The organism is Alteromonas infernus, assembly GCF_902705815.1.
On sequence record NZ_CACSIG010000031.1, the window covers coordinates 57,672 to 173,014 of the forward strand.

Here is a 115,343-nt window from a genome sequence, read left to right on the forward strand (position 1 = left end):
GTGGAAAAGAAAGTACGCTTTTTATCGACGGCGTTGACCACGAGTGGTGTTGGCGTGCAAGAGCGAAAGGAATGGTAATCTATCAATCGCTCAGTGCATGTATGCCTCATCGGCAGGGGGACGACAGAGTAAAAGTATGCGGCGTGACCTTTAAACAGGGCGCGCCCGTACGACTTTATTACCAATTTCGCAACGTACTTATTTTAGCTCGTCGGCGCTATGTACCGCTTTATTGGAAAGTTCGTCATGTTTGTGCAATACCACTTCGGTATATTGTAAACCGTTATTGCTTTACGCAGGGTAAAGAGCGCGGGCGTTTCATGCGTGAAGGTATTAAAGACGGTTTTCTGCATCGAACTGGCCCATTAGGCGTTAAAGGTAAGGGTAAACAGCGTTAGCTAAAAGCAACACTTTTGCAAAAAGTTGCAGACCTAACGTGAAAATTGTGCGCTATGCACTTTCACTAAATTGGTGCATTAGATATTATTTATCCCAATATTAGTGCTTTAAAACTAGGATTTAGACGGCTTTGCCCGTTTTTAATACATTAACGCTCTAAAAAGGTAATTGGAACATCGATTGCATTACTCGTACTAACAGATGCAAATATGTTTTTGCTTAAGAAATACTTCGATAATGGAGTGTCGGCTTGAGCGTGAATTTAGGATTTTAAAAAAGGATATTAACTATGAGTCAGGTTAAAAAAGCGGTAATCCCTGTTGCAGGTCTTGGGACGCGTATGCTTCCCGCAACGAAAGCTATTCCTAAGGAAATGCTGCCAGTTGTCGATAAGCCGCTAATTCAATATGTAGTTAGTGAATGTGTCGCTGCAGGACTAAAAGAAATCATTCTCGTTACTCACGCAAGTAAGAACAGCATTGAAAACCATTTCGATACGTCTTTTGAACTTGAAGCAACGCTAGAAAAGCGTGTTAAGCGTCAGCTTTTAGAAGAAGTTCAGTCAATTTGCCCGAAAGACGTAACCATTATGCATATTCGTCAAGGTGTGGCGAATGGCTTGGGTCATGCCGTGTTGTGCGCCCGTCCTCTTATTGGTGATGCGCCTTTTGCGGTGGTTCTTCCTGACGTAATTATTGACGATGTTGCCAGCGACCCTAAAAAAGATAACCTTGCAGACATGGTGGCGAAGTTTAACACAAGTCGCGTAAGTCAGGTTATGGTTGAGCAAGTACCGGATGAAGATATCTCTAAATTTGGTATCGCTGATTTAGATGGTGCCGCAATTGCGCCAGGCGATTCTGCTAAAATTCATAAAATGGTAGAAAAGCCACCTCGTGATGAAGCCCCGTCAGATCTAGCTGTAGTGGGCAGATACGTGCTTTCTGAAAAGATTTGGGATCTGCTAGAATTTACTCCTCCTGGTGCTGGTGGTGAAGTTCAGCTTACTGATGCCATTGATGCGCTAATGAAGCTTGAGCAAGTGGATGCTTACTACATGAAAGGCAAGAGCCACGACTGCGGTAGTAAACTAGGCTATATGAAGGCAAACGTAGAGTACGCACTTCGTCACCCATCTTTAGGCGATGAGTTTAAAGAATACTTAGCTACAGTACTTTAATAATATAGTAAGCTAGTTATCAGCTTAAGAAAAATGCGCCCGAGAGGCGCATTTTTTATGGGTGGGGGTACTAGCCCTGCTACTTTACCAGAACATAGCTTTCAATTTTGCTTAGCATTTTCTCACCAATGCCCCTTACTTTGTGTAAGCTGTGCGACTTCTAAAAAAGGGCCAACTTCTTCACGATATTTGATAATGGCCTTTGCTTTAGACTGTCCCACTCCGGGCAATGTAACAAGTTGCTCGACAGTAGCCGTATTTAAATCGATACGCTGCTGTTGAGGCAAATTTGCACTAATCGCATTGCTCGCATCGCTAGACTCTTGCGCGTTAACGACGGGTGTTTGGATGGCTAACGCCGATAGTACGAGTAAACCTGAAACTAACTTTCTCATCATCTTTCCTTGTATGTTGCGCTAAAACGTTTATGCCCGTTGTTGTCGGTATGTTTTAGCATCTTTCTGTTTGCGTTATGTACATAAAGGGCGCTGAATGTCATGACCGACGGCCCGCATAAATTAGCTGTGTATATTTACCGTTCTGATGACTTTGACAGAACCGGTAGTTAGGCAGCTCAGCACGCTTTAATGGGTACAATGGAAATGATAAGTGGGAATGAGAAAAGCGGTAGTCCAGTTTTAGTACAGTTTTCTAAGTGACGTTAGCCTTTTTGGGCATTTAAATGGTCATGGGTATTAAGCCATAAGTTCTAGACAAAAAAACGGGCTAGTAAGCCCGTTTTCGTCGTTATAGCGCTTAAACCGCGTAAACGCTTTGCACCTTATAGGCGGTCTAGAAGTGCCTGTGTGAATTCAGTGGTACCAGCTTCGCCACCCAAGTCGCGTGTCGTACGGTCGCCTGATTCAATAACGTCTTTAAGAGCTGCACGGATCTTCTCTGCTTTGTCACCCATGTTCAGGTATTCAAGCATTTGCGCTGCAGCTAGAACTACTGACGTTGGGTTAGCTAGGTTTTTGCCTGCAATATCGGGGGCTGAGCCATGCACTGCTTCAAAAATAGCGCAGTCTTCACCAATGTTTGCTCCAGGGGCCATACCAAGACCACCGACAAGACCAGCACATAGATCAGATAGGATGTCACCGAAAAGGTTAGTCGTTACGATAACGTCGAACTGGTGCGGGTTCATAACAAGCTGCATACAGCAGTTATCAACAATCATTTCAGCCGATTCGATATCTGGGTAACGCTCGCCAACTTCGCGGGCAACTTTAAGGAACAGGCCTGAGGTTGACTTAAGAATGTTAGCTTTATGAACCGCAGTCACTTTCTTACGGCCTTCACGACGGGCTAGTTCGTAAGCAAAAGTCACAATTTTTTCAGCGCCGTCGCGCGTGATTTTACTCATCGCTTCAGCTTCGTTACCGTCTTCTGATACCACTTGACCTAAGCCAGAGTACATACCTTGCGTGTTTTCACGAACGGTAATGATATCAATGTCTTCGTAGCGTGCTTTTGTGCCTTTAAAAGACATTACAGGGCGAAGGTTTGCGTACAGTTTGAACTGTTTGCGAAGACTAACATTGATTGAGGTAAAACCTTCACCAACAGGCGTAGTTAACGGGCCTTTAAGCGCAACTTTGTTTTTTGCGATTAGGTCTAGTGTCTCTTGAGGTAGAAGCTCGCCATGTTCTTCCAGTGCGACTAAACCAGCGTCGGCATAGTCATAGGCAAAGTCACAGCCAACCTTATCTAGAATTTTTGTGGTTGCATCGATAATGTCCGGGCCAATGCCGTCACCGCGGATGACTGTAATACGTTGCTGAGTCATGTGGAGGGATCCTCTGGTAATTCTGTTATCAAAATCGTTAGGTTTATTCAATTTTATATGACGCGTAAAGTGCCAAATTCTGCTTGCTTACTTATTATAATGGAAATTGTAGGGAAAAGAGTTAAGCACTGCAAAAGTTGCCGTATTTTATACGATAGCCGGCGCAAGTTATAGCCATTCGTAAAGATAAATTAAGGCGTTACCGTGAAAAACTAGGGTGGGGTGATGTTGTCAAAGCATATTGCGCGCTATAAAGCACGCGGGCAAAAGAGTAATTGACCATTTGCGTCTAACGCTTGCAGCACGTCATCTTGATCTATGTGTAAGATATTTAAAATGGATTTAACGCTAATATTGTGCAGCAAAGAATAGGCGTCTTGCGTAAACAAGCACGCTTTTGCTAACGCAAAACTTAATGAAACGATGGCCTGCTCTTTTTGTAGCGATTTCGGTACCTCACTACTTGCTTTACTGCATTGATGAATAACGGCGCGCCACGTTGAACTTTGATGCCAGCTTCCGGCAAGTTCAGATGCAATGGCAAGCCAAGGCGTGTCAGACTTTACTTTAAAGGCTTTATTGATAGATACAGCGCTAGCGCCACTAACGGGAAGTGTCTTAGATACTTTGAAGCCGGGTAAGGTAAACAGAGGCGCACAAACAAATGTCATGGTTAACGCTGCCGACTGGGGCGAAAATTTAGTATTCGTTGTTTGGGCAAAGTGGCTAGCAAATGCGCACGCAAGCAGGGTAAATTGCTTGCACATAGCCAGCAGCGGATATTGATTCTGCGTTAACCGCTCCATTAAAGCGAACTGTATAAGCATATCGCCAACGCGTTCGATACCGTAGGTTAATACTGCTTGTTTTATACTCTTGACCGGCAGCTGCAGTCGATTATCCTGACTGGCCGTTTGCATTAAAAACTGATTGAACGTGGGGACTTGCTCAATTTTTTCGCAGAGTTCAGGGATATCTACTTCAGATTTTTGAAGTGCATCAACTATCGATAACAGCGCGTTGGGCGGATGCTGGATTGCATAGTTAGAGGGTAAAAAAGGCGTGCCCCCTTGGTTTACCCTAGCTTGTGCTGTGTCGGTATATAACGCAATAAAGTGCTCAAAGGGCATAGACATTGCGTCGGGGGAATGTATGGATGATAGCGGTAACCATTTACCATCTTCATTCTCGCTGCTTGGCATAAATACAAAACCATGGTTTTGCTGTATATCTATCAATGCGCCAGGAGCACCATTGGCGTATATTTTTGCTCCGGGTAACGTACGCTCAAACAAAGCAATCAAAGCAGCAAGATAATGCCTGTCATTTGCGGGCAAGCGCACCGCAACCTGCGAGAATAGCGTTTGGTAACCCACTTTGTTTGGTCTATTTGCGAATATCCCAGCGAGAAGACAAAGCCGCTGTGCCATATTCAGCCTGCTATCTGCTACATAGTTTATTTGCTTATTAGCCTGAAAGGCTTTCTGTAAACGTAGGGTATCTAACCAAACAGAGAGGTTGTGATTGCGCAAAAAACGAATTACGGCAGCGGTTTGCTCTCGTGTCGTCTCTTTATCAGATAACCATAGGGTAGCAAGCAATGAAGCGAGAATATGCTGTAAATAATGATCGTTAAAGCGACACAGTTTGCCAAACAACGCTAATAACAAAAGTTGATGTGTGTCTTTGGGAAGGTCATTATCAATGTGTAAACTGGCACTAGCAATAGCAGGGTTGGCGTTAACCAGCGTCAGTACTCGCTTGGCATTTTTAAGCCAAAAATTGATGCGCTGCTCGACAGACAGTGTCTCATCGCCCTGGTGCACCAATCGCTTGAGCGTGGAAATGATGTTAGTCACTCCCAATCCTTTTAACTTTTTTGATAACTGGAGTAGGCCCCTTCACCCCATGCAATTAGCTTGTCATTTTCAAATAAGAGTGGGGTACATTCGTCCTGTGTAGTCAAACCGTCGGCTCGAACGTGCTGGGTTCTGAAAAACATGACTTGAATAGCCATTGACCCCTGTCGTTTGGCCTCGGTAATATCAGGCGAGCCAAGAAGCGCAAGCACCTCTTCTCGTGTACTGCCTAATTTTAATTTAGTAATTTGAACGCGGTTGTATTCTTCACGGTCTTTCCAGTCCATATTTTCTGGTTTATCGGGGTAAAAAGCGATAACCATAAAAACAAACACCGCGTATAACGCGACGCCAGCTAAAATTAGGCGAATGACCTTGGTATTCATGACCGTTACTTCTCGTTTCTCTGTACTCGAATGTTAGTGCTAATCACAGGCCCAAAACAAGGTGACGCGTTGCGCATGACATTCATTCGTTAAACAATACTCTGAGACAGTGTACCGCAAAATAGCTATTAAACATACGTAGTAAACGTAAGCAAATGCTTCCTCGAGTTTTTGCCTACCGGCTATTGTTTACTACATAACAGGGCTCGTATGCCGTTCCGGGAAGCTTCATTCTATGCTGTTTTACAAATGACTCTAGCAAAGTATCAACTTTCTGCATAAGTGCACTATTACCGGTGAGCTCAAAGGGGCCGTGTGCTTTAATTTGGGCGATGCCCTCTGCCTTCACATTTCCCGCCACTATGCCTGAAAACGCTTTACGTAAATTGGCGGCAAGATCGCTTTTGCTTTGGTCATGGTGAAGTTGCAAAGCGGCCATACTCTCATGTGTAGGAATAAACGGCTGTTGAAAGTCTTGCTCAACTTTTAATGACCAGTTAAAACTAAATGCATCACCCATCGCGCCTCTGAACTTCTTAACTTTTTCAAGTTGAAGCCTCATGGTTCGCGCCACTTCCTCAGGATCGTCGATAATAATTTGGTACTTCGATTGTGCTTCTGCACCTAATGTCGCGCCAACAAACGCATCAATGGCTTCGAAATATTCCTCGCTTCCCGCTGGCCCAGTTAAAATAAAAGGAAACGGCTGCTGAGCGTTGCGCTCGTTCATCAATATACCGAGCAAGTACAGCAGCTCTTCGGCTGTACCAACACCACCAGGAAAAACAACGATACCGTGACCTAAGCGAACAAAGGTTTCTAAACGCTTTTCTATATCCGGCATGATGATCAGTTCATTGACGATAGCATTGGGGGGTTCTGCGGCTATAATACTTGGTTCAGAAATACCAATGTAGCGACCTGATTTATGACGCTGTTTCGCATGGCCAATAGTTGCTCCTTTCATTGGCCCCTTCATCGCGCCAGGTCCGCATCCGGTGCAAATATTCATGTCGCGAAGGCCTAGTTGATAGCCCACTTCTTTGGTGTACTTATACTCAACTTGGTTTATCGAGTGGCCACCCCAGCATACAACGGTATTTACTCCATCATTGCCCTCTAAGGCTTTTGCATGGCGAAGCATGTCAAAAACCATATCGGTAATTTCACTCCCTTCCGCTGGTGCAGTTTGGTGAAGAAACGCATACTTGTTACCCATGTAAAGCAAATCGCGAAGTACGGCAAATAAGTGCTCGTGCACGCCGCGTACTAACGTGTCATCTACAAAAGCCACTTCAGGTGGGTTAACTAATTCAATCTTAACCCCTCGCTCTCGACGAACAAGCTTTATTTCAAAGTTTTCATAAGGCGCAAAAAGGGCTTCGAAATTATCTTCGTCAACGCCGCTGTTTAAAACCGCCAGACAGCAGTTTCTAAACATAGCAAAGAGCTCACTATTTGTAGCATCCTGAAGACGGGCGACTTCGACTTGAGATAGCTGGCTCATCCAGCCAACGGGGTTTAGCTGCACTTTCTTCATATATCTACATCCTACACGTCAGTGCTTAAATCTGTGACAACAAGGTTGCGACCACTTCGTTTAGCTTTATAAAGATACTCATCGGCGCGCTCAAAGACAGACTCTGTAGTGTCATCCTGACCAAAGCATGTAGCGCCAAAAGAGGCGGTAATTTTTACTTTTTCTTGTTTGAACTTAAATGGCATTGCGGCTAGATTGGTTCTAACTTCATTAAGCTTTTTATCTATGTCCGCCATTTCGGCATCAGGCAAAAGCATGACAAACTCTTCTCCGCCCCATCTGGCAACAAAATCATTTTCCGAGAGGCTTTGCTTTAAAAACTTACTGACGACTTGCAGTGTTTTATCCCCAGCGGCATGGCCAAACCTATCGTTTATAGATTTGAAGTGATCGATATCGACTACGGCAACCGCCAGCGAATGACCGTTAGATTTAAAACGGGTATAGGCTGTCTCAAGTCTCTCGTTATAGGCCTGTCTATTTGGAAGGCGGGTAAGTGGATCGGTTCGACTCTGCATCGCCTGTTCAGCAAGCTTCTTCTTGTAAACACTGGTTTGCTGCTGCAGGGTATCTATTCTCGATTGCATTGAGGATAGCAGGGCCATTATTGCCTCTTGCCCCTGCTCGTCGCTATCTTGTTGTTCGCTAAGTGCTGTGACGAGTTTTTCAACGCAAAACTGCGTTTGTTCTTTTAATGCCTCAAAAGACTCGCTTTCCGACATGGCCTCTTCGATATGGCTGATATGGCGTTTAAGTTGTTCATTACCCACCTGCCTTTGCTCAAATTGACTCTTACTATTTTCTATGGTGTTACTTACATCGTTACTTACTTCGCTAAGTGAGCGGTGAAGGCTTTGAATTACTTTGCCTGTCAAACTTGCTTCAGACATAGCGTCTTGCACAATCATTCGCAAAATTACGACACAACTTTTAAGTAACTGTTCTTTATCCATGCCCTCATCAAGACGCTGTTTGATATCGGTCAGCTGATGGTCGTCAGGTTTTTTCTGCGCGTAAGACGTGATTAAGTGGTTAAGTTCAACCAATATTGAACGATAGTGAGGATTTTCATCTTGCGGTGCGTGGGCTTTTGTATCGTCCTTACCGCTATGGCTATTTTCACCTGAGTCAATTGGCGATAGTCCAACCATTTCTTTGTTTAGCGCAATACGGTGTAGCGCTATGGCTTTGGCATAGAGTTTATAGATACTGAATATATCGCCAATAGGCTGATTCAGTTTGATCAGCTCTTGCGTGGTCAAGCCTTTTAATTCACTGTCTTCAAATACAATTTTTTGCAGTTGTTTCATGGCATCTTCAAGAGATGAAACCGTATCAACACTGTATTTGCGCAGGGTGATTTCCTGATGCTGGAGCGACTTGTTTAGCTTTTCAATACTAACAGTAGCAAGGCTAAAGTTAGGGGTGCCAGAAAGATGCCCTCGCAACACCTTTAGCTCGGTATCTATTTTGTCCGAGAAGCCTTCATAAAACGCAGAGAGCTTTACAATAAACTGACAAAGAAGCGTGTTGTTTTGCTTTAGGGTTTGTAATTGTTTTGCTTCCATAATCTCGACTTTATTCTAACTCGCCGCTAACGCAGCGATTTAGCTGACTAAAATATGCTTACTTTCACCATTTATATTACTGACGCGCTTGACGGTGATTGGCATAAGGCGCTTCATAATTTGAACGAAAAGGGTTGATGTCTAATCCACCTCTTCGTGTATATCGTGCGCATACTGTTAGTTTGTCCGGCTTACAATGAAACATAATGTCGTTATAAATTCGCTCTACACACTGTTCGTGAAACTCATTGTGCTGTCTAAAACTAATCAGATACTTTAAAAGCCCTTCGTGTTCAATGGCTTTTCCTTCGTATTTAATTTGAATACTAGCCCAATCTGGCTGACTTGTGATTAAACAATTCGACTTAAGTAAGTGAGAGACCAGTGTTTCTTTTACTTTTTTTATCGTCTTTGCTGGTAAAAAGGTATTGTGTAGTGGGCGAGTATGTCTCGATATCTACATCAAGTTCGTCTAATAGCGTGCCTTCAAATTCTTTAAATTGCAGTTCGGTAAATTGTTTTGGCAAAATTAGATCGACGTTTACTGGCTCACCAGCACATGCAGATAAATCTTTCTGAAGTACTTTTTGAACGTCCTCTGCAGAGCGGAATTTAGTTTGATTGAAACTATTCAAATACAGCTTGAAGGATTTCGACTCGATTAAGTTTTCTGAAGTAATAGGGACGTGGCATTCTAGAATAGCCACGTTGGGCTTACCTTTTAGGTTTAACCAAGAAAGTTCATAACCTGTCCAAGTATCGATACCGCTAAAAGGCAGTTCAGCACCCGTCAGATTTAATGTATCACGACTTAAGCTACGTGGAACGCCTTGCAGCAAACTGGGGTTGTATTCAAATTCGTAGTCAACCTGTTTGCCGAGAGAGAGATCGTCAGGCGCAGTGATAACAATTTTGTTAGGTGAGTTGTCAGTCGACATAAGAACCTTTTATATAGCGACTAGGATGCGAAAGACTATATGCGCTATTCCCGAAGCTCGTTCGATAAATCGCGTTCCATTCGCCCTAGTATTGACTTAACGGTGTAGTTGTATAGTGTACCCCAAAAATACGTAGGTAACGTCATAATGGCTCTAACAATTTCAGCACAATTAGATAAATTTGTATCATCTTATGTCGAACACGCTAAAGGCGAGGGCCTTAAAATTGCGTTTGATAGCGAATGGCCATCACCCTGCTATGAAGAAACCGCAAAGGATGGTGAGTTAGTTGAGTGGGCACCTAAACGACAAAGCCCGCCATTGTCGTTCAATAACGTGGAAGACGCCTTATCGTTGAAACTACATGCTGATTATTGCTGTTACTTTACAACCTACTACAGTGATAATTTAAAAGCCAAAGCGCCCCAAGGCGATTGTGAGTTGCTACAGGTATTTAACCGTGAAGACTTTGAACGACTTCAACAAAACTTGATTGGCCATTTGTTAATGAAGCAGCGATTAAATCAAGCGCCTACGCTTTTCTTTGGGCTTACCGATGAGGAAGATTTTATTCTAACCGTCATTAATGAAACGGGTGAAGTCGCCCTCGAGCAAGTAGGCCAAGCACCAACACAGATCCTCGCCAACTCCCTGGCTGAGTTTATAGAGCAACTTTCACCATTAAACGCATAGCTTTTCTCGTGTAGGCGATAGGCTATTGCCCGGTTGTGATTTGCTTAAGCGCCCGTTTTAGCTCTGCTACTTCATTCTCTAGCGCTTCCACACGCGCAGACAGCACGCTGTGATCCTTTCTCTCGGTTTGTGGCAAAGGTTGAGTTTCGCTGGAAGTCTCAAGGGTTGGTTTATGGGCGTTAAAGCGCTTTATGGCTTCTATCGCGTCAGTCACAGACACTTTAAACGGCGCCTTTGAACGCAAAATGCCTACTGAAGGCGTTTTACCCTCTTTGTACATTTGAACGCACAAAAGGTGTAGCTGCTGTAAATTTGAATTACTCATAAGTAAGTGGTGCTTAACGTTTTATCATCTTGTCAGTGTAGCTTGTTCGTATAGTCAATTTCACTAATAAGTTACTGTTTTCACTATTTAAACGATAGTTTTCTTTTTTCATAATCTTAAAATTCCATACTTTTCAATGTGTTAAGTTTTGGCCTCATTCTTGTTTGCTATGTCTTTAAATAAGCGTGAATGCCAGTGGGCATTTATTGCTGATTTCGAGGTAGTAAACGCGATTCAGTGTAAGTTCACAAAGCGAGCGTAATATCTTGAAGATAAAAGAGGTTGATGACCGTAGAAGTACGTCAAAGGACAGCAGGCTCTTAACACTTAAAATAAAAAACATCACACATAAAAAATAAGGAATTCCCATGAAAATTGTTCTTCTTTCTGTAGCTTTAGCATCGTCAGTGCTTTTGTCGGGTTGCGTTGTATCTGTTGGTGGCGGATCTGACAGTCACTATGGCGCTGACTGGGAAGATAGAGAATTCAACAACCGTAAACATATTGCTAACCTCGAAACAGGCACAAGCTATGAAAGTGTACTTAGAAAAATGGGCGTTGCAGATTTCAATGAGCTGTTTGAAAGGCAAGATGGAACTTATCGCGTGCTGTATTACCGTACGCAAAAAACCATGGGAGATGGAATTACCACAAAAGATGAGTGTACGCCGCTTGTGTTTAGAAATGGTGAGCTAGTAGGGTGGGGAGACAGTGCTTATAGCTTAATGCACTAAGCGCTTAGTCTAATTTAACGTTACTGAATCAAGGTATCAGAATTAGCGTGCAATAATAAATGTTAATAAAAAGTTAACATTGGAGGGGTTTTCACGTAGGCTAAAGTTTGTACAGCTTGAGTGGCCGGTCGAGTTTTCTACTAAACAGGATCGCTTTTGTCACTTTTACTGTATTGGTTATGATCAACCTAAACAACTTTGCGTTCGAGGAGCCCCTATGAGTACCGAAGCAATAAACAGCGCGTTCGCGCCCCTTAATGATGCGGTTAAGGCTATATACCTCTGTGTAGACGATCTCAAAGTTGCCGCCTCTATTCTTTATAATGCCTATGTCGATGATCCGCTATTTATTGATATTTTTCAGGCGGAGAAAGATGGCTATGAAAGTCGCCTACGCTCGGCTATTCGTGAAGAGTTAAATGCCTTTTGGGTGGCAGAACAACCTATGATAGGGCTTTTTGATGAGGACAGGTTAATCGCAGTGGCTTGTTTGACTGCACCAGATGCTGCGTTTGGCGCAGGTCGATATTGGCACTGGCGACTGCGAATGTTATTAACAGCGGGTCTATTCGGCACTAAACAGATGCTCGAAAAAGAGGAAAAAGTAAGAGCACTGGTTCCGGCAGATAACTTTCACATGCTAAGTTTCATTGCCGTTCACCCTGACTATCAACATCACGGTCTCGGGCATATATTGTTAGGCGCCATAGATAGCGTGATTGAAGATGACGAGAAAAGTGAGGGGGTCTCAGTGTTTGTTACTATTGAAAAGCACCGTTCATTTTTTAACGACGACAATTATAAGGTTGTAGGTCAGTTGAGCTTATCGCACGTTAAAGGCAACGTGATGTATAGAGCGAAGTGAACGCTATTTAACCAATATTAACGCGCTACCGATCAATTACCCGCCTTCTTCTTTTTCTTTACGCACAATTTACTACGGCGTTTGTACGATATGTCCTACAAATGCTGTGCGTAATCTTACCTAAATCATGCAAGATGAAATTAGACTAAAGTATAAAGTTATTGATTACATTGGCTTTTTCTGAATTTAGTCAAAAGTCGTACAAAAAACTTCCTGAAATTATTGTAATTCTACATGGCGGTAATAATTGGAAGGGATACTATTAATGCGTCACAAGGAAACACGACGAGTCACGGATTGAGCAAGGAAATCTTTCAAGGAAAGGGTTAGGACAACTTAAGGATGAGATTCTCACATGGCAGTGAGGTAAAGGAAAAGGAACGCAGTGAGGAAACTGCAACGATAGGGACATTGTAAGGAATACCAAAGGATAAAGGACATGTTGTGTGATAGGACTGTCACGACAGGATGTAACAAGGGATTAAGGATTAAGACTAGCGGTAGCTAGGGGCAAGGAGCCAATGGCAAGGAAAAGCCGAATAAGGATTTTCAGTTTGCATGGACGAGCAAACCAGGGAAGAAGAGAGGGACACGCTAAAGGATTAGCGAAGCTGTAGCAGGATGTACAGCATACAAAGGACGAGGGAAGGGAGTGCCGGCGGAGTCTGGCGAGGACAGCCTCAGGATGAGGAGCACTGTATGAAGGATGTACAGTAGTCAAGGAGCAAAGGAAAGGGACCTACGCACGGAAGGGTAGCTCGCACAGGATTGCGCGAGAGTAGATGGAAAGGGGCGTATACGGATTTTAATCGGGATGATTTTAGTCGCAAAGGATAGCGGAGAAGGATACTCAAAATTCCAGGAAAAAGGGGAGCCCATAGGTTCCCCTTTTTTTGGTGTGTTTTTTAAGTGCATTTTTGCCACCGCTAAATAGCGTTAGCGCATTGCGAGCACATCTTAAAAATGCGATCTATCACACGCGATGAGGTGGCACCTCAGTACGCAAGACGCGAATACCTACCAATTCCACTTGACCGGTGTATCTATCTTCGCCGTTGCTGGAAAATTCAAAATTAAACTTGCTGTGCCAGTCAGGCTTCCCGTATTTGAATGTGAAGCGCGTTTTTGCTCTTGCAACACTTAACAGCTGCAAATTGTTAGAATTACAATACTGTTTAAGATAAACGTTGGTTCGCTCAGAGATCCCTCGTATACGCCAAAATTGATAGCCAGTGAAACCAATGATTAGCCAAATAACAAGCTCAAGTAACGTCATTTTACTTTCTCGCCTGTTCGAAGAGTTGTTTAAACGCGCTTTTTAACAGCGCTGGGTTAGCCTCTGAGTGCAGTAAAGTCAGCACTTGTCGGCGAAGCTTAGGAATCTGTACTAAATCAGAAAAGAAACCAGCAAACAAGGCGCCTTTGTGTCCTTCCTTCTCATCAACTTTTGCTGCTTGTTCAAAAAACTTCGTGAGTAGTAATGGCTCCATTTGCTCGAAGTGACGTGCTGCTATCACACTGAGAATATCGAGTCGTTGTGATGTGTCTTTACTTAAAAGGTCAAGCAATTTGCTATTAATATCTGTGTTAAACACGCTTTGTGACGTGCTGCGCAAAGCCGAGAGATTAATACTGTCTTGCCTGTCTATCTCGGCCATGAACGCGGATAAAAGTTCGTCGGGCAAGGCTACGCTTTCACACATTTCCATCAGCGTATTTAAAAAGACGTCCGCGTAGAGTGAGTAATTATGTTCAATAGCCTTAATGAGCGCTGCTTTCTTTGGGTGTAGGTTCAGGCTATGAACAAAGTCAGCCACACTTTGCATGGTAATTTGCTGCCAGTCCACGAGCTGTGGCGCCTGAATATAAGCTTCAACTTTTTGTGCATCTTCATTTAGCGGCTGATTGAGCCTACATTTTACTAGCGCGTTAAACTGAGCAAGCTGAGATTGATTGGGAACAAATGAGTAGGGATTATCGGGCAAAGACTGTGCTTTCTCAGTATCTTCTGCGATGGATTGCCCTAATGCATCTACAATAATTTCTAAAAAGTGGTTTCTTGCTGCTGCCACTACAAGCCCTTGCTCGTCAAGAGGAAGCTTTACAAACCAAATATAGTGTTGTGATGATGCGTTTTTATTCCAAAAAACGATGCCAAACCACCCGTGTTTTTGGCGAGGGTAGGGCGCATAGGCACTAGCGTTTTCTATTTCAAGAAACGTTTGGTTATCGATTGGTACAAGGCGCCGCCCAAGGTCAAAGACCTGATACTCAGTGCCGGCATGTAATAAAAACTCACTGATTGAATTGATACTGTTAGCGCTCATAACTCGTTCCAAAATACTGCTTTTTTTAGGGGCTGCTGATTTACTTGGGCTTTAGGTGCTACAAGCCCTCGTGTTTTTATATGCTAGGTGGAGAAACACTAAAAGGTACCGCCAACAGTCCTAACAACCAAAGTTAAATGGTATCACAGCCAAAGAATTTCAACGACACGTGCTAACGACTTATGTTGCTGCACAGGCCCTGATATACTGCGCGCATTTATGATTAAGTATTGAGATTGTTGGGAAAGAAAGTGAGCAAATCACAAAATATGCCTCATAGCATGCATTGGAGCGCGCGTAGCAGCGTGCTTAGCGAGGCGCTGGATAATCTTGAGGTAATAATGCAGGAAGAGGGCATTTGGCCTGACGCCAAACCAACCCGAAAGGCGTTAGATAGCGCGCTACAAAGTACTGTGCCTTTCGCCGTCGATAGCTTACCGTTTGAGAGTTGGCTGGCATTTATCTTTATTCCCAAAATGCGAATCATCATTGCCCAAAAGCAAACATTGCCAGCTATGCAAATTACCCCAGCGGCCCAAGTCTACTTAAATGGTATTGGGCATCGCACTATCGCTCAATTACAGACAATTGATGATATTGCCAGTGAGAAGGGCGTATGAACCAAACAAGCAACACTATAGCCTGTGAACATCGTGAAGATGTGTTGAAGAAGCAAGTAGAACATCAGCCCTTGCACTTACCCGTGCTATATCAAGATGAGCATATTATCGCGATAGACAAGCCGCCGGGACTGCTAGTCCATAGAAGCCCTATCGATAAGCACGAAACCGTGTTTGCTGTTCAGACGTTAAGGGATCAAATTGGCCAGCATGTTTTTCCAGCACACCGTTTAGATAGGCCGACTTCCGGCGTTCTGGTATTTAGCTTTAGCGCTGACACTGCCGCTAAACTAGGCAAACAGATGATGGACAAGCAGGTGGTAAAGCAATACCACGCTATTGTTCGAGGTTTTGTTCATCACACTGGTTATATTGATTACGCGCTTAAATATCGCTATGACAAAATAGCGGATAAACACAAAAGGCCCCAACAGCCGCCGCAGCCTGCTTCTACTATGTATGAGTCTTTAGCTAAGTTCGATGTTCCCGAACCTGTGGGTAGATACCAAAGTGCACGGTATTCGCTAGTGAGACTTTCACCCAGTACGGGACGCAAGCATCAGCTAAGAAGGCATATGGTACATATTCGTCACCCTATCATTGGCGATACGACTCACGGCGATGGCAAACAAAACAAATTCGCTAAAAGCCACTTTAATTTTACTCATTTGGCCTTAAGTTGTACTCAGATGGGATTTTCTCACCCTGTTACTCGAAAATGGATAACGATTAATGGTGAGATGCATAGCGAAATGCGACAATTTGCAGATAGGCTAGCATCGTTCAAGGTTTAACTTAGTGAGCAAGTGCAATTGCTTGTCACTGATTCTCGCCACCTAGATACAGGGGCGAACACTATTTAAGAGGTAAAAATGGCAACTTTAAAAATTATTGCGGGTACAGTATACGGTAATGCCCAACATGTCGCTGAACAGGTTGAAGAGAATTTAGCCGAACAGGGTGTAGACTGCGCGTTAGAAAGCGACCCTTCTGTTGCTGATTTTACCGATGCCGACGCGCTACTCATTATTACCTCTACCACGGGGCAAGGTGACGTGCCGCCAAACCTTGAGTTTGTCTTCTCGGACTTAAAAGATGAATCACCTATGCTGACGGGCAAGCCATTTGCCGTTGCGGCACTTGGTGATAGTAGTTACGGGGAAAGCTTCTGTGGTGCAGGTAAACAGTTTCAAGAGTTGCTCAGTGAGCTACAGGGTAACGCCGTGGCGAACATGCTAGAAGTCGACGCCATTGAAACTCTAGAGCCTGAAAAAGACGTGGTTGACTGGGTGAACACGATAAAAGATAAGCTGTTAGCATAATTGTCAACTTTCGGTAAATGCACGCATTTAAAGCATCAGTACTTGCTTATTTTAAGTGTTAAAGCCAAGCGTTTAAGTTCGAAGGTAACGTCCTAACTTTTGCTTAAGCTATTTAACCCGTGAAAGATAAGCAAGCGAGGGTGGCGTTGTAAGTTAGTACAAACAAAAAAGAGGCGCATTAGCGCCTCTTTTTAGTATTTGCTTTTTAAAACGCTGCGGTGAGCGTTTTACTCAACGCCGCGAAGTAGAGCGTTAATACCTACTTTGGCGCGGGTTTTCGCATCAACTTTTTTCACGATGATTGCAGCGTATAGGCTGTATTTACCATCTGCGCTAGGTAGGTTGCCCGCAACGACTACAGAACCCGCTGGTACACGGCCGTAGTGAATTTCACCGGTTTCACGGTCATAGATACGCGTGCTCTGACCGATGTAAACGCCCATTGAGATAACTGAGCCTTCTTCAACGATAACACCTTCTACAATTTCAGAGCGCGCACCGATGAAACAGTTGTCTTCAATAATGGTTGGGTTTGCTTGAAGTGGCTCTAATACGCCACCAATGCCTACGCCACCAGAAAGGTGAACGTTTTTACCAATCTGGGCACATGAGCCTACTGTTGCCCACGTATCCACCATAGTACCTTCATCAACAAATGCACCAATGTTTACGTAAGAAGGCATAACAACTGCGTTTTTCCCTACAAACGTACCGGTACGCACTGCAGCGGGTGGAACAATACGTGCACCGTCAGCAGCAAACTGCTCAGCGGTGTAGTTAGTGTACTTAAGCGGAACTTTATCGTAGAACTTGCTTTCTGCACCTTCAATTACATCGTTGTTGTGAAGGCGGAAGAAAAGTAGCACCGCTTTTTTGAGCCACTGGTGTACTACCCATTCGCCAGCAATTTTTTCTGCAACACGGCCTTTGCCGCTGTTTAGTAGGTCGATAGCCTGAGCTACCGCATCTCTTACTTCATCAGGTGCTGATGATGGGCTAATGCTGTCGCGATTTTCGAAGGCGTCTTCAATAATGGCTTTCAATTCATTCATGGTATTGTGATATCTTCAAGTTGGTCGAGTTTAAACAGGATCCGCTTTTTAAGGTTTACCTGTTGTTCTTGGGTTAATGCGGTGCCAGCGTCATTGCTGACGATAAAAATATCTTCGGCTCGCTCGCCGATCGTGGCAATTTTGGCGAGTTTAAGTGTCATATTAGTATCAACGAATGCGTGTCCAATTTTAGCCAAAATACCCGGTGCGTCTAGGGCTTCTAACTCAATAAGTGTCGCTTCATCGTTGATATTGAAAAAACGGACCTTGGTAGGTACGTCTAACTGTTTCATTTGACGAGGTAATTTCCTTTTGTTCTCATGTGAACGCCCTGGTTTTTCTAACTGCTCAGAAATGGCTTTTTCAATAGACGCTATTCGGGATTCAGAGCTCAAACGGCTACCGTCGTTTTCAAGGATTAACATGCTGTCAAACACATAGCCGTCGCGCGTCACGGTTACGTGAGCATCGTGAATGGAGCAGTTGCGACTATCTAATACCGAGGCTACTTGGGCAAACAAGGCTTTTCTATCTTTGCCATACACAAAAACTTCGGTGCCTCCTTTCGAACTGTTATCGTTAGCTTTAACTAACAATCCGTTGTGATCAGGCGTAAGCCACTCGTCTTGTGCTTTGATAATTTCATCCGTATGCCAGGCAATTTGTGTAGGCTTAAATCGAACAAAGTAATCATCATCAAGGCGTGCCCACAATGCATCTATGGCTGTGGCGTCGATTGCCCGCTCTTGTAATATCTGCCGTGCTTGATGTTTATGTGTAGAGACCCGTTCATTTAGTGTGACCTGACATTGAAGCCCATTATCTAATGCTTTTTGCGTCATCAAATAAAGCTCGCGCAGTAGCGATGCTTTCCAATCATTCCACAAGTTGTCGTTCGTTGCTCGGATGTCAGCAAGCGTTAAGGTATAAAGCAAGTTTAGGTGATTGTGACTTCTTACCGCACTTGCAAACTCGCTAATGACGTCGGGGTCATAAATATCGCGGCGTTGAGCCACTACCGACATAAGTAGGTGATTCTCAACCAGCCAAGCAATCAGTTCCGCATCTTTACTTGGCACGTCGTGCAGCTGGCAAAATTTAGCAACATCTTGTGCGCCTAACGTGGAATGATCGCCGTTTCTACCTTTGGCAATGTCGTGAAAAATAGCCGCAATATAAAGCACTTCAGGCTTATCTAGATGTCTACAAATTCTGCCGCAGCGCGGGAAGTCCTTGTTTTCTTTTGAGAAGAAATAATTGACGTGCTTAACCAGTCGATGTGTGTGTTCGTCTACGGTGTAGGCGTGGAACAAGTCGAACTGCATCATACCTACAATAGCATCCCACTCGGGAAGGTAGGCTTGCAGAATACCGTATTGATGCATTATGTCCCAAGCAAAGTTAAAAAACTCGGGTTGCTTCATTAAGCGCATGAACTTTTCACGACACAGCGGGCGCTCTGCATAGTATTCGGCTTCAAAGGCGCGATGGGCGTTGCGCAACTGACGAATACAAATAGTGCTGAGGCCTTGTACTTCTGGTGTATTTGAAACAAGGTGTAAGAAATCTAAAATTGCCTCGGGCGATGAGAATACCGTCTCGTGACGGGGCGAAATCATATTATCAAGAAGCTCAAAGTCTTCATTGATAATGACGCATTGCTGAACGCTTTGGTTCAGCATGTCGTACTTGAAGCGCTGAAGCAGCATTTGATTAAGTTCAGAAACCCGTGCCACAGTGCGGAAAAAGTCTCGCATCATTTTTTCTACTGACGACTTTCCTTCTTCGCCATACCCCATCATTTTGGCTACGTCGGGTTGGTAATCAAATAATAGACGGTTTTCGCTTCTGCCAGCCACTAAATGAAGCGCACAGCGCATTTTCCAAAGGTGCATGCGACAGGCAATAAGCTCGCTGTGCTCTTGCTCTGTGAAGTAGCCGTGACCCACCAAGTTCCAGCCGTCGTATTCTTTAAAGTGTTTCTTCGCTACCCAACCAATAGATTGGATATCGCGCAAGCAACCAGGGTTTTCTTTGATATTGGGCTCTAGGTTATAAGCGGTACCGTTAAACTTTGCGTGGCGTCTCTTCTGCTCATCGTATTTCGCTGAGAAAAAAGATTTACTTGACCAAGAATTACGGCCATTGACTTCGTCCCACAATTTATCAAAGGTGGTTTCGCTGCCGCAAAGTAGTCGGCTTTCCACGAGGTTAGTGGCTATACTAATATCGTCTTTCGCCAGCTTCACCGTTTCTTTGATGGTGCGCACAGATTGCCCAACGTCTAACTTTATATCCCACAAAAGCGTAATAAACTGGCCAATTTTTTCTTGTACGTCAGGCTTTAGCTTCTTTCTACTGACAATAAGTAAATCGATATCTGAGTGAGGCTGTAAGTGGCCGCGGCCGTATCCGCCTACGGCGCACAGCGAAAGCTCATCTACGGTATCTAAACCATAGAGTTGCCAAAGATGACAAAGCAATGCATCGACAAATTGCGCGCGACCGGTAACAAGTTGATTAACCGGTGTGGCATCAAAAGATTCTGTGATCCAAGCATAACTTGCTTCCACGCATGACTTGATAGCGGGAATTTCATCAACAGAGTTGATGGTGTCGATATTCTTTATCAGTGATTGCAGCGTCAAAATACACCTTCGAAATAGACTTCTTTTTAGACGCTACGAACAATAGCATGAATTGATAGTAGTTCGCAGTATCAAATTAATGCATAAGTTAGGTTGGATTGTGAATATTTATGGTTTTTTGTTATAGGTGTGTAGCATGACAAAGCGTAAGAGAAACGCGCCAGCTAAACTCGAATTTATGCCAAATAGGACAAAGGCGGCGAGAGTAAAATAAGAGGGTAGCCATTAGGGCTACCGCTCATATTCTTTATTGATAAAGAGGTGAACCATTAATCGTGAGATATGGTGCGCGCTAACGTCTCTTCGTCGCGAAGGGTTAGAATTTCAACGCCGTTCTCAGTTACCAATAGTGTATGCTCCCATTGGGCGCTTAAGCTTCTGTCTTTGGTAACAACGGTCCACTGATCAGGCAATACCTTAGAGTAGCGCTTACCGGCATTGACCATAGGCTCGATAGTGAAGCACATGCCTGGTTCCAGCACGTCGCCCGTACCAGGTTTACCGTAGTGAACAATTTGCGGCTCTTCGTGGAAACTTGCGCCGATCCCGTGCCCACAGTATTCACGCACAATTGAATAGTTATGCGCTTCAGCGTGAGTTTGACAAATATGGCCGATATCGCCCAAACGCATACCCGGCTTTACTTGTTCAATTGCTTTATACAAGCATTCTTGGGTTACGCGAATAAGACGTTCAGCAAGAATTGAAGGTTTGCCAACCACAAACATCTTAGACGTGTCACCGTGATACCCATCTTTAATAACCGTCACATCAATATTAATAATGTCGCCGTCTTTCAGTTTCTTGTCAGAAGGAATACCGTGACATATACAGTGATTAACGGATGTGCAAATAGACTTAGGAAACGGAGGGTGACCATAGTTAAGGGGGGCAGGGGTCGCCTGCTGCTCATTAACAATATAGTCATGACAAATGGTATTGAGCTCATCTGTTGTTACGCCCTTTTTAACGTAAGGCGTAATCATCGTTAGCACGTCGGCTGCCAATTTACCGGCCACGCGCATCTTTTCGATTTCTTCAGGGGTTTTGATTATTGCTGTCACAGCGCCTCTCAAATCGGTTTAAGCTAAGTTTTACAAAAAGGTTTTTACTGGAAAAAGTATAACATCGATCAGGCCGCTCTGAGTAACAATATGAAATATAGATGTTTTATTTGGTTGGTTCGGCAGATGTGAGGTTTTTTCATAAGCGTGGTGTACTTTGAAATATAACGGCGAAACTTGAGCGTGAGGCGTGATTGTGATATAAAGCGCGCGCCCTGACGGAAAGCTCATTTTGCCCTGTGCATTAAGCACCGTTTTAGAGGGTAAATTTATTTTATTAAAACACACATATACCGACACTTCGTATCGGGGTGTTCAGCTCAATTTAGATTGGTCTGAATCGATACAAGGGGTATATGGAGGCCTAACCCCAAGAGGAAAATAAAATGGCTAATGTTTCTATGCGTGACATGCTGAAAGCAGGTGTGCATTTCGGTCACCAAACTCGTTACTGGAACCCAAAGATGAAGCCTTTCATCTTCGGCGCACGTAATAAAGTTCATATCATCAACCTTGAAAAAACGGTTCCACTTTTCAACAACGCACTTAACTACCTTTCAGGTGTGGCGTCTAAGAAAGGTAAAATCCTTTTCGTTGGTACTAAGCGCGCCGCTGGCGAAGCAGTTAAAGATGCTGCTCTTAAATGCGACCAGTACTACGTAAACAAGCGTTGGTTAGGTGGTATGCTGACTAACTGGAAAACAGTTCGTCAGTCAATCAAGCGTCTTAAAGATCTAGAGCAACAAGCTCAAGACGGTACGTTTGAGAAGCTAACTAAGAAAGAAGCACTTATGCTTCAGCGCGAAATGGACAAGCTTGAAAACAGCCTTGGCGGTATCAAAGACATGGGCGGTCTTCCAGACGCGATCTTTGTTATCGACGCAGATCACGAGCACATTGCTGTAACAGAAGCTCGTAACCTAGGTATTCCTGTTGTTGGTGTTGTTGATACAAACTCTAACCCAGACGGTGTTGATTACATCATCCCTGGTAACGACGATGCTATCCGCGCTATCCAACTTTACTTGGATGCTGCTGCAAACGCTATCAACTCAGGTCGCGAAAGCAACCTTGAAGTACAAGCTGAGCAAGACGACTTCGTAGAAGCGGCAGAGTAATTCTGATTGCTTACTGTCATATCTAGATAATATGGCGGTACTACAATACGAAACGTATTGAGAGGGGCGGCATCGCCCCTTTTACCTAACGAATTTTATATTTAATGCTGAGGAATTGAAAAATGGCAGTGACTGCAGCACTAGTTAAAGAACTGCGCGAACGTACTGGCGCAGGTATGCTGGATTGTAAAAAAGCCCTGGTTGAAACGGATGGTGACATTGAGTTAGCCATTGAAAATATGCGTAAATCAGGTCAAGCGAAAGCGGCTAAAAAAGCTGGTCGTATCGCAGCTGAAGGTGTAATCCTTACTAAAGTTGAAGGTGGTCGTGCGACCATGCTTGAACTAAACTGTGAAACTGACTTCGTAGCACGTGACGAAGGTTTCCTTAAGTTCGGTAACGAGCTTCTAGAAGTAGCAGCAGCGAACAACATCAACGACATCGACGCGCTTAACGATGCGGAACTTAACGGTTCTAAAGTAAGCGAAGTTCGTGACGCGCTTGTTGCTAAAATCGGTGAGAACATCTCTCCTCGTCGCGTTATCAACGTTGAAGGCGACACCCTTGGCGCATACGTACACGGCGGCCGTATCGGTGTTATCTCTATCCTAACTGGCGGTGACGAAGAGCTAGCAAAAGACGTGGCAATGCACGTTGCAGCTGCAAGCCCGCAGTTTGTTAAGCCTGAAAATGTTCCGGCTGAAGTTGTAGAGAAAGAGAAAGAAATCCAAATCGAAATCGCTATTCAGTCTGGCAAGCCAGCTGAGATTGCTGAGAAAATGGTTGCAGGCCGCATGAAGAAGTTCACTGGTGAAGTGAGCTTGACTGGTCAGCCTTTCGTTAAAGATCCTTCAATCTCTGTTGCTGAGCTTCTTAAGAACAACAGCGCAGACGTAATCAACTTCGTACGTTTCGAAGTAGGTGAAGGTATCGAGAAGAAGACTGAAGACTTCGCTGCTGAAGTAGCTGCTCAAATGGAAGCTGCTAAGAAATAATTGAGTGTTTATCTTTTGCATTACGCAATAGTTAGATAAACTACAAAGCACCTCTTTTGAGGTGCTTTTTTATAGCTGTACGTCTTGAGTGTTGCCATTGCAATGCGTAAGTGTGAAGCTAGGCGAGATAAGCGTGCGCCTGCCTGACAACGAAAGCGCTTTGTCCTATGTTTTTTAACTCAATAATGTATTGAAAGACATAGGACAAAACGGGTTTACGAGGACATTTCAAACTATGAGTATCACACCAAAATCAGCATACCGACGCATTCTGTTAAAGCTTAGTGGCGAAGCCCTAATGGGTGAAGAAGGCTTTGGCATAGACCCTAAAGTGCTAGATAGAATGGCACAAGAGATTAAAGAGCTGGTTGAACTTGGTGTTCAAGTTGGTTTGGTTATCGGTGGTGGCAACTTATTTCGTGGTGAAGGCCTAGCTAAAGCGGGCATGAATCGCGTAGTGGGTGATCACATGGGGATGTTAGCCACTGTTATGAACGGCCTAGCCATGCGCGATGCGCTTCACCGCGCGTTCGTTAATGCTCGTATGATGTCTGCTATTCCGCTGAACGGCGTATGTGATGCGTACAACTGGGCAGAAGCTATCAGCCTACTTAAATCGGGTCGTGTGGTAATATTCTCTGCAGGTACGGGGAACCCTTTCTTCACCACAGATTCAGCCGCATGTCTTCGCGGTATTGAAATTGAAGCTGACGCAGTCCTAAAAGCGACCAAAGTAGACGGCGTTTACAGTGATGACCCGGTAAAAAATCCTGAAGCAACGTTATATGATGAGTTGTCGTATCAGGAAGTACTGGAAAAAGAATTAAAAGTAATGGATTTGTCAGCGTTTACCCTTGCTCGCGACCACGGTTTACCAATTCGCGTATTCAACATGAATAAGCCTGGTTGCCTAAAACGTGTTGTGATGGGTGAAAAAGAAGGCACAATTATTCGCCACGCTGACAACGATTAATTAAGAACAATAGGATACAAAACGTGATTGATGAAATTGAATTAGATGCGCAAGAGCGCATGGAAAAAAGCCTAGTTGCACTTAAAGGCCAATTCAGCAAAATTCGCACAGGCCGTGCGCATCCAAGCCTTCTAGACGGCATCATGGTTCCTTATTACGGCGTAGATACACCACTTAAGCAAGTTGCTAACGTTGTTGCTGAAGACAGCCGTACATTAGCGCTAACTGTATTTGATAAGAGCGCTATCCAAGCGGTAGAAAAAGCGATTATGCAATCTGACTTGGGTCTTAACCCAATGAGCGCAGGTGGTTCAATTCGCATTCCTTTACCACCGCTTACCGAGGAGCGTCGTAAGGACCTTATTCGCGTTGTTCGCAACGAAGCGGAAGGTGGTCGTGTTGCTATTCGCAATATTCGCCGCGACGCGAATGGCGATGTAAAAGATCTGCTTAAAGAAAAAGAAATCAGCGAAGATGAAAGCCGCGCAGCAGAAGAAAATATTCAGTCTATTACTAACGAGTTCATTAAGAAAGTTGACAGCTTGCTAGCTGACAAAGAAAAAGAACTGATGGAAGTTTAAGTAAGTATTATGATTGGAAAGCGTTTAAGCGCAGCCAAATCGTCGAAGGCCGAGGCGCCAGTAGCACCGACTACTGGCCCGAAGCACGTTGCTATCATTATGGATGGCAATGGTCGATGGGCGCAAAAGAAAGGGAAAATTCGTACCTTTGGGCATAAAGCCGGGGTAGAGTCTGTACGTGCAGTAGTGCGCTTTGCACGCCAAAATGGCATCGAGTCACTTACATTGTTTGCGTTTTCAAGCGAAAACTGGAAAAGACCAGAAGAAGAAGTCAGTGTTCTGATGGACCTGTTCAATCTTGTTCTTAATAGTGAAGCAAAACGCCTACATAAAAACGGCGTACGGTTACAGGTTATTGGAGACGTCGAGGCATTCGATGCCAAGCTTGTCGAAAAGATTCGAAAAGCTGAAGACATGACCAAAGATAACAAAGATCTTGTCTTAAATATCGCTGCAAATTACGGCGGTAGATGGGACATTGTAAATGCAGCTAAGCAACTTGCATCGCAAGTGAAAAGCGGCGAAATCGATGTGCAAGACATCACAGAAGACGCATTAAATGCGCACATTTCAACCGCTAACCTTCCAGAGTTAGACCTTCTTATTCGCACTGGCGGCGAACACCGTATAAGTAACTTCTTGCTGTGGCAATGCGCCTATGCTGAACTGTATTTTACCGACGTTTTATGGCCCGACTTCAATGAAGACGTGTTTCAATTAGCCGTAAACGATTACAATGTACGCCAGCGTCGATTTGGTCTTACTGGCGAACAGGTTGTCACAGCCGATGGTTAACACCATGCAGGCAATTATCAGGCTAGCCCTGGTAACCAAAGCCAAGGGCACACTATGCTAAAACAACGAATAATAACTGCATTAATTCTGGCGCCGCTGGCGCTCTACGCCATTCTTTTCCTTCCCATTTTCTGGTTTGAAATCGCGATTGCTGGCGTGGTCGGTATCGGCGCTTATGAATGGGCAAATATGTCTGGCGTGTGTGAGCGGCCTAAGAAGCTGCTTTATATGGCGGGCGCTTTTGGTATATGTATAGTCTTGTCTTTCATCGTCGATGCAAGCGTAATTTGGTATCAAGGGCAGCTTCACGGTTTGTATACAGGCATACTTTCTATTGCCGTATTGTGGTGGATAGCCTCGCTATTTATGGTGCTTGCTTACCCCAAATATTCTCGGTTTTGGAAAGACAGCAGAAGTGTCAGAACGGTATTTGGCGCACTTACGCTAATCCCTACGTGGGTTGCAGTGGTGGCCCTTCGTACCAGTCTTCACGACGTTGACCCATTCTACGGTGCGTCACTGATATTTTATGTTTTAGGCATTGTGTGGGCCGCCGATATTGGTGCATTCTTTGTAGGCGTAAAATTTGGCCGTCACAAATTGCGCCCGAATGTATCACCTGGGAAAAGCTTAGAAGGCCTGCTTGGTGGTATTGCTGCCTCTTTCGCCATTATCGCGTTCGCGGCGCTTCATTATCAGGTTGAGCCCTCTCGCATTTGGCTACACCTGGCTATAGGTGGAATTACGGTTGCCGTTTCTGCGCTAGGCGATTTAAATGAAAGTATGCTTAAACGCTGTGCAGGTATAAAAGACAGTGGCAAGATTCTCCCCGGTCACGGTGGCGTGTTAGATAGAATCGATAGCCTGACAGCAGCATTCCCAGTATTTGCCTTCTGCTATGTAACCTGGATGGCGTAATGCAAACAGTAACAGTGTTAGGGGCCACAGGCTCCATTGGTTGTAATACACTTGATGTTATAAACCGCCACCCAGAAAAGTATCGCGTATTTGCCATTACGGGTAATTCGCAGCTTGAATTGCTTATGCAACAGGCGCAAAAATGCGCGCCTCGTTTTGTTGTGATTGCAGATGATACGCATTATAAAGCCGCGTGTGAACTTGCTTCTCACTACGGCGTAGACGCTGAAATACTCACAGGCTCCGATGCCCTTGAAGACGTATCAAGCGCGCCTGAAGTGGATGCGGTCATGGCCGCCATTGTCGGCGCAGCCGGATTGCTGCCCACGCTGGCCGCGGTCAAAGCAGGCAAGCGCGTTCTGCTTGCTAACAAAGAAGCGTTGGTGATGTCGGGGAAACTGTTTATTGATGCGGCAAACCAAAGCGGCGCAAAAATCCTTCCCATTGATAGTGAGCACAACGCAATTTTTCAGTGCTTACCCCACGATTACGAATATGGGAATTTCACCACCGCGGGTATCCGTAAAATATTACTAACAGGCTCAGGTGGACCATTTCGAGAGCGCCCATTAGATAGCTTTTCATCAATTACTATTGATGAGGCAAGTAAGCACCCTAACTGGTCAATGGGAAGAAAGATTACTATCGACTCAGCCACCATGATGAACAAGGGGTTAGAGTTTATTGAAGCTTGCTGGCTGTTTGGGGCTGGTGCTGATGATATCGATGTGGTTATTCACCCGCAAAGTATCATTCATTCCATGGTGCAATATATTGATGGCTCGGTTATCGCGCAAATGGGTAACCCGGATATGCGAACACCGATTGCTTATGGCTTAGCGCATCCAGCGCGCATCGAAGCGGGGGTTAAGCCCCTAGACTTTTCAGATATTGCTAACTTTAGCTTTCAAACGCCTTGTTTCAAGCGCTACCCTAATTTGAAATTGGCCATTGATGCCTGCAAAGAAGGGCAGTGTGCAACAACACGGATGAATGCGGCCAACGAAGTATCAGTTGCGGCCTTTTTAGACGGTAACATTCAGTTTTGTGATATTGCAAAAGTAAATGAAGCTACGCTAAACGCCATGCCTTACGTTTCTGTTAGTTCTATTCAGCAAATACTTGAGCAAGATACTTTAGCCCGAGTTAAAGCTGACGAGATTATTCGAGGTAAATTCCAGTGCTAGCCTTTTTGTGGAGCTTAGGTGCGTTCATCGTTGCCCTAGGTATTTTGGTTGCTGTTCATGAATGGGGGCACTTTTATGTTGCCCGCAAATGTGGTGTTCAGGTAGAACGCTTTTCAATCGGTTTTGGTAAACCTATTTGGCGCAAGGTAAGTAAGTCTGGCACTGAGTATGTCATCGCTATGATTCCGTTAGGCGGATATGTGAGAATGCTAGATGGGCGTATCGACGATGTACCGCCTGAATTAGAAGATAAAGCCTTTAACAATAAACCTGTGTTGCAGCGTATGGCTGTGATTGCAGCGGGGCCTGGCGTTAATTTTATTTTTGCTTTCTTTGCCTTGTGGCTGATGTATCTCGTAGGGCTAGACACCGTAAAGCCTGTTGTAAAAAGTATTGAAACAGACAGTATTGCAGCAATCGCTGGGGTGCAGCCTGGTGATGAAATCATCAAAGTAGGTGATAGAAGCACACCAGATTGGGAAGCCGTTAACCTTGAGATTGTATCTAATATCGGGTCGGAAAATGCCAGTGTAACGGTGAAAAATTCATCAAATATCGAAAAAGAACTGACATTTACACTGAAGTCTTGGAACTTTGACCCAGATAGCGAGTCTCCTTTAAGCAGCTTAGGGTTAACCCCTTATCGACCCGATGCAACATTAACCGTTGGTTTTGTTGGTGAGGGTAGTGCCGCTCAGCAAGCAGGGTTAAAACCTGGTGACGAGCTTAAAGCATTAAATGGCACTAAGTTGACATCGTGGGAGCGTTTAGTTGACGTAATTGTAGAAAGCCCTGGTGAGCGTATTTCGCTTGATATCCAAAGGGATGGACAACCGCTTACGTTAGATGCCACGATAGCGCGCCGCGATACACCACAGGGGCAAAGTGGGTATCTAGGTGTAAGCCCAACATTTGAGCCTTGGCCAGAAGGGTATGTGTTTACCCATCAATATGGCATTATAGAGGCTATTGGGAAGGCGTTAGATAAAACATGGCGTCTTATGACACTGAGTGTCGAAATGATAGGAAAGCTTATTACTGGCGACGTGTCGGTGAAAAATTTAAGCGGCCCTATCTCAATTGCTCAAGGTGCGGGAACAAGTGCTGGGTATGGACTTGCGTACTTCTTGAGTTTTCTTGCCTTAATAAGCGTAAATTTAGGCATTATAAATTTATTACCCTTGCCCATGCTTGACGGTGGTCACCTCATGTTTTTTATCGTGGAGTGGATCACAGGCAAACCTGTGCCAGAAGCAGTGCAGGAATGGGGTTACAGAATAGGTGGCGTGCTTCTGTTTATGATCATGGGTATCGCAATTTTTAACGATATCGCTCGCATAACCTGATGAAAATCAGGAAGTACAAAACAGCTAATACAAAACGCGGCCAGGAAAAGAAAAATAGATGAAGTTAAAACAGTTAGTAGCAGCCGGAGCCATTCTTTCCAGTGCTAGCTTTGCCAATGCTGCGGCGCAAGACAGTGAATTTGTCGTTAAAGACATTCGTGTAGAAGGTTTACAACGTGTTGCACTTGGTGCAGCCCTGACCTACTTGCCCGTACAAGTTGGCGACGAGCTTAATACATTTAGGGTAACGCAGCTAATTCGCTCGTTGTACTCTTCAACTCACTTTGAAAACGTTGAAATACTTCGCGACGGTAACACCCTTGTGGTGCGTGTAGCAGAGCGTCCAACCATCAGTAACATCATTTTCGAAGGGAATGATGATATTAAAGATGAGCAGCTTCAGGAAAGCTTGGACGGTAACGGCGTTCGCATTGGTGAACCGCTTGATAAAACCGTGCTTACTTCGATTGAGAACGGGTTAAAAGACTTCTTCTACAGCATTGGTAAATACAACGCTGACGTTACGGCTATTATTACGCCTTTACCGCGTAATCGCGTAGATTTGAAGTTACTTTTTGAAGAAGGTGATGCGGCAGAAATTGAGCAAATAAACATTGTAGGTAACGACATTTTCTCAGACGAAGAGCTGATGGAAGCGTTTGAGCTACAATACGATACACCTTGGTGGGATTTCTTATCTGAAACTCGCTATCAGCAACAAACGTTGCAAGGTGATATGGAAACGCTGCGCAATCACTACCTAAATCGCGGTTACCTTCGCTTTAATGTCGACTCTACCCAAGTCTCGATGACGCCTGAAAAGTCAGGTATCTATATCGCAATGAACGTAACCGAAGGTGAACAGTACACTATCTCAGAAGTAGAGCTAGTGGGGGATGTTCTAGGGCATGAAGAATATATTGAACGGGTACTTCCGCTGACTACGGGTGAACTCTACAACCAGGCAGAAGTTACCTACACCGAAGAGTTTATTAGCAAGTATCTTGGTCGTTTTGGTTATGCTTATCCTACGGTAACCACAGTCCCTGAAATCAACGATGAAGATAAAACGGTTAAACTCACCCTGTCAGTTGACCCTGGTAAGCGTATTTACGTTAACCGTATTAAGTTTAACGGTAACGTAGTAACCGCTGATAGCGTGTTACGTCAAAACGTAAGCCAAATGGAAGGCACCTGGTTGTCTAACAACTTGCTTGAGTCATCTAAAAATCAACTGTCTCGTCTTACCTATATGGAAGAAGTCGAGTTTGAAACCGTGCGTATTCCTGGCTCTGAAGATAAGGTTGATGTTAATTACAACGTTAAAGAGCAGCCATCAGGCTCGTTCAATGCCGGTATCGGCTACGGTGACAGAACTAAGCTAAGCCTACAGGCGGGTATTCAACAGGATAACTTCTTGGGTACGGGTAAGCGCGTGGGCCTGAATTTGAGCACGGTTTCCTATCAGCGAAGTGCGCAAATTACCTATAACGACCCTTACTTTACCATTGATGGAATCAGTTTGGGTGGAAGCTTGGGTTACAGCGAGTTCGACGGTTCTGACTTTAACGTAATTCAATACAACTCGAAGCGTTGGTCAATTGGTGCGAACATAGGTTATCCAATTAACGAATTTAATCGTATTAACTTTGGTTTGACCTACAGTAACGTAGAGCTATTTAACCGTGGCTACTACGAACAAACTGAGCAGTTCTACAACCAGTTCACCAATGGTGAAGACCCAGATGCAGCGATTAAATACGACAGTTACCTAGCGAGTGTAAGCTGGAGCAGAAGTACGCTTAACCGTGGTCTTTTCCCAACAGCGGGCTCGTCGCAGCGTGCCTCGTTTAGTATTACTACGCCTAACTCTGACGTTAACTACTTTAAAACAGTATTTGACGGTAAGTGGTACTTCCCACTGTCTCGTAATCAACGTTGGTCATTCCTTGCGCGCATGCGTTTAGGTTATGGTAACGGATATGGTGATATTAACGGGAATGAACAAATTCTTCCGTTTACTGAAAACTTCACTGCAGGTGGTTCAGACTCACTTCGTGGGTTTGAGAACAACACAGTAGGCCCACGTGGTGTATTTGTCGGAAACTCAGGCAGTATCGTTGGTCCAGATGGAGAAGCGTTCCCAGGTGACCCCGCAGATGCGCAGTTGTCTTGGTCTACACGAAGCCTAGGTGGTAATGCTATGGCACTTGGCGGTATCGAGCTTATTGTTCCCACGCCATTTGTAGAAGAAGATATGGATAACTCCGTTCGCACAAGTTTGTTTGTGGATGTGGGTAACGTGTGGGATACTGAGTTCGACTACGACTATTACCGTCAGTTTGACGTAGCGGCAAGCCAGAGAGGCGAGCTGTTGGACTATTCTGACTGGAGTCTGTATCGTAGCTCGGCGGGTGTATCGGTCCAATGGATATCTCCAATGGGGCCTATGGTATTCAGCTTCTCGAAAGCGATACAGCAACGTGACGGTGACGACGCACGATTCTTCACCTTCAATATTGGTCAAACTTTCTAAGACATTAAAGCGAGCGCAATATTAGTTGCGCTCTACAATAAGATTCAAAAAAGGAGTTCCCTTTGAAACAGTTGGTTAAACATATCGTTGCAGGAGCAATGTTGGGTAGCGCTTTAGTTAGTACGTCTGTAATGGCGGAGCAGAAAGTGGCTGTAGTAGACGTTCAAGGTATTTTTCAAGCAATGCCTCAAGCGGCTGAAATTCAAAACGCTATCCAAGCTGAATTTAAAGATCAGCTTGAAGAAGTTAATCAACTTCAGCGCGACGGTCAGTTCTATGCCGAGCGTCTTCAGCGCGATGCAGCGACAATGAGCGACACAGAGAAGAAAGAACTAGAACAAAAAATCTTGTCAGTACGTGAAGAGTTGTCTAAAAAAGGTCAACCTCTTCAACAGAACATCCAACGTCGCAGCAACGAAGAGCGCAATAAACTACTTGGTCTTATCAAGCAAGCCATCGACTCTGTTGCCGCTAAGCAAGGTTACGACCTAGTACTTAATGCAGGTGCAGTTGCATTTGCAAAAGAAGAACACGACCTATCTGAGCAAGTTCTTCAGCAGGTTAGCAAAACTAACTAATCAACCGTTCTAAACCGTTGAGAAATTCATCAGGCCAACCCCCAAAAGGTGTTGGTCTGATTTGTTTTTTGCGCTTAACAGCGTATGGTTGCCGCCGTTTTAGTTTTTACGGCGAGTTTGACCAGTATGCCAGTCCAAAAATTATGTTGGCATAAAATAGTCGTAGGTCATGCTTGTACACAGGAGAAAGTTTTTGGCCAATTCACTCAATACCATCGAAATTCAAGAAATTTTGGAATTACTTCCACATAGGTATCCATTCCTACTTGTTGATCGTGTAACAGACTATGTTCTGGGTGAGTCTGTAAAGGCTTATAAAAATATTACCATTAATGAGCCTTGTTTTACGGGGCATTTCCCCGGACAACCCATATTTCCCGGCGTACTAATCTTAGAAGCCATGGCACAAGCTGCAGGTGTTTTAGGATTTAAGACCATGGGGAATAATGATAAGTTATACTTATACGCGGGAATAGATAACGCGCGCTTCAAGCGTCCGGTTGTTCCTGGAGACAAGCTCGAGTTTGATGTTGCTCTAGTTAAAGAGCGCAGAGGGATCTGGAAGTTTAAAGGTACTGCAAGTGTCGATGGCGACGTCGCGTGCTGTGCAGAGTTTATGTGTGCGATGAGAGAGATAGCGTAACGTGATCCATCCTACTGCGGTAATTTCAGAAAGTGCAACGATTGGTGACAATGTCACTATTGGTCCATTTTGCGTGGTTGACGACAATGTCACTATTGGCGATGGCTGTATTCTGAAGTCACATGTGGTGGTACGCGGCCCAACGCGTATCGGTAAAAACAATAAGTTTTATCAGTTTTCTTCAATTGGTGAAGACTGCCAAGATAAGAAATATGCGGGCGAGCCTACCGAGCTTGTTATCGGCGATGACAATGAGTTCCGTGAAGGGGTTACCGTTCACCGCGGCACGGTTCAGGACAATAGCATAACCATCATTGGCTCTCGCGGACTGTTTATGGCGAACGCGCATATTGCCCATGACTGCGTTCTTGGCGACGACATTATAATTGCCAACAACGTAGCGGTTGCAGGTCACGTCCATATTGACGATTTCGTTATTGTTGGTGGCGCTACAGGCATTCACCAGTTCTGTAAAATTGGCGCTCATGCATTTTTAGGCGCCGGTGGCATTATTCTTCGCGATGTTCCGCCTTTTGTTATGGTTAGTGGTCAAAAGAACATTCCTCAAGGTATCAACTCTGAGGGCCTCAAACGCCGGGGCTTCACAAAAGAAGAAGTACTCGAAATTAAGCGTGCCTACAAAGCGATTTATCGCGAAGGAAATACCATTGACGAAGCGGTGGAAAAACTTGCCGAGCCTGCTGACAAGTTCGATGGCGTAGCGCTAATGGTACAATTCTTAAAAGACGCTGAGCGAGGCATTATCCGCTAATTATGTCTAAACCAATTCGTATCGGCATGGTTGCCGGAGAGCCCTCTGGTGACATCCTTGCCGCCGGAATGGTTGCAGAGCTAAAACGCCAATACCCAGATGCTATAATCGAAGGTATTGGCGGTCCAAATATGATAGACGCAGGTTTCCATAGTCTTTTCGACATGGAAACCTTGTCAGTTATGGGGCTTGTTGAAGTTCTTGCGCATTTACCCGCCATTTTAAAAGTTAAAAAGCAGCTTCTTGCCCACTTCGAGCAAAACCCGCCTGATATTTTCGTGGGGGTAGATGCGCCAGATTTTAACTTAAGAGTAGAAAAAGCCCTTAAAGCACGGGGTATTAAGACCATGCACTACGTGAGCCCAACCGTGTGGGCATGGCGCGAGAAGCGAATACACAAAATTGCTAAAGCTGCCAATCGGGTATTAGGATTATTTCCGTTCGAGCAGCAGGTTTATGACAAATACAACGTGCCGTATACCTTTGTCGGGCACACCATGGCCGACGCGATTGCTTTAGAGCCCGACCAAAGCGCTGCTCGTCAGGTATTGGGCGTGGACAGCAAGGCACCTGTGTTAGCAGTACTCCCAGGCTCTCGTCGCGGCGAAGTGGACACGCTGCTTCCGGTTTTTCTTGAAACCATAGAAGCGATACATGCTAAACGAAGCGACATTCAATTTCTTATCCCCGCTGCTAACGAACATCGTCTTGCACAAATAAAAGCATTATTGCTTGAAGCCGACAACGCTGAAGCGCGTTTACCTATTCAGGTAACCCAAGGTACTTCGCGGGATGCCATGATAGCAAGCGATGTTATCTTGCTTGCATCAGGTACAGCGACGTTAGAGGCTATGTTGTGTAAGCGCCCAATGGTAGCCGCTTATTCACTTGCGCCGCTCACCTACAAAATTATGCAGCGTTTATATAAAGCGCCGTTTTTCACCTTACCCAACCTTTTGGCAAACGAAGCGATTATTCCAGAGTTACTTCAAGAAGAGGTAAATGCAGAGAATATGAGCAATCAGCTACTCAACTTTTTCGAAAGTGACAATTCAGCCCTTATTGCCCGTTTCACCGACCTCCACCATACGCTAAAATGCAACGCTGATAAAACAGCAGCTAAAGCTGTCGTGGAGGAATTGTTTGCATAAGTTAATTGCCGGCGTTGATGAAGTAGGGCGCGGACCACTGGTAGGTGATGTTGTTACTGCCGCGGTCATCCTTGACCCTCAAAATCCTATTGAAGGGCTCACTGACTCAAAAAAGCTCAGTGAAAAAAAGCGCGTCGCGCTTGCCCAAGAAATTCGTGAAAAAGCTCTGTACTGGAATATTGGTAGAGCGAGCCCCGAAGAAATCGATAAGCTTAATATACTGCACGCTACCATGCTCGCCATGATACGCGCGGTAGAAGGCCTGCCTGTAAAGCCTGACTTTGTGCGGGTAGATGGTAATCGGCTGCCGGCCTGGAATTTTGATTCTGAAGCCGTGGTGAAGGGAGATAGCCTGCACGCAGAGATTTCAGCGGCATCAATCATTGCTAAAGTAGAGCGAGACAACGATATGATTTCGCTTCACGAAGCCTTTCCGCAGTACAATTTTGCGGGGCATAAGGGTTACCCCACCAAAGCGCATTTTGAAGCCATTGCAGAGTATGGCATTTTAGATTGCTACCGTAAGAGTTTTAAGCCCGTTAAAGCGTTACTTGAAGAGAAATAACATCATGTCATCGCCATTTATTCATTTACGTGTTCACAGCGACTTTTCGATGATGGACGGCCTGAATAAGGTTAAGCCTATTCTAGGTAAGGTTGCCGCCCTTAAAATGCCAGCGGTGGCGATAACCGATCAAATGAATATGTGCGGTTTGGTTAAGTTCTATTCCGAAGCACATAATCTGGGAATAAAGCCCATCATTGGTACCGACTTTTGGGTTACCAATGAAGCGTTTGGTGATGAGCCGTTTAGGCTTACGCTTTTGGCGATGAACAATGAAGGTTATAAGAATATCACCATTCTTATTTCTAAAGCGTACCTTCGCGGACATTTAGCGCACCGGGCTGTTATCGACCAAGCATGGCTAGCCGAACACGCAGAGGGAGTAATCATACTCTCTGGCGCACAACACGGCGACGTGGGCGTGGGGTTAATGAAGAATAACGCTAAGCTTTTAGACAGTGCCTTAGCATTTTATGAGTCTTACTTCCCCGATCGATTTTACCTCGAGTTAATAAGAACCGGCAGACAGGGTGAAGAGGACTACTTGCACCATGCGGTAGAGCTCGCCGAACAGCGCGGTTTGCCCGTGGTCGCCACCAACGAGGTGTGCTTCATTGACCGTGAAGGTTTCGAGGCGCATGAAATACGCGTATGTATTCATGATGGTTACACGTTGGACGATAACCGTCGGCCCAAGCGTTATAGCGAACAGCAGTACCTGCGCACGGCAGAAGAAATGGCAGAGCTATTTAGCGATATTCCAGAAGCCATTGAAAATACGGTTGAAATAGCAAAGCGCTGTAACGTTACGGTTCGCTTAAACGAGTATTTCTTACCACAGTTTCCAACCGGCGGCATGACCACTGAAGACTTCTTGGTTAAAGTGTCTGAAGAAGGGTTGGAAGAACGTCTAGAATTTCTTTTCCCCGATGAGGAAGTTCGCAAAGCTAAACGCCCAGAGTACGATGACCGACTTCGCATTGAGCTTGAAGTAATTAACCAAATGGGGTTCCCAGGCTACTTCCTAATCGTAATGGAGTTCATTCAGTGGAGTAAGGATAACGGTATTCCGGTAGGACCAGGACGGGGCTCCGGTGCAGGTTCATTAGTGGCGTATGCGCTTAAAATTACCGACTTAGATCCGCTAGAATTCGACTTGCTATTTGAACGTTTCTTGAACCCAGAGCGTGTATCTATGCCCGACTTCGACGTCGACTTCTGTATGGATAGACGAGATGAAGTAATTGACCACGTTGCCGAGCTCTACGGGCGCCAGGCGGTATCTCAGATCATTACCTTCGGTACTATGGCGGCAAAAGCGGTAGTACGTGACGTGGGTCGAGTATTGGGTCACCCTTATGGTTTTGTAGACAGAATTTCAAAGCTCATACCGCCCGACCCTGGTATGACGCTAGAAAAAGCGTTTAAAGCTGAGCCACAGCTGCCAGAAGTTTATGAAAGCGATGAGGAAGTGAAAGACCTTATCGATATGGCGCGTATTCTTGAAGGGGTTACCCGAAACGCCGGTAAGCACGCCGGTGGTGTTGTTATCGCGCCAACCACGATTACTGATTTCTCGCCGCTGTATTGTGATGACGAAGGGAATAACCCGGTAACCCAGTTCGATAAGAACGACGTTGAAACGGCAGGCTTGGTAAAATTCGACTTCTTAGGTCTTCGTACACTGACGATCATTCAGTGGGCGATAGATATGATCAAAGAGGGCAAGAACGTTGATGTAGATATCAGCGCTATTCCTCTTGAAGATCCTAAGAGTTTCAGGACCCTTCAAAACGCCGAAACCACTGCAGTATTCCAGTTGGAATCCCGCGGTATGAAAGAGCTAATTAAACGCCTTAAGCCGGACTGCTTTGAAGATATCATCGCATTGGTGGCTCTATTCCGCCCGGGACCACTGCAGTCAGGCATGGTAGATAACTTTATCGACCGTAAGCACGGACGTGAAGAAATTTCTTACCCAGACGCTGAATATCAGCACGAATGCCTTCAAGAAATACTAGAACCTACCTACGGCATTATCTTGTATCAGGAACAGGTAATGCAGATTGCTCAGGAAATGGCAGGTTACTCACTCGGCGGCGCTGACTTACTTCGCCGTGCAATGGGTAAGAAAAAACCTGAAGAAATGGCGAAGCAGCGCGGTACCTTCGCTGAAGGTGCTAAGGGCAATAATATTGACCCTGATCTGGCCATGAAAATCTTCGACTTGGTAGAAAAATTCGCCGGTTACGGGTTTAACAAATCTCACTCGGCAGCATACGCGTTGGTGTCTTACCAAACGCTGTGGCTAAAAGTGCATTATCCGGCTGAATTTATGGCTGCGGTAATGTCGGCGGATATGGATAACACCGATAAAATCGTAACCCTTGTCGATGAATGTGAACGCATGGGTATTGAGATACTGCCGCCAGATTTAAACGCAGGCAAATACAAATTTACCGTTGATAGCGAAGGTCGCATTGTTTATGGCATTGGTGCGATTAAAGGCGTAGGCGAGGGCCCTATTGAAGCCATTATCGAAGCGCGCGAGACCCAAGGGGCGTTTAAAGATCTCTTCGACTTCTGCGCGAAGGTTGATATTAAACGTGTTAACAAACGTGTACTCGAAAAATTAGTGCTTGCTGGTGCGATGGATAATTTAGGCCCCCACCGGGCTACGCTTATGGCGACGCTTCCCGAAGCGCTTGCAGCGGCGGGGCAGCATGCCAAGGCCGAGTCGTTTGGTCAGTCAGACATGTTTGGCCTATTAACCACCGAGCCTGAAGAAGTACAGCAGGCCTTTGCCGACGTACCTGAGTGGCCTGAGAAAGTGTGGCTTGAAGGCGAGAAAGACACACTTGGCTTGTATTTAACAGGCCATCCTATCAATCAGTATGCTGACGAGCTTCGCTACTATACCGACGGTCGTCTGGTCGACTTAAAACCTACCAATAAAGACCAGCTTGCTGGTGCAGTTGGCTTGGTACTGGGCGTTCGTGTTATGACAAACAAACGAGGGCGCCGCTGGGCAATAGTGACACTGGATGATAAGAGTGCCAGAATGGACGTGCGTTTCTTTCCAGACATGTACGAACAGTTCGAAAGTTTGCTAGAAACTGACAGAATATTGCTCATAAAGGGACAGGTCAGCTTTGATGATTTCTCTGGGGGCAATACAATCACCGCCCGTGATGTAATGGACATTGTTCAGGCACGAGAGAAAAACGCGAGAGCGCTGGCGATAAATGTTGATACCCAGCGGCTTGAACCGAAAATAATGAGTCAGATGCAATCTATCCTGCAGGCATTTAACGGTGGAAGTTGTCCTGTTCAGTTAGCGGTAACCCATCCAGACGTAGAAGTAACCTTAGCGTGTGGAGCAAAGTGGTACGTTACCCCTGAAGATCAACTTTTACACGATCTCAAGCAATGTTTGGGAGACAAAGCCGTTTCAATTCTCTACCATTAAGGGTAAGAGTTCGATAGATTGGACATCTCGCGTTTGCATAGACGAGCGTAGTACGAATAGGACATGAAATGAGTATACAGTTTTTGGACTTTGAACAGCCGATAGCCGAACTAGAAGCAAAAATTGAAGAGCTTAGGTTGGTGAATCAAGGTGGCGAGTTTGACGTTGGTATTGAAGAAGAAATTAATTAATAAGCTTCGCGGTAAAAGTGCAGAGCTAACCAAAAAAATCTTCTCGGACCTTGGCGCGTGGCAAGTTTCTCAACTGGCACGTCATCCAATGCGTCCGTACACCCTTGATTACATTCCGCGTATTTTTACTGAATTCGACGAACTGGCGGGCGACCGCGCGTTTGCCGATGACAAGGCCGTTGTTGGCGGCCCAGCTATGTTAGACGACCAACCTGTAATGATTATTGGCCATCAGAAAGGTCGTGATACTAACGAAAAGATTAAGCGTAATTTTGGTATGCCTAAACCAGAAGGCTATCGCAAAGCGCTACGCCTTATGAAGATGGCTGAGCGCTTTAACATGCCTATTATTACCTTCATTGACACGCCAGGGGCATATCCTGGTGTTGGTGCTGAAGAACGTGGTCAAAGTGAAGCCATTGCGAAAAACTTGTTTGAAATGGCAGAGCTTACGGTGCCAATCGTTTGTACTGTTATTGGTGAAGGTGGCTCGGGCGGTGCACTAGCCATTGGTGTAGGCGACCGAGTAAACATGCTTCAGTATTCTACGTATTCGGTTATCTCGCCTGAAGGCTGCGCCTCTATCTTATGGAAAAGTGCTGAAAAAGCGCCATTAGCGGCTGAAGCCATGGGCGTAAGTGCGCCACAAATTAAAGAGCTTGGTCTAATTAACAGCATTGTTGAAGAGCCATTAGGCGGCGCGCATCGCGATCACAACGGTATGGCAGCTAACCTAAAAGCAGTGATCAAGCAGCAGCTTAACCAGCTTAAAGAGCTAGATAAAACTAAGTTGATGGAAGAGCGTTACGAGCGTTTAATGTCGTTCGGTTATTGTTAAGTTTTTCATAACGACAGCGCGACATTTACTGCGCGCGATAGTTGGCTAGCTTTATTCATATCAAGGGGTTGGTTACCGAAGGTAGTCAGCCCCTTGGCGTTATAAGACAATTAAAACTACAAGGCAATATCAGTACGTGTCCCGTCAAATATCATCGTTGAGCGACTACATTGTCAGTCGTATCGCTAAGGGTCTCACCGACGCCGAATTACCTCTTCAAACGCCCTTAGTGGTAGCGTATAGCGGCGGTGTTGATTCCTCGGTTCTATTGCAAGCTGTTATTGAATATCGTGAGCAATACAACGGGCCTATTCACGCGGTGCACGTGCATCATGGATTAAGTGAAAATGCTGACAGCTGGGCGCGGCACTGTGAATTGCAGTGTCGTTTAGAGGATGTCGAATTTCACCTCCATCGCGTAGAGGTAGACACCAGTGCGCGAAAAAGTATAGAAGCAGAAGCGCGCAAGGTTCGCTACAACGCGCTGTTAGCGGTGTGTAAACGCATTGGCGGTGTACTGTTGTTAGGCCAGCATGCTGAAGATCAACTTGAAACCGTTTTGCTACAGTTAAAGCGTGGTGCAGGCCCCCTGGGTTTAGCAGGCATGGGGGAAGTGCAGTATCGCGGTAACACACTCATAATGCGCCCTATGCTGTCACTGGATAAAGCTGAAATTGTCACCTTTGCTGACAATGAAATGTTGCAATGGGTGGACGATGAGTCAAATCAGCAAAATAGCTTTGACAGAAATTTCTTAAGAAACGAGATTATTCCCCACCTATTAGACCGCTGGCCGCAGTTAACCAAAACCGTTGGCCGCAGTGCAGCGCTTTGTGCTGAGCAAAGCGAATTAGTGAACGATTCGGCCCAGCGTCACTTTGAAGACTGTAAGCGCACAAATTTGCGTTTAGATGGGCAAAAACTGACATCACTGTCGCGACCGTGGCAGGCTATGGTCATTCGTGCATGGTTTAAAGCACAAGGTCAGCTTTCACCATCTAAAGCTCAAGCAGAGCAAGTATTGCTTATGTTAGAAGCCAAGCACGATGCGACCCCAGAGGTAAATTTTAAGTGGGGCAAGGTAATCCGCTTTGATGGTGACTTGTACTGGGTGGTCAACGCCGTACACGACGCCGAGCCTAGCGGAGTACTGCATGTTGATGCTGATAATGCGCTTCCTTGGTTAAACGGAAACCTTCATGTTTCGCTATTAGAAAAAGAAGAGGGCGATACGGTTACGTTTCAAACCAACGCGCGCAACTTACGCATTAAGCCAGTAAATGCGAGTGTATCAAAGCTTTTAAAAGAGTGGTTTAAAGTATGGCGTGTGCCGCGCTGGGAGCGAAATGGTGTACCGGTTATCTTTTTAAATGAGCAAGCTGTTGCGCTGATTATTAGCGGTCAGTGTATCTATCTACAGCCTAAATCTCCCCGCATTAAGCTCTCGTTTACGCAAGGCTAAGGGAGCGAATACGTACTTACTAAAGCGGCAATACATTGCCGCTCCCTACAGGTAACGCGAAAACGCGCTAGGCTGCGTGATAACTGTTTTTGCCTGAATTTTTCACGTGATAAAGCGCGTTGTCTGCTCTGTCAAACAGCGTACTTATGGTATCGCCGTCGCGATATATCGCGCCGCCTAGGCTTGTAGATACCCCTAGCTGTGATAAATACTTTGAACTATTGATGCTTGCTTGAATACGCTGCGCTGCGCAAGTAAGCTGCTGCTGCGTTTGGCAATCCAATAGGCAGCAAAACTCATCCCCACCATAACGAAACGCTTCATCTTCATCTCGCAGAACATTTGAGAGGTGCGAGGCAACGTGAATAAGGACCTTATCGCCTTCGCCATGACCGAAATTGTCATTTACGAATTTAAAATTGTCTAAATCGATAACGAGTAGAGCGAACGGTTCGTCATGCCTTTGTGCCCACCCTAGCTGCCTAGTCGTCGATTGTTCAAAGCCCGCGCGATTACCTAAGCCAGTAAGGATGTCTTTCGTTGCCATTTGCTGAACGCGCGTTAGTGACAACGCGTGCTTTACCTGTTTTCCAAATAAATCATGAAGTTGGAACAGACTTTCTCGTTGCGATAACGACAGGGGTGAACTAATGTAATAGTAGACATGGGCTTGCTCACCGTTAATTGTACTAGCGCCTTGAAGGGGCAAATCAATCAATGTAGACGAGATTTTTGCGTTACCGTACACCCAACGTGAATCGAAATCAGATAAGCTGAACCCTACAACAGGCAGTAACATATTAAGCTGCTGGAAATACACGCCACCTAACTCTTGAAGCTCAAGTGTTGAAAGTAGCTGTGTTACAAAGCCTGATAATTCACTAAAGGTAAGTGATTTACCCGTGCTCTCAGCAGGATAAAAATTGTTATGTTGTGTGCTATCGTAGACTGATGTTGAGAAATCCACAGTAGTGCCCCTATACAAAATGCGTTGGAATGCAAAGAAACAAGTGTCAAAGCCCTGACGTTTCTGTAGCGCCAACCGCATTTTTGCGTCAATTATGGCGTTCACAGCGGCAAAACTTGCCGGATCTGCATTTGTATAAGGGATTTTGCAAGTCGAATGCCAAAACATTTCTAGCGGCATTAGCCTTTAGTTTAATTAAAATTGTTCGTACTCTAGGAGGTAAAGTGGGAACTAGTTTTTTAAATATTGTCGTGCTGATGTTTATATCAGTATGCGCAGTCGCCTTATTTAAACGTGTTCACCTACCTCCTATTCTCGCTTACCTGTTTGCTGGTGTGCTAGCGGGCCCACAGCTTTTGTCGGTGTTTGCTCATCCAGAAGAAATGCACTTACTCGCCGAAGTAGGAATTGTATTTCTGCTCTTTTCTCTAGGGCTGGAGTTTTCTCTACCTAAGTTGCTTGCCATGCGCTCTTTAGTGTTTGGCGTGGGGCTGGGGCAAATGCTCTTTACAACCGCGGTTTTTACCTGCGTCCCGCTACTTCTAGGTATTCCCGTTAGTGCTTCTATTATTATAGGAGGAACATTGGCATTGAGTTCTACCGCGATTGTTATCAAACAAGCCACGGAAATGGGGATACTTAATAATCGCCGAACTCAGCTAGCAGTGAGTATTTTACTTTTTCAAGACCTGGCCGTGGTGCCATTTTTAATTGCTATCCCGCTACTTGCACAAACCGGTGAAGTCAGCATTGCATTGGCACTTGGTGAAGCACTGCTTAAAGGCGTGTTTGTTATCGCGTTTCTAATGTCAGTAGGTAAGTGGTTACTACCTTGGGTGTTTAGAGAAATAGCGAGAACAAGAACCGATGAATTGTTTGTTCTTACCACTATTCTTATTGCGTTATTAGCCGGCGGGCTAACCTATTACTTCGGGCTGTCTATGGCGCTTGGCGCATTTTTAGCGGGTATGATGCTCGGGGAAAGTCAGTATAAGTATCAGCTCGAGGCGGATATACGTCCGTTCCGAGACATATTAATGGGGCTTTTCTTTGTTACCGTGGGAATGCAGCTAGAACTGACCGTACTGTGGGATAGCTTGCTTGAGATTGTGTTTGGTGTGTTTGCACTTATGGTGGTGAAAGTCATTTTAGTTAGGGGCGCCTCATTATTAGTAAAAACCGACCCTATAGACGGTTGGTCTGCTGGCGTAAAACTTTGTCAAATAGGTGAATTCAGCTTTGTTATTGCCGCCTTGGCGACGACCCACGGGGTGTTAACTAAAGAGCAGTCTTCATTGATTGTTAGTATGGGGGTTATCAGTATGGCGCTTACGCCATGGCTCATGAATAACAGTGTGACCATAGCCAAGCGGTTAGTGAATAATGATGTCTCTTTTGATGATAAGGCTAATTTGGGTACCGCTGGCCCGTTAACGAATCACGTGGTCATCTGTGGGTTTGGCCGTGTCGGACAATCTGTGGCGCGCATGCTGAAAATGGAAGGTATTCACTTTGTTGCCATTGATATGGACCCAGTGCGGGTACACGAGAGCCGAAATGCTGGCGAGCCGGTTATTTTTGGAGATGCGAGCCAAAAAGATATTCTCACTAATGCGAATGTGGAAGGGGCGAGACTTGTACTGGTTACGTTCGATGAAGTGGATAAAGCGAAGCAAGTTATTACACAAACTCGAAGCCTCGCAAGTACGACCGATGTCATGGTGCGTACCAAGCGAGACTACCAGCTAGAAAGCCTATACAGTGCTGGCGCGAATCAAGTGGTCCCCGAGCTTCAGGAGGGAAGCTTAATGCTAGTATCGCAAGTGTTGCACTATGCGGGCGTGCCCATGTCGCGAATTTTAAAACGGGTCCGCGCTGAGAGAAAAGGGCGCTATGATCACATGCATGGCTTTTACCCGGGAGAAACCACAGAGATAACTTACGGCACGGAAGACAAATTAGAATTTATTCACGCCGTTGTGTTGTCAGAACATGCATCTTGTATTGGTAAAGCCATTAAGGATATCGACTTTTCTAGAATGCGGGTGGCTATTAAGGGGTTACGGCGCGATGGGAACGAGGTCAAAGAACCAGACCAAAATGCTATTTTGCAGGCCCACGATGTTTTGGTTATTGCAGGCAAGCCGAGAAGAGTGGAACGCGCCGAACGCAAGTTACTAGAAGGCAACTAGCGCGCTTAGGGATTAGCGCGCTGGCGGTGGAACTAGTGTAATATGGCCTACGCGACGCGGTCTTTTTCTAAATCCGCAAACTGCTTCTTTAGGTCGTAACGTTCATCGGTAACAATTTTTTCCAACACCGACACACGCTCTTTTAAGTCAGCAATTTCTTTTTTGTAGGCGTCCGTCTCTTTGCTGCTGAGCTTCTTTTTACTTTTGTCTTTTGCGCTGTCGACAATGGAAACTAATGCCCAAGCACAAATGGCTACTATTGCTATCGCGGTCATATTCACGGTGGTATCCCTCACAAATGGCTTTAAAACAGTGTAGGTGAAAATGTGGCCAGTTGCCTAGTTCACCTTGCATTTAGGTTCTTTCGCGTTTCACTAAGACACGTTTAATAAAAGAACGCTAAATACTTGTTGATAAAATTACTGCTACGCTTAAGGTAATATAACGGTTATCTATCGTTATTTTAGATAAAAAATGTAACCAATTAAGTCCTATTCGTACCAGACTTGTCAGCCCTTGATTTTCAAGGAAGGCCAACATGCCCTAGCAGTGATATAATGAGAGATTGCAAATAGGTTGCCAAGTGACAAAAGTCATTAATTATTATTGCTTTACATTATTTTTCTTGGCTAATCAAAAACGAAAGTTAATAAAATTCACTAAGTAAAATAGCAAATTTGACGAATGAGTGACGAAAATAACAACCCTTCACCTATGCCTTCTGGCCTGAATCACCAACAAAGCGGTACAAAAGACCTGTCTAAGTCAGGTAGTGATGTGGCTAATATTAAATCGGTGAGCCACATGCATGAAAGTGACGTTGGTAACGTGGCCGTAAGTGATGAGGAGTTGGAGCAGCACATTCGTTGGATGAAGCATGCTTTAGCCCTTGCCGATAGCGCTGAGGCCATTGGGGAAGTGCCAGTTGGCGCTTGTGTGGTATTAAATGGCGAACTTATCGGGGAAGGGTACAATACACCGATTAGCGACCACGACCCTTCAGCTCATGCAGAGCTGCGTGCCGTCAAACAAGCTGCTTCTAAAGTTCAAAACTATCGGCTTATCGATGCAACGTTATACGTTACGCTAGAGCCTTGCTCGATGTGTGCGGGAATGTTGGTGCATGCTCGAGTGAAGCGCGTGGTATTTGGCGCTAAGGATGCGAAAACGGGGGCGGCGGGCTCTGTTATGAATTTGCTGCAACACCCTGCGCTTAACCATCAGGTTGATATTGTCTCTGGGGTATTAGCGTCGACGTGTGCTAATAAATTGTCAGATTTTTTTCGTAAGCGCAGGGAAGAAATCAAGGCTGCCAAAAAGGCGAAAAAACTGCTTGAAGGCAAAATGCCTGATTAAAAAGATAGTGCAGTGAAAGGGCTGAATGGAAGAACCACTATCGTACAGCGCGCTCAGATCGGCCCTTTGATTAACTTGGTTTACGCGTGAGTTGAGTAAACATATCGCTGGTAACAAAAAGCTTGCGGCGTTGTAGCACTTTCTGATGGCAACGCTTTAGCATAAGACGACGTCTATTGTTATTTTTCAATTTTATTCCTTTCTTCATAAAACGGTTTTTTTTCATTTATTCTCCTTTCTCTTCTCTTTCGTTAAACATCGTAAATGTTTTAAAAATGACGTATGTCGAGAAAGCGAGTCAGCCTTTGGCTGACTCATTCTTAGGGTAGGCTATAAAGATGACATCGAAATGACAGTTTTCAAGAGATCTACCAGACGACGAGGGTTAAATTTTTCCTTGTTCGTCTAACCACACTAAGCTGTCGTAATAGCGGCGAATGTTCTCAACATATTGCAATGCTTCATCGCCTCTTGCGTAGCCATAGCGGGTAGTGCGGTAGTACTTTTTTTGCCGCAACTGCGGCAGGCGGCGTTTAACGTCAACCCAAAGATCGGGGTTACCCCCTTGTTGTTCTGTTAAAATGCGCGCATCTTCTAAATGACCCATACCGATATTATACGATGCCATCGCCATCCAGGTTCTGTCTGGTTCACTGATACGCGCAGGTATTCTATTTAATAAACTGGCGAAATAGCGCGAGCCTCCTCGAATACTTTGTTCAGGGTCGGTTCTATCGTCGACATTCCAGTCGCTGGCGGTAGCTAATGTAAGCATCATCAGCCCCCGCACCCCTGTTCTGGAAATCGCATCACTGTTCCAATGGCTTTCTTGGTAGCTCATTGCGGCTAGAAGGCGCCAATCTAAATCGCCTGCATACTTTTGAAATAAAGACTTATATTGAGTAAGGGTAGACTCTGCGGCGTAATTGAATGCTCGGCTATCTACATAATCAAACTGGCGAATATGACCAAAGTACTTATCTTCTAACACGGTAAACCATCCAGATTGGTGTACTGTGCCAAAATATTCAATTAACGCCGCTTTAACCGAGTCATCTTGTTGTAAAGGCAACGCCCATGCCATAGGCATATTTTTATTAAGCGTTCGTGCGACAGCCAAATTTGGATAACGTCTGCGCTGTAGGGCTAAGCGATTACTATCTGCAACCGTATAGGCAATATCACCGTTGGCGACCTGTTGAAGTAATTCTTCTGAGTCTGAGTCTTCAGTGGTAATTAATTGAGTCTGAACTGCTTCATCCTCTTCTTCACTTAAACGTTTAAAGAGATTAGATAAAAGGTGAGCCTGGCTGCTGCCTGCTACCGCAATAATAGGAGAGTCTAGCTCTGCCAAGTCTCTAGGTCTGGTGGCGCCAGCTTGAAACACGAGTTCCTGCTCTACACGCTGGTAGGCAGGTCCATAAGCAAAACGATGTTTTAGCGCTGGCGTAACGGCGTCTCCGGTAGCGACGATGTCTAAATTGCCTTCTTCAAGTTGTTCAAGCATGACCTCGTAGCTGTAAAAAGGGTACAAATCGAGTGTTACCCCAAGATAATCTGCGAAACCAGCCAGTAATTCGTATTCGAACCCCTGCGGCCCTTCTGCACCATTGTAAAATGTGCCCGCACCGTAAACCGTGCCTACACGAATAGATTCCCTTTCTAATAACGAAGACAGAGCAGTGGGCACGTTTGGCACCCCACAACTCATTACAGCAATAGATAATATGATTATTATTTGTAGTTTTAATCGTTTTTTATAGTCTTGTGACTGCATAGACCTTTACTTAATGTCATTAAACCGTCTAAGTTTAAAAAAAACGTTCATGTAAGCGCGTTATGAGGTTACTTACTGCGCATATTTACTCTATAATCCGCGCCGAAATACTCATCAATCCAAGAGGCAACGCGTCGCATTGGTGGTCGTTGTTTCTAACAAACCAGGTAAATCAATATGTTGGTCCTTCGAGGCGCTCCTGCACTATCAGAGTTTAACCAAACTAAACTGATTGCAAAGCTGGGTCAATCCGGCGTTAGGGTTAAAAACCTATATAGCGAATATGTTCACCTAGTAGACTCCCAAGGTGACTTGTCTAAGCAGCAAATAGAGATTCTCGAGAAGCTGCTCACTTACGGCCCCGCGAGGCAAGCACAAACACCTTCTGGAACCCTCTTCCTTATTACTCCTCGCCCCGGCACTATTTCTCCCTGGTCTTCTAAAGCCACCGACATCGCTCACAACTGTAGTCTAAAAAATATCAATCGTATAGAACGCGGTTGCGCGTTTTATATCGAGACCGACGCTACATTGAGTGATGAAGATTTTGCACTTGTTGCTAGCTTCTTACACGACAGAATGACCGAGTCAGTGTTCACCCATACTGACGATGCGGCGGTGCTGTTTGCTCACACCGAAGCCAACACCTTTACCAGTGTCGATGTGTTAGGTGAAGGCAAAGAGGCACTGGTTAATGCAAACGTGTCGTTAGGCCTTGCATTAGCCGATGATGAGATTGACTACCTATTTGATAGTTTTACCAAGTTAGGCCGAAACCCTACCGATGTAGAGCTATACATGTTTGCCCAAGCAAACTCGGAACACTGTCGCCATAAAATCTTTAACGCTAGCTGGACCATTGACGGCGAAGACCAAGAAAAATCGCTGTTTAAAATGATCAAAAACACCTACGAGTTGTTGCCTGATCACGTGTATTCAGCCTACAAAGATAACGCAGCAGTAATGGAAGGCTGGGAAGCAGGGCGCTTCTTCCCGAACCCTCAGTCGCATCAATACGAATACCATCATGAAAATATCGATATTTTAATGAAGGTAGAAACTCACAACCACCCAACGGCAATTTCACCTTTCCCTGGTGCAGCAACAGGCTCAGGCGGTGAAATTCGTGATGAAGGTGCTACAGGCCGTGGTTCAAAACCTAAAGCAGGCTTGGTTGGTTTTACTGTATCTAACTTACGTATTCCTGGTGCTGAACAGCCGTGGGAAGCAGAATATGGCAAGCCACAGCGCATTGTCAGTGCCCTTGATATTATGCTTGAAGGCCCACTGGGTGGTGCTGCGTTTAACAACGAATTTGGCCGCCCAGCGCTACTGGGTTATTTCCGTACCTACGAGCAAGAAGTCAATAGCTTTAACGGTGTTGAAGTGCGTGGTTACCACAAGCCCATCATGCTAGCGGGTGGCTTAGGCAATATTCGCCGTGATCACATCGAGAAAGGCGAAATCACCGTAGGCGCTAAGCTTATTGTGCTTGGCGGCCCTGCCATGAACATTGGTCTTGGTGGCGGTGCAGCGTCTTCAATGGCCTCTGGTCAGTCGAATGAAGATTTAGACTTTGCCTCCGTTCAGCGTGATAACCCAGAAATGGAGCGTCGCTGTCAGGAAGTGATCGATGCATGTTGGCAGCTAGGGGATAACAACCCTATTCAGTTTATCCACGATGTAGGCGCGGGTGGTCTTTCAAATGCACTGCCAGAGCTTGTAAACGACGGCGGCCGCGGCGGTAACTTTGAACTGAGAAAGGTACTCTCTGATGAGCCTGGCATGACGCCGCTAGAGCTTTGGTGTAACGAATCACAAGAGCGCTATGTTATGTCGGTTGCGCCTGAAAATATGCCTGTGTTCGAAGCGATTTGCGCCCGCGAACGCGCGCCGTTTGCGGTGGTAGGTGAAGCGACTGCCGAGCAGCACTTAAACCTGAACGATAGCCAGTTTGAAAATAAACCCATCGATATGCCGCTAGATGTGCTTTTAGGTAAGCCGCCTAAAATGCATCGTGATGTGAGCTCCAAAAAAGTAAGCTCGCCTGCACTAGATGACGCGGGTATTACATTAAGTGATGCAGCGACGCGCATTCTGTCGTTACCCACAGTGGCTGAAAAAACTTTTCTTATTACCATTGGCGATCGCTCGGTAACGGGCCTTGTAAGTCGTGACCAAATGGTAGGTCCATGGCAGGTACCGGTGGCTGACGTAGCAGTAACGGCAACGGCGTTTGATACCTATCACGGCGAAGCCATGACAATGGGCGAGCGTACACCCGTTGCATTGCTGTCGCACGGTGCGTCTGCACGCCTAGCGGTAGGTGAAGCGTTAACTAATATTGCGGCGGCAAATATTGGCGATATTAAACGTATAAAGCTTTCAGCCAACTGGATGACTGCAGCCGGTCACCCGGGTGAAGATGCGGGCCTTTATGAAGCGGTGAAAGCCGTGGGTGAAGAGCTTTGCCCTGAACTTGGTTTAACCATACCAGTGGGTAAAGACTCCATGTCGATGAAGACCGCATGGAATGAAAATGGAGAAGATAAGGCCGTAACTTCACCGCTATCTTTAGTTATTTCTGCTTTCGGTGCAGTCAAAGATATTCGCAAAACGGTAACGCCACAGCTTCGCACAGACAAAGGCGCAAGTCGCTTATTGTTGCTTGACCTAGGTGAAGGTAAAAACCGCTTGGGCGCGAGTTGTTTAGCACAAGTCTATACACAGCTTGGTGATAGCCCAGCTGATGTGGTGTCTGCTACGCGCCTTAAAGGCTTCTTCGATGCCATGCAGGCCCTTATCGAAAAGGGATTGGTGCAGGCTTACCACGACCGTTCAGACGGCGGCCTGTTTACCACAGTGGCAGAAATGGCCTTTGCGGGTAAAACTGGGGTAAGCGTTAATCTTGATGGCCTTGCAGGCAACGACATCGCTGTACTGTTCAATGAAGAATTGGGCGGCGTAATTCAAGTGCTTGAAAGCGACCTAGACGCAGTTAACGCTGTATTAGCTGAATTTGACTTAACTGAATTGACGCACGATATCGGTACGCTTAGTAGCACGGATATGATTGAGTTTAACCGCGACGGCGTTGCTGTACTTGCGGATAGCCGTGTATCCATGCGTACTACCTGGGCAAAAACTACGTTTGAAATGCAAAAGCTTCGTGATAACCCAGAGTGTGCAGAGCAAGAACACGCTGCGAAGCAGGATGCTGCAGACCCTGGTTTACATGTAGCACTGTCTTACGATGTTAACGAAGATGTAGGCGCGCCTTATATTGCCAAAGGCGTTAAGCCGAAAGTGGCGATTTTAAGAGAGCAGGGCGTTAACTCCCACCTTGAAATGGCGGCTGCATTTACCCGTGCAGGTTTTGACGCTATCGACGTGCACATGAGTGACGTGTTGGCGGGTCGTATTACTCTTGAGCAGTTTGCGGGTCTTGCGGCGTGTGGCGGTTTCTCTTACGGCGACGTATTAGGCGCAGGTGAGGGTTGGGCGAAGTCTATTTTGTTCAATAGCATGGCGCGCGATCAGTTTGAAGGCTTTTTTACCCGCAACGACACCTTTAGCTTAGGAGTATGTAACGGCTGTCAGATGCTATCGAATCTTAAATCATTGATCCCTGGCACAGAACACTGGCCGCATTTCGTGACAAACAAGTCTGCGCGATTTGAAGCCCGTGTCGCTATGGTTGAAGTGATGGAGTCTAAGTCTGTGCTGCTAGATGGCATGGCGGGCTCGCGTATGCCAATTGCGGTGTCGCACGGCGAAGGTCAGGCTGAATTTGCAAATGAAAACGCGCTATCGCAAGTAGGCGAGCAGGTGGCTATGCGTTATGTAGACAACTACGGCAAGCCAACAATGCAATACCCAGCTAACCCGAACGGTTCACCGCAAGGTATCACTGGTTTAACGTCTGTAGATGGGCGCAGCACTATTATGATGCCGCACCCTGAACGTGTATTTAGAGCCGTTGCAAACTCATGGTGCCCAGACGATTGGCAAGAAGACGGTGCGTGGATGAGAATCTTCAGGAACGCCCGTAAATTCGTTGGCTAGGTAAATTGGCTATTGAGTAAAACAGGGGGAAACCCCCTGTTTATTTGCCTTAAATATACCGATTAATAAATGTTCATACTTTAGAATGACGTCAAACCTTTGGCAAAGTGTCAAAAATCTGATTTTTGCCCTTGTCATCAAGTTGTCACTGATCTATTGTAGTGCAAGCAAGGAATGCGGCTTGGTTACAGGAGTTGAATTAGGGTTGTACTGGCTGAAGTAACATTGCTTCGCTGGTTTAAATAATAAGAGACGACCAATGAATCGTTCTTCAAAAGGGTTTGGCTTAACCGGAGTGGCTGTAGCTGTAGTGCTGATGTTCGTAACTGCTGTTTTTAGCACATCTGCGAAATCTGCCGAAGCTCCAACAACGCTAAGTGTGCTGTCTTCAGTTAAGTAGTCTGAAAGAAAAATTCTAACGCCCGTATCAAGTCACTTGATACGGGCGTTAATCATTGGGGCTATTAAAAAGCTTTTTGCGTGTTGTGTCGCATAAAAAAGCTTAAAACGAGACGAACGAAATGCACAGCCGAAGCCTGCAAAACCTGTCTCTCACTTTATCCTTTCTTATTTTTTTCTCGGTTAATCAGTTTTTGCTGAGGGTGCTTTTTCAGCAACACATAAGTAGCACCAAATCCGCCATGCATAGGTTGTGCGGTATGAAATGCAATCACTTCATCTAGCTCTCTTAGCCAGTGATTAACATAGCTTTTCTTGAGTGCTGGAAAGGGCTTGCTGTGTTCTCCCATTCCGTGTTTTATGATAAGCGCCCGTACCCCTCGTTCATGGCTCGATGTTATGGTGCTGTATATCAGGTCTCGACTTTGCTCTAAGGTTTTGCCCGACAAGGATACATTAACCTCTAAAGGGTACTTGCCAAGGCGAAGCTTTTTAAATACGCCGTCTTGAATACCAGGCTGTTGAAAATAAATAAAGTCATCTGCTGGAACAGGTTTCACACCTTCCATGCTCAACGGGTTAGCAAGCTTGTCGCGAACACTAACCTTCAGGGCGGCGCGCTTTTGTTTTTCGGCCAGCGCTTTTTCTGGGTCGTGCAGTAAAGCCTTATCGTCTGATGCGATAGGTTTAACATCCTGCATTTCTGCAAAAAATGAATCGATATCGTCGTTTTTAAATTGGCTCATTTTCATCCCCATACAGGTTACTTCATTTTATGCGTTGGTTAGCGTTGGCGTGGATACATTATCCGTAACCGTCCTTACCTAATTGCGGCATGTTTTGTTTAAGTTAATTGTACTGCGGCTAACCAACACTGGTGGTATAGGTTACTTATACGTTATTCAATGTGAGTTGATCCACATTGTTTTACTTAGCGGTGACATTAAATGTGGTCACCCATTAGGGGTATTAGGTGGGGATGGATTTTAAAAAATCACGTTTAATAGATAGCGCCTGGTTCAGATAGCGCTTCAATCGCGTCCCATTCTTGTTCGGTAAACGGGCTATCTTCTTCTGGCTGCGCATTGCCTTCAGCGTCATTTTGTTTAGGGTAGTCGAAAGTCATAATGCTCTCCTATTTCGGAAAGTATTACCTAAAGTAGACAAAATACAACCAAAGTAGTGAGGGGCAACTGATTTTTAGTAGGGGAAATGTATAGACATCTTTACTTAATTGCTAAAGAGAATATTAAAAGTGGCGTCCCCAGCTGGAATCGAACCAACATCTAAGCCTTAGGAGGGCCTTGTTTTATCCATTAAACTATGGGGACCTAATGCGTGACACCTACATTATACGTAGTTCGATAAAATACGAAACCCTTATATTAATCAATGATGTGCAGCTGCTTCGAGGGAAATCTTTTATACCTTTTAAATTCGGTGGTTGTACAGAGAAGACAGACGTTATCGGTTTATCATTTCACAAGCAAAAAAAAGCCCTGATGCAATGACATCAGGGCTTTAAGGTTTAAACTAGGCTACGTTAAATATCGGTAGGCGGTAGTTTATCAATGGCTGTCTTGAGCACGTCTGACTCCGTAGGTGAAGCCGTTCCAATATCGCTGCCACTTTCTTTAGACGTATCACCAGCAACGGTCTCAGTCCCACTTAAAGAAGTGCTATCGCCAGTTGCGTCAGCAGACGTTGGCTCGGTTGCAGGTAGAATTAAATCTTCAGGTGGAAGATCGATATCGACTACATCAACCGTAACTTCAGTGACAGGACCTCCCGAAACAATATCACCTTCTTCAGGAAGGGTGATGGTATCTTCCGGTAGTGTTCCTGAAGTAACAGGCTCAGGCGCTGTAGTTTCAGGCGTTGTTGAAACAGGGTCGCCAATATCCACAGTCGTTGCTGGTGGTCTCTGGCGGGTTCACCGTCACCACAGGCTCACCCATATCAACGGCGTTACCGTCGTTTATAGCATCGAGGGCCTGAACGACGACATTTTGACTTGCCGTGCTCGCCGAATTACCGACCTCATCTGTCACTGTCGCCACTACGGCATAGGTGCCTGCTGGTAGCGGTGTGCCAGTTAAATCCAGGCTCCAGTTGCCGCTGCCATCAATAGTAAGTTCAGGGTCAGTGCCAAAGGTATAGGACGTGCCATCAACGGTAACAGTTAGGGTAGTATTGTCACCAAGGTCAACCGTTCCATTAAAGATAAGCGTGCTGTCGCTCGTTATAAAGTCTCCAGCCACGCCAGAGTCGTTTGAAATACTATCGAACGTTACCGTCTGGCCATTATTGTTTTCATCAATACTGGTATCGATAACAATCGAACCTGTAGCTGAGTCAGAATTACCCACAGCGTCCGTAGCGGTAACCGTTGCCGTATAATTACCTTCAGCGAGTAATGCGACAATATTGTCAGCTAATGTCCAGGTACCGTTACCATTATTGGTAGCGGTGTAGTCATTCCCGTCAATAGTCACCACCACAACCGCGTTCGGGTCGTTCACTGTACCGGTAAGTTCCGGGGTGGTGTCGTTAGTAGTTAGATCGTTAATGGCTACCGTAGGTGCAGTGGTATCAATTACTAAAGTACCTGTGTCGGTATCGGTATTACCCGCCTCGTCGGTCACGCTGGCATTAATCGTAAATTCACCTTCGGCCAATTCAGCCGGTACGTCTGCGCTGTAAGTTCCGTCAGCCTGCACAATGGCGGTCACGGTTTGCGTGTTGCCCGCGCTATCAGTAATGGTAAGGGTAACGGTACTGCCCGGCGTCGCGTCAGTGGTACCGGTAAGGGTTGGCGTGGTATCGTTATCCGAACCTGGCGCATTTATAGTGATTGTCGGTGCGGTAGCGTCTATTTGGCCTGTCGTTGAGCCATCAGCGGTATTGCCAGTTGGCTCAAGCACAGTAGCGTCGACAGTAAAATCACCGTCTGCTAAGGCATTAGGAACATCTGCGCTGAACGTACCATCATCTTGAACAATCGCCGTGAGTGTTTGAGTGTTTCCTTCACTGTCTGTCACTGTAAAGGTTACCGTGCTACCAGGAATGGCAGAGGTGATACCTGTAATGGTCGGCGTTGTATCGTTGGTTAATCCAATAGGGTCTAAGGTTAGCGAAATATCTTGGGCTTGCTCTCCGGTCCCCGAGAATTCAGTTGGGGTTATGTCATCGTTATTGTTGTTATTTTGTTCAAATTGAAAGCCTACGGGGTCAACGTCTTCATTGATGCGATCTACGCGTACAAAGTTACTACCACCACCGGTACCAGCGCCGCCATCAAGACCTGCCGCTGTCGCTTCTAACGATTCCAATATATCGCCTTCTCCGGCAAGTACGTCTAAAAAGTCACCGTTCTCTTGAGAGGCGCTCTCAGTGCCTTTAACGCCGTCGAGCAGTGCTGCAAGTTCATCCACGCTTTCATCAAAAACTGCAAACTCGTCGTCGGTATTGCTGTCAGTAAAGTCTAACTGTAGAGGGAACGATACGGTCTGCCCTGCTGGCAATGTGCGAAGTTCACCGTTTACGCTAACGGTAACGGTGGCATCTGGTGAAATATTTAAAACATCGCCCTCGTTAACCGCCATACCTGACACAGCGTTAATTTGCTCGCCTGTTTCACTACGTACTAAAGAAGCTTCACCATTTACTTCCACAATGCTTACGTCGGCCATAAGTCTCTCTCAATAAAAATAGATATTTACGCTATATAAAAAGCGTAGCAGGGCTTTTCAATCTCGTTACCGGACCGTAGTACGGATAGGCTTTAGCCATTGGTATAAAGGCGTTAAAAAAACTAGGTAATTCCCCCTAATTTATTAATTTTTAGTCTAATAATGCGCAACTGGGTTTGCATAAAATTTTACAGCGTCTACTTTTTTAAAGTAAGAAACGGCACAAATGTCGTGAAGAATCTACATAGTGAGATGCATGTATGAAGTTTATTAAAACAGTGCTTTCTAAAGTTGTAATAGGAGCAGCTGTCGTTGTAATAGCTAACGGTGCTTTTGCTCAAACTAGTGGTGAGGGAAGTGCCTCAGCGAGTCTAGAGAGTTACGTTCGTAAGGTTGTTAATCAAAACCCTGAAGTGCAAGCCAGCTGGCGTCAGCTTCAAGTTGCAATGTCAGATGTTGATATCGCTCGCGGAGGCTTTAGGCCCCAGGTAGACGTATTGGCGACGAGTGCCTACACAGATAGAAATTATGGTTAGACCGAGAGTACATGGGGCACACAGCTGAAATCGCTCTAACCCAAATGCTTTATGACGGGTTTTTAACAAGTAGCGAAGTTAAGCGGTTCAAACAAGCGCAGGTGGTAAGGTACTTTGAATTACTGGGCGAGGTGGAGCAAAAATCGCTTGATATTGCGCTTGCTTACATGGACGTACAGCTGTTTAGAGAATTATTAAGACTGGCCGAAGAAAACCTTATTACTCACGTTGATGTTTTCAAACAGATTGAAGAAAGCGTTGAAGTGGGGGGTGGGCGACGGGCCGACCTAGAGCAAATCAGTGGGTGACTTTCTCTTGCTGAATCCAATGTATTAACCGAGTTGTCTAACCTTCACGACGTCACCGCACGTTTTCTTCGTTTAGTGGGAGAGAAACCTGCAGATAGATTAACGCCTGTAACGTTAAGCTCTGCTTATGTAGACGCCAGTGTGACAGATGTTAAAACGTTATTGACCAATGCCTATGGCACTAACCCGCAATTTAACGCGGCAATTTACAATATAGATGCACAACGTTATGGAGTAGACAGTGCGAAAAGTCTGTATCACTCTCAAGTTAATTTGACGGCGAGCTACGGTGCACAAACGCGAGATCAAGCGGCACTGAATAATACAATCACTGAGGCTAGCGTAGGGGTTAATTTCTCGTACAATCTGTATAACGGGGGCTCTGACCGCGCAGCAATTAGGCAAGCATTGTCTCAGGTGGATCTTGCAAAAGATTTAAGAGACAAAGCGTGTATCGATATGCGGCAAACGGTGCAAATTGCTTACAACGACATTATCAACATTACCGAGCAGCTTCCTTCACTAAACGCGCATAGGCTGTCATCAGATAGAGTGAAGTCAGCTTACATGGATCAGTTTACTATCGGTGAGCGTTCGCTATTAGATTTACTTGATTCTGAAAACGAATACTACGAGTCGAGCTTATTTAGAGGCTCAGTATACCCTTGAGAAAGCGCGGGTTAGGCTTTTGGCTGCCTCGGGCAGTTTGGCGCAAACATTAGGTATTACAAAAGAAGGCGTACCTGACGTACTTGACATGGCAGAAGAAAAAATCAGCTATGACCCCAACTATGTTTGCCCTGTCGTACGCACTAACTTTGAAGATGAGCGAAACATTCTTAAGCGGGATTCTGATGGAGATGGCATTGTAGATTTGTGGGACGACTGTGTAGACTCAACGCCAGGGGCTATGGTTGATGATTTTGGCTGTGAGGCAAAAGAACCAGAGCCGAGCGCTGCCGATTTCACTCTTGACGACGCTCAAATAATCGACTCTTTTAAGGTAAACATAGAGTTTGCATCTAACTCCACAGACGTGTTGCCAGAATACGAAAACAATTTGCAAGACGTCATTGACGCGCTAAATGCTAATCCAAATTCAGGGGTGATTATTCATGGTCACGCCTCACTTGATGGCGATGCAGCATACAATCAGCGCTTGTCAGAGCGAAGGGCCAAGGCTGTTGCGTCTCTTCTTATGACGAAAGCTGATATAGCGCCTCGTAGAATTACCGCTGTTGGCTATGGCGAAAGCCGCCCCTTGGTTAATGAAGAGTCTGAGGCTGCCAATGCGCGTAACCGTAGAATTGAGGCGGCTATTATCCAGCTTCCCTCTAACGAATAGTGATGCGGCAGACCTATATGAAGGATAAAAAGGTCGTACACGACGTATCTTATTTAGAGCAGCAGGGCGGGGTGTTGATGGATTGTTTAATGACAATCTGTCACGCACATCATTTAGATGTATCACGTGTAAGCTTACTTAGTGGGCTACCGTTAGACCACGGTGAACTATCTCCCACGGGCTTTGAACGGGCCGCTAAAAGAGCTGGGCTTGCTAGCCGGACAGTTAAGCGTGATATTGATCACATTAACACGGCTCTATTGCCCGCTGTTTTAGTGTTAAACGAAAAGCAAGCATGTGTCTTACACGGTTTATCTCTGACGCATGCAAGGGTGTCTTACCCTGAACTGGACGACGCTGTTGTTGAAGTGGCAAGGGAAGAGCTAAGCGCTAGATATACTGGCTACATTATTTTCGCTCGCCCTGAAATGCAGGCGCAAGAGACAAATGCAAACATTGATAAATCGTCGGTAGGGCACTGGTTGTGGTCGTCTATAAAGACTGCGAAAGGGCTATACCGAGACGTGCTGTTAGCGTCGGTTTTTATCAGTCTTCTTTCTATTGCGCTGCCTTTATTCGTGATGAACGTGTACGACAGGGTCGTACCTAACGCGGCGCTGGAAACCCTGTGGGCACTAGCAATTGGCGTTTTGATGGTATTAGTAGCCGACTTCCTGCTGCGCATGCTGCGTCAATATTTTGTGGAGCTAGCGGCAAGCCGTTTAGATGTAACTCTTTCTGCAAAAATCATGGAAAAAGTGCTATCGATAAACTTAGCGAATAAACCAGCTAAGAGCGGTGCGTTTATCAACAGCTTACAGTCTTTTGAAAGTATCAGGCAGTTTTTTGGCTCGGTAACGCTGGTTGCTTTAGTGGACCTACCCTTCGGACTTTTATTTGTCGTTATCATTGCAATGATCGATATCTACCTGATTATCCCAATGCTTATTGGCGCCACTCTCTTATTTCTATACGCAATGAAAGCACAGCGAGTCATGCGCTCGTTGTCTGAAGAATCGATGGAAATAAGCTCGCGTAAGAGCTCGCTTGTTACTGAAAGCGTAACGTCTTTGGAAGACATAAAAGCATTTGGTTATCAAAGTCGAAACCAGAGCGCGTGGGAAAAACAGACCATATTTCTTGCTAAAGTTAATGCGAAGCTTCGCTTAGTTTCCATGTCGGTAAATAACGCCGCACTTTGGATTCAACAGTCGGTAGGCGTGGTCATTATTTTAACTGGCGTCTATTTAATTATCGAAGGCGTAATTACGCAAGGTGGTTTGATTGCCGCTTATCTTTTATCTAGCCGCGCGATGGGGCCTGTTTCACAAGCCGCCTCGTTGTTAGCCCAGTTCCATCACGCGGAAACCGCCAAAAATGCCCTTGATGAAATTATGGCAATGCCTAGTGAATCGGGCAGTAATAAGCAGATTAAGAGCAACGTTGTACTAAAAGGCAATATAGATGCAAACCAACTCTGCTTTAAATATCCCGATGAAAATGTACTTGCACTTAAAGACATTAACCTCTCGATTAAACAAGGAGAGCATGTTGCCATTTTAGGGAAAAATGGCTGCGGTAAATCTACACTTAATAAACTCATTATGGGTTTTTACCGGCCTGAATCGGGACAGCTCTTGATGGATGGTATCGATTTACAACAATACGATCCTACGCTGTTGCGCAAGCAAATTGGTTATGTTCCCCAAGAAGTGAGCCTTTTTTATGGAACGCTTAAAGACAATATCATGCCTGAAAACTTGAACATGGATGATAGTGATTTCTGGGAAATATTAAGCCAATGTGGTTTAGCAAAATTGGTCAATAGTAGCGCGAATGGGGTAGAGCAAATAGTTGGCGAGCGAGGCTCTCTACTCTCGGGCGGACAGCGACAAGCGGTCGCTATGGCAAGGGCGCTTGTTCGCGATCCATCTATATACATTATGGACGAACCTACCTCAGCGATGGACTCGACTAACGAAGCGCAAATGAAAGAGACCATAAAAGCCGCGACCGCGGGTAAAACTCTTATTATAAATACCCATCGTACGACCTTACTTGACCTTGTAGAACGGGTGATTGTGGTTGAAAACGGAAAAGTCATTGCAGATGGTAAAAAGGAAGACGTACTTGTGCAATTTAGAAAGTCAAGTCAAACACTTAAGAGGGCACCATGATTTTAAAAAGTGGTGGTGAGAAAAAAGACTGGCTTCAACGATTAATGCGCGGGTGGCTTGCGCCACCTCCGGGGCAAGATTGGGTGTTAGAAGCCGAGTGGTCACGGATTATGCAAACGCCAGTAAAGGCAAAGGGGCTATTGTACCTCGTATCCATCGTACTTTTTCTTTTAGTGGTTTGGTCGTATTTTGCCGAAATTGACGAGGTGGCAAAAGGCGATGGGAAGGTTATACCGTCTCAACAGCTGCAGGTGCTGCAATCGTATGACGGTGGAATCGTTCAAGACATTTTAGTGACAGAGGGGCAAACCGTAAAAGCGGGGCAAGTCCTGCTTAAGGTTGACCCGACGCGATTTCTATCCAGCCTTGAAGAGAACACCACACAATTTGCTGCGCTCGCAGCAAAAGTGCAAAGACTGTCGGCGCTTACTCAAGGTAAGGCACTGAGGTTTAATAAAGAGTTGCAAGAGCAGGCCCCCAGCATTATCGAAAACGAGCGCAAGCTTTATAACTCGAATCTGGCGGAGCTTGATGAAGTAGCCGCTGGCTCAGATTCACGTATTATGCAGCGACGCCAAGATGTGGAAGAGGAACGTGCAAACCTTTCCCAATATCAAAATGTACTGTCTCTAACGAGAAAAGAGTTATACTAGTTACAAAGCCGCTGCTTGCTTCAGGTGCCGTTTCGGAAATCGAAATTCTCAGGTTAGAGCGGCAGGTGGTAGAACTTGAAGGCAATATCACGAAGTCTAAAGTGGCCATCGAGCGCGGTCTTAATGCTATCGAAGAAGAAATCATAAAAAAGGAAGAAAGCCGATTAAGATTGGTAAATCGTTGGAATCAAGAGCTTACTGATGCTACCGGCGAGATGGCTACTTTGCAGCAATCCCAAACCAGTTTAGAGGATGTGGTATCACAAGCTGATATCAGATCACCCATCAACGGCACGGTTCAGCGGTTACTTATCAATACGGTTGGCGGTGTTATAACGCCAGGTAGTGCCGTGGTTGAACTTGTACCTCAGGATGACCAACTTATCGTAGAAGCCAAAGTTTCGCCGAAAGACATCGCGTTTATTCGACAAGGCCAGCCAGCTATTCTTAAGTTCAGCGCTTACGATTTTACCATTTATGGTGGCATGTCAGCAGAAGTACAACCTATTAGTGCCGATGCTATTACTAATGATAAAGATGAAACTTACTACTTAGTAAGATTGGAAACAAAAAGGAGCATAGCAGATGAATCCCTCGACATTTTGCCGGGGATGATAGTTCAGGTTGATATATTGACGGGGAAGAAAACCGTGCTTAATTATATATTATCGCCATTGTTCAACGTGACAGCTTCTGCGCTGAGGGAGCGTTAAATGAGATATTTTATTGCCGAAAAAGGTTTACAAGGCGCGCTAACTCAGTACTCATGGACAAAATATAATACCGTTACCAGTATTGAGTGTAAGGAAAGTGACTGCATCTGGATATTAGCTACCGAAGGTGACTGGCGCCAACAACTTATCGCCGCAAAACAGAAAGTTTCTCAGGTGGTATTACTTACCTACAAGTATGATCGTTTAGAAATGCAGACAGCGCTGATGCTAGGAGCAAGAGCGTATTGCCATGCCCTTGGCGCTGAATCTTTATTAGCATCGGTTGCTCGCGTTATAGAAGCCGGGGGCATGTGGCTACCTAACGAGTTACTGTCTGTTACGACGTCAAACGTTGCTTCAAACCTCCAAACGAAGCGAATACTACCAACCCTTAAAAGCCTAACAAACAGAGAAAGGGATGTATTAAGCTCTATCCTAGATGGGCTTAGTAATAAGGAAATAGCGCGGGAACTCGGTATCACCGAGCGTACCGTCAAAGAATATGTCGGTACGCTGCTTAACAAGTTCCAAGCTAAAGACAGAATTAGTCTGCTGCTTCGCTTAGGTGAGTTTAGTCATCTAAAAGATGCTCTATAACCTCAATATGAGAAACTACCCCGTCAATACCAAGCTCGATAAATAGATCTTGGTGATCAGCACGTTTAACGCCATCAGCGTATACATCAATACCAAAGGTGTGAGCTAACGAGCAGAAGCCTCTGATAAATGCGTGATTGGCGGGATTAAAGTCGATGTCCGCCATAAAAGCAGAATCAATCTTCACATAATCTAAGCCCATCTCTTGTACGTTTAATAATTGAGAGAAAGACTCGCCAACGCGCTTAAGGCCAATCATGCAATCTTTGGCTTTTAGTGTGTTACAAAAATCTTTAAATTCATCTGGGAAACGCGTGGCGGTAGACTCACGTACTTCAAAACATAATCTGCTCCAAATTTTTCTTTAACTTCCTGTTCGAGTTTTGGAAACTCGATAATATAGTGATCCTTGATTTGCAGGCCAGCTAGTAGCAGAGCTACGAAAGCTAAGCAGTGCGACGCAATTAGGGAAAGGGTCATGGTTTTTGTTTATTTTTAGACTAAAGTATAAATGAGGTTACTAGGACGAACATTAAACTTAAGTATTGATTGTTATACGTTGTTATAGATATAACATGGCTATGCTGATAAACCAACCATGATTTTTCTCGGGAAATTATTTAATAGAGGCTATTTTTTTACTACAAAATCATTTTCTTGGATGTTCGCGATAACGCCTGTACCTGTGTTTACCACCGTTGATGAATTGCCAAAGGCACGGTCGACAATAAACGTGCCAGGGTACACAGCATACTGAAGGTACGTCCTGCCAAGGTTATCTATTACTTCTTTAGCTTGATAAAGATATAGTTCATCTTTCTCAGAAATGCCATTATCTCTCCCTAAAGAAATTGAAATTTTGTTGTTTGCCACGCTAATTACCCTACCTGTTATAGGCTGGCAAGCAGTGGATTCTTTGATATCTTCTATTGCCTCGCTGATGCTTACGTCAATGGCTTGACCATAGCGGGACTGCCAAAAGGTTGACGAAAACTCATCAACATCTTCGAATCTGTCAAACGTCCATTCTTCTTGGTTTCTATACGAGGAGGTATAAAGCAGACCCCCATTTATTCCATCATAAACCTGAAGTGACATTGAGAATGCGCGCTCTGGTGTACTATCACGCCACGGTGTAAACACAGACGGGGTATCTTTTGGGCCCATACTTAAATCGTCGATAACACCAATAATCACAAACTGAGTGTTACTTTGGGCCGATAGGGTGCGTATATTCTCTGCGGTAAACCGGCTGTCAAATTTTGCCGTATGAGGTGCAACATAAGTAATGCTAAGGTTGTTGGTTTGAGCTTTCATTGCCTCTACGAGTCGCTGAGTGAAAGCTTTGTCGAAATTAGGCATATTACCATGGGTCAAATGACCTCTATTTCTAATTCTAAAGTGTGTAGTGGCGAAGTGTTTCTCATCAAGCTGTGCATCGCACGTCTTACCTTTAGGAAAAATATCGGCTCGGACACGCACGGTAATTACCTCACCGTTAAAGGTTTCGTTAACTAGCTCAAGCTGATTAACTTCGCCGGTAGAGCGGATTGTCATTTCTTCGTTTTTAAGCAATCCATTGGTGAGTTTGGCAACACTGTGCACTGAAGCGCCGGCAAACAGCATTGCTTGTTTTAACGCTTCTTGCGTGGCCGTGCGTTTAGCTGCTTCTTTATTACCATCTAGCACAACCGCTTGCCCCGTGGCCTCATACCACGCGGCATGCGCTTGCCCAATAAGAAAAACTAATAGGCAAACTACCGCCACAGCAATATTAAAACATTTCGCCAGAGTTGTTCTGCTTATGCGTTGCACCACACACTCCTATTGTTGCTCAGCCTATTCGCCAGATTAATACCACGAACTATGCGAAAAAAGTGCCAAGTGATGTGGGTTTTCTATAATAAGTTAAAATGGGCGCACATCTTGCTTTCTTTGGGCTATATCAGCGAGTAAATGCGTGCCTGATGTAGGCAGGCGAATCGGTGAATACCGAAAAATTAGGCGTTAGGTCAAACAGGCTATCGAGCGTTGTCATAGCGTATCTAATAGAAGCTAACAAATAGTTAAGCCGTCAGTAACCTGTTATTGATGCAAATTGAGGTTTAGATTCATGTGCTTGAATAAATTGAAAAAATCGAAAGTGCTTATTCAGTCTTCCATTCTCGGTTTCGCTCTCAGTATAAGTGGCTGTGGCATTATTGATAAACATGTCGAGTGGGAGACGGTTGAGCCAGAAAGCTATCCCGTTCTGAAGGCCATTGGCTATGCGCCGATTTCATCTCAGCGAGGTGAAAGTGATAGTATGAAATTGATAATGGCAATGAAAGCGTCAAAATTAGATGCATACAGAGAACTCACAGAACAAGTATATGGTCAAAAAATTGAAGGCAGCCAATCAGTTTCCCATCTTGTTGTAGAGTCGGAATCGTTGCGAGCCTCAGTTGAAGGCGTGATAAGAGGCGCTGAAGTCGTCAAAACTTATCCGGTAGGGGAGGACACCTACGTGACAGAACTCTCTTTAGATATGCAGCAAGTTTATGATATTTATTTATCTACCGCGAAGCCAAGAAGAGTCAAAGACGTAAAATACTATTAGGAATGGGGCGATATAAAGGAGCGCAGGCTGCTTGGGTTTATAGGGCCTAAGCGCTGACGCCAGAACCTAAGGTTCCGCCTTTTGGCTTTCCCTTCTTATCATAAGTAAGCGACTCTTTCGCACGCACTTCCATCATCAAATTCCGCAGGTGTGTGAGGCGTAGCTGTCCTTGCTCCACGGCTTTTTGATTGACTTGTGTGCGGTACTTGCAATCGTCAAGTAGACGCTTTGCTTGCTCCATTAAACTTTCATCGTATTGGGACAATGAGGCAGAGCCAGCGAGAGTACGCTCGATATCACTATCAAGTGTCTGAATGGACGTGAGTAGCTGCGTTTTTTCGTCTAGTACCTTCATCAACGATTCAGCGTCACGAGAGCTTATAAGCTGAAGCTCCTTCTCAAGCAAGGCAACAAGTGTAGAGAGTTGCTCTACTTGCTTAGCTATTGCTTGGGATAATGGGCTGTTTTGTTCAGTCACTCTTACGCTCTACTATTCACTTGATTATTTTTATTTGGTACCGAAAATTTCACCTTCAAGTTTCGCTATTTTGTTAGCGAGCACTTCTGGATTCACTTTATATTCGCCACTTTGAATCGCTTTCTTTAAACGATCTACTTTGTCTTGATTAACAGGCGCTTCAGTTCCTTTTTTCTGCACTTGATTTAGCTGCTGTGCAGATTGAGTCAGCGACACTGAGTCTTGACGTGGCGCTGGAGCCGTCTGCGCGCTTTGTGCCGCAGCCTGTTGCTGAGACTGCTGCGTCTGGTTTTGTTGCGCAACCTTCCCATTATCAACGGGTGTTTTAGGTAACCCATTGTTTATATTATTAATAGCCATAATAAGTCCTCACTACTTTTTTGCCTCTGTAAAGTATATCGGCCTTTACGCTTATTTCTTTAGCCAAATTATGCACAAAAAAGTAGATATTTACTGCCTCAATTACAAGTGTATCACGACTTCTTCAGGGCTTGCGACTCTAGCGATTACTGCTTTTCTGCTGCTTGCGTTTAAAACCTTAATATTATCACCCACGACGCCGTCTTGTTGCGCAATACCGGCAGTCTTAACTTCCATGCCAGCTACCTCAGCAGTAATAGTAATTCTATCGCCTTTGCAGACAAAGCATAGCATATTCGATTGGATTGCTTGTCCGTTAGTTACTCGGCGCTTCATTCTAGCGCCAATAAGGGCTTCTAAATCGGTAAATGCGGTATGCCGCAATCGTCTAACGTCAACTTTTGCCAGTGTTAAATTAGAAGAAGTAAGAACCGTGCCAGGACTGACGGCTCCTTGGGTAACAACGATTTCTTTTGTGCGTGTAACTTGGCCGCTGGTAAACAAATACCATTCATTATTTTGACAGCTAACGCGCACCGATATATACGACTGACTTAGCGCTTCTTGCGAAGCATTATACTGAAAACCGGTGGGGCAATCTGGAATATTTATCCTATCGTCTATCTTCACAATAGCCACATCAATGCTAGTATCCTGCGCATTATCAGTAAGTTGAGAAAGCAAATATTGCTTTGCGCCTTCTTCTACGCGTACGTGATTAGTCATTGCCGCTAAGCAACTTATTGAAATCACACTAAGTACCACGCATAGAAGTAAGCGAGTAAGTGATTGGTGCATTGTAGCGTTATTTGGTTTCATAGTGACTTTTCGTGTTCAGTTTACGAGTTATTGACTATGCTTAGTAACAACAGTGTAAATCCGCATTGGATTTAATTGCAAAGCGTACAGTAAGGTCAATAGGCGCTAGTCTCAACGCAGGCTTATCAACGTTGTAATAATTGGCGATTACAAAAACAAAAATGACATTAAGTGTCATTTTTCTGTCGTTTGACCTGCGAAAATTTAGTGATATTGTCTATCTTTACTATCAGAGGCAATGATCATGCCCAGTATTATTTAGAGGTGACCTATGTCGGGGATTTTAGATTCAGTAAACCAGCGCACGCAGCTTGTTGGGCAGAATCGCTTGGAGCTGTTGCTGTTTAGACTGAACGGCCGCCAACGCTTTGGGATCAATGTTTTTAAAGTGCGGGAAGTGCTGCAATGTCCTCCGCTAACCGCTATGCCAAAACTCAATCCTCTGGTGCGGGGGGTGGCACATATTCGTGGGCAAACTATTTCAGTTATCGACTTAAGCATGGCAACGAGAGGCCGACGGATTGAGGACATTTCTAATGCCTTTATCGTTATCGCAGAATACAATCGTTCGGTGCAGGGGTTCTTAGTGGGCGCTGTGGAACGTATTATAAATACCAACTGGGACGCAATTATGCCTCCTCCACAAGGTACGGGGCGAGCAAGTTACTTAACCGCGGTTACTGAAGTTGAAAATGAATTGATTGAGATCCTTGATGTAGAAAAAATTCTCAATGAAATTTCGCCGCTTAATGCAGAAGTAAGTACTGAGGTAGCAGAAGGCTTAACCACAGAGGGCCAAGAAAATAAGATTATCTTTATTGCAGATGATTCTTCAGTGGCTCGAAATCAGGTTAGAAAAGCATTAACGTCGCTTGGTCTTGAAATTGAGCTTGCGAAAAACGGCTTAGAGGCTTTGAAACGGTTGAAAGAAATCGCTGAAGAGTATGGCGATGTAACTAACCGTGTTGGGGTTTTAGTGTCTGATATTGAGATGCCGGAAATGGATGGTTATACGCTGACGGCGGAAATAAAAAATACGCCGGAATTGCAGAAGCTTCACGTCGTGCTCCACACTTCACTTAGTGGTGTATTTAACCAAGCAATGGTACAGAAAGTCGGCGCTGATGACTTTATCGCAAAATTTCATCCTGATGAGCTTGCGACCGCAGTACAAAAATGGCTAATGACAGAGTGCGAATAACGGAGCAATATAGGATTGGCTAATAAAGACGTTTCGCCAGCAAGTTACCTGAAGTTCAGAGAATTCTTAGAAAAGCAGTGCGGTATAGTACTAGGTGATAATAAACAATATCTAGTGCGCAGCCGCTTGGCTTCTTTGCTCTTCAAATATAAATACGAGTCGGCTGACGAACTGATTGATGTCGTTGTACGAGGTTTTGACAGATCTTTACTTCAAAGCGTTATAGATGCAATGACGACCAATGAGACCCTTTGGTTTCGCGACAACTATCCTTTTGACCTTCTTGTTAAAGACCTGCTTCCTACGTTATCGGCAAAGAACCAAAAGATACGGATTTGGAGCGCAGCATGCTCTTCCGGTCAAGAGCCATACTCCATCGCCATGTCTGTACTTGAATATCAGCGTCAGCGTCCCGGCGCTTTGCGTGCGGGGGTTGAAATTGTTGCTACTGACTTGTCCTCTGAAATGTTGCAAAAGTGCGAATCGGGCATCTATGACGAGCTGTCGTTGGCTCGGGGTTTATCGCCCCAACGACGACAAGCATTTTTTCAAAACGGTTTGATGCAGATAAAGCCTGATGTTCGCCGAATGGTAAACTTCAGAAGCCTTAACCTTCTTTCAAGCTATGCCGCCCTTGGCCGCTTTGACATCGTTTTCTGCCGCAACGTGCTTATTTATTTTTCAGCAGACATCAAGCAGCGCATACTGCAACAAATTGCCGGACAACTGCAGTCTGAAGGCATACTTTTCCTTGGCGCTTCTGAGTCTATCAGCGCGGCAAGCGATACATATAATATGGTGAAGTGCCACCCTGGCCTCTACTACCAGAAAAAATGATCTCACTTATCGGCCTGATAAATAATAATTTTTTATCGATCAGGTCGACCACTATTTAAAAAACCTCCGTCAAAAACTCATTATGGCATCTGCCTTGCTAACTATTTTCGTAGACGACATTTATACGGAAACCGTCACATCTTAATTCCGTTAATTTGTCACCATGAAATGTTTATAAGTATGTCAGAGGTCATGTTATGGCTATTAACCTAGATAAACTGGTTGGCTTTCACGAGTCGGCGCTCAAGATACGCACAGAGCGTATGGAAGTTATTTCAGGGAATCTAGCAAACGCAAATACGCCAGGCTACAAAGCGAGAGACATCGACTTTAATAAAGCGATGCAGTCGGCAATGCATGAGGCATCAAGCAGCTCACCAAGCCGGGCTTCTTCAGGTCTAGTGCGGACAAATGATCGCCACTTAAGCGGCAATCCTTCGTCAGTAGCGGCAAACTTTGACATGCAGTACCGCATACCTACTCAGCCTGATACCGGAGACGGAAACACGGTAGAAGTACAAGCGGAAAGAAACCGATTTTTAGACAACGGATTGCGCTACCAAGCTAGCCTTGAGTTTTTGAATGGAAAAATTAAAGGCATGAAAAAAGCGCTTAGCTCAGGAGGCCAGTAGTCATGAGTTTATTTAACGTAATGCAAATATCGAGCACGGGGATGGAGGCAGAAAACGTACGCCTAAATACCACGGCCAGTAATATTGCCAACGCAAACTCGGTTAGCAGTAGCTATGACGAAACTTACCGAGCACGTCATCCCGTTTTCGCAACGGCACTACAAGACGCTATGCGCGACCAGTCAAAAGGCGCAGGTGTTCAAGTTAAAGGTATTGTTGAAAGTGATGCACCACTTCAAGTTGAGTACTCACCTAACAACCCTATGGCTGACGAAGATGGTTATATCTACAAGCCGAACGTGAACATTGTGGAAGAAATGGCAAATATGATGTCAGCATCAAAAGCGTATGAAACCAACGTCCAGGTAGCTGACACAACAAAACGCATTTTTCGTCGCGTACTGCAGCTAGGTCAAGGGCAGTAATTTGTCTCTTGAGTAATGTGAGGATTAATAAGTGAACACTATTAATAACACCGGCTTAAATACTGATCTGTATTGGCAGGAAGAAACCGTCAAGATAGCTGATGGAACTGAACAGCAGCTAACGCAAGAAGACTTCTTCTCAATGCTAACAGAACAGCTTGCCAACCAGGATCCCACTGCGCCCGTAGACAATGACCAAATGGTCGCGCAAATGACCTCTTTTACTATGGCTGATGGTATCTCTCAGCTCAACGAAAAGTTCGAATCATTTGCTGCTTCAATGACGTCAAATCAAGCGCTGCAGGCATCGAGCTTAATTGGTCAAAACGTACTTGTTCAAGGCAACGTTGGTTATATGGCAGCTGAAGGTGACGGCCTCTCCGGCGTTATCGTGAACGAAAAAACCGTTCAGAACATGACCATTTCAATCGAGAACCAGTTTGGCGAAGTGATCAAAACTATCGATGCAGGCACACAAAGTGCTGGCAACATTGAGTTTGAATGGGACGGCAAAGACCAGCACGGCAATCAAATGGCGCCAGGTGAATATGTTATCAGCGCTACGGGCGAGCTAAATGGTGAAGGTGTTCAATTAAACACAGCCGTTAATCGTCATGTTGGAAGTGTAAGCTTGGCAGGTAGTGGCCAAGGCGTAATTTTGAATTTGGATGGTGATGTCAGTATCAATCTTGATGACGTCATTCAAATCGGCAGTTAGCAGGAGAATCAATAATGTCTTTTAATATTGCACTGAGTGGCGTTTCAGCCGCACAAAAAGATTTGGATGTGACCGCCAACAACATCGCAAACGTAAATACAGTTGGCTTTAAAGAATCACGTGCTGAATTCGGTGACGTGTATGCCGCATCGCTTCTCTCAGGTGGTAAAACGAAAGTAGGTGACGGTGTACTAACCCAAGAAGTTGCACAGCAATTCTCACAAGGTAGCCTTCAGTTTACCAACACGTCACTCGACTTGGCGATTACGGGTAACGGTTTCTTTGCGACAGTACCAGAAATTACGTCGCGTGACTTTTCATTCACTCGTGCTGGTCAGTTTAAGCTAGATAGCGACAATTTCGTTGTAAACAGCAACGGCGACAATCTATTAGGCTTCCCCGTAAACTCTGATGGCACCAGTGCATCCGTTGCACTAAGTACAACGGAACCAGTACGTATACCAGACTCGTCAGGCTCACCTGCTCAAACTACAGAAGTTGATATTCGTATGAACTTACCTGCTGGTGATGCGGCGCTAGACCCCCAGGATTTCGATCCAGAAGATCCGCTAACCTACAATGCAGCAACCTCGGTTACGGTTTACGACTCATTGGGTGATAGCCATGTAATGACGTATTACTTCATAAAAGATGCCACCCCTGGTGTGGACAATGAGTGGTACGTCGCTACTGCCGTGGACGATACGCTTGTGGACATGACCGACTCAGCTGGCAATGATACAGACCCAACTACCGCAGTTAACAGTGTTGGTGGCAACACTGGTAATGCAGTAACCGCATCTAAGCTGATTTTCTCCCAAGGTGGTGACTTTGCTGGCATGGAAACACCTGATGGGCTTGCTACGCTAGACTTCAAAATGCAAACTGAAGCGCTAGGCGCAGGTATTCTTGCAAATGGCTCAGATCCTACGCAGCAAATCAGTATTGATTTTAATCTAGACGTTAATAATGCAACGCCGAACGAGCCAACGCAGTTCGCATCAGCGTTCGAAGTGACATCACTTGAACAAGACGGCTTGCCGGTAGGCCGACTTACCGGTATTGATATTGGCCCTGACGGACTAGTACGAGCCACGTTCTCTAACGGTACTTCTGAACCCATTGTTCGCGTTGCACTTGTTCGTTTTTCAAATGAGCAAGGCTTAACTCAAGAAAGCAGCACGCAATGGAAAGAAAGTATTCTTTCTGGTGAAGCACTAGCGGGCGAAGCAACAACCGGTACCTTCGGTGAGATTAACTCTTCGGCCCTTGAACAAGCCAACGTTAACCTGACCACTGAGCTAATCGACATGATCATCGCTCAGCGTAACTTCCAGGCAAACTCTCGAGCGCTCGAGGTTAACAACTCACTGAACCAGACTATCCTTAATATTCGATAATTAAGGTCAAGGCTTCGGCGTTGAGGCAATAAAGCGGCAATTTTCAGGCGTTTAAATTCGCCTGAGAAGCCCACAAAATGTAAAGGTCGCACAAATGCGGCCTTTTTATTTTTCTATATATTTCAATCTAATACCTTTCGTAAATTTCAATTGTGTTAAATATCCACAGATTGGCACTGCCTTTGCAAAATCTTGTTTAAGGTTTAATCAGAGTCAAAAGTTAGTCATGGATAAACTTCTCTACATTGCAGCAAGTGGCGCATCCCAAGACCTATTGGGAACGGGCATTCGCGCTAATAACCTAGCTAATGCACAAACCACGGGTTTTAGAGCTCAGTTAGAGCAGGCAAGGTCAATGCCGGCGTACGGCGAAGGCTTGCCGACCCGCGTCTTTTCTATGACTGAGAGCCCTTCGAATAATTATGAATCGGGCCCAATGATAAAAACTGACCGAGATTTAGACGTGGCGATTCAAGGCGATGGCTGGTTTGCTGTACAGGATGAAAACGGTCAGGAAGCGTATTCTAGAGACGGCAACTTTAAGCTAGGCGATGACGGAATTTTGACAGACATTCACGATCGTGTGGTGCTAGGTGACAACGGGCCGATTTTTCTGCCGGTACCTTTAGATAACCTTAACATTGCCGCCGACGGCACCTTGTCCATGAGACAGTTAGGCGCCCCCGCAAATGTCATCGAGGAGGTAGGGCGTCTTAAGTTAGTTTCTCCAAACTACGCCGACATGGAACGCGGCAATGACGGCTTGTTTAGAATGGAAGATGGCTCAATAGCGCAAGCCAATGCCAACGTAAAAGTAATGTCTGGCATGCTTGAAGGCTCTAACGTTAATGCAGTGGAAGAGATGGTAGATATGATAAGCCTTCAGCGTCATTACGAGCTTCAAGTGAAAGTGATGAAACAAGCTGAAGAGCTTGATACACGTGGCAACATGTTGCTACGCATCCTGTAAACGAATTTTAAATATCGTTGCTTTATGAGCAACGTCGGAGGTCAACATGCATCCAGCATTGTGGATAAGTAAAACCGGGCTAGACGCCGCACAGACCGATGTGGCAGTGGTGTCTAACAACCTAGCAAATGCGTCAACCGTAGGCTTTAAAAAAGACCGCGCGGTGTTTGAAGATTTGCTTTATCAGAATATCAATCAGCCAGGCGGCCGCTCTTCAGCTGATACCGAACTTCCTTCTGGGCTTATGCTTGGTTCAGGTTCAAAAGTGGTGGCTACTCAAAAAGCCCACACGCAAGGTAACTTACTAACCACTGAAAACGCGTTGGATATGTCAATTCAAGGCCGTGGTTATTTTGAAATACTGCAGCCTGACGGCACTATCGCTTATTCACGTAATGGTCAGTTTTCACTTAACGACCAAGGGCAAATTGTTACCTCAGGAGCTGGCTTTTTACTACAGCCTGAAGTGGCCGTGCCTGAAGATGCGCAGCAAATCACTATCTCTCAAGATGGTGAAATTAGCGTAAGTATTCGAGGACAAGCAGAGCCTCAGGTGTTAGGGCAATTAAATATTTCTGATTTTGTGAACCCGACGGGTCTTCAGCCTACGGGACAGAACCTTTTCGTAGAGACAGCGTCAAGCGGTGCGCCTATTCAGGGTATACCTGGACTTCAAGGGTTAGGTTATATCTCTCAAGGTACGCTAGAAACATCGAACGTAAACGTAACTGAAGAATTGGTTAATCTTATTGAAAGCCAACGCTTGTATGAGATGAACTCAAAAGTTATCTCATCGGTTGACCAAATGCTTGGTCAGGTTATTCAGCAACTTTAATGGGTAGCATCATGCGTATTCTAGGTTTATCTGCTGCACTACTTATACTTGGCGGCTGCGCCAGTACCAGCGAACCACCGGTTCAGGCCAACGACCCGTCGTTTGCCCCTGTGGTGCCAGATTACCCGCGTGAAACGGTAGTGGAAGATGGTTCTCTATTTCGTTCACGGTTGGCTAATAACCTATATTCTGACGTAACTGCCAGACGAGTAGGGGATATCATTACCGTTACCCTGAGCGAGAATACCCAGGCGAGTAAGTCAGCTGACACTAGTACAGCAAAAGATTCGAACGTTAATCTTAACCCTATTACTGGGCTCGCCGGGCAAGCAATAAATATTGGTGGGGAGTCAGTTCAACTTGGAATAAGTTCATCTCGAGATTTCTCTGGTGATGCAACGGCCAATCAAAGCAACAGCTTAAATGGTGCTATTTCTGTAACCGTTGTAGATGTGCTTCCGAATAATAATCTGGTTATCCGCGGTGAAAAGTGGCTTACCCTAAACCAAGGTGATGAATACATTCGTCTCACCGGCATTATTCGCCCTGCCGACATTAGCCCGGAAAATGAAATTGTTTCCACAAAAGTGGCCAACGCACGCATCCAATATTCGGGGACGGGCAGTTTCGCTCGCGCCCAGGAAAAAGGCTGGTTGACCAAATTCTTTGATTCAGCTTGGTGGCCTCTTTAGGTTTAAGGTAGGAGAATGAACATGCGTTTATTTACTGTAGTACTAGCCGTTTTCTCATTGCTTTTATCTTCTCAAGCAGCGGCGCAGCGCATCAAAGATTTAGCGAGTATACAGGGCGTGCGAAGCAACCAATTAGTTGGTTATGGATTAGTAGTCGGCTTACCCGGGACAGGGGAGCAGAGCCCTTTCACCGAGCAGAGTTTTAGAACCATGTTGCGTAATTTTGGTATCAGCCTAGACGCTAATACCAAGCCAAAAATTAAAAACGTAGCTGCGGTAGCAGTGCATGCGGAATTACCCGCATTCGCTAAACCAGGCCAAACTATTGATATTACTGTGTCGTCAGTAGGTGAAGCATCGAGCCTTCAAGGTGGAACTTTACTTCAGACATTTCTTCGCGGTGTTGATGGCAAAGTGTATGCGGTTGCGCAAGGTAGTTTAGTTGTTAGCGGTTTCGGCGCGCAAGGCGGCGACGGTTCACGTATTGTTGTCAATACACCAACAGTAGGGCGTATCCCAAACGGAGCAATGGTAGAACAGTCGGTACCTAGTGGTTTTGCCAACGGTGACACGTTAACACTTAACCTTCATTACCCAGATTTTTCTACCGCAAAAGCGCTGGCGGACACAATCAATGAACGCTTAGGCGCACAACCAGAAAATGGCTACATTATTGCTAAGCCCATTGATGCGGCATCGGTTCGCGTCACAGCCCCACGTGATGTAGGCCAGCGCGTAGGTTTCTTAGCAACCCTTGAAAACTTCGAATTTACACCAGCAGACGCACCAGCACGCGTAGTGATAAACAGCCGCACGGGCACTATCGTCATCGGGAGCGACGTACGGTTACTGCCAGCGGCCATTACTCATGGTGGTTTAACGGTAACCATCTCTGAAAATCAGCAGGTGTCTCAACCTAACGCATTTGCCGACGGTCAAACCGCCGTCACTACACAATCTATTGTGGATGTGGATTTAGCGGATAGCCGCATGTTTAAGTTCGAACCAGGCGTTACGCTTGACCAGCTTGTTCGCGCCGTTAACGAAGTGGGCGCCGCACCGGGCGATTTAATGGCTATTTTAGAAGCATTACGTCAAGCAGGGGCTTTACGTGGTGAGCTCGTTATCATCTAACAGCGTTAAGCGAAGCATGGCGAAATAAATACGATGGAATCACTCAGCACAAAAAGCCAGCTTGATATGGCGCGCAATGTTCACGACATGGGCAGCATTAATAAAATGCGCGAAGCCATTGCATCAGGCGATGAGACTGTATTGCAAGAAGCTGCCCAGCAGTTTGAGGCAATATTTGTGCAAATGATGTTGAAGTCTATGCGTAAAGCACAAGATGCGCTAGCTGATGAAAATAGCCCCTTTAATTCACAGCAAGTGAAGTTTTATCGCGATATGCACGACCAACAACTTGCTACAGACTTAACCTCGGGAGGGGGCTTGGGCCTTGCTGATGTCATTGTAAAACAGCTGGGGCAAACGGAAGACAGCTATACACCCGCTAGTGTAATTAGAAGCGATGGCGACATCTCTTCCTTAAACAGAAACCGCATACAAAGTGTTGCTCAAGCACAAGATGTAGCGCTTTCTTCTAGCTCGATAAAGAGTCAGTCAGCGCAAAAAGATGCCATGTTTGAAAGCCCTGAACAATTCGTTGAAAGCCTAATGCCAATTGCAGAAAAAGTTGCAGAAAAGTACGGCATGGATCCGAAAGCCATTATTTCACAAGCTGCGGTGGAAACGGGTTGGGGAAAGTTTGTTATCCATAAAGCTGATGGAAGTAGTTCACACAATTTATTTGGTATAAAGGCCAACAAAGGGTGGGGTGGTGAGCAAGCCATCGTAGATACCCTTGAGTTTAATAACGGTTTACCACAAAAGCGAAAAGCGGCGTTTAGATCTTACTCTTCGGTAGAAGAGGCTATGGAAGACTACGGGCGCTTTATTACCTCGCAGCCACGCTATAGCCGTGCTGTGGAAAATGCTTCTGATGCTGCGCGTTACACAAATGCACTTCAAGAAGCAGGCTATGCTACCGACCCTGAATACGCGAGCAAGATTATGGCAGTGTATAACAGTGACCGTCTTAGCGCATTGATGCCATAGTTTAGGGCCATAGATTAGGGCCATAGGTGAGGAGAATACAGTGAGTTCTGTTGATTTATATTCTTTAGCGACAAGCGGCGTAAACGCAAGCAGTAAGCTATTGCAAACAACGAGTAACAACATTGCCAACGTAAATACCCCTGGCTATGTTCGTGAGCGCACTGAGCTTCAAAACAGCCAAGTATTTGGTGTAGAAATTGGCAATACCGAGCGCATCATTAATGTATTTGCGCAAAACCAGCTTAGAAGAGATATTACTTCGGTCGGTGAGCTTGAGGCGTTTTCCAGTAAAACCACGGCCATTGATAATCTTCTAGCAAGCGAAGCTAACTCTATTTCACAAGGATTGAGCGAATATTTTTCTGCGTTACAAACTGCCGCTGACGATCCTACGAATCTCGCATCTCGCGAACAGGTACTTAGTAAATCTGAATCACTTTACAACCGTATGAGAACGCTGTCTGACTATATGTTAGAAAAAGAAGAGGAACTCAATTTGGAGTTCACTTCAATGGTTAACAGAGCGAATACTCTAATAGGCAACATTGGTGATTTAAACCGCAATATTGTGATTGCCAACGGCAACAATACGAGCGACCAACCCAGTGCGTTGCTAAACGAGCGAGATCAGGCCATCGACGAACTTGCCTCTATCATGGCGATTACGGTTAAAGAGAGCACTACGCAAAATGGTGCTGTAACCATTAATCTTACGTCAGGTGAGTCACTCGTTCTCGAAAACGGTGCATTCAATCTTTTTGAGTTAAGCTCTAGTGCCGATTTAACGACAAAAGAAATAAAGTTAGAAACTGACTTTGGTTCACAAACAAAGAGCAATGCATCGTTACGAATTTTGGAAAGTGACCTTGGCGGCGCATTGGGTGGATTGTTCGAATATCGCAACGAAGTGCTTGGGCCGACAATGCGTGACGTCGGTCAACTGTCGGTTGCGTTCGCTGATGCGATGAATACTCAAAATAAATTGGGTATGGATTTGGACGGTCAAATTGGCGGTAATATTTTTGATATTCCTTCGTTCAGAGGCTTAGCCTATGAAGACACGAATGGTGACTACGTAGTTACAGCACAGATAACTGAAGGAAAAGGCGCTGAGTTAACCGACGCTGATTACAAAATTGAAGTGACGGCGGTTGCTGCTGGTGTACCCAGCGAAATAGAAATCACATTTTTAAATCCTGATGGTACACCGAAAAAAGACGGTTCTGGCAATGATATTATTTTTTCAAACTTTGCCGTATCACCGGGCTTTAATGAACTACCCGGTGGCATTGAAATCGACTTTTCGGGCGGCGACCCGTATGCAGTTGGTAATGAATTTTTGATCCAGCCCACTAAAGACGTTGCGTCAAACATAAGTTTAGATACAAATCGCCCTGAAGATTTAGCCTTCGCCAATCCGGTAAGAGCCGGGGCCGATAGCACAAACTTAGGTAGCGCTAACGTTATAGACGTAACCGTTTCAAATACGGAAGTGGGAACGTCCGCTTTTGACGGCGCGGGTGGCATTCTAAATTCAGCGCCAGCTCAAATTAGTTTTACTGCAGCCGATACCTATGAAGTGTTAGACGGTAGCGGGACGGTTTTAGCTACTGTTACTGGTACAACAGATTTAACGAACCTTATTGGTCAAGCGGGAATAAGCCCTGATCCAGGGTTTGATCTAAGCTTAGATGGTGTACCGAAAGCCGGTGATAGCTTTTCAATTAGCTATAATACAGATGGTTTCAACGATAACAGCAACGCGCTTAATTTAGCTACTATTCAAAATGAAAACAAAGTACAGGTAAGTAGCGAGGCCACGAACAAGCCACGCACGTTCCAAGATGCGTATGCGTCAATGGTTGGGCGCATTGGTGAAGATGCATCAATGGCCAGTGTTTCTCTTGCATCAGCTGAAGCGATGAAAGTACAGTCGCAAAACTGGTTTGAGTCTGTTTCAGGTGTAAGCTTGGATGAAGAAGCAGCTAACTTGATAAAATACCAGCAGAGCTATGCTGCTGCAGCACGTATTTTATCTACGGCTCAAGAATTGTTTAATACCATTTTGCAGTCGGCAAGGTAGGTTAATTATGCGTATAACAACGAATCAAATTTATGATCAAAACATGCGCTCGATTATGCAAAATCAGGGTGATTTGGCGAAAACCCAAGAACAGCTAGCTTCAGGTAAGCGCATAATCACACCCAGCGATGACCCTGTTGGTGCTGCAAAGGTACTACGCTTGACCGAAGAAATTGATGAGCTTACTCAGTTTCAACGCAATAATGATTTGGTAACCGGTTCGCTTGAGCAGCAAGAGGCTGTGCTGACAAATATTACTGACTCTATTAATCGTGCGAGAACGCTTATCGTTCAGTCTGGGAATGGAATTTTAGATGATCCTGACAAGCGCGCAATTGGCGCTGAACTAGAGCAAATCAAACTTGAAGTGTTTGATCTTATGAACACTCAAGATGCAGACGGCAATTATTTGTATGCAGGCTTTCAGTCTGGAAACCAGGCGTTTGAATACAATCCAGCAGCGGGTGGGAATGCCATAACATTTGCAGGTGACCCAGGTGTGAGCTTTGTTCAGCTATCTAATAGTTCAAAGGTTCAATCAACCAGTAACGGATATGAAGTTTTTGAAAACGTGCTATCTCGATTTAAATTTTCTGTTGATGGCACTACTGGCGCTACGATAAATACAGCTGCGGTTAAGCAGCAAGGAACATTTGATACCTTTTTTGACAAAAATTACGACCCGGTTAATGCGGCGAATAACGATTACCGAATAAACTTTCTTGCTACCGGGCAAGCGGAGCTTGTCAATCAAGGCACTGGAGCAGTTGTCGATTCTGTTTCTTATACCTCAGGTCAGCCTCTTACTATTAAAGGTATGGAGTTTGATGCTACAGCAGCGCCTGGTGATAGCATCGATTTATCATTTGATGCTCCTGAGAAAAAAAGTATGGCGCAGTCAATCCACGAAATCCAAACCATTCTAATGGATTCCACTATTGATAATTCAGCGCTTCAAGAGTCGATAGCTGATGCATTAGTAGGATTAGATAACGGGCTTGAGAAGCTTTCTTTGGAGCGGGCTTCTATTGGTAGTCGATTGAACATCGCAGAAAGTACCTATGAAAGTAACTTAGATATGGAAATCGCAGCGAAAGCGCAGCGTTCGTCCATTCAGGATGTCGACTATGCTGAAGCATCTACTGAGTTTGCAAAACAGGAAACGGCATTGAGTGCTGCATTAGCTACTTTTCCTAAAGTAGCTAACTTATCGCTATTCGACTTTGTTTAGCGGTCATAATTTATCAAGTCATTAACGCCTGTCAGGTACGCCATGTATACTCTCGCTTCATTGTCGATATGGCTTGAGTAGTAGGAAATATAAAGGTTGTCGCCTTCGATTACCAAGCCTGGGTAGCTAGTGTCTCCACCGCTTGGCAGCGTTTGTAGTTCAGAAAGTGTTTTGGTCTTGCTATCAAATAGCCAAACCTTGGTAGTAAATTGATGTGAACCCCAATCTATATGTCGTCCTGCGACGATATATCGTTTTTCATTTAGAGCCACAGCGGCGGGACCACCAATATAGATACTCAAATCATGCCAGTTCCATTTGGTATAAGGCGGTTTTGATGTACCAAATTGTGCACTGAAAGTATCGGCATCTCGTCTTAAAAATACCGAGGCATTTCCGTCATCATCAAACAAGATTGTGCTTTCATTGGGGTAACCTTTACCTTGTTTGTCCAAACAAAAAGCCTCTTCCTTGTGAACATGCATTGAACGCGTTGGATCACCTTTATAGAGCGAAACTGAGTTCGCTCGTCGATTGTACGCAAAGCCATAAGCTTCTGAGTTATAGAAAGTACTGTTCCACAGCCACCAACCGCTTCTACCGTGACTATTCCCTGCAGACCAAGAATGGCCGGTGGTTGAGAAATAAGTCACCATTTTCGTGACCACTTTTCTATTATCAAGGAAGGATTTTGCATAGGTGGTAAGCATGAGACGAGAGCCATCGTATGAGAACTTCGGATCTCGTAGGTCTGCATTATTCTCTCTAATAATTATTCTGTTGCGAACTTGAAACGAAGCTTTATCAAGAGTTAATACAATAACGACTCCGTCAGTACTGACATGGTCGGTAGCTTGTCGGTAACAGCACATCAAGGTTTTACGACTTTTGTCGAACGGATTTTCAATTAAATCAGTGAAAGCGCAATGGGCTGCAGGCTTGGATATGCGCTTTATGTTGAACAGCATCAAACTATTTTTCACGCGAAATCTCCATTAAAAATCCACCAGTTATGTCGTGTCTTACTGTCACTCTACGGCAATATCTTACCGCCTATCGGCAAAAATCGTAATTTTTTCTAAAGGGATTCTAAATGATGTCGATACAGTTTCTGAGAGAGCCAGTTCATCAATTACCCCTCAGGTCTTGATGACTACTAAAACAAAAATTTCGGTTAGTCCGATTGCCAGCCGTCGCTGGATTAAAATGTAGGAGAGACAACATGTCTTTATTTGTCAATACCAACGTATCGTCACTGAATGCCCAGCGTCAGCTATTTGATGTAGGTAATTCACTAAGTACTTCATTTGAGAGACTTTCTTCTGGTTTCAGAATTAACAGCGCGTCTGATGATGCAGCAGGACTTCAGATATCAGACAGGCTAACTTCACAGATCCAAGGGTTGGACCAAGCTGTCAGAAACGCCAATGACGGCATTTCATTAGCACAAACCGCAGAAGGTGCACTTCAAGAAACGACAAACGCTCTACAAAGGATTCGTACACTTGCAGTTCAAGCGCAAAACGGTATCAATACTACTGCTGACCGAGTGGCGTTGAATGAAGAAGTTACCGCTCTTAAAGAAGAGATGTCACGTATTGGTACAGATACAGAATTCGGTGGATTAACAATACTAAGCGGTAGTTTTAGTGCGAAGTTCTTGGTCGGGGCCAATGAAGATCAGACTATTGATGTGTCGATTGCAAATACTGGTGGTTTTGGTGCTGCTGGTTTGTCAGTAGGGGGAACTGTTTTAAGTGCTGGTGCAGCATCACAACTAATGGCACAAGTGGATGCTGCAATATCTACTATAGGTGCGTCCCGCGCTGAGCTCGGTGCTATCCAAAACCGATTCCAATCTACAATACGAAACTTGGGTAATATCTCTGAAAACGTGTCTTCTGCTAGAGCTCAAATTAGAGATACCGACTTTGCCGCTGAAACTGCTAACCTGACGCGTAATCAAATAATTCAGCAGGCAAGTACTACTGTGTTATCACAGGCTAATCAGCGTCCACAGGCTGCATTACAGCTCTTAGGATAATCGTAATTAACGTGAAGTCAGGAGGTAGTGTTCTTGTTCATGTGCGTTTAAAGCTGGTCTTTTAAAGGCCAGCTTTTTCTATACCCCAGTCACTTAATTGTTATAAAGCCCACCTACACAAATATTTGTGTCTTTAATCCATAGCCCTAACACTATGAATTATAGCTGTTTTTTTATTTATTTTCTTTTTTATCTAAAAATTTGAAAAAACATCTAAAGTAAAAATCGCTCTTTGACGATAACTAATACAAAGGGGAGATAAACAATATTTTTATCCCCTACGCTTCTAAAGTTGATGTTTAAAAGCGTTAATAGCACAGTTTTCATTCAAGTTTCTGAATTTAAAAATTAATGAATACAGTGCTTTAAATAAACAAAAAGTTTTTAGAAAAATACTAAAGTAATTTCAAGTAAAGGTCGATAAAAGGTTGAGTTTGCTGATAGATGGGGGGGAGCTGCTGAACGGCGAGAATAGAGCCAGGAGGTAGTGAGAGGTTTGAGGTTCTGGAACACCAAACCCACCGACCAGCAAAGAGAAGTAACTTCTCTAATTAAGCAAATTCCATTGGTAGTGTGCCAACAGAACGTCGGACAATCCGACTTCTAAATTGAAGCAGATACCATACCAAAATTAAAAAGCACGATAAGAAAAATAACAGTGCTAATATTTAACCTAGTTAGGAGAGAGAAATGAGTTTATTTGTAAACACCAACGTATCTTCACTAAATGCACAGCGTCAGTTATTTACAACTGGTAACAACTTAAGTACTGCGTTTGAAAGGTTATCTTCTGGATTTAGGATCAACAGTGCTGCAGATGATGCCGCAGGTCTTCAAATTTCGGATAGATTGACATCTCAAGTGCAGGGCCTAGAACAGGCCCAAAGAAATGCAAATGATGGTATCTCTTTAGCACAGACCGCAGAAGGCGCACTACAAGAGAGTACCAATGCTCTACAACGGATTCGCACTCTAGCTATCCAAGCTCAGAATGGTATTAATAGTACGGCAGACAGAGTAGCCTTAAATCAGGAGGTTACAGCACTTAAAGAAGAGCTCTCGCGTATCGGTACAGACACTGAGTTTGGTGGATTAACAGTTCTAAGTGGCAGCTTTACAGCGAAATTTCTAGTGGGTGCTAATGAAAATCAAACAATAGAAGTATCTATTGCTAACACTAACGGATTTGGAGCAGCTGGCCTCTCGGTTGGTGGAGACGTTCTTAGTGCCGGAGCAGCCTCTGCTCTGATGACCCAGGTTGACGCTGCAATATCAACCATTGGCTCTACAAGAGCTGAGTTAGGTGCTGTTCAAAATAGGTTTCAGTCAACGATTAGAAACCTTGCCAACATTGCGGAAAATGTTTCCGCCGCTAGGTCTCGAATTCGCGATACTGATTTTGCTGCTGAGACTGCCGAGTTAACTCGAAATCAGATCTTACAACAAGCTACAACGACGGTGCTTTCTCAGGCGAATCAGCGTCCCCAAGCTGCACTGTCACTTCTGGGTGGCTAAGCTTATTAAAATTTAATAAATATAGAAAGGCGGCCGTTATGGCCGCCAATAAACGAAGACGCCAAGCGGTTTCGATCAAGAAGTTACGGTTGAGAGGCCAGTTCATTCTAATCTAAGTACGCTAGGCGACAAGACGAGTATTTGCTCGAACTCCTAACTAGAGCAATTTGGCCGAGGCATTACGTCTCGGTTTTTTTATTTTCCAACCGATATACCTGGGGCATTTTGCGCTAGAGCAAAAATGGTCTCGATTACTTCCATGCTATAAGTGTGCCAAGGATTGCTCAAGCTTCATCTTTTTCGTAAAAACAAAATAATTAAGCACGAATGTTTTCAAAGATGTAGTAGGTCTTTTTTATCATTTAACTTTCATATTAATAACTAATTTATTTGTAGTTTACGTTGTTATTGCATTAACTGAAGTTTTTTATTCATGAAATCAGAATGTTATGTTTAATGAGAAAAAATTTTAAAAAAAAGCTAAAGATGTAAAGCTTAGTGTCGATAACCTAGCTGAGGGGAATTTTAATTTTTATGAGGAGTTGTGAGGGAGTAGTGACCTGAGCAGCTTAGAGTCTAAGAGACGCTTTCGTTAATAACGATATCGGCTCCCAGGAGGTAATTTATGTCTTTATTTGTTAATACCAATGCATCATCATTAAACGCTCAGCGTCAGCTTTTTGACGTGAGTAATTCGTTAAGTACTTCGTTTGAACGGCTTTCATCAGGTTTCCGCATTAACAGTGCGTCCGATGATGCTGCGGGCTTACAAATTTCGAATCGATTAACGTCGCAAATTCAGGGCCTTGACCAAGCTAGTCGTAACGCAAACGATGGTATCTCAGTTGCACAAACCGCTGAAGGGGCATTACAAGAAACTACTAACGCTTTGCAACGTATCCGCTCTTTAGCAGTCCAAGCGCAGAATGGCATCAATAATACCGCAGACAGAGTAGCGTTGAATGAGGAAGTGACTGCTCTTAAGGAAGAAATGTCGCGAATAGGTTCTGATACTGAATTCGGTGGTTTAACCATCCTGAGCGGAAGTTTTAGTGCGAAGTTTTTAGTCGGGGCTAATGAAGACCAGACAATCGATATTTCTATTGCCAACACGGGGGGATTTGGCGCAGCCGGTTTGTCAGTAGGCGGAACGGTGCTCAGTGCAGGAGCAGCTTCGCAACTAATGGCACAAGTAGATGCGGCTATATCTACCATTGGATCCACTCGAGCTGAATTAGGTGCAACTCAAAATAGATTCCAAGCAACTATACGAAATCTAGGCAGCATTTCTGAAAACGTTTCTGCAGCTCGTGCTCAAATTCGTGATACAGATTTCGCAGCAGAGACTGCAAATTTAACGAGAAACCAGATTATACAGCAAGCGTCGCTTTCTGTTTTGAGTCAGGCTAATCAGAGACCTCAAGCAGCCCTTTCTTTACTTGGATAATTATTCTATATTCCAATATAGAATATAAGCCTATCGGGAGCGAACTTAAAAGTACGCTTCCGATCGTTTATTTTAGGAGGTGAAATGTGGACATCCCAAATATTCAACTTGCCCAAGGAATAGCGTCAACTTCAACTCTCGTCCAACCGGAAAAATTTCAAAATGCAGAGCGTGATGAAATAGCTGTCACAAATGCAAAACCTGCTCTCGCTGAAAGAGGGGAAGTGGTTTCATCTGGAAACAAAAGTTTAGCTGTCGGTTTCGACAATTTAACTCAAGTAATTCAAAGACAGTCCGATAAAAGAAATGATCAGTCAACTGATGAGCCATTAAAAGAAGCGATTTCAGTGATGGAATCTTTCTTGCTGGTGCAGAATAGAAACTTAACTTTTTCAGTTGATGAAAACACTGACAGGTCAGTTGTAACTGTGTTGGATGCTAATTCTGGTGATGTAATCAGGCAAATACCGTCGGAAGATGTATTAGCATTAGCCGAGCGCATTCAGGATTTGCAACAGGATATAGGTAGTAGTGTCGGTGTTTTTATAGATAATCAAGTTTAATTTGGGGTGAGTTATGTCAATAAGTTCTCTTGGGGTTGGTTCAGGTCTAGCGCTTGACGATTTGGTGCGGCAACTTATATCTGCAGAGAGACAACCTAAAGAGGCTCGTCTTAATGCAAGAGAAAAAGCTGTTGATGCTGAGATATCTGCCTTAGGTACAATAAAGTCGAAGGTGTCAGATTTTCAAGACGCTGTCGATACTCTTAGAGATGGTAGCAATCTAAACAGTCGAGAAACGACAGTCATTAACCCCTCAGAAGATGACGATGTATTGACCGCAGACGCTTCAAATTCTGCGCTGCGTGGTTCCTACGATATAACAGTCCAGCAACTTGCTTCTGGAAGCAGAATTACGACCGACCCAGGTGCTTTTTCATCTAGCACAGACCCGTTGTTATCCTCAGGTACTGGCTCCCTAACGTTTAGTGTCGGCTCGGACAACACTTTTACAGTTGAAGTCGACGACTCTACTACACTCGCTGATTTAAGAGAGTTAATCAACGACTCAGCTGAAAACTTCGGAGTAACTGCAAATATTATAGAAACTGGTACAAATGATGGCCCTCGACTAGTGATTTCGTCAGACAAAGTTGGTCAGGGGAATGATTTGGTTATAACGAATGACAATGGAAATACTGATTTAGATAGATTGTCGACAACAGGTGGTACAACAAGTATTGATACCACAAACATTCAAAGCGCTCGGAATGCTATTGCTATTGTCGACGGAATTGAAGTGCAGAGTTCAAGCAATGAGTTTACCAACACAATTCAAAACGTATCGTTTACGGTCAATGAAGTATCTCCAAAAGATAGTAGTGGTGAACAATTAGCCACACGATTGACAGTTGGGTTTGATAAGGAAGGTGTTGAAGAAGACATCAAGAACTTTATAGAAAGCTACAATTCTTTGGTAGATGAGATTGAAAAACTCTCTAGCTATGGTGCGACAGATGAGGATAATGACGGTCCTCTAGCGGGTGACTCCTTGTTGCGGGGTTTGCAGCTGGGAGTTTCAACCATTGTAGGTGAAGAAGTTCAAAATTCTGCTGTTAGTAGCTTATTTGAGCTAGGTATTGAACTAAATGAAGATGGGAGACTTGAAATTGGCTCAAAAGACTTTGGTTTAGGGACGGGTCAGTCAAGATTGGACGACGCGCTTGAAAACAATTTTGACGATATATCGACACTTTTTAATAACGAATCGAGTGGTATCGCTGTTAGGCTATACGATTTAGTTGAACAGTACTCCTCTTCAAGCGGCTTGATCAGTTTAAGAGAGCGCAGTGCGCGCGATGAGAAAGATAGCGTTGACGATGCAAAAGAGGCACTCGAATTACGAATGGCAAGCTTTGAAGAAACTGTTCGAGCCAAATACGTAAATTTAGATAGAACGATAGCTCAGCTCAATCAAACTGGTTCAGCCTTGTTCGCTGCGCTACTATAAAAGAGGTCCGTATATAATGTCATTGCGTGGAATTAAAGCCTATCAAAAAACGAGTGTAAAACAAGATGTATCGACAGCTGACCCACATAAACTAACTTTGTTATTGATACAAGGAGCTATGGATAGAATCGCCTATGCTAAGGGAGCTATTGATCGCAAAGACTTTGTTGATAAGGCTAAGTTTGTAACAAAAGCTACGTCAATCCTAATTTATCTAAGGGACACGTTGGATATGAAAGTTGGTGGAGAGGTGGCCGAAAACTTATTCGCACTTTACAATTATATTGTTGATATTATAAATGAAGGTCATTTCAACAACGATACAGCCAAACTGGATGAGGCTTATGGTTTATTGAGCCCAATTAGAGATGCATGGGTGTCTATTCCAGAATCAGCCAAGTCAGAGGCCTATGAAAAAAAGAGTGTGACAGTTTCAAATGAATGATAAGAGTATAACATCTCTTACTCATTCTCTGACGCCTACATTTTTGCGTTTGATTAACGACAAGATAAATGCAGAACTCCAGTCCCAAGATAGCAACACAGAATCTCTCTATTTTCTTATGGTTTTGAGGCATAAATTAATTATAAGAGAAATTAATAGACTAAGCGGTAAGCAGAGAAAACCTTTTGTTACTTTAGAGATGGAGAAAAACAAGCGTTTGGAATTGGATATATCTAAGTTGCACCAAGAAGCAAAAAGTCAGGTAATAAAGCTTAAGAGAGCCGACAACGCTATAAAGAGATACAAAAAATAATGCGTAAAGCCATTCAGTTATTTATTGAAAATGAACAGGTGCAGTTAGAAACGGAAGAAGCGATACTTCCTTTCATATCGAGGAGTTATACAAGAAGCCTAAAGTGTTTTCAGCGCTCAGTACCAAGTGTGTATCGCCTATTAAAAACAGAATCACTTTTACACAACTCCATCTTCGCTAACAAAGATGGTGAACTTGATATTGTAGAGACGAACTCAGGAAATGTCTTTTACGGTAAGGATGTGAATAGCACAGTTTTTCGGCATGTTCAACAATACTTAAATTCACCGCAGAAGCTTACTCTAAAAACTACAGAAGATAATTCAAAGATTTCAGATGACAAGGCACTAGTGGTATTTGGTATCGGGTTAGGTTTACACCTTTTTGAATTGATACGTTCGACAGAAGTAAAGCATGTTGTAATTTATGAGCCTAATGTTGATTTTTTGGTTTGTTCACTTTACGCAGGCGTTTGGCCGAAGATTTTCGATTTGGCTCAAAAAAAGAAGGTGTCACTTTATTTTCAAGTTCCTAATAACGGAAAGTCACTATTTAGTGATTTATGTGAGCTACACGGAACTTTTGGTATATCTTCTCTATTTATTTACTTTCATTATTACTGCCATGATTTTGACGATATAAGAGACGAGCTTCGCTCAAATAATTGGGAAATACGCCAAGATTTGAGAGAGTCACTCAATAAAAGAAGCTTTGAAAATTATATTATTAAATGGCCCCCAGTCATCACAGGTAAAAATTGGAGTTCTAAAAACTTAAATTACGGATTATTTAAAAAAAACTTTAGAAGCATTTGAAAGTTACTTCCCTGAAATAGCAAATGAGTTTTCCAACTATAAAGCTAAAAATTGGGAGCCAATGGCTAATTCTTCAGGAGAAGTTAACCTCATAAACATTAGATATAAAACTTTCCTACTTAATGATGATGTTAAGGAAGAGTGTGAAAACTTATACACGATGTTTAAGGAGAACCCCAGTAGAGACGAATTAGTTTTGAATTATAGCGGCGGCAAGCTATACCCTCATTTTCATTATCGAACAGCTGTAAGAGTACAAAATATAACAAATAGCTATGCTACAGAAAGTTCTAATTTAACTAGCCATATTAAATCACTGCTTATTTTTGGACTCGGGGCAGGATATCAACTAGAAAGCCTGATAAATAATCATGATATTGATAAGTTATTCATATATGAGCCAAATCGCGATTTTTTTTACGCTTCTTTGTTCTCTATAGACTGGGGTGCAATCTTAAAAACAGTCGATGTGAGCGAGGGGAGTTTATATCTAAATATTGGTGATGACGGTTCAAATTTAGTAAAAGATCTCCTTACTCAATTTGATAGAGTAGGCAAGCACACACTTGCAAATATGTTTTTGTTCAAAAGCTATGACAACGATATTTTAGAACCTGTCCTTAATAATTTGCGTGAAGAAATCAGACTTGTTGTTGGCTTAAGTGATAATTTTGACAATTCGAGATATATAATTTCTCATACAAAATGGGCTGTAGAAAATAATGTTAAATACTTATTAAAGAATAGCAAAAAATCACAATACCTAAATGATGTACCAGTTTTTGTCGTTGGAAATGGCCCTTCTTTGGATAACCTCCTGCCTGTACTGAAGGAAGAACACTCAAAAGCAATAGTAATCAGTTGTGGTACGGCTTTACAAGTTTTGCATAAAAATAATATCGTGCCTGACTACCATGTTGACTTGGAAATTAATAGATCGCCTTATGATTGGCTGGTAAGAATTGATGATAAAGAATATTTGAAGAAGATTAATCTTATCAGCGGTAATGGCGTTCATCCTGACGTGATTTCCATGTACAAAAACGCTTTTCTTTCTTTAAGATCAGGAGAGCCCGCTACACTTATAGTTGAATCTATTTTCAAAGAGCTCAGTTTTGTATCTTTAAAGTACTCTTACCCAACAGTTAGTAATTTTGCAATAGATTTTGCTGTAGAAATTGGCTTTAAACAAATATATTTATTTGGAGTTGATCTTGGGTTTATTGATATTAAACATCACCACTCGGTGCAATCTGGCTATTATTTAGAAGATGGGAAAGAGTTTGTTGATTACTCGAAAGCTTATAACACTTCGCTTGTGGTAGAAGGTAACCTGAGACCATTTGTAAACACTAAGTATGAATTTAAAATGTCGAGGTCTATTATCGAGTTAGCTCTTGAAAAAGCGAGTCGTGATGTAGATGTGTACAATCTAAATGACGGTGCAAAGATTAAGTTTGCTCGTCCGCTACAGCCAGAGAATATATTGATACAATCTGACAGCGAAAAAAAGAGCCAAGTTAAAGAATGGCTGGAGGAGAGTGCCCATCAAAAACTTGCTAGAAACGTATTTAGTGAACATTTTGAAAATCAAATTAAAAATAGTGATTTACTTTTGGGAATTAACCTTCTTAAAAAGCAGGCAAGTAAAACAATCAAGTCGATATCTCAGGCTGAATCACTGATTGCCGACAATAGAAAATTGATAATAGACTTTTTTAGGGACAACAAACCCGTAGTCATTTATTATCTTCACGGTTCAGTAAATTATATTAACACTGTACTTAGCAAAGCCCTAAATATATCTGATGAAAACGAATGTTTGAAACTTCTTAATGAAATACGAGATGAGTGGAACATTTTCTTAAGCGATATAAGTGAGAGCATGAAGGAAAATCCATATGAGTTAGATTTTATTACATGGAGCCCTCTAGAACGTATCCAAATCTGTTGTAAAGAACACTTTGTAGAACAACGTGTGAGAGTGAGTTGTGAAAGCGCTTGCGATTCATTTAAGCGTGCGACAAAAATTTTGACCATAGACGATATAGACTACTATAATGCCGAAAAAGTGTTGCGTATTGAAATTTACGATAAAGATAAAACGTATAATAAAAAAAATAATGAATCTTTGGTTTTTATCGTCGAGAGTAAAGAAGAGCTAAACTTCCTTCTGTCTGAAAAAACGTCTAATTTACTCATCTATCTGCCAACTTATTTTTATGGTGATAAGTGCGAATTTGATCTCTTCGTCAACAAAGAAACCTATGCATTTTTCATAGCTATAATTGCTGCTCAATGTAAGGGTGAGGCAAAAGTCATCTTGCCCAAGCTTGTTAAAAATCTTTCGCTTTCTGAATCATCAAGCCATTTAACTGAGCTAGACTTTTTGTCTCAATTTAATATTTATGAATCTCATTACTACAATGTGTTTTCTAGTAAGTGTTTTTCTAATGGCGAAATGATTACTGAACTCGATGAAAGGTTTAGGTTTTTGCCGTGCTTGAGAGAAGAAAATTTAACGCTTGCATTGTAAACGTCTTTTCAAATCGATAAGCACTAATTTAATGCCAATAAATAACGGCAAATTTTATTTAAGGAGCTTGACTTGAACTTTAAAACAACACAAGAAAATTTTTGGGCAGGTCAGTTTGGCGACGAGTATATAAAGAGGAATGATTCAGAAAGTCTGCAATTTTCGAAAGTAGCTTTATGGTCTCAAATGTTGCGTTCAGCAAATAGTGTTAATTCAGCGTTAGAGTTGGGATGTAATATAGGTCTTAACTTAGTTGCATTGAGTAAACTTAGCCCAAAAATGAAGTTAATTGGTTATGAAATAAACTCCAAGGCGGTACAACGGGCTAGGGAATACCAAGTTGCGTCAATACATGAAGGATCAATTTTAGATAAGATAAACACTGAGATGTGTGACCTTACGTTCACCGCCGGTGTATTAATTCACATAAACCCGAAGTATTTAGATAATGTTTATGAAAATCTCGTAACAAACTCAGGCCGTTATGTGTTAGTTGCTGAATATTATAGTCCTGACCCTACTGTAATTACCTATCGGGGAGAACAGGACAAGCTATTTAAGCGAGACTTTGCAGGCGACCTTATTGATCGTTACGGTATGAAACTTGTCGACTATGGTTTTCTGTATAAACGTGACAACTGGGCGCCACAAGACGACATAACGTGGTTTCTTTTAGAAAAGTAATACACTCTTCTGTGTAGTAGAGAAAATCTTAGTTTTGGCTACTCGGATGTAATACAAACTTAGCAGTTTTTTGATTTTTAGATCTTTGAATATGCAGAGAGGTCCAGCGTGAAAAATGCGATGTCATTTTGTGTCCTCAGATATAAAAACTCCGACGCCAGTGAACAGTCGCTTACTAGCTTCGTTTTCAACTTTTATACGCGCTTTTATCAACGTAGAACTTTGAAACTCTTTTTTAAATCTCTCTAACGCTGCCGTTAGGCATCTTTTAGCAAACCCCTTTCCTCTGCAACGTGGATTAAGGTTGATCGATACTTCTGCATAGTGGTAATGCACATCAAAACGAACAAATCCAACAGGGGCTGAATTTTTCAAGTAACACAAAATAAGCAGTTTTCTCTCATCATTAAGGGCATGTTGGAGCCAGTTAATATGCTCATTCCAGGTGACCGGCATCGAGTTTAATGACATGGCAATTGTGTGCGGATCGTTGCGCCACTTAAAGAGGTACTCTGCATCTTCGCGTGTTACTAAACGTGTTAACATGTGTATCTTCCATCCCAATAATGCACTATCGGATAATGTTCCATGAAAGAGGGCTGCCTCTCTTTACTGATCTACACACCTGCTTCCCAAGAATATGTTTTAGGTGTTTTACTGGCAGGCCAAGACCTGGGCGAATTGCTCGAACGTTCTCTCGGGTGAGTATATCCCCTTCCGCGACATCTTTTACAATGTAGAGGCTGCGCCTAAGTTTACGCGAGTTTATTTCTGATTCTGTGCATCCGTATGAAATTTTGCCAATAGCCACGCGTGCACGCTTTGTTTCGTTGACTAAAAGAGCAAATTCATCCGCTTCTAGGGAAAATGCTGCGTCTACACCGCCAGCATTTCTGTCTATTACAAAATGCTTCTCGATAACGGTTGCACCGAGAGCGGTTGCAGCAACTGCGGTACCAATACCTGTGGTATGGTCTGATATTCCTACCTGGCAGTTAAACAATTGCTGCAGGTGCGGGAGTGTTGCTAAGTTTGCGTTTACTGGGTCTGCAGGGTACTGGCTGGTGCATTTAAGAAGAACATACTCCTGACAATTGTTCTGCTCAAGTATCTCTACAGCCTCGGCTATCTCAGCAAGGCTTGCCATGCCGGTAGATAATATTACCGGTTTACCGGTTTTAGCGACCTTAGCAATTAATTCATGATCAGTGTTTTCAAATGATGCAATTTTGTAGCATGGAACGTCGAGCGTTTCTAAAAAGTCAACTGAGGTTGCATCGAACGGCGTGCTAAATGCAACCATACCTCTTTCTTTCGCCCTTTCAAATATCGCTTTATGCCATTCCCAAGGAGTATGTGCTTTTTCGTACAACTCATAGAGCGAGCGGCCCTGCCAAAGGCTTTGTTTGTCATCGATAAAAAACTCACCACTCTTAATGTCGATAGTCATAGTGTCGGCGGTATAGGTTTGTAGTTTAAGAGCACGAACGCCGGCGTCGGCGGCAGCGTCTACCATTTCTAAAGCCAGTGTTAAACTTTGATTATGGTTACCTGATAACTCAGCAATAATAAACGGAGGCTCATCTTTACCTATGCTAAATGGTCCAATCTTTATGGTGTTCACTTTCTTTCTCTCATGCTTGCTGTAAAGGTAAAGGCTTTAGTAATGATAAAACGTGTTTGGTCACGCAAGGAGTTCCGCAGTGTCGAGGAACTATACTACCAGCGCATTCAGACATAGCCTGTAATGTACTCGGCGATTGTAGTAAAAATACAAGAGCTCTTGCAAGGTCCGTTACAGAAACTTGATCCCAAAATCCGAGGTATCTACATACGTTTTCTTTTGATAAGCATCGCGTCGTTTCAACTTGGTTTTCTGCCACGCATACAACGAGAGCAGGGAGCATTGAGATGCAGCGTTCCCAGTGCATTGAACCACCCGCACCAACCATCAGCGACGCTTTTTGCATAAGCTTCGCTATTTGGTCGCTATCTATATGTAAGCGTATGTTGTGCTCAGTAATCTGTGTTATTTGATTAACTTTTTCTATCACGACTCTTTTCGTTTGATGGCCGCTTCCAATTACGATATCGACCTGTAATTGAACATCTTTAATCGAAGCGATAGAGTCAAGTGTTAAAGATGTCATGTTAGCGGGGTCACTGCCGCCGAAACAAACTAGCACTCGTACTGGATCACGCTTGATAAAATCAACGGTTGGTTGTTCATAAAACTCCTGTCGCAATAATGCGTACTCTGGGCCGAGCAGCATTTTACATTTAGGTGGAACTAAAGTTTCGTATCGATTAACTCTATCGGAAAAGTTGACATCCAGCAGTAAATCACAATAGTGAGGGCGGTTTGCTAAGTCATCGATAACCATCACTTTCGCGCCAGTTAACGAAAGTTTTTGTTCGAATGTTTCATCTAGTTGATAATGATCAACTATCCATAAGTCAGCGTCCACATGCTCAACATTGCTATCAATTTGTTTCACAACTTCATGGTTGAGGTTACACGGACCATAACGCTCTTGTAATAGGGTCGATTCTTGAGAGTTTACAAAAGTGATACTATGGAGAATGTCGGACGCGTCTAACATATTTTGAATGCCCTTAGCTAATGTGAGGCATCGCATAACATGACCCGTGCCTATTTCTGAGTTTGCGTCCACTCTAAAAGCAATTTTTAAGATTAGCGCTCTCCCATTTCTTTCAGTATTCTGAACATCACTTCTGCACGCTTCCAGTCCTCGAATGTATCAATATCTTGAACTAGATAGGAAGGAAGCTTTAACATTCGTGAGTATTCAGAAAATATTGGTTTGGACGTGTCTAACCACGTCGATGCTTGCGCAGCATAAAGTTGCCCCGCATCATGGTATGCATGTGGTAAATCCTGAGAGCGCTTGTTGATATCTATAGCACTATAGGGCCGAATATTACCGCTTTCGTCCTCTAATAAGGCTCTTTGTATTGGAAAGGAAAACCGATGGGCAGTAAATACGTAATCGGCTTTTGTTTGTTGCAGTAACTCAACCGATTGATCTATTAGCTGCGCTGTGACAAAAGGCGCGGTAGCATAAAGGCATAAACAGTATTTAACGTTATTTTTGAGGGCTATGTAATCACTTAGCGCAGAGCGGATAACTGGAGTGGTACCTGTCATATCATCAGCGAGGGATTTATCTCGCATAAAGGGAATTTCGGCTCCATATTCAATAGCAACGTTTGCGATTTCATGATCATCAGTAGAGACGATAACTTTATCTATTAACTTGCTGTTTATTGCAGCTTCAATTGAGTAAGCAATAATTGGTTTTCCGCAAAAGCGAGTAATATTTTTCCTTGGAATGCGTTTGCTTCCGCCTCTAGCGGGAATTATAGCGATATTCATTTTTTTGGATATTCACTTTCAAAAGACATCTCAGACATTCACACACTTGGGTATCAAAGTTATAATGCCAAAATTATTCGTCGAGTTCGTCAAGCAATGTGGATAGTTTGTCGACAATAAACTCAATTTGTGAAGATGCTAAATCTGGAAAAATGGGTAAGGTGATTGCCTGTTGGTAATATTGCTCTGTGTTAGGAAAGTCTCCAGCGTTAAATCCTAATGCCTGATAATATGGCTGAGTATGAATGGGAATGTAGTGCAAGTGTGCAAAGATTCCTGCGTTTCTAAGACGCTCAATAAGTGTCTTTTTTTGTCCCTGACTCATATCGAATATACGAACGACATAAAGATGATAGCTAGAGTAGCTTTGGTCACTGACCATTAGTGGACAAATTCGCGGGTAAGACTTGATTAGCTCATCGTACTTTTTAGCGAGAGCATTCCGCTTCTCTATAAATACTGAGAGCTTTTTGACTTGGCTAACCCCTAACGCTCCTTCAATATCGTTCATCCTGTAATTATAACCAAGACTAACTTGTTGATAATACCAAGGACCATGAGAAGGTTCCGTCATTAACTCTTTAGCATTAGTGACACCATGGCTCCTGCCCATCCGCATTGATTCTGCTAGTGCTGGATCATTCGTCATTGCCATTCCACCTTCCATAGTGGTTATTATCTTTACTGGATGAAAACTAAAAACGCAAATGTCGGAGTATTGACAATTTCCTACAAAACTACTTTTATACTTTGCCCCCACGGCATGAGATGCATCTTCAATGACTCGAAACCCATAATGCGATGCGAGAGTCGCTATACTCTCCATATCACACGATTGCCCTGCAAAATGCACGGGAATTAAGACTTTTGGTAACGTGTTTGTTTCTTTTGCCTTTCTCAACTTGTTTTCTAGCGCGGTGATACTCATGTTGCCGGTTTCAATATCAATGTCTACAAAATCAACGATAGCATTGCAGTAAAGAGCGCAGTTTGACGAGGCTACAAAGGAGTTTGGGGATGTCCAAACTCGATCCCCTTCTCCCACCGATAGTGCTAGGCAAGCCAAATGTAACGCTGACGTAGCGCTATTCACCGCGACAGCATATCTCGCTCCGCAGTATTTAGACATCGCATCTTCGAACAGAGGAACTTTGGGGCCTTGGGTAAGCCAATCAGATATTAGTGTTTCAACAACCGCTTTGATATCTTCATCATCTATATGCTGTTTGCCGTAAGGAATCATCACTTATCTTCCTGATCAAACGTCAAAATTTCATCTACCGTAAGAAAATGAGAGTTTGTGTCTGACACGTATTCAAAGCCATCAACTACTGAATTTCCCTTTTCACCGAGAGCGTTAGTTTTGAAGTCGTTACTTCTATTGAAAAATTTAATAGCTGGCGCAATCACGAAGTGGTCATCATACTCAAAAGTATGAAAAGCCATGTCGCCAGGGCACATCATTTCGTGAAGCTTTTCACCTGGTCGAATGCCCACAATTTTTATTGGCACGCCTGGTGCCATAGCTTCGGCCAAATCAGTAATTCTAATTGAAGGTATTTTAGGAACGAATATTTCTCCGCCAAGCATCCGCTCGAAATTCTTTAGAACAAAGTCTACGCCCTGTTGAAGGGTTATCCAAAAGCGGGTCATATCTGTATGCGTAACAGGAATATGGTCTGTACCCTCTGCAATGAGCTTTTTGAAAAAAGGAACAACCGAGCCACGGGAGCCTACTACATTTCCATATCTCACTACCGAAAATCGAGGTTTTCCTGAGCCCACCATATTATTTGCCGCTACAAATAGCTTGTCGGAGGCAAGTTTAGTAGCGCCGTATAGGTTTACAGGATTAGCCGCTTTGTCTGTCGACAAGGCAATGACTTTGCTTACCGAATTATCAATAGCTGCGTTAATAACATTCTCAGCACCATCAATATTAGTGCGGATACATTCAGTGGGATTATATTCAGCAGCAGGGACTTGTTTCATAGCGGCTGCATGAATAACGTAGTCAACACCCTGCATTGCTCTGGTAAGGCGGTCTTTGTCACGAACATCGCCTATGAAATAGCGCATGCATGGAGCGTTAAACTTCTGCTGCATTTCGAACTGTTTGAGTTCATCACGCGAATAAATGATTAAGCGCTTGGGGTTGTAGCGTGACAACAAGTTTTCGGTGTATTTATGACCGAATGAACCTGTACCACCTGTTATCAATATAGACTTACCGTCAAACATAGATCACCCACGATTTTTATGATTATCGTTTAAATATATCATGTGTCGGCAACAATGCCATAAACCATTAGGCCACAACGATTATTCATCAAAAATAATTACAAAATAGAGGTATTCAACTACCAGTATGTTTATTTGAAAAGTGCCAAAGGCTTAGGCTCAAAAGCGCCTCTCGTTTATAGTTTTACCTTAGAGAGTATGAACTTTTATACTTTGTGTTGATTAGAAGTTATACAGCGTTATGCTATATTTGGATGAAGTGTTAATGAGAGGGCGCAATTATGCAAATCAATAACAGCAGCTCAACATCGCTAATTGGTCAAATCCAAGAAAAGCAGGACAACTTGTTTGAGAAACTGGCTTCTGGAAAAAAGGTAAACAATGCCTTAGATGATGCGTCGGCCCAGCAAATTATCGACCGTTTAACGTCTGAAGTTGAAGGTAACCGCCAGTCATTGAACAACGTATATGACGGAATTTCAGTGGCGCAGGTTGCTGAAGGTGGATTAGGTAGCATCAATGACGACGTCAATCGCATTCGCGAACTTACGCTTCAGTCTGGAAATGGCGTATTGAGTAGTGGCGATCGCCGCGCTATCCAATCTGAAATAACACAACTGCAAGAAAATATCTCTCAAACTATCGAGCAAACCAACTTTGCAGGTAAACCATTGCTGTCAGAAAATGGTTCGCTAGATTTCCAGTCAGGCGCAAATGCAAATCAGTCAATCAGTATCAATACACAAGATATCGCATCCCAGTTGGGCGGCCTACTTTCTATTGATATTACGGCGGGTACAAGTGTGAATGAGGCGCTTGAAGCAGCAGATGCCGCAATTGAAACTATAGGGAGCGCCCGCGGTGACTTAGGCGCAACGCAAAACCGTTTTGAAAGCGCGGCACGTACTCTTACTCAAGCTAACGTTAATACCGCTGAAGCCAGAAGCCGTATTCAAGATTTGGATTTTGCACAAGCTGTCTCTCAGCAAGCATCTAACGATGTATTAGGTCAAGCCGCGCTCACCGTACAGGCGCAAGCCAATCAGCAAGAAGGGCAGGTTTTGTCTTTACTGAGCTAACCAATTTCTCGCTAATATTTGGCGATATTAATCGAAAGAAGCAGGGTAACCTGCTTTTTTTATTGGTACATTTCCCAAAACAGCGGTTGCGCTCCGATCTTTTGCCGTTACAATTTAGAAATACGCTAAACTGTAAATAATAACAAAGCGTTCTCGGGGAATTGATGAAGAACATTTTGCTGGTTAGTGACAACCAGGAACTCATTCAAAACTTGGAAACTATCGTTACCTTCATGGGAGAGTCGTGTCAATCACGCGGCTTTGCTAGTTGCGAACGGTATTTACAAGATAGTGGGGCTGACGCCGTTCTTATTGAACATGCGTCGTCACCGATTGTAAGCAATCTGGTTGAAAAGTTTCCACACATACCGTTTGTTGCGCTAGTTGAAAATAACAGCCAAGCAACGGCAGGTTGTAATTTAGTGAGTGTGATAGCAACACCGTTAACTTACCCCGTGTTAACGCAAGCAATACACCGCTGCCAAGAATATTCTCGCCGTAAGCCAAGTTTATCTCGCACTGCGGGCACCAAAACGCGATTGTTTAGAAGCCTTATCGGTAAAAGCGAGCAAATTCAAATTGTCCGCCGCTTGGTAGAGCAAGTCGCGCCTACCGATGCCACCGTACTAATACTTGGTGAATCGGGTACCGGTAAAGAGGTCGTGGCACGTAACGTTCACTTTTTATCTGAGCGAAAAGATGGCCCCTTTATTCCGGTAAACTGCGGTGCTATTCCCGGCGAGCTGCTGGAAAGCGAGCTTTTCGGCCATGAAAAGGGAGCGTTTACTGGCGCTATTAGCGCACGAAAGGGCCGCTTTGAATTAGCAGAAGGCGGCACGCTGTTTCTCGACGAGATTGGCGACATGCCGCTTCAAATGCAGGTGAAGCTGTTACGTGTGCTGCAAGAACGCACTTATGAGCGAGTAGGGGGAAACAAGCCCCTTCAATGCAACGTACGCATCATTGCTGCAACTCACCGCAACTTAGAAACCATGATCAGCGAAGATAAGTTTCGCGAAGACTTGTACTACCGTCTTAATGTCTTTCCTATCGATAGCCCAGCGCTTCGTCAGCGAAAGGACGATATACCTTTGCTGCTGCAAGAGTTAAATAGTCGTATTCAAGGCGATGGCGTAGAGGCCGTGCGCTTTACTGAGCACGCCATTGCATCTTTGATGGAGCACGATTGGGCCGGTAACGTTCGAGAGCTTTCAAACTTGGTTGAACGACTGACTATTCTTTACCCAGGTCAAATTGTGGATATCGCAGACTTACCTGAAAAGTATCAGTATGGTGATGTGCAAGCCTATGAGCCTGACTATCCTGAAGAAATATTAGAGCGCGAAGCCTTCAACGAGTTGTTTGCGGAAGCGGCGGCCCAAGAGCCTGAAGAGGATACGCAGCACCCAAGCAGTGATAGCTTAAATATGGTGTCTTCTTCCTTGCCAGAGGAAGGGGTAAACCTAAAAGAATACCTTTCTGAGCTGGAAGTAAATCTAATTCGACAAGCTCTAGACAACCAAGAATGGGTGGTTGCACGTGCCGCCGACAAGCTGGGTATGCGCAGAACCACACTTGTTGAAAAAATGCGAAAGTACGATATTCAGCGCACTGAAGAGGCGTAATGTCAGCAAATTGACGTTGCGCTTTTCATTTGAAATCAATCTTAAATAATTGATAAATAAGCCAATGATAAATTGGCACATCTTCTGCTTTATCACAGTCATAGTTAACAGCGTCTGCAATTTGACGAGGGTAATATGGCTTTTGACAGCACACCACATTCTACTGAGTATTTAGCATCGGCCTACGCACTACATGGTGCTGACACAGCAATGTCTCGTGATGACCACCGCGCCTCGTGCAACGACGATGTTGAATCATTGCGGTTGCAGGCGAGTCGCTTAGAGCATTTACTCCAAGTCATGCCAGCAGGCGTTATCGTTATTGATGGAAAAGGCATTGTTCGTCAAGCTAATGAACAGGCTAAAGCCTTGCTCGGTGAGCCTTTAGAAGAAGAAGTGTGGCGACGTATTATTACGCGCTCTTTCAAGCCTCGCGCTGATGACGGCCATGAGGTTTCATTGGTAGACGGGCGCCGCGTAAAGCTATCTATCACGCCGCTGGAAAATGAACCAGGTCAATTAATCGTTATCACTGATTTGACGGAAACACGGCAGCTACAGGCCAGAGTGAGTCATATGCAGCGCCTATCCTCTCTTGGGAAAATGGTTGCATCGCTTGCGCATCAAATTCGCACGCCTCTTTCTGCTGCCATGCTATACGCATCGAACCTTACCCGTAAGGGGTTAGGGCAAGAGGCACAGGAGCAGTTCGCTAATAAACTCACCGACAGATTAAAAGAGCTAGAGAGCCAGGTTAACGATATGCTGCTTTTTGCAAAATCGGGTGAAGAGCAGGTGGTAAGCAACATTACGTTAAGCGAGCTTCTTACTTCAGTAGAAGGCAGCGCCCAAACAATGACAGTGCAAGCACATCAAACATTAGGGTTTTCTGGTTTTGAACAAGAGGTGTCGATAACCGGCAACCTTACTGCACTTCAAGGTGCGCTATTAAACCTTATTCACAACGCCAGCCAAGTAACACCAAAAGGTGAGCTTGTGGCTGTTGACGCTTCGGTCTCTGGAAATCGTTTAAATATCGCTGTAACTGATAAAGGCCCAGGCGTACCTGAAGGCCTCAAACACAAAATATTTGAGCCATTTTTCACCACAAAAAACAACGGCACCGGCCTTGGTTTGGCGGTGGTTAAGTCGGTCGTCAATGCGCACAACGGTACCCTTAGTGTATTTAATACACCTGAAGGCGGCGCTTGCTTTAGCGTTTCTTTGCCATGCAAAGCGAGTACTCAATCATCACATACATTGACCCATGTTGCGTAAGCCATAGGAGAGGATCATGTCTAAAACTACTATCTTAATTGTTGAAGATGACGCGGGGTTGCGCGAAGCACTCTTAGACACGCTTTTACTCGGCAACTACAACGTGGTTGAAGCCGACTGTGCTGAACAAGCGCTAATGATGTTATCAATGCAAGCGATAGACTTGGTTGTTAGCGATATCCAAATGGGTGAAATGAGCGGCCTTACGCTTCTTAAGAGTATTAAAGCAAAATATCCGAATATGCCAGTATTGTTAATGACCGCTTACGCCACTATTAACGATGCGGTGCAGGCAATGCGCGACGGTGCGACTGATTATTTATCTAAGCCATTCGCACCAGAAGTGCTGCTAAACCTTGTAGGGCGCTACGCACCAGCACAAAAAATCGAATCTCGCACGCCAATCGTCGCAGATCCCTCTAGCTTGAAGCTGCTTGAACTCTCTCGAAAAGTCGCAAAGTCTGAAGCGACGGTAATGGTGATGGGGCCTAGCGGTTCAGGTAAAGAAGTGTTATCCCGCTATATTCACGACCAGTCACCGCGCAGCGATGCGCCTTTTGTGGCCATTAATTGTGCTGCCATTCCAGAAAATATGTTGGAGGCGACGCTATTTGGTTATGAAAAAGGGGCGTTTACCGGCGCTATTCAGGCTTGCCCGGGTAAGTTTGAACAAGCCCAAGACGGTACGCTTTTACTCGATGAAATTACCGAGATGGATCTGGCGTTACAGGCGAAACTACTTCGCGTACTGCAAGAGCGTGAGGTGGAAAGGCTTGGCGGTCGCAAAACGGTTAAGCTAAACGTGCGCGTTATCGCTACAAGCAATAGAGATTTGAAAAAAGCGGTAGAGGCAGGTGAGTTCAGAGAAGACTTATATTACCGCTTAAATGTGTTTCCAATTGAATGGCGACCCTTAAGTGAGCGCCCCGGCGATATTGTTCCTCTTGCTGAACACCTTGTGCAGCGCCACGCCAGTTCACAAGGGTTAGGTTCAATAAGGCTGAGTGCTGCTGCCCGTAACAAGTTGTCGCAGTACGGCTGGCCGGGTAATGTGCGCGAATTAGAAAACGTGGTACAACGCGCGCTTATCCTTTGTGAAAATAACGAAATAGACGCCAGTGATCTCATGATTGACGAAGATATCTCAGCGCCCGTTGAAGCTGTACAAGAGCAGGCTGACGAAAACAGACTAGGCTCAGAGCTGCGTTACCAAGAGCATCAAATTATTCTCGATACACTGGTGTCGTGCAACGGCAAGCGTAAAGATGTCGCTGAAAAGCTGGGTATTAGCCCTCGTACGTTGCGTTATAAACTTGCTCGAATGCGTGAAGACGGCATCGAAGTACCTGCATAACGTTAAATACTGTAACCCCTTGCTTCCCCTCAAACCTACCCGTCGCCTTTGCTACTAAAAAGGCGGCGGTTTTTTGTTGCTCCTATGTGGTACAACGTCATTAATTTGGCTGTACGCCAAAAATTATTGTTAAGCTTTTGAAATTAAATGGTTTTTAAAGTTGGCAAGCCCTTTGCTAAATCACTCTTATATATTCGCTATTCGCCGCCGCATTGCCGGTAAATGAAGAAACACTAGGAGTGGTTATGGACGTTAAAGCCAACAGTTTGTATCAAGAAATGCAAAATATGATCGGGCAAACTCGTCTTCAAGTTAATGAACCTCAACAGCAATCGCTTAATGAGATCAATACCTCTGCAAGTGACTTCTCGACCATGCTAAAAAATGCGGTTGATGGCGTGAATAATATGCAGCTAGAGTCAAAAGATGTGCAGCAACGTTTTGAGATGGGTGACCCTAGTCTAAGTTTGGCGCAGGTTATGTTAACTAAAGAAAAATCGGGCATTGCCTTTGAGGCAACTGTTCAGGTACGAAATAAAGTACTTGAAGCCTATAAAACAATAATGAACATGCCGGTGTAGGTGGAGTAGGTTATGGCTGAAGCAACAGGTACAAACCTAACGGTTCCTGACCAAAATCAAGCGGTGGACAACGAGCCAGAGAATAAATCTGGCTTTATGGACACCCTAGGCAGCGCTGACATGATGCGTCAAATGGCGCTCGTCGTCGTCCTCGTTATTTGTGTGGCTATCGCTATTTTTATTCTGATTTGGTCACAAGAGCCTGATTATCGTCCACTCGCGAAAATGGAAACTCAAGAGCTTATAGAGACGCTTGATTACATGGATGCGAATCAAATTGAATATAAGCTTGAAGGCAATACGGTTTATGTGAGAAGCGATGAGTTCCAAAATATTCGGTTAGGTATGACCCGTCAGGGATTAACCAATAGTTCTGATGCGGGCACAGACATTATCATGCAGGACATGGGCTTTGGGGTAAGCCAGCGGGTAGAGATGGAGCGCCTTAAACATGCCCGAGAGCAGCAAATCGCCGCGACAATTGAAGATATTGCCAGTATCCAAAAAGCGCGGGTATTACTCGCCATGCCCAAAGAAAACGTGTTTGCACGCAGAGAGAAAAAAGCGTCAGCCACTGTGGTGCTAACCGCAAAGCGTGGCGCAGTAATCGCCGGTGAAGAAGCTGATGCGGTTGTTGATATCGTGGCATCAGCGGTTCAAAACATGGAGCCGTCTAAGGTGACGGTGACCGACAGTAACGGCCGCTTGCTAAATTCCGGCTCACAAGACTCGATGAGCGCTCGTGCTAGAAAAGAATACGAAATTGAGCGCCAGCGCGAGCAAGAGTACTTAGAAAAAATTGATGCTATATTAATACCCGTACTGGGTATTGGGAACTACACGGCGCAAGCCGATGTTGCGATGGATTTCACTGCGATTGAACAAACCCAGCGTAGCTACAACCCAGACCTTCCGGCTGTTCGAAGCGAGATGATTGTAGAGGAAAACAGCGTAGGAGGCGGTGTTGGCGGTATTCCTGGCGCATTATCAAATCAACCTCCGCTGGATTCTAATATCCCAGAAAACGCCGTGGGCGGTAGTCAACAAACTATGCCTGGACGCACGGCAAAAGAGTCAACGCGCAACTACGAACTTGATACCACCATTAGCCATACTAAAAAGCAAACGGGCGTTATAAGAAGGCTTAGCGTCTCTGTAGCGGTTGACTATACTCAGGTAGCAGGCGAAGACGGGGCAATGACTCCTACACCGCGTAAACAAGAAGAAATCTTAAATATTCGAAGACTTCTACAAGGCGGTATTGGTTTTGACGTGACCCGAGGCGACTCGTTAGAAGTGGTAAGTGTACCCTTCACGCGAATGGATACCGGCGAGATTGAAGACGCACCACTGTGGGAGCAACCCGGTTTTCTGCCAATTCTTAAGTTAGTTATTGGTGGCTTGGTTATAATCGTGCTTATCATTTTTGTGATTCGACCTATGCTGCGCCGTCTTATCAACCCAGATGAGACTAATGAGGCCGATGAGTTTGATGCCGATGAAGGCTTAGACTTAGGCGATGACACAATTAGCATGTTAACGTCTGACTTTGACGAAGGACAGGTTGGCTTTGCGCCAGATGGCTCACTTATGCTGCCTGACTTGCACAAAGACGAAGATGTACTTAAAGCCGTACGCGCCCTAGTGGCCAATGAACCAGAATTATCAGCCCAAGTAGTGAAGGGCTGGTTAATGCAAGACGAGTAGTGAGATAAGATTATGGCTGAAGAACTTGCCAATGTTGAAGAACCGTCATACGACGTCAGTAAATTAGAAGGCGTAGAGAAAGCTGCCATATTACTACTAAGCTTATCTGAAGAAGACGCGGCGCAGATATTAAAGCACCTTGAACCGAAACAAGTGCAGAAGCTGGGTTCTGAAATGGCGAAAGTGGACGATATGACGCAAACCAAAATCACGTCAGTTCACAAACACTTCATTGAAGAGATTCAGAACTACAGCACTATTGGCTTCCAGAGCCAAGACTTTGTTAAGCGAGCGCTAACTGCGGCGTTAGGTGAAGATAAGGCGGCAAACCTTATCGATCAGATCCTAATGGGCAGTGGCGCAAAAGGTCTAGATTCACTGAAATGGATGGACTCTAAACAAGTTGCCAGCATTATTCGAAACGAACACCCGCAGATTCAAACCATTGTCATGTCGTATTTAGAGCCAGAGCAAAGTGCCGAAATCTTGGCGCAGTTCCCTGAAAAAGTTCGACTTGATTTGTTAATGCGTATTGCGAATTTAGAAGAAGTACAGCCTGCTGCGCTTCAAGAGCTAAACGAAATTATGGAGAAACAGTTTGCTGGTCAAGCGGGTACGCAAGCAGCCAAAATGGGCGGCCTGAAGTCTGCAGCGAACATCATGAACTATCTAGATACCGCAATAGAAGGTCAGCTGATGGACGCCATTCGCGAGCAAGACGAAGAAATGAGTCAGCAAATTCAAGATCTTATGTTCGTATTCGACAACTTAGTCGATGTGGACGACAAAGGTATTCAGGCAATATTGCGCGAAGTTCAGCAAGATGCGCTGCTTAAAGCCATTAAAGGGGCTGACGAAGAGCTTAAAGATAAAATTATGCGCAACATGTCAAAACGCGCTGCTGAAATGCTTGGCGATGATCTGGAAGCCCTTGGTCCTGTGCGAATCAGTGAAGTGGAGACCGCGCAAAAAGAAATTCTGTCCGTTGCTCGTCGACTTTCTGACTCAGGTGAAATCATGCTCGGTGGCGGTGGTGGTGAAGAGTTCCTGTAAGCCTTTCATAGGAATGTCTTTCAACGCTATGACCAATAAAGCCTAGGTAAATATATGACCGGTAATAAAAGTTTCAGTGAACACGAAATAAGTGAAGCGAAGAAGTGGGATTTACCCTTCGTAGACGACGCGACCGCGCCTAGGAAAGATGAGCCAACTAACGCCTTAAATAAACGTTCTGATTGGAAGTACGAGCCTCCTGAAGTGGAAGAGGAAATACTTCCACCCACTGCCGAAGAAATTGAAGCTATACGACAGGCAGCCTATGACGAAGGGTATCTAGAAGGCAAGGAAAAAGGGTTTGAAGAGGGCAAAACAGAGGGGCTTGAAACAGGGCTTAGTGAAGGCCAAGAACAGGGCCATGCCAAAGGGCTTGAACAAGGCTTAGATGAAGGCCGTCAGCAAATGGCTACCCAGGCAGAAGTGTGGCAAATGCTTGCGGACAAACTTCACGATCCACTCTCACAAGCCAATGATGAAACTCGCGACCAACTGGTTAAACTTGCGGTTACGCTTGCAAAGTCAGTTATTAAGGTAGAGGTAAGCACTAACCAACAGGTTATTCTGCAAGCGCTAAGTGAAGGCATAAAAGCCCTTCCTATTAATCAAACCGAATACCAAATTCATATGCACCCTGACGATATTGCATTGGTTAATGCGCACTTTGGTGACGAAGAAATGTCCAAAAAAGGCTGGAATTTGGTGGAGGCTCCCGCCATGGAAAGGGGCGGGTGTGATATTACCACGGTGCACAATGCCGTTGATGTGTCGATTGAGCGCCGTTGCCGTGATGTTATTGAAAAATTTTTGCTAAACCAAGGGCTATCCGATGACTAGCCCGTGGCATAGTCACTTTGAATCACTGACTAAGCAGGTCACAACGCCACCTGTAGTCGCAGCAGGGAAACTCGTTCGCGGTATCGGCCTTACCCTTGAAGCGGTAGGTTGCCAGCTGCCGGTGGGTAGTCAATGTTTAGTGCAGACTGTGGAAGGCGAGATAGAAGCAGAAGTGGTTGGCTTCGGTGATGATATTACCTATTTGATGCCGACAGAAGCGGTGCGAGGGATAGTGCCCGGTAGCCGCGTTATGCCATTAAACCGTCAAAGTGGTTTGCCTGTTGGAATGGGCCTTTTAGGCCGCGTGGTAGACGGAAACGGACAGCCACTCGATGGACTTGGTGAAATTGATGCTGAAGCGAGAGCCCCCACCACGCGTCCTCCTATGAACCCGCTTATTCGTCGTCCTATCAATGCGCCAATGGATGTGGGCGTGCGCGCCATTAACGCACTCAATACGGTAGGCGTAGGCCAGCGTATGGGGCTGTTTGCCGGTAGTGGCGTGGGTAAAAGTGTACTGCTTGGCATGATGACCCGCGGTTGCGAAGCCGATGTGGTGGTGGTCGGGCTCGTCGGTGAGCGTGGGCGGGAAGTGAAAGAGTTTATACACGACATACTCACCGAAGAAGAGCGTCAGCGCGCCGTTGTTGTCGCTGCCCCTGCAGACACCTCCCCGTTGATGCGCCTTAAAGGCTGCGAAACAGCGGTTACCATTGCTGAATATTTTCGCGACAAGGGGATGAAAGTTCTTCTTCTGATAGATTCCCTTACGCGCTACGCGATGGCGCAGCGTGAAATTGCCCTTGCCGTTGGCGAGCCGCCTGCTACTAAAGGCTACCCACCGTCGGTGTTTGCTCGCCTACCTGCATTAGTCGAGCGTGCCGGTAACGGCAGCGAGCGACAGGGTTCGATAACGGCTTTTTATACCGTATTAACCGAAGGTGATGATTTGCAAGACCCCATTGCTGATGCGGCGCGCGCCATTTTAGATGGCCACGTTGTACTATCGCGCACTTTAGCCGATAGCGGCCATTACCCGGCTATAGATATCGAAGCGTCAATAAGTCGTGTTATGCCAATGGTGGTGAGTGAAGAGCACCAGCTTATGGCGCGTCGCATTCGCCAGGTTTACTCAAATTACAAACAAAACCAAGACCTCATTTCTATTGGTGCTTATGCCAAGGGCTCAGACCCACGTATAGACTTAGCGATTCGTGCAGAGCCAGCGATTAATGCATTATTGCAACAAGGTATGAAGCAAGTCATTCCTTATGACGAAAGCTTAGAAGGTATGGCTGCCCTAGCTAAAGGGCTAGGGCAGGGGTGATGTGCTTTGTAGTAGAGCGTAGGTGGTCATTTGTGAACATGAAGCCAGAATCCTTTATCAAGGTATCGACAAATGTCTAAACAACTAGAACGTTTAGCCGAGTTTGAGCGAGAAAAAGAGCAGCGAGAAGCGCGGTATTACCAGCAGGCTCAGCAGAATGTTAATCAGCAAAAGCAAAAACTAACCAGCCTTGAGCAGTATCGCATCGACTATATAAAAGGTATTCAGCAAACCGGGCAATCGGGTGTGACGGCTACCTACTATCAGCAGCATCTATCCTTTGTGGGAAAATTAGATAAAGCGTGTGAACAACAGATGCAGGTGATTGCTCGCGCGCAAATGGCGGCAGACCAGCGTAAGCAAATGTGGCTTAAACAACAGCAAAAAGTGAAAGCGGTTACCTTGCTGCTTGATAAAAAAAAGCTAGCTCAGCAGAAAAAAGAAGCAAAAGCAGAGCAAGCAATGATGGATGAATTTGCTACCCAGCGTTTTTTCGTGCCAAGCGCTCACCTTTTTGACATTTTTTCGCACACATAGCCAGTTTGGCGCAACCCTTGCAAAACTCTTCTTAGAATGTACCACCACAACTTATTTACGTAACGATTTACGCTACTTTGCCGTTGGCTAATGCGATTTAAAGGCCTAGGCGATTAGCATTGGCAAAGACATTATTTAAGAAATATTACGCCTTATGAAATGTCGAGTAAGTCATTAAAAAAACGTAAGTGTATGTAAAGTATATGGGTGTTGGTCGTTTAGTGGTTTTTATTTTTGCTTAAGGCTTGAAGCGTTTGGCGCAAAGAAACCACTTCGGGTTTACGCCTTCTATGATGAAGTCGAATTAAATGTAGGACGGTAGGACATTATGCAACAAGTTGCCGCACAAAAAACAGACATTGCCGCATTACCCTTTTCTGCCTCTAGCACAGCAAAAGCAGTAGAGACTGGAATCGGTTCACAACAAGATGCTAATAGCGAAAATAATCAGGCATTTAATCGACTTTATCAAGATGCTAAAGCTTCGCGCTCAGACTTCGTGCTTAATGATAAGTCGAGTCAAACTCCGAGCAGCCGAGCTCAAGACCGAGCTGCTTCTGAACAAATGGCTAAAAGCGCAAAAGATAAAGACGCCGGCCATACGGACCTACCCGATAATCACCGAGCGACCGACCGGGCAGACGAATACGATAGCAGCGCACAAGCCACTGAGGCAGAGGCGCAACAAGGTCGCGTTCGATCAGAAATTGAAGATACTCGGGAAACCCAAAAGCGTGAACTTGCGCAGCAGCTTGTCGCTGATGGCGAGGCAGTGGAACAGCGCAGCGTTACCGAGGCTAAGTTTGTTTTAGGCGAAGGCGGTAAAAAAGATGCTGAAGCTGGGGTAATTACCACTCCTGGAACGCCGGATGCAAAACCCATTAAAGAAGACGAGGCTGAGCCTGATTGGATTGCCTATGTTGAAACCGTGGTAAACGGTATGGCAAAGGGTGAGCAGCAAAGTGACAATAATAAGGGTAATACACCCACTAGCCAGGTTGCCGAGTTAGTCGAGGATAACGTTGATGTGCTGTCGGTTAATGAGGCGGGGAAGCTTTGGAAACTGCCTGAAAACGTAGACGCTAGCGATGCGCCTTCTTTACTTGCACACTTTCTTACGCAGCTAAATAGCGAGGGTGAAGCTAGCTTAGAAAAATTTTCCGATAGCGCCCTGTCACATGAAGCAAAGCAAACGCTTAGTGCGTTAGCTTCCCTGTTATCTAAGCAAAGTAGTGAAGGCGAACACAACGGTAGTGACACGTCATTTGAACCGTCAACAATTCAACAGTTTTCAACTGACGGTGAAGCAGAAAGTGAAGATAGCCTTTCGGCACTTTTGGCGAAGCTCATGGAAAGTAGCAGTGCTGAAGAGACAAGTAAGCCTGTTGATGCAGGCGCACTTGCATCTAACGAGCTAGATGCCGAAGCCCTTGATTTAAAAGAACTTGGAACGGACGAGCTAGATGCCGAAGCTCTTGATTTAAAAGAACTTGCAACGGACGAGTCGTTAATTTTAAGTTTGATCGCCGATGAACTTAATAACGTGCAAGAAGAGGGCGCTGAAGAAAGCGAGGCGTTAATTGATGAAACCCTTACAGAGTTAGCTAGCGATCCTACCATCACGCAAGGTGTTAATGGTAGCGTCATTAGTCGCGGTGAAACTAACAGTGCCAACGCTGCCAATGCAGCAGGCGTATCAGCTCAATCAAGTACAAATGTGCAAAGCGCTGTGATAGATCAGTCTCAGCAAGCGACAGAAATACCATCTGACTTGCTAACGGCTATCAGTGAGCTTTCGCCTCAAAGTGCACAGAAAGCAACAGAAGCCTTCGCAGAACGCATGGTTGCAACCATGCCCAGCGGTCAACAGCAACAGGCCGTTAAGGCGAATATCATAGCCGGTATTAATGAATTTCAGCAGCAAGTTGAGCAGGGCATAGAGCCGGGTATTGACTTAAGTGGTATCGTGGCTGACGCGGCAAAAGACGCGGCGGTGAGTACTGAAATGGTGGCATCTATGACTGCCAAAGTAGATAGTCAGGCGAGTCAGTTTTTAAACTTAATGTCGCAGACACAAGCAAGTGCACAACACGCTATTTTAGGTCTAGTGGCGCAAACTGACACCGTTATGCAGGAAAATAGTCAGCTTCGCGCTGAAGCGTCAAAAACTCAGCAGCAATTTGAAGGCTTTGATAAAGCGGTCAATATTCATAAAAGCGAAGGACAGCAACAGCTTAACGAGAAAATTCGCTGGATGGTTAATGCTAGAAACACGATGGCAGAAATTCGTTTAGACCCGCCTGAGCTTGGCAGTATGCAGGTTCGCGTTAACGTTGCGGGAGACGCCGCAAGCGTTAGCTTTGTGGTGCAGTCACAGCAAGCAAAAGACGCACTGGCAGAGGCCATGCCGAAACTGAGAGATATGCTGTCAGAGCAGGGCATTGAGTTAGGTGATGCTGAAGTGCGAAAAGATAACTCGTCGAACAATGAACATGGCCAGCAACTTGCAGGAGAGGCTAATCAAGGCCGTGGCGAGCGTGGAGAAAATGACGGCCTAGATGAAATGGAAGGTACACGTGTTATTGAACAGCCCGTTACGCGTGCAGCGAAAGGCGGTATCGATTTTTATGCGTAGGTCTGTGAGTTTTGAAGGCGGCACCACAATTACCAATAGGTAGCATGGTGAGAATACCCCTAGGCTGCTATGGTTGATGTAATTATCAATGAGTGCCTTGCAAAACCTGTAAATTGCTTTCTAACTTCTTAGATAAAGATAAGCATATACAAACAATGGCATTGCCATTTTTGAAGGAACCTTGATAATACGCTTTTTCTAGGACTACTGACGAGTTACACATGGCTGATGAAGAATTACAAGTAGAAGACGGCGGTAAAAAGAAAGGCAAAATGATGTTGATCATTATAATTGCTGTCGTTCTTGTTGGGGGCGGAGCTGCCGCTTATTTCCTACTGTTCGCAGGTGGCGATGAGCCCGCGGCTGAGCAGCTTGCTGAAACTGATGCTGCAGCCGCAGCCGCTACCGCACCAGCCGCTGGCCCAGGAAATGCAGAAATGGGCACCGCACTTTATGTTGCTATGCCTCGCCCCTTCGTTTTTAACGTACCTGGGTCGGGAAGAGACCGCCTCGTGCAGATAAAGGTTCAGCTATTGGTACGAGGTTCTGACAATGAAGAGTTAGCGAAAACGCACATACCGCTTATCGAAGGTACATTGCTACAGGCATTTAGCACATCTAATGCAGACGATTTGGTCACTGAGGCGGGCAAAATAGAACTTCGCGAGCAAGCGGTAAGTGAAGTCCAAAAAGCATTAAAAGACATTACGGGTAGCGACGTGGTAGAGCGCGTATTGTTTACTGGTTTTGTCATGCAGTAATGCATTGATTTGGTAAGGTAGAAGACGGTGAGTGATTTATTATCTCAAGATGAAATCGATGCCCTATTACACGGGGTAGATGATGTAGAAGAGGAAGAGGTTGGCGATAGCGACTCTGATGCTTCTACGCTCGAGTACGACTTCTCCTCGCAAGACAGAATTGTGCGTGGGCGAATGCCTACGCTCGAAATTGTGAATGAACGCTTCGCGCGCCATATGCGGGTGAGTTTATTCAACATGATGCGCCGCTCTGCTGAAGTATCGATTAACGGTATTCAAATGATTAAGTTCGGCGAATACATCCATACGTTATTTGTTCCGACCAGCCTAAATATGGTGCGCTTCCGTCCCCTTAAGGGAACTGGGCTCATTACCATGGAAGCGCGTCTTGTTTTTATTTTGGTAGACAACTTCTTTGGTGGCGATGGCCGCTATCATGCAAAAATCGAAGGCCGAGAATTCACGCCTACGGAACGTCGTATTATTCAGATGCTGCTTAAAATCATTTTCGAAGATTATAAAGAAGCATGGGCGCCGGTCATGGACGTGTCTTTCGAATACTTAGATTCGGAAGTCAACCCGGCAATGGCAAACATTGTAAGCCCCACCGAAGTAGTGGTTATCAGCTCGTTTCATATAGAGTTAGACGGTGGTGGTGGCGACTTCCACGTGTCGTTGCCATACTCAATGCTAGAACCGATACGCGAACTGCTAGACGCCGGTGTTCAAAGCGATAAAGAAGATACGGACTTGCGCTGGAGCAAAGCGCTTCGCGACGAAATTATGGATGTGAAAGTGGCATTAACTACCCACATGTTGGATGTCGATGTGCCTTTACGCGATGTGATGGAGTTTAAGCCAGGCGATATAATTCCGGTGGAAATGCCTGAAACTATCACAGTGCTAATCGAAGATTTACCTACGTTTAGGGCTAAGTTAGGCCGAAGCCGAGATAACTTGGCGCTTAAAATAGTAGAAAAAATTGCAAGACCGACTTCAGTGAAGTCTGAGCTACAGTTATTAACCCGCGGTGGGCGCATTATAGATAATGACGCAGAACTGCAAGTACTCGAAGAAGACCTGTAAGGTAGAGGGGAGTTCCCATGAGTGAAGATGGTATGGACGATTGGGCTGCGGCCATGGCCGAGCAAGCCGAATCTGAAGCTGATCAAGAAGCCGGTGACAACGAAGATGTTCAGGTTGCCGAACTTGACGAGTTAACCGACGATGCGCCGATCACCCAAGAAGAAAAGAAAAAGCTTGATACGATCCTAGATATTCCCGTGACTATTTCAATGGAAGTAGGTCGTAGTCAAATAAGTATCCGAAATCTGCTACAGTTGAACCAAGGGTCTGTGGTGGAGCTGGATCGTGTTGCCGGTGAGCCATTAGATGTATTAGTAAATGGCACGTTGATTGCTCATGGTGAAGTAGTAGTGGTCAACGACAAATTCGGTATTCGATTAACGGATGTTATTAGTCAAATTGAGAGAATCAAGAAGCTCAGATAAAACTTCTTATATACTAAGGGGTTGCGCCTTGCTGCCCCTTTTATTTAGCCAGCTAGCTGTCGCTCAGTCGACCCAGTCAATTACCAATCCCACGTCCGTACTGTCAATTTTCCTATCTTTGTTGCTGGTTGTCGGCGTTATTTTTGCGTTAGCCTATGTTATGCGTCGATTTAATGTCACTGCGATGGGAAACAACCAAATGAAAGTGGCGGCGAGTATGGTGGTGGGGACCAAAGAAAAAATAATGGTCATTCAGGTGGGCGATGAGCAGCACCTAATTGGCATCACCGGTCACAACATTTCTCATCTAAGTAAGCTTGAAAAAAATCTCGATATACCTGCTAAAGGGATGAGCAAGTCAACCGGTGAACAAGAAAATGGAGCCGATGCTTTTAAGCAAAAGCTCGTAGCGGCGATGGCGGGTAAACTCAACCCTAATATGGATAAGAATAAACCGAAGGAAGAATCGAGCGATGCGTAAGTTTGCCTGGCTACTTTTAACCCTGCCATTACTTTTATTTGTAGAGCCAGTGTATGCGCAACAGGGCATCTCAGCGGTTACAGTTACGACAAATCAAGATGGCTCTCAAGACTACACCATGACACTACAAGCGCTGTTCATTATGACGGCGCTCAGTTTAATACCCGCCTTTATCATGATGATGACGTCGTTCACACGGATTATTGTGGTGTTGTCCATTTTGCGTCAGGCAATCGGTTTACAGCAGTCACCGTCGAACCAAATACTCATTGGGGTAAGCTTATTTCTCTCTATGTTTATCATGGCGCCGGTGTTTGAAGAAGTGAATGAGCGGGCTTTACAGCCCTACCTCAATGAACAGCTTACAAGTTTAGATGCACTGGAACAGGCAAAGGGCCCTATGCGCGCTTTTATGCTTTCCCAAACCCGTGTTAAAGATTTAGAGACCTTTGTACGAATAGCGGGAGACGAGGGAAAATACGCTGATACAGATGAAGTGCCGCTGATTATTCTTATTCCAGCCTTTGTAACCAGCGAGCTTAAAACCGCCTTTCAAATTGGCTTTATGCTGTTTATTCCGTTTCTTATTATCGACTTGGTTGTAGCTTCAATATTGATGGCTATGGGTATGATGATGCTATCCCCCATGATTGTATCTTTACCTTTCAAACTCATGTTATTCGTACTGGTGGACGGCTGGAATCTCATTTTCGGCACACTCGCGACGAGTTTCGGTATGGGCGTCTAGGAGGGCTTATGTCACCAGAAGTCTTTGTAGAGATACTGCGAGAAGCCATGTTTATGGTAATCGTGCTGGTATCGGCGGTGATTGTTCCAAGCTTGATTGTAGGCTTGGTCGTCGCTGTATTTCAGGCCGCTACCAGTATCAACGAACAAACCATGAGTTTCCTGCCTCGCTTACTCGTTACGCTATTGGCATTGAGTTGGGGGGGGAACTGGCTGGTACAACAACTGATGGATTTCACCTTTAGAATGGTCGATATGATCCCTCAGGTTGTAGGCTAGAAGGTCTAATTCGTGGAAGTCGAACTCGCCACTATCAATCAGTTTCTTGCCGACATGCTCTTACCTTTTATGCGTATAAGCGGGCTGTTTGTAGCTATGATTGGCTTAAGTGCAAAGTCTATCCCTCCGCAGGTTAGGGCGCTTTTAGGAATAATGCTAACCCTTGTCATTATGCCGGTTGTACCTCCTTCACCTATTGAAAACTTAGTGAGTGTCGGTACCTTTTTAATTGTTATTCAACAATTACTGATAGGCATCGCTATTGGTTTTATTTCGATGATGGTATTGAACACCTTCGTGTTAGCAGGGCAGATCATCGCCATGCAAACCGGTTTGGGCTTTGCTTCGATTGTCGACCCGGTTAATGGTATTAACGTGCCGGCGGTCGGGCAGTTTTACCTTATTTTAGCGACCTTGTTGTTTTGGACACTCGACGGCCACTTGTCGATGATTCAAATGATAGTGATGAGTTTTGAGGCTTTTCCAATCGGCGAGGCGTGGT

110 protein-coding genes, 1 tRNA gene and 2 pseudogenes (2 of these 113 cut by a window edge) are annotated in these 115,343 nt (G+C 44.6%); 79 read left to right on the forward strand and 34 right to left on the reverse strand.

The genetic code is table 11. The features are described 5' to 3' along the window. On the forward strand, positions 1–398 hold the final stretch of the coding sequence (locus ACX5J7_RS07655; RefSeq protein WP_474376114.1) for a glycosyltransferase family 2 protein. It extends 481 nt beyond the left edge of the window; the window shows 398 of its 879 coding nt (coding positions 482–879); its start codon lies off the left edge, out of view; it ends in the stop codon at positions 396–398. Positions 399–688: 290 nt separating this feature from the next. Next, positions 689–1,579 carry a UTP--glucose-1-phosphate uridylyltransferase GalU gene (gene galU / locus ACX5J7_RS07660; protein WP_012517473.1) on the forward strand — a complete coding sequence of 297 codons (891 nt, stop codon included), beginning with the start codon at positions 689–691 and terminating at the stop codon, positions 1,577–1,579. A 122-nt stretch (positions 1,580–1,701) separates the two neighbouring features. Here galU and ACX5J7_RS07665 read toward each other — a convergent pair whose 3' ends face one another. The 7 genes and pseudogenes from ACX5J7_RS07665 to queF form a co-directional block, all read right to left on the reverse strand. After that, on the reverse strand, positions 1,702–1,974 hold the full coding sequence (locus ACX5J7_RS07665; RefSeq protein ID WP_498706698.1) for a ComEA family DNA-binding protein: 273 nt from the start codon (positions 1,972–1,974) through the stop codon (positions 1,702–1,704). Positions 1,975–2,360: 386 nt separating this feature from the next. Then, positions 2,361–3,368 (reverse strand): isocitrate dehydrogenase, encoded by a 1,008-nt coding sequence (locus ACX5J7_RS07670; protein ID WP_012517475.1) that lies wholly within the window; start codon positions 3,366–3,368, stop codon positions 2,361–2,363. Between the two features lie 248 nt (positions 3,369–3,616). Next, complete coding sequence (locus tag ACX5J7_RS07675; protein ID WP_498706701.1) at positions 3,617–5,227, reverse strand: histidine kinase; 1,611 nt, start codon at positions 5,225–5,227, stop codon at positions 3,617–3,619. A gap of 11 nt (positions 5,228–5,238) precedes the next feature. After that, positions 5,239–5,613, reverse strand: a complete 375-nt coding sequence (locus ACX5J7_RS07680) for a DUF3192 domain-containing protein (RefSeq protein ID WP_012517477.1) — start codon at positions 5,611–5,613, stop codon at positions 5,239–5,241. A gap of 175 nt (positions 5,614–5,788) precedes the next feature. Further along, on the reverse strand, positions 5,789–7,153 hold the full coding sequence (gene ppnN, locus ACX5J7_RS07685; protein ID WP_474376112.1) for a nucleotide 5'-monophosphate nucleosidase PpnN: 1,365 nt from the start codon (positions 7,151–7,153) through the stop codon (positions 5,789–5,791). A gap of 11 nt (positions 7,154–7,164) precedes the next feature. Then, a complete protein-coding gene (locus tag ACX5J7_RS07690) occupies positions 7,165–8,721 on the reverse strand; it encodes a GGDEF domain-containing protein (protein WP_498706703.1) in 1,557 nt (518 codons plus the stop codon). 76 nt (positions 8,722–8,797) lie between these two features. Next, positions 8,798–9,659: pseudogene (gene queF, locus ACX5J7_RS07695) on the reverse strand (NADPH-dependent 7-cyano-7-deazaguanine reductase QueF). Positions 9,660–9,806: 147 nt separating this feature from the next. Between queF and syd the strand changes: the two are divergent. Beyond that, positions 9,807–10,352 carry a SecY-interacting protein gene (gene syd, locus ACX5J7_RS07700; RefSeq protein ID WP_012517481.1) on the forward strand — a complete coding sequence of 182 codons (546 nt, stop codon included), beginning with the start codon at positions 9,807–9,809 and terminating at the stop codon, positions 10,350–10,352. Positions 10,353–10,374: 22 nt separating this feature from the next. On the opposite strand, the gene ACX5J7_RS07705 is transcribed toward syd, so the two are convergent. Further along, positions 10,375–10,677 carry a YceH family protein gene (locus ACX5J7_RS07705; protein ID WP_015066397.1) on the reverse strand — a complete coding sequence of 101 codons (303 nt, stop codon included), beginning with the start codon at positions 10,675–10,677 and terminating at the stop codon, positions 10,375–10,377. Positions 10,678–11,045: 368 nt separating this feature from the next. On the opposite strand from ACX5J7_RS07705, the gene ACX5J7_RS07710 reads away from it, so the two are divergent. Both ACX5J7_RS07710 and ACX5J7_RS07715 read left to right on the forward strand, forming a co-directional pair. Continuing rightward, positions 11,046–11,411: a DUF3192 domain-containing protein gene (locus ACX5J7_RS07710; RefSeq protein ID WP_015066398.1), complete on the forward strand. Its 366-nt coding sequence runs from the start codon at positions 11,046–11,048 to the stop codon at positions 11,409–11,411. 217 nt (positions 11,412–11,628) lie between these two features. Then, complete coding sequence (locus tag ACX5J7_RS07715) at positions 11,629–12,276, forward strand: GNAT family N-acetyltransferase (protein WP_498706705.1); 648 nt, start codon at positions 11,629–11,631, stop codon at positions 12,274–12,276. 973 nt (positions 12,277–13,249) lie between these two features. Here ACX5J7_RS07715 and ACX5J7_RS07720 read toward each other — a convergent pair. Continuing rightward, the gene (locus ACX5J7_RS07720; protein ID WP_012517485.1) at positions 13,250–13,552 is read right to left on the reverse strand and encodes a DUF3301 domain-containing protein; all 303 of its coding nucleotides are present in this window, start codon (positions 13,550–13,552) and stop codon (positions 13,250–13,252) included. Between the two features lies 1 nt (position 13,553). Further along, entirely contained in the window at positions 13,554–14,603 is a 1,050-nt protein-coding gene (locus tag ACX5J7_RS07725; protein WP_012517486.1) for a DUF3549 family protein, read from the reverse strand. A 251-nt stretch (positions 14,604–14,854) separates the two neighbouring features. On the opposite strand from ACX5J7_RS07725, the gene ACX5J7_RS07730 reads away from it, so the two are divergent. The 3 genes from ACX5J7_RS07730 (at position 14,855) to ACX5J7_RS07740 (ending at position 16,545) form a co-directional block, all read left to right on the forward strand. After that, the gene (locus tag ACX5J7_RS07730; RefSeq protein WP_148291022.1) at positions 14,855–15,223 is read left to right on the forward strand and encodes a YqcC family protein; all 369 of its coding nucleotides are present in this window, start codon (positions 14,855–14,857) and stop codon (positions 15,221–15,223) included. Further along, positions 15,220–16,017 carry a tRNA pseudouridine(65) synthase TruC gene (gene truC, locus ACX5J7_RS07735; RefSeq protein WP_498706710.1) on the forward strand — a complete coding sequence of 266 codons (798 nt, stop codon included), beginning with the start codon at positions 15,220–15,222 and terminating at the stop codon, positions 16,015–16,017. Before ACX5J7_RS07730 ends, truC begins: the two co-directional genes overlap by 4 nt. 78 nt (positions 16,018–16,095) lie before the next feature. Then, positions 16,096–16,545 carry a flavodoxin domain-containing protein gene (locus tag ACX5J7_RS07740; protein WP_012517489.1) on the forward strand — a complete coding sequence of 150 codons (450 nt, stop codon included), beginning with the start codon at positions 16,096–16,098 and terminating at the stop codon, positions 16,543–16,545. A gap of 227 nt (positions 16,546–16,772) precedes the next feature. On the opposite strand, the gene dapD is transcribed toward ACX5J7_RS07740, so the two are convergent. The 3 genes from dapD to map all read right to left on the reverse strand — a co-directional run bounded on the left by dapD (position 16,773) and on the right by map (position 21,309). Beyond that, positions 16,773–17,597, reverse strand: a complete 825-nt coding sequence (gene dapD, locus ACX5J7_RS07745; RefSeq protein ID WP_012517490.1) for a 2,3,4,5-tetrahydropyridine-2,6-dicarboxylate N-succinyltransferase — start codon at positions 17,595–17,597, stop codon at positions 16,773–16,775. After that, positions 17,594–20,245 carry a [protein-PII] uridylyltransferase gene (glnD, locus tag ACX5J7_RS07750; RefSeq protein ID WP_498706712.1) on the reverse strand — a complete coding sequence of 884 codons (2,652 nt, stop codon included), beginning with the start codon at positions 20,243–20,245 and terminating at the stop codon, positions 17,594–17,596. Before glnD ends, dapD begins: the two co-directional genes overlap by 4 nt. 269 nt (positions 20,246–20,514) lie before the next feature. After that, on the reverse strand, positions 20,515–21,309 hold the full coding sequence (gene map / locus ACX5J7_RS07755; protein ID WP_015066406.1) for a type I methionyl aminopeptidase: 795 nt from the start codon (positions 21,307–21,309) through the stop codon (positions 20,515–20,517). Positions 21,310–21,695: 386 nt separating this feature from the next. Here map and rpsB point away from each other — a divergent pair, with 386 nt between their 5' ends. The 17 genes and pseudogenes from rpsB to tilS all read left to right on the forward strand — a co-directional run bounded on the left by rpsB (position 21,696) and on the right by tilS (position 41,427). Beyond that, positions 21,696–22,427, forward strand: coding sequence for a 30S ribosomal protein S2 (rpsB, locus tag ACX5J7_RS07760; RefSeq protein ID WP_015066407.1), 732 nt, complete (start codon positions 21,696–21,698; stop codon positions 22,425–22,427). A gap of 122 nt (positions 22,428–22,549) precedes the next feature. Next, positions 22,550–23,422, forward strand: coding sequence for a translation elongation factor Ts (gene tsf, locus ACX5J7_RS07765; protein WP_012517564.1), 873 nt, complete (start codon positions 22,550–22,552; stop codon positions 23,420–23,422). A 235-nt stretch (positions 23,423–23,657) separates the two neighbouring features. Beyond that, complete coding sequence (pyrH, locus tag ACX5J7_RS07770) at positions 23,658–24,395, forward strand: UMP kinase (RefSeq protein WP_015066408.1); 738 nt, start codon at positions 23,658–23,660, stop codon at positions 24,393–24,395. Positions 24,396–24,418: 23 nt separating this feature from the next. Beyond that, a complete protein-coding gene (frr, locus tag ACX5J7_RS07775; protein WP_012517567.1) occupies positions 24,419–24,976 on the forward strand; it encodes a ribosome recycling factor in 558 nt (185 codons plus the stop codon). A gap of 9 nt (positions 24,977–24,985) precedes the next feature. Further along, the gene (gene uppS, locus ACX5J7_RS07780) at positions 24,986–25,771 is read left to right on the forward strand and encodes a polyprenyl diphosphate synthase (RefSeq protein WP_278383483.1); all 786 of its coding nucleotides are present in this window, start codon (positions 24,986–24,988) and stop codon (positions 25,769–25,771) included. 54 nt (positions 25,772–25,825) lie between these two features. Next, positions 25,826–26,689 (forward strand): phosphatidate cytidylyltransferase, encoded by an 864-nt coding sequence (locus tag ACX5J7_RS07785; protein WP_498706717.1) that lies wholly within the window; start codon positions 25,826–25,828, stop codon positions 26,687–26,689. Then, positions 26,689–27,876 (forward strand): 1-deoxy-D-xylulose-5-phosphate reductoisomerase, encoded by a 1,188-nt coding sequence (gene ispC / locus ACX5J7_RS07790; protein WP_278383484.1) that lies wholly within the window; start codon positions 26,689–26,691, stop codon positions 27,874–27,876. The genes ACX5J7_RS07785 and ispC overlap by 1 nt, the downstream gene beginning before the upstream one ends. Further along, entirely contained in the window at positions 27,870–29,222 is a 1,353-nt protein-coding gene (rseP, locus tag ACX5J7_RS07795) for a sigma E protease regulator RseP (protein WP_485165273.1), read from the forward strand. The genes ispC and rseP overlap by 7 nt, the downstream gene beginning before the upstream one ends. A gap of 58 nt (positions 29,223–29,280) precedes the next feature. Next, positions 29,281–31,758 (forward strand): outer membrane protein assembly factor BamA, encoded by a 2,478-nt coding sequence (bamA, locus tag ACX5J7_RS07800; RefSeq protein ID WP_071950930.1) that lies wholly within the window; start codon positions 29,281–29,283, stop codon positions 31,756–31,758. Positions 31,759–31,820: 62 nt separating this feature from the next. Next, complete coding sequence (locus tag ACX5J7_RS07805; RefSeq protein ID WP_012517573.1) at positions 31,821–32,336, forward strand: OmpH family outer membrane protein; 516 nt, start codon at positions 31,821–31,823, stop codon at positions 32,334–32,336. 193 nt (positions 32,337–32,529) lie between these two features. Beyond that, positions 32,530–32,979 (forward strand): 3-hydroxyacyl-ACP dehydratase FabZ, encoded by a 450-nt coding sequence (gene fabZ / locus ACX5J7_RS07810; RefSeq protein ID WP_020745504.1) that lies wholly within the window; start codon positions 32,530–32,532, stop codon positions 32,977–32,979. A gap of 1 nt (position 32,980) precedes the next feature. Then, positions 32,981–33,751 (forward strand): acyl-ACP--UDP-N-acetylglucosamine O-acyltransferase, encoded by a 771-nt coding sequence (gene lpxA, locus ACX5J7_RS07815; protein ID WP_071950931.1) that lies wholly within the window; start codon positions 32,981–32,983, stop codon positions 33,749–33,751. Between the two features lie 2 nt (positions 33,752–33,753). Further along, the gene (gene lpxB, locus ACX5J7_RS07820; protein ID WP_020743003.1) at positions 33,754–34,902 is read left to right on the forward strand and encodes a lipid-A-disaccharide synthase; all 1,149 of its coding nucleotides are present in this window, start codon (positions 33,754–33,756) and stop codon (positions 34,900–34,902) included. Further along, entirely contained in the window at positions 34,895–35,467 is a 573-nt protein-coding gene (gene rnhB / locus ACX5J7_RS07825; protein ID WP_012517577.1) for a ribonuclease HII, read from the forward strand. The genes lpxB and rnhB overlap by 8 nt, the downstream gene beginning before the upstream one ends. A gap of 4 nt (positions 35,468–35,471) precedes the next feature. Further along, on the forward strand, positions 35,472–38,936 hold the full coding sequence (gene dnaE / locus ACX5J7_RS07830) for a DNA polymerase III subunit alpha (RefSeq protein ID WP_498706721.1): 3,465 nt from the start codon (positions 35,472–35,474) through the stop codon (positions 38,934–38,936). Positions 38,937–39,004: 68 nt separating this feature from the next. Next, positions 39,005–39,965: pseudogene (gene accA / locus ACX5J7_RS07835) on the forward strand (acetyl-CoA carboxylase carboxyl transferase subunit alpha). 136 nt (positions 39,966–40,101) lie between these two features. After that, positions 40,102–41,427, forward strand: a complete 1,326-nt coding sequence (tilS, locus tag ACX5J7_RS07840) for a tRNA lysidine(34) synthetase TilS (RefSeq protein WP_498706722.1) — start codon at positions 40,102–40,104, stop codon at positions 41,425–41,427. Between the two features lie 67 nt (positions 41,428–41,494). On the opposite strand, the gene ACX5J7_RS07845 is transcribed toward tilS, so the two are convergent. Then, entirely contained in the window at positions 41,495–42,394 is a 900-nt protein-coding gene (locus tag ACX5J7_RS07845) for a GGDEF domain-containing protein (RefSeq protein WP_474375868.1), read from the reverse strand. Between the two features lie 224 nt (positions 42,395–42,618). Here ACX5J7_RS07845 and ACX5J7_RS07850 point away from each other — a divergent pair, with 224 nt between their 5' ends. Then, positions 42,619–44,586 carry a monovalent cation:proton antiporter family protein gene (locus tag ACX5J7_RS07850; RefSeq protein ID WP_485165221.1) on the forward strand — a complete coding sequence of 656 codons (1,968 nt, stop codon included), beginning with the start codon at positions 42,619–42,621 and terminating at the stop codon, positions 44,584–44,586. Between the two features lie 47 nt (positions 44,587–44,633). Here ACX5J7_RS07850 and ACX5J7_RS07855 read toward each other — a convergent pair whose 3' ends face one another. Then, positions 44,634–44,861 (reverse strand): hypothetical protein, encoded by a 228-nt coding sequence (locus ACX5J7_RS07855; protein WP_012517583.1) that lies wholly within the window; start codon positions 44,859–44,861, stop codon positions 44,634–44,636. A gap of 409 nt (positions 44,862–45,270) precedes the next feature. Between ACX5J7_RS07855 and tadA the strand changes: the two genes are divergently transcribed. Then, on the forward strand, positions 45,271–45,942 hold the full coding sequence (gene tadA / locus ACX5J7_RS07860; RefSeq protein WP_071958708.1) for a tRNA adenosine(34) deaminase TadA: 672 nt from the start codon (positions 45,271–45,273) through the stop codon (positions 45,940–45,942). Between the two features lie 70 nt (positions 45,943–46,012). Here tadA and ACX5J7_RS07865 read toward each other — a convergent pair whose 3' ends face one another. Together ACX5J7_RS07865 and mltF are read right to left on the reverse strand one after the other, a co-directional pair. Beyond that, entirely contained in the window at positions 46,013–46,168 is a 156-nt protein-coding gene (locus ACX5J7_RS07865) for a hypothetical protein (protein WP_012517585.1), read from the reverse strand. Positions 46,169–46,327: 159 nt separating this feature from the next. Beyond that, a complete protein-coding gene (gene mltF, locus ACX5J7_RS07870; RefSeq protein ID WP_278384516.1) occupies positions 46,328–47,719 on the reverse strand; it encodes a membrane-bound lytic murein transglycosylase MltF in 1,392 nt (463 codons plus the stop codon). A 177-nt stretch (positions 47,720–47,896) separates the two neighbouring features. Between mltF and purL the strand changes: the two genes are divergently transcribed. Together purL and ACX5J7_RS07880 are read left to right on the forward strand one after the other, a co-directional pair. Then, on the forward strand, positions 47,897–51,784 hold the full coding sequence (gene purL / locus ACX5J7_RS07875) for a phosphoribosylformylglycinamidine synthase (protein WP_498706724.1): 3,888 nt from the start codon (positions 47,897–47,899) through the stop codon (positions 51,782–51,784). 259 nt (positions 51,785–52,043) lie between these two features. Beyond that, a complete protein-coding gene (locus ACX5J7_RS07880; RefSeq protein WP_012517588.1) occupies positions 52,044–52,184 on the forward strand; it encodes a hypothetical protein in 141 nt (46 codons plus the stop codon). Between the two features lie 157 nt (positions 52,185–52,341). Here the strand turns inward: ACX5J7_RS07880 and smrA are convergent, their stop codons facing one another. The 5 genes from smrA to ACX5J7_RS07905 form a co-directional block, all read right to left on the reverse strand. Beyond that, positions 52,342–52,929 carry a DNA endonuclease SmrA gene (gene smrA, locus ACX5J7_RS07885; protein WP_015066422.1) on the reverse strand — a complete coding sequence of 196 codons (588 nt, stop codon included), beginning with the start codon at positions 52,927–52,929 and terminating at the stop codon, positions 52,342–52,344. Between the two features lie 254 nt (positions 52,930–53,183). Next, the gene (locus ACX5J7_RS07890; RefSeq protein WP_020743011.1) at positions 53,184–53,309 is read right to left on the reverse strand and encodes a hypothetical protein; all 126 of its coding nucleotides are present in this window, start codon (positions 53,307–53,309) and stop codon (positions 53,184–53,186) included. Positions 53,310–53,439: 130 nt separating this feature from the next. Next, positions 53,440–53,514 (reverse strand) — tRNA-Arg (locus tag ACX5J7_RS07895). Between the two features lie 212 nt (positions 53,515–53,726). Next, positions 53,727–54,089, reverse strand: a complete 363-nt coding sequence (locus ACX5J7_RS07900) for a hypothetical protein (RefSeq protein ID WP_015066423.1) — start codon at positions 54,087–54,089, stop codon at positions 53,727–53,729. Beyond that, on the reverse strand, positions 54,055–55,875 hold the full coding sequence (locus tag ACX5J7_RS07905) for a retention module-containing protein (protein ID WP_498706727.1): 1,821 nt from the start codon (positions 55,873–55,875) through the stop codon (positions 54,055–54,057). Before ACX5J7_RS07905 ends, ACX5J7_RS07900 begins: the two co-directional genes overlap by 35 nt. A gap of 260 nt (positions 55,876–56,135) precedes the next feature. Between ACX5J7_RS07905 and ACX5J7_RS07910 the strand changes: the two genes are divergently transcribed. The 8 genes from ACX5J7_RS07910 to ACX5J7_RS07945 all read left to right on the forward strand — a co-directional run bounded on the left by ACX5J7_RS07910 (position 56,136) and on the right by ACX5J7_RS07945 (position 62,204). After that, positions 56,136–56,411: a hypothetical protein gene (locus ACX5J7_RS07910; RefSeq protein ID WP_232362909.1), complete on the forward strand. Its 276-nt coding sequence runs from the start codon at positions 56,136–56,138 to the stop codon at positions 56,409–56,411. Between the two features lie 11 nt (positions 56,412–56,422). Continuing rightward, positions 56,423–56,719: a hypothetical protein gene (locus ACX5J7_RS07915; RefSeq protein ID WP_498706728.1), complete on the forward strand. Its 297-nt coding sequence runs from the start codon at positions 56,423–56,425 to the stop codon at positions 56,717–56,719. Between the two features lie 33 nt (positions 56,720–56,752). Further along, positions 56,753–57,388: a TolC family protein gene (locus tag ACX5J7_RS07920; protein ID WP_474375875.1), complete on the forward strand. Its 636-nt coding sequence runs from the start codon at positions 56,753–56,755 to the stop codon at positions 57,386–57,388. Positions 57,389–57,407: 19 nt separating this feature from the next. After that, a complete protein-coding gene (locus ACX5J7_RS07925; RefSeq protein ID WP_278384507.1) occupies positions 57,408–58,064 on the forward strand; it encodes an OmpA family protein in 657 nt (218 codons plus the stop codon). A 77-nt stretch (positions 58,065–58,141) separates the two neighbouring features. Continuing rightward, the gene (locus tag ACX5J7_RS07930) at positions 58,142–60,241 is read left to right on the forward strand and encodes a type I secretion system permease/ATPase (protein WP_498706806.1); all 2,100 of its coding nucleotides are present in this window, start codon (positions 58,142–58,144) and stop codon (positions 60,239–60,241) included. Then, entirely contained in the window at positions 60,238–60,894 is a 657-nt protein-coding gene (locus ACX5J7_RS07935) for an HlyD family secretion protein (RefSeq protein WP_498706730.1), read from the forward strand. Before ACX5J7_RS07930 ends, ACX5J7_RS07935 begins: the two co-directional genes overlap by 4 nt. A 44-nt stretch (positions 60,895–60,938) precedes the next feature. Further along, the gene (locus ACX5J7_RS07940) at positions 60,939–61,607 is read left to right on the forward strand and encodes an HlyD family type I secretion periplasmic adaptor subunit (RefSeq protein WP_498706808.1); all 669 of its coding nucleotides are present in this window, start codon (positions 60,939–60,941) and stop codon (positions 61,605–61,607) included. Then, entirely contained in the window at positions 61,608–62,204 is a 597-nt protein-coding gene (locus ACX5J7_RS07945) for a response regulator transcription factor (protein WP_278384499.1), read from the forward strand. Here the strand turns inward: ACX5J7_RS07945 and ACX5J7_RS07950 are convergent. Together ACX5J7_RS07950 and ACX5J7_RS07955 are read right to left on the reverse strand one after the other, a co-directional pair. After that, positions 62,179–62,562, reverse strand: coding sequence for an EAL domain-containing protein (locus ACX5J7_RS07950; RefSeq protein WP_474375895.1), 384 nt, complete (start codon positions 62,560–62,562; stop codon positions 62,179–62,181). The two genes, ACX5J7_RS07945 and ACX5J7_RS07950, sit on opposite strands and share 26 nt — an antisense overlap. A 272-nt stretch (positions 62,563–62,834) precedes the next feature. Further along, on the reverse strand, positions 62,835–64,019 hold the full coding sequence (locus ACX5J7_RS07955; RefSeq protein ID WP_474375877.1) for a flagellar assembly protein T N-terminal domain-containing protein: 1,185 nt from the start codon (positions 64,017–64,019) through the stop codon (positions 62,835–62,837). A gap of 298 nt (positions 64,020–64,317) precedes the next feature. Between ACX5J7_RS07955 and ACX5J7_RS07960 the strand changes: the two genes are divergently transcribed. Beyond that, positions 64,318–64,803, forward strand: coding sequence for an LPP20 family lipoprotein (locus ACX5J7_RS07960; protein ID WP_020744886.1), 486 nt, complete (start codon positions 64,318–64,320; stop codon positions 64,801–64,803). Between the two features lie 46 nt (positions 64,804–64,849). On the opposite strand, the gene flgN is transcribed toward ACX5J7_RS07960, so the two are convergent. The 3 genes from flgN to flgA form a co-directional block, all read right to left on the reverse strand. Beyond that, a complete protein-coding gene (gene flgN / locus ACX5J7_RS07965; RefSeq protein WP_474375878.1) occupies positions 64,850–65,281 on the reverse strand; it encodes a flagellar export chaperone FlgN in 432 nt (143 codons plus the stop codon). Positions 65,282–65,311: 30 nt separating this feature from the next. Further along, the gene (gene flgM, locus ACX5J7_RS07970) at positions 65,312–65,641 is read right to left on the reverse strand and encodes a flagellar biosynthesis anti-sigma factor FlgM (RefSeq protein WP_012517622.1); all 330 of its coding nucleotides are present in this window, start codon (positions 65,639–65,641) and stop codon (positions 65,312–65,314) included. A gap of 102 nt (positions 65,642–65,743) precedes the next feature. Beyond that, on the reverse strand, positions 65,744–66,460 hold the full coding sequence (flgA, locus tag ACX5J7_RS07975) for a flagellar basal body P-ring formation chaperone FlgA (RefSeq protein ID WP_015066430.1): 717 nt from the start codon (positions 66,458–66,460) through the stop codon (positions 65,744–65,746). A 271-nt stretch (positions 66,461–66,731) separates the two neighbouring features. Here flgA and ACX5J7_RS07980 point away from each other — a divergent pair, with 271 nt between their 5' ends. The 13 genes from ACX5J7_RS07980 to flgL all read left to right on the forward strand — a co-directional run bounded on the left by ACX5J7_RS07980 (position 66,732) and on the right by flgL (position 79,602). Continuing rightward, the gene (locus tag ACX5J7_RS07980) at positions 66,732–67,661 is read left to right on the forward strand and encodes a chemotaxis protein CheV (RefSeq protein ID WP_474375879.1); all 930 of its coding nucleotides are present in this window, start codon (positions 66,732–66,734) and stop codon (positions 67,659–67,661) included. 15 nt (positions 67,662–67,676) lie between these two features. Next, positions 67,677–68,498, forward strand: a complete 822-nt coding sequence (locus ACX5J7_RS07985; RefSeq protein WP_498706733.1) for a CheR family methyltransferase — start codon at positions 67,677–67,679, stop codon at positions 68,496–68,498. Positions 68,499–68,695: 197 nt separating this feature from the next. Then, positions 68,696–69,130 carry a flagellar basal body rod protein FlgB gene (gene flgB / locus ACX5J7_RS07990; protein WP_071950956.1) on the forward strand — a complete coding sequence of 145 codons (435 nt, stop codon included), beginning with the start codon at positions 68,696–68,698 and terminating at the stop codon, positions 69,128–69,130. A gap of 2 nt (positions 69,131–69,132) precedes the next feature. After that, positions 69,133–69,555, forward strand: a complete 423-nt coding sequence (gene flgC / locus ACX5J7_RS07995) for a flagellar basal body rod protein FlgC (protein WP_015066433.1) — start codon at positions 69,133–69,135, stop codon at positions 69,553–69,555. A 31-nt stretch (positions 69,556–69,586) separates the two neighbouring features. Continuing rightward, complete coding sequence (locus tag ACX5J7_RS08000; RefSeq protein ID WP_015066434.1) at positions 69,587–70,273, forward strand: flagellar hook assembly protein FlgD; 687 nt, start codon at positions 69,587–69,589, stop codon at positions 70,271–70,273. Between the two features lie 14 nt (positions 70,274–70,287). Next, positions 70,288–71,673, forward strand: a complete 1,386-nt coding sequence (flgE, locus tag ACX5J7_RS08005; RefSeq protein ID WP_020743037.1) for a flagellar hook protein FlgE — start codon at positions 70,288–70,290, stop codon at positions 71,671–71,673. Positions 71,674–71,899: 226 nt separating this feature from the next. Further along, positions 71,900–72,643, forward strand: a complete 744-nt coding sequence (locus tag ACX5J7_RS08010; RefSeq protein ID WP_020743038.1) for a flagellar basal body rod protein FlgF — start codon at positions 71,900–71,902, stop codon at positions 72,641–72,643. 46 nt (positions 72,644–72,689) lie between these two features. Further along, positions 72,690–73,478 (forward strand): flagellar basal-body rod protein FlgG, encoded by a 789-nt coding sequence (flgG, locus tag ACX5J7_RS08015; RefSeq protein WP_015066437.1) that lies wholly within the window; start codon positions 72,690–72,692, stop codon positions 73,476–73,478. A gap of 11 nt (positions 73,479–73,489) precedes the next feature. Next, a complete protein-coding gene (gene flgH, locus ACX5J7_RS08020; protein ID WP_498706809.1) occupies positions 73,490–74,170 on the forward strand; it encodes a flagellar basal body L-ring protein FlgH in 681 nt (226 codons plus the stop codon). 21 nt (positions 74,171–74,191) lie between these two features. Next, positions 74,192–75,304 carry a flagellar basal body P-ring protein FlgI gene (locus tag ACX5J7_RS08025; RefSeq protein ID WP_020745514.1) on the forward strand — a complete coding sequence of 371 codons (1,113 nt, stop codon included), beginning with the start codon at positions 74,192–74,194 and terminating at the stop codon, positions 75,302–75,304. A 33-nt stretch (positions 75,305–75,337) separates the two neighbouring features. Beyond that, the gene (gene flgJ / locus ACX5J7_RS08030) at positions 75,338–76,288 is read left to right on the forward strand and encodes a flagellar assembly peptidoglycan hydrolase FlgJ (RefSeq protein ID WP_498706736.1); all 951 of its coding nucleotides are present in this window, start codon (positions 75,338–75,340) and stop codon (positions 76,286–76,288) included. 40 nt (positions 76,289–76,328) lie between these two features. Next, positions 76,329–78,371: a flagellar hook-associated protein FlgK gene (gene flgK, locus ACX5J7_RS08035; protein WP_498706737.1), complete on the forward strand. Its 2,043-nt coding sequence runs from the start codon at positions 76,329–76,331 to the stop codon at positions 78,369–78,371. 7 nt (positions 78,372–78,378) lie between these two features. After that, entirely contained in the window at positions 78,379–79,602 is a 1,224-nt protein-coding gene (gene flgL, locus ACX5J7_RS08040) for a flagellar hook-associated protein FlgL (RefSeq protein WP_498706738.1), read from the forward strand. Here flgL and ACX5J7_RS08045 read toward each other — a convergent pair. Then, the gene (locus tag ACX5J7_RS08045; RefSeq protein ID WP_278384475.1) at positions 79,599–80,585 is read right to left on the reverse strand and encodes a hypothetical protein; all 987 of its coding nucleotides are present in this window, start codon (positions 80,583–80,585) and stop codon (positions 79,599–79,601) included. The genes flgL and ACX5J7_RS08045 overlap by 4 nt on opposite strands. Before the next feature lie 239 nt (positions 80,586–80,824). On the opposite strand from ACX5J7_RS08045, the gene ACX5J7_RS08050 reads away from it, so the two are divergent. From ACX5J7_RS08050 to ACX5J7_RS08095, 10 genes are all read left to right on the forward strand, one after another. Continuing rightward, positions 80,825–81,646, forward strand: a complete 822-nt coding sequence (locus ACX5J7_RS08050; RefSeq protein ID WP_278384474.1) for a flagellin N-terminal helical domain-containing protein — start codon at positions 80,825–80,827, stop codon at positions 81,644–81,646. A gap of 690 nt (positions 81,647–82,336) precedes the next feature. Further along, positions 82,337–83,161 (forward strand): flagellin N-terminal helical domain-containing protein, encoded by an 825-nt coding sequence (locus ACX5J7_RS08055; RefSeq protein WP_278384473.1) that lies wholly within the window; start codon positions 82,337–82,339, stop codon positions 83,159–83,161. A gap of 625 nt (positions 83,162–83,786) precedes the next feature. After that, positions 83,787–84,608 carry a flagellin N-terminal helical domain-containing protein gene (locus ACX5J7_RS08060; protein WP_278384471.1) on the forward strand — a complete coding sequence of 274 codons (822 nt, stop codon included), beginning with the start codon at positions 83,787–83,789 and terminating at the stop codon, positions 84,606–84,608. 86 nt (positions 84,609–84,694) lie between these two features. Beyond that, positions 84,695–85,171, forward strand: a complete 477-nt coding sequence (locus ACX5J7_RS08065; RefSeq protein ID WP_278384470.1) for a flagellar protein FlaG — start codon at positions 84,695–84,697, stop codon at positions 85,169–85,171. Between the two features lie 13 nt (positions 85,172–85,184). Beyond that, complete coding sequence (gene fliD, locus ACX5J7_RS08070; RefSeq protein ID WP_278384469.1) at positions 85,185–86,618, forward strand: flagellar filament capping protein FliD; 1,434 nt, start codon at positions 85,185–85,187, stop codon at positions 86,616–86,618. A gap of 16 nt (positions 86,619–86,634) precedes the next feature. Beyond that, the gene (fliS, locus tag ACX5J7_RS08075) at positions 86,635–87,063 is read left to right on the forward strand and encodes a flagellar export chaperone FliS (protein WP_278384467.1); all 429 of its coding nucleotides are present in this window, start codon (positions 86,635–86,637) and stop codon (positions 87,061–87,063) included. Then, a complete protein-coding gene (locus ACX5J7_RS08080) occupies positions 87,056–87,376 on the forward strand; it encodes a hypothetical protein (protein ID WP_278384466.1) in 321 nt (106 codons plus the stop codon). The genes fliS and ACX5J7_RS08080 overlap by 8 nt, the downstream gene beginning before the upstream one ends. Continuing rightward, positions 87,376–88,191, forward strand: a complete 816-nt coding sequence (locus tag ACX5J7_RS08085; protein ID WP_498706741.1) for a hypothetical protein — start codon at positions 87,376–87,378, stop codon at positions 88,189–88,191. The genes ACX5J7_RS08080 and ACX5J7_RS08085 overlap by 1 nt, the downstream gene beginning before the upstream one ends. 16 nt (positions 88,192–88,207) lie before the next feature. Next, entirely contained in the window at positions 88,208–90,727 is a 2,520-nt protein-coding gene (locus ACX5J7_RS08090; protein ID WP_498706811.1) for a motility associated factor glycosyltransferase family protein, read from the forward strand. A gap of 72 nt (positions 90,728–90,799) precedes the next feature. Next, positions 90,800–91,411, forward strand: a complete 612-nt coding sequence (locus ACX5J7_RS08095) for a pseudaminic acid biosynthesis-associated methylase (protein ID WP_278384464.1) — start codon at positions 90,800–90,802, stop codon at positions 91,409–91,411. 123 nt (positions 91,412–91,534) lie between these two features. Here the strand turns inward: ACX5J7_RS08095 and ACX5J7_RS08100 are convergent, their stop codons facing one another. The 6 genes from ACX5J7_RS08100 to pseB all read right to left on the reverse strand — a co-directional run bounded on the left by ACX5J7_RS08100 (position 91,535) and on the right by pseB (position 97,049). Beyond that, complete coding sequence (locus ACX5J7_RS08100) at positions 91,535–91,957, reverse strand: GNAT family N-acetyltransferase (protein WP_498706743.1); 423 nt, start codon at positions 91,955–91,957, stop codon at positions 91,535–91,537. Between the two features lie 25 nt (positions 91,958–91,982). Next, positions 91,983–93,035 carry a pseudaminic acid synthase gene (gene pseI, locus ACX5J7_RS08105; protein ID WP_278384461.1) on the reverse strand — a complete coding sequence of 351 codons (1,053 nt, stop codon included), beginning with the start codon at positions 93,033–93,035 and terminating at the stop codon, positions 91,983–91,985. A 10-nt stretch (positions 93,036–93,045) separates the two neighbouring features. Continuing rightward, positions 93,046–94,170, reverse strand: coding sequence for a UDP-2,4-diacetamido-2,4,6-trideoxy-beta-L-altropyranose hydrolase (pseG, locus tag ACX5J7_RS08110; RefSeq protein ID WP_080653171.1), 1,125 nt, complete (start codon positions 94,168–94,170; stop codon positions 93,046–93,048). Then, positions 94,107–94,808 carry a pseudaminic acid cytidylyltransferase gene (gene pseF, locus ACX5J7_RS08115; RefSeq protein ID WP_278384460.1) on the reverse strand — a complete coding sequence of 234 codons (702 nt, stop codon included), beginning with the start codon at positions 94,806–94,808 and terminating at the stop codon, positions 94,107–94,109. Before pseF ends, pseG begins: the two co-directional genes overlap by 64 nt. Before the next feature lie 73 nt (positions 94,809–94,881). Further along, the gene (pseC, locus tag ACX5J7_RS08120) at positions 94,882–96,051 is read right to left on the reverse strand and encodes a UDP-4-amino-4,6-dideoxy-N-acetyl-beta-L-altrosamine transaminase (RefSeq protein WP_020743058.1); all 1,170 of its coding nucleotides are present in this window, start codon (positions 96,049–96,051) and stop codon (positions 94,882–94,884) included. Continuing rightward, positions 96,051–97,049 carry a UDP-N-acetylglucosamine 4,6-dehydratase (inverting) gene (pseB, locus tag ACX5J7_RS08125; RefSeq protein WP_474375887.1) on the reverse strand — a complete coding sequence of 333 codons (999 nt, stop codon included), beginning with the start codon at positions 97,047–97,049 and terminating at the stop codon, positions 96,051–96,053. The genes pseC and pseB overlap by 1 nt, the downstream gene beginning before the upstream one ends. A gap of 281 nt (positions 97,050–97,330) precedes the next feature. Between pseB and ACX5J7_RS08130 the strand changes: the two genes are divergently transcribed. The 18 genes from ACX5J7_RS08130 to fliR form a co-directional block, all read left to right on the forward strand. Then, positions 97,331–98,128, forward strand: coding sequence for a flagellin N-terminal helical domain-containing protein (locus ACX5J7_RS08130; RefSeq protein WP_278384458.1), 798 nt, complete (start codon positions 97,331–97,333; stop codon positions 98,126–98,128). A gap of 164 nt (positions 98,129–98,292) precedes the next feature. Next, positions 98,293–99,753, forward strand: coding sequence for a sigma-54 dependent transcriptional regulator (locus ACX5J7_RS08135; protein ID WP_333970169.1), 1,461 nt, complete (start codon positions 98,293–98,295; stop codon positions 99,751–99,753). A 135-nt stretch (positions 99,754–99,888) separates the two neighbouring features. Next, a complete protein-coding gene (locus tag ACX5J7_RS08140) occupies positions 99,889–101,031 on the forward strand; it encodes a sensor histidine kinase (protein WP_333970170.1) in 1,143 nt (380 codons plus the stop codon). A 16-nt stretch (positions 101,032–101,047) separates the two neighbouring features. Next, a complete protein-coding gene (locus ACX5J7_RS08145; RefSeq protein WP_278384455.1) occupies positions 101,048–102,385 on the forward strand; it encodes a sigma-54-dependent transcriptional regulator in 1,338 nt (445 codons plus the stop codon). Between the two features lie 245 nt (positions 102,386–102,630). Further along, positions 102,631–102,966 (forward strand): flagellar hook-basal body complex protein FliE, encoded by a 336-nt coding sequence (fliE, locus tag ACX5J7_RS08150; RefSeq protein ID WP_012517663.1) that lies wholly within the window; start codon positions 102,631–102,633, stop codon positions 102,964–102,966. A 12-nt stretch (positions 102,967–102,978) separates the two neighbouring features. Beyond that, a complete protein-coding gene (gene fliF / locus ACX5J7_RS08155; RefSeq protein WP_278384454.1) occupies positions 102,979–104,673 on the forward strand; it encodes a flagellar basal-body MS-ring/collar protein FliF in 1,695 nt (564 codons plus the stop codon). Positions 104,674–104,685: 12 nt separating this feature from the next. After that, positions 104,686–105,726, forward strand: a complete 1,041-nt coding sequence (gene fliG, locus ACX5J7_RS08160; protein WP_012517665.1) for a flagellar motor switch protein FliG — start codon at positions 104,686–104,688, stop codon at positions 105,724–105,726. A gap of 54 nt (positions 105,727–105,780) precedes the next feature. Then, on the forward strand, positions 105,781–106,563 hold the full coding sequence (gene fliH, locus ACX5J7_RS08165) for a flagellar assembly protein FliH (protein WP_012517666.1): 783 nt from the start codon (positions 105,781–105,783) through the stop codon (positions 106,561–106,563). Continuing rightward, positions 106,556–107,890 (forward strand): flagellar protein export ATPase FliI, encoded by a 1,335-nt coding sequence (gene fliI / locus ACX5J7_RS08170; protein WP_012517667.1) that lies wholly within the window; start codon positions 106,556–106,558, stop codon positions 107,888–107,890. The genes fliH and fliI overlap by 8 nt, the downstream gene beginning before the upstream one ends. 72 nt (positions 107,891–107,962) lie before the next feature. Next, positions 107,963–108,427, forward strand: a complete 465-nt coding sequence (fliJ, locus tag ACX5J7_RS08175; RefSeq protein WP_498706748.1) for a flagellar export protein FliJ — start codon at positions 107,963–107,965, stop codon at positions 108,425–108,427. A gap of 328 nt (positions 108,428–108,755) precedes the next feature. Continuing rightward, entirely contained in the window at positions 108,756–111,062 is a 2,307-nt protein-coding gene (locus ACX5J7_RS08180) for a flagellar hook-length control protein FliK (RefSeq protein WP_012517669.1), read from the forward strand. 221 nt (positions 111,063–111,283) lie between these two features. Further along, positions 111,284–111,823: a flagellar basal body-associated protein FliL gene (fliL, locus tag ACX5J7_RS08185; protein WP_012517670.1), complete on the forward strand. Its 540-nt coding sequence runs from the start codon at positions 111,284–111,286 to the stop codon at positions 111,821–111,823. A 27-nt stretch (positions 111,824–111,850) separates the two neighbouring features. Next, a complete protein-coding gene (fliM, locus tag ACX5J7_RS08190; protein ID WP_012517671.1) occupies positions 111,851–112,909 on the forward strand; it encodes a flagellar motor switch protein FliM in 1,059 nt (352 codons plus the stop codon). Between the two features lie 17 nt (positions 112,910–112,926). Beyond that, positions 112,927–113,334, forward strand: a complete 408-nt coding sequence (fliN, locus tag ACX5J7_RS08195) for a flagellar motor switch protein FliN (RefSeq protein WP_012517672.1) — start codon at positions 112,927–112,929, stop codon at positions 113,332–113,334. Positions 113,335–113,362: 28 nt separating this feature from the next. Then, positions 113,363–113,815, forward strand: a complete 453-nt coding sequence (gene fliO, locus ACX5J7_RS08200) for a flagellar biosynthetic protein FliO (RefSeq protein WP_012517673.1) — start codon at positions 113,363–113,365, stop codon at positions 113,813–113,815. Then, the gene (fliP, locus tag ACX5J7_RS08205; protein WP_498706749.1) at positions 113,808–114,563 is read left to right on the forward strand and encodes a flagellar type III secretion system pore protein FliP; all 756 of its coding nucleotides are present in this window, start codon (positions 113,808–113,810) and stop codon (positions 114,561–114,563) included. The genes fliO and fliP overlap by 8 nt, the downstream gene beginning before the upstream one ends. 8 nt (positions 114,564–114,571) lie before the next feature. After that, a complete protein-coding gene (gene fliQ, locus ACX5J7_RS08210) occupies positions 114,572–114,841 on the forward strand; it encodes a flagellar biosynthesis protein FliQ (RefSeq protein WP_012517675.1) in 270 nt (89 codons plus the stop codon). 12 nt (positions 114,842–114,853) lie between these two features. Next, positions 114,854–115,343: the 5' portion of a flagellar biosynthetic protein FliR gene (gene fliR, locus ACX5J7_RS08215; protein WP_012517676.1), read on the forward strand. Its footprint extends 290 nt past the window's final position; the window shows 490 of its 780 coding nt (coding positions 1–490); it begins with the start codon at positions 114,854–114,856; its stop codon lies beyond the right edge, outside the window.

Excerpts from the sequence above, each read along its gene's own strand:
- galU (WP_012517473.1), top strand. The coding sequence starts at position 689 with ATGAGTCAGGTTAAAAAAGCGGTAATCCCTGTTGCAGGTCTTGGGACG.
- ACX5J7_RS07665 (WP_498706698.1), bottom strand. The coding sequence starts at position 1,974 with ATGAGAAAGTTAGTTTCAGGTTTACTCGTACTATCGGCGTTAGCCATC.
- ACX5J7_RS07670 (WP_012517475.1), bottom strand. The coding sequence starts at position 3,368 with ATGACTCAGCAACGTATTACAGTCATCCGCGGTGACGGCATTGGCCCG.
- ACX5J7_RS07680 (WP_012517477.1), bottom strand. The coding sequence starts at position 5,613 with ATGAATACCAAGGTCATTCGCCTAATTTTAGCTGGCGTCGCGTTATAC.
- ppnN (WP_474376112.1), bottom strand. The coding sequence starts at position 7,153 with ATGAAGAAAGTGCAGCTAAACCCCGTTGGCTGGATGAGCCAGCTATCT.
- ACX5J7_RS07690 (WP_498706703.1), bottom strand. The coding sequence starts at position 8,721 with ATGGAAGCAAAACAATTACAAACCCTAAAGCAAAACAACACGCTTCTT.
- syd (WP_012517481.1), top strand. The coding sequence starts at position 9,807 with ATGGCTCTAACAATTTCAGCACAATTAGATAAATTTGTATCATCTTAT.
- ACX5J7_RS07705 (WP_015066397.1), bottom strand. The coding sequence starts at position 10,677 with ATGAGTAATTCAAATTTACAGCAGCTACACCTTTTGTGCGTTCAAATG.
- ACX5J7_RS07710 (WP_015066398.1), top strand. The coding sequence starts at position 11,046 with ATGAAAATTGTTCTTCTTTCTGTAGCTTTAGCATCGTCAGTGCTTTTG.
- ACX5J7_RS07715 (WP_498706705.1), top strand. The coding sequence starts at position 11,629 with ATGAGTACCGAAGCAATAAACAGCGCGTTCGCGCCCCTTAATGATGCG.
- ACX5J7_RS07720 (WP_012517485.1), bottom strand. The coding sequence starts at position 13,552 with ATGACGTTACTTGAGCTTGTTATTTGGCTAATCATTGGTTTCACTGGC.
- ACX5J7_RS07725 (WP_012517486.1), bottom strand. The coding sequence starts at position 14,603 with ATGAGCGCTAACAGTATCAATTCAATCAGTGAGTTTTTATTACATGCC.
- truC (WP_498706710.1), top strand. The coding sequence starts at position 15,220 with ATGAACCAAACAAGCAACACTATAGCCTGTGAACATCGTGAAGATGTG.
- ACX5J7_RS07740 (WP_012517489.1), top strand. The coding sequence starts at position 16,096 with ATGGCAACTTTAAAAATTATTGCGGGTACAGTATACGGTAATGCCCAA.
- dapD (WP_012517490.1), bottom strand. The coding sequence starts at position 17,597 with ATGAATGAATTGAAAGCCATTATTGAAGACGCCTTCGAAAATCGCGAC.
- rpsB (WP_015066407.1), top strand. The coding sequence starts at position 21,696 with ATGGCTAATGTTTCTATGCGTGACATGCTGAAAGCAGGTGTGCATTTC.
- tsf (WP_012517564.1), top strand. The coding sequence starts at position 22,550 with ATGGCAGTGACTGCAGCACTAGTTAAAGAACTGCGCGAACGTACTGGC.
- pyrH (WP_015066408.1), top strand. The coding sequence starts at position 23,658 with ATGAGTATCACACCAAAATCAGCATACCGACGCATTCTGTTAAAGCTT.
- uppS (WP_278383483.1), top strand. The coding sequence starts at position 24,986 with ATGATTGGAAAGCGTTTAAGCGCAGCCAAATCGTCGAAGGCCGAGGCG.
- ACX5J7_RS07785 (WP_498706717.1), top strand. The coding sequence starts at position 25,826 with ATGCTAAAACAACGAATAATAACTGCATTAATTCTGGCGCCGCTGGCG.
- ispC (WP_278383484.1), top strand. The coding sequence starts at position 26,689 with ATGCAAACAGTAACAGTGTTAGGGGCCACAGGCTCCATTGGTTGTAAT.
- bamA (WP_071950930.1), top strand. The coding sequence starts at position 29,281 with ATGAAGTTAAAACAGTTAGTAGCAGCCGGAGCCATTCTTTCCAGTGCT.
- lpxB (WP_020743003.1), top strand. The coding sequence starts at position 33,754 with ATGTCTAAACCAATTCGTATCGGCATGGTTGCCGGAGAGCCCTCTGGT.
- dnaE (WP_498706721.1), top strand. The coding sequence starts at position 35,472 with ATGTCATCGCCATTTATTCATTTACGTGTTCACAGCGACTTTTCGATG.
- ACX5J7_RS07855 (WP_012517583.1), bottom strand. The coding sequence starts at position 44,861 with ATGACCGCGATAGCAATAGTAGCCATTTGTGCTTGGGCATTAGTTTCC.
- tadA (WP_071958708.1), top strand. The coding sequence starts at position 45,271 with ATGAGTGACGAAAATAACAACCCTTCACCTATGCCTTCTGGCCTGAAT.
- ACX5J7_RS07865 (WP_012517585.1), bottom strand. The coding sequence starts at position 46,168 with ATGAAAAAAAACCGTTTTATGAAGAAAGGAATAAAATTGAAAAATAAC.
- mltF (WP_278384516.1), bottom strand. The coding sequence starts at position 47,719 with ATGCAGTCACAAGACTATAAAAAACGATTAAAACTACAAATAATAATC.
- purL (WP_498706724.1), top strand. The coding sequence starts at position 47,897 with ATGTTGGTCCTTCGAGGCGCTCCTGCACTATCAGAGTTTAACCAAACT.
- ACX5J7_RS07880 (WP_012517588.1), top strand. The coding sequence starts at position 52,044 with ATGAATCGTTCTTCAAAAGGGTTTGGCTTAACCGGAGTGGCTGTAGCT.
- smrA (WP_015066422.1), bottom strand. The coding sequence starts at position 52,929 with ATGAGCCAATTTAAAAACGACGATATCGATTCATTTTTTGCAGAAATG.
- ACX5J7_RS07890 (WP_020743011.1), bottom strand. The coding sequence starts at position 53,309 with ATGACTTTCGACTACCCTAAACAAAATGACGCTGAAGGCAATGCGCAG.
- ACX5J7_RS07905 (WP_498706727.1), bottom strand. The coding sequence starts at position 55,875 with ATGGCCGACGTAAGCATTGTGGAAGTAAATGGTGAAGCTTCTTTAGTA.
- ACX5J7_RS07910 (WP_232362909.1), top strand. The coding sequence starts at position 56,136 with ATGAAGTTTATTAAAACAGTGCTTTCTAAAGTTGTAATAGGAGCAGCT.
- ACX5J7_RS07915 (WP_498706728.1), top strand. The coding sequence starts at position 56,423 with ATGGGGCACACAGCTGAAATCGCTCTAACCCAAATGCTTTATGACGGG.
- ACX5J7_RS07930 (WP_498706806.1), top strand. The coding sequence starts at position 58,142 with ATGGATTGTTTAATGACAATCTGTCACGCACATCATTTAGATGTATCA.
- ACX5J7_RS07935 (WP_498706730.1), top strand. The coding sequence starts at position 60,238 with ATGATTTTAAAAAGTGGTGGTGAGAAAAAAGACTGGCTTCAACGATTA.
- ACX5J7_RS07945 (WP_278384499.1), top strand. The coding sequence starts at position 61,608 with ATGAGATATTTTATTGCCGAAAAAGGTTTACAAGGCGCGCTAACTCAG.
- ACX5J7_RS07960 (WP_020744886.1), top strand. The coding sequence starts at position 64,318 with ATGTGCTTGAATAAATTGAAAAAATCGAAAGTGCTTATTCAGTCTTCC.
- flgM (WP_012517622.1), bottom strand. The coding sequence starts at position 65,641 with ATGGCTATTAATAATATAAACAATGGGTTACCTAAAACACCCGTTGAT.
- flgA (WP_015066430.1), bottom strand. The coding sequence starts at position 66,460 with ATGAAACCAAATAACGCTACAATGCACCAATCACTTACTCGCTTACTT.
- ACX5J7_RS07980 (WP_474375879.1), top strand. The coding sequence starts at position 66,732 with ATGTCGGGGATTTTAGATTCAGTAAACCAGCGCACGCAGCTTGTTGGG.
- flgB (WP_071950956.1), top strand. The coding sequence starts at position 68,696 with ATGGCTATTAACCTAGATAAACTGGTTGGCTTTCACGAGTCGGCGCTC.
- flgC (WP_015066433.1), top strand. The coding sequence starts at position 69,133 with ATGAGTTTATTTAACGTAATGCAAATATCGAGCACGGGGATGGAGGCA.
- flgE (WP_020743037.1), top strand. The coding sequence starts at position 70,288 with ATGTCTTTTAATATTGCACTGAGTGGCGTTTCAGCCGCACAAAAAGAT.
- ACX5J7_RS08010 (WP_020743038.1), top strand. The coding sequence starts at position 71,900 with ATGGATAAACTTCTCTACATTGCAGCAAGTGGCGCATCCCAAGACCTA.
- flgG (WP_015066437.1), top strand. The coding sequence starts at position 72,690 with ATGCATCCAGCATTGTGGATAAGTAAAACCGGGCTAGACGCCGCACAG.
- flgH (WP_498706809.1), top strand. The coding sequence starts at position 73,490 with ATGCGTATTCTAGGTTTATCTGCTGCACTACTTATACTTGGCGGCTGC.
- ACX5J7_RS08025 (WP_020745514.1), top strand. The coding sequence starts at position 74,192 with ATGCGTTTATTTACTGTAGTACTAGCCGTTTTCTCATTGCTTTTATCT.
- flgJ (WP_498706736.1), top strand. The coding sequence starts at position 75,338 with ATGGAATCACTCAGCACAAAAAGCCAGCTTGATATGGCGCGCAATGTT.
- flgL (WP_498706738.1), top strand. The coding sequence starts at position 78,379 with ATGCGTATAACAACGAATCAAATTTATGATCAAAACATGCGCTCGATT.
- ACX5J7_RS08050 (WP_278384474.1), top strand. The coding sequence starts at position 80,825 with ATGTCTTTATTTGTCAATACCAACGTATCGTCACTGAATGCCCAGCGT.
- ACX5J7_RS08055 (WP_278384473.1), top strand. The coding sequence starts at position 82,337 with ATGAGTTTATTTGTAAACACCAACGTATCTTCACTAAATGCACAGCGT.
- ACX5J7_RS08060 (WP_278384471.1), top strand. The coding sequence starts at position 83,787 with ATGTCTTTATTTGTTAATACCAATGCATCATCATTAAACGCTCAGCGT.
- fliD (WP_278384469.1), top strand. The coding sequence starts at position 85,185 with ATGTCAATAAGTTCTCTTGGGGTTGGTTCAGGTCTAGCGCTTGACGAT.
- fliS (WP_278384467.1), top strand. The coding sequence starts at position 86,635 with ATGTCATTGCGTGGAATTAAAGCCTATCAAAAAACGAGTGTAAAACAA.
- ACX5J7_RS08080 (WP_278384466.1), top strand. The coding sequence starts at position 87,056 with ATGAATGATAAGAGTATAACATCTCTTACTCATTCTCTGACGCCTACA.
- ACX5J7_RS08085 (WP_498706741.1), top strand. The coding sequence starts at position 87,376 with ATGCGTAAAGCCATTCAGTTATTTATTGAAAATGAACAGGTGCAGTTA.
- ACX5J7_RS08100 (WP_498706743.1), bottom strand. The coding sequence starts at position 91,957 with ATGTTAACACGTTTAGTAACACGCGAAGATGCAGAGTACCTCTTTAAG.
- pseF (WP_278384460.1), bottom strand. The coding sequence starts at position 94,808 with ATGAATATCGCTATAATTCCCGCTAGAGGCGGAAGCAAACGCATTCCA.
- pseC (WP_020743058.1), bottom strand. The coding sequence starts at position 96,051 with ATGATTCCTTACGGCAAACAGCATATAGATGATGAAGATATCAAAGCG.
- pseB (WP_474375887.1), bottom strand. The coding sequence starts at position 97,049 with ATGTTTGACGGTAAGTCTATATTGATAACAGGTGGTACAGGTTCATTC.
- ACX5J7_RS08130 (WP_278384458.1), top strand. The coding sequence starts at position 97,331 with ATGCAAATCAATAACAGCAGCTCAACATCGCTAATTGGTCAAATCCAA.
- ACX5J7_RS08135 (WP_333970169.1), top strand. The coding sequence starts at position 98,293 with ATGAAGAACATTTTGCTGGTTAGTGACAACCAGGAACTCATTCAAAAC.
- ACX5J7_RS08140 (WP_333970170.1), top strand. The coding sequence starts at position 99,889 with ATGGCTTTTGACAGCACACCACATTCTACTGAGTATTTAGCATCGGCC.
- ACX5J7_RS08145 (WP_278384455.1), top strand. The coding sequence starts at position 101,048 with ATGTCTAAAACTACTATCTTAATTGTTGAAGATGACGCGGGGTTGCGC.
- fliE (WP_012517663.1), top strand. The coding sequence starts at position 102,631 with ATGGACGTTAAAGCCAACAGTTTGTATCAAGAAATGCAAAATATGATC.
- fliF (WP_278384454.1), top strand. The coding sequence starts at position 102,979 with ATGGCTGAAGCAACAGGTACAAACCTAACGGTTCCTGACCAAAATCAA.
- fliG (WP_012517665.1), top strand. The coding sequence starts at position 104,686 with ATGGCTGAAGAACTTGCCAATGTTGAAGAACCGTCATACGACGTCAGT.
- fliH (WP_012517666.1), top strand. The coding sequence starts at position 105,781 with ATGACCGGTAATAAAAGTTTCAGTGAACACGAAATAAGTGAAGCGAAG.
- fliI (WP_012517667.1), top strand. The coding sequence starts at position 106,556 with ATGACTAGCCCGTGGCATAGTCACTTTGAATCACTGACTAAGCAGGTC.
- fliJ (WP_498706748.1), top strand. The coding sequence starts at position 107,963 with ATGTCTAAACAACTAGAACGTTTAGCCGAGTTTGAGCGAGAAAAAGAG.
- ACX5J7_RS08180 (WP_012517669.1), top strand. The coding sequence starts at position 108,756 with ATGCAACAAGTTGCCGCACAAAAAACAGACATTGCCGCATTACCCTTT.
- fliL (WP_012517670.1), top strand. The coding sequence starts at position 111,284 with ATGGCTGATGAAGAATTACAAGTAGAAGACGGCGGTAAAAAGAAAGGC.
- fliN (WP_012517672.1), top strand. The coding sequence starts at position 112,927 with ATGAGTGAAGATGGTATGGACGATTGGGCTGCGGCCATGGCCGAGCAA.
- fliP (WP_498706749.1), top strand. The coding sequence starts at position 113,808 with ATGCGTAAGTTTGCCTGGCTACTTTTAACCCTGCCATTACTTTTATTT.
- fliQ (WP_012517675.1), top strand. The coding sequence starts at position 114,572 with ATGTCACCAGAAGTCTTTGTAGAGATACTGCGAGAAGCCATGTTTATG.